Genomic DNA, 112,550 nt, shown 5'->3' on the forward strand with positions numbered 1-112,550 from the left:
ACGTCGCAAGCGGAGGACTTCCCATGGCAAACGTCGCATTCATCGGGCTCGGCAATATGGGCGGGCCGATGGCGGCCAATCTGGTCAAGGCCGGCCACAAGGTGACCGCGTTCGATCTGGTCGCAGCATCGCGCGATCAGGCGAGGCACGACGGTGCCGCGATCGCCGAGAGCGGCGTCGGTGCGGTGAAAGGGGCCGATGTCGTCATCACCATGCTGCCGGCCGGCAAGCATGTGCTCGGCGTCTGGAACGAGGTGCTTCCGGCGATGGCCAAGGGCGCGCTGATTATCGACTGCTCGACCATCGACGTCGAAAGCGCCAAGCAGGCGCATGCGCTGGCCGCCAAGCACGGCATGGCCTCGGTCGACGCGCCGGTCTCCGGCGGCACCGGCGGCGCCAAGGGCGCGACGCTGACCTTCATGTGCGGCGGTGAGGCGAAGGCGTTTGCGGCGGCCCAGCCGATGCTGGCCAACATGGGCAAGAAGATCGTGCATTGCGGCGCCGGCGGCGCCGGGCAGGCGGCCAAGATCTGCAACAACATGATCCTCGGCATTTCCATGATCGCGGTCGGCGAGGCCTTCGTGCTGGCCGAAAAGCTCGGCCTGTCGCACCAGGCGCTGTTCGACGTCGCCTCGACCTCGTCGGGGCAGTGCTGGTCGCTCACGACCTATTGCCCGGTTCCCGGCCCGGTGCCGACCTCGCCGGCCAACAACGACTACAAGCCGGGTTTCGCCTCCAACCTGATGGTCAAGGACCTGACGCTGGCCCAGGACGCCGCCAATGCCGCCGGCGCGGTGACGCCGCTCGGCAAGCATGCGCAGGAGCTCTACAAGACCTTCGACGCCTCGGGCCATGGCGGGGTCGACTTTTCCGGAATTATCCAGCACGTTCGCAGCCTCGCTGGGAAATAGTATTGGTTCCGTCATCCTTCGAGACGCCGCTTCGCGGCTCCTCCAGCGACAACGCGAAGCGTTGCGCGGGGATGACGCAAGAAAACGTGGTGAAGCCGGATGACCACATTTCAGGACGCACGCGCCTTTCTGCTCAAGCACCGCACCGACTACGACACGGCGGTGAGGGATTTTCGCTGGCCCGATCCGGTGCCGTTCAACTGGGCGCTGGATTGGTTCGACGCCGAGCTGGCGCACAACGCCGACAGCCGCGATCGGCCGGCGCTGTGGATCGTCGATGCCGCCAGCGGCAACGAGACCAAGCTGTCGTTCGCTGAACTTTCACGCCGCTCGAACCAGGTGGCGAATTTCCTGCGCGCGCAGGGGCTGCAGCGCGGCGATCATCTGTTGCTGCTGCTCGGCAATGTCGTGCCGCTGTGGGAGACCATGCTGGCGGCGATGAAACTCGGCGTCGTCGTGATCCCGGCGACCACGCTGTTGACTGCGGATGAACTGCGCGACCGGCTGGATCGCGGCCGGGCCAAGGCGGTGGTCGCGACGCTGGATCAGGTGGCGAAGTTCGCCGGCCTCGGCACCGACCAACTCGTCCGCATCGTGGTCGGCGCGACGCAGGCGCAGGACGGCTGGCTGCCGTTCGAGGACGCCGCGAAGTCGCCCGAAGCCTTCACGCCCGATGGCCCGACCAAGGCCGACGACCCGATGCTGCTCTATTTCACCTCGGGCACCACGGCAAAGCCAAAGCTGGTGCGGCACAGCCAGCGCAGCTATCCGGTCGGCCATCTCTCGACCATGTACTGGATCGGCCTGCAGCCCGGCGACGTCCATCTCAACATCTCGTCGCCCGGCTGGGCCAAGCACGCCTGGAGCTGCTTCTTCGCGCCGTGGAACGCCGGCGCGACGATCTTCATCGCCAACCAGCCGCGCTTCGAGGCGAGAGGACTGCTCGCGACCATCGCCCGCTGTGGCGTCACGACGCTTTGCGCGCCGCCGACGGTGTGGCGGATGTTCATCCAGGAGCAACTCGCGGACTTCAAGGTGAGCCTGCGGGAAGTCTGCGGCGCCGGCGAGCCGCTCAATCCCGAGATCATCGACCAGGTCAAATCGGCTTGGGGGCTGACCATCCGCGACGGCTACGGCCAGACCGAGACCACCGCGCTTGCCGGCAATTCGCCGGGGCAGAAGGTCAAGGTCGGCTCGATGGGCCGGCCGCTGCCGGGCTATCGCGTGCAGGTCACCGACAATGACGGCCATGCGTCCAAGGAAGGCGAGGTGACGCTGTTGCTCGGCGCCGACAGGCCGGCGGGCCTGATGCAGGGCTATCAAGCCGACGACGGCAAGCTCGCCGGTGCCGATGGCGAGATCTATCGCAGCGGCGACGTCGTGTTCACCGATGACGAGGGCTATCTGACCTTCGTCGGCCGCACCGACGACGTGTTCAAATCCTCCGACTACCGGATCTCGCCGTTCGAGCTGGAAAGCGTGCTGTTGGAGCACGATGCGGTGGCGGAAGCTGCCGTGGTGCCGAGCCCGGACCCGATCCGGCTGGCGATCCCCAAGGCCTATGTGCTGCTGGTCTCGGGTGTCGAGCGCACGCCGGAGACCGCGCTGTCCATCTTCCAGCACCTGCATGCAAGGCTGGCGCCGTTCAAGCGCATCCGCAAGATCGAGCTGGTGACCGAGCTGCCGAAGACGATCTCCGGAAAAATCCGCCGGGTGCAGTTGCGCCGGCTCGAACATGACGATAATCGCAGCGATGCGTTGCGCGGAGTCGAGTTCCGCGAGGAAGAATTTCCGGAGCTGCAGAAGGTGCGGACCTCCGGTTAGCAGAGGTTAGCCAATGAACGAAGTCTGGAAGAAGCCGCCGGTGTCGCTGGAAACCTACCAGGGCATGGTCGGCAAGGAGATCGGCGTGTCCTCATGGCACCTGCTCGATCAGGGCCGCATCGACACCTATGCCGATGTGATCGAGGATCACCAGTTCATCCATGTCGATCCCGAACGGGCCAAAAAGGAGACCGCCTTCGGCACCACGATCGCGCATGGCTTCCTCACGATGTCGCTGATGTCGATCATGTCCTACGAGGTGATGCCGGTGCTCGAGGGCACCGCGATGGGCGTCAATTACGGTTTCGACAAGCTGCGCTTCATCTCGCCGGTGCGCTCGGGCAAGCGCGTCCGCGGCCGTTTCGTGCTGGCGGAAGCCACGCTGCGCAAGCCGAAGGAACTGCTGTCGCGCACCAACGTCACGGTCGAGATCGAGGGCGAGGACAAGCCCGCGCTGGTCGCCGACTGGCTCGGCCTGATCTATTTCAGCTGAGGGCGCCACGCCCGTCATGGCCGGGCTTGTCCCGGCCATCCACGTCTTTCTTGATGCCGAAACCAAAGACGTGGATGCCCGGGATAAACCCGGGCATGACGAGTTTCATAGGCGGTGAGTTGCTCGCCAAGTCCACTTGGCGCATTGACGGCGATGGTTCCTGGTGTCCATCATCCACCCTTTAGGCGGTGCGGTCCCGGAGTGGCAGCCATGGTGCAGAACATCGTCGCCGGACTTGTCGTAGTCGCTTTGATTGTGATTGGGGCGATCAGCTACGCCCAGGAGCATCATGAGTGCTGGAGCGGGCACCTGCTCAAAAGCCTGAAGCCCTGCGGGTCGATGACGCCTTCCGTATAGCGCGCCCGGTGGCCGCCTTGGACGGTCCTGGCCGGGCTTGACCCGGCCATCCATCGCTGCTCAAAAGCTGCCGATATCTTGCTCGGTGTACCCTCTCCCCTTGTGGGAGAGGGTGGCTCGCGAAGCGAGCCGGGTGAGGGGTCTCTCTCCGCGAGCTCATCCGTGGAGAGAGACCCCTCATCCGGCGCTGCGCGCCACCTTCTCCCACAAGGGGAGAAGGAAGAAAGGATAGGAAGTACTTGCATGGCAATAAGGTTTGACGGACGCGTCGCTATCGTCACCGGCGCGGGCAATGGTCTCGGACGGGCGCATGCGCTGGGGCTCGCCAGCCGCGGCGCCAAGGTCGTGGTCAATGATTTCGGCGGCGCGCGCGACGGCACGGGCGGCTCGCTGTCGCCGGCCGAGACCGTGGTCGAGGAAATCCGCAAGGCGGGCGGCACCGCGATGGCCGACGGCGCCGACGTCTCGAATTTCGAGCAGGTCACCGCCATGGTCGAGCGCGCTACCAAGGAGTGGGGCAGCGTCGATCTGCTCTGCGCCAATGCCGGCATCCTGCGCGACAAATCGTTCGCCAAGATGGAAGTCGCCGACTGGGACAAGGTGCTCGGCGTGCATCTCACCGGCACCTTCTACTGCTGCAAGGCGGTGTGGGCCGGCATGCGCGAGCGCAACTACGGCCGCATCGTGCTGACGACCTCGTCGTCCGGCCTGTTCGGCAATTTCGGCCAGGCCAATTACGGCGCGGCGAAGGCCGGCATGGTCGGCCTGATGAACGTGCTCGCCGAGGAGGGCCGCAAGAACAACATCAAGGTCAACACCATCTCGCCGACGGCGGCGACCCGCATGACCGAGGAACTGCTGCCGCCGCAGGCGCTGCAGCTGATGCGGCCGGAAGCGATCACGCCGGCGGTCGAATTCCTGCTCTCGGAAGATGCGCCGACCCGCACCATCATGGGCGCCGGCGCCGGCTCGTTCGCGGTGATCCAGGTGCTGGAGACCGAAGGCGTCAACCTGCCGCAATCCGAATGGACGCCCGACGGCGTCGCCGCGCACTTCAAGGACATCGCTGACATGTCGACCGCGAAAGCGCTGCAGGGCGCCTTCGAGCAGACGCAGAAATACGTCGCCCAGGCTGCCGCGCGGGCGGGGATCAAGCTCTGAGCATGGTCGTCGCCGTCATCGGAGCCGGACCTGCCGGCCTGATGGCGGCGGAGGCGCTCGCGCAAGGTGGCGCTGAAGTCACCGTCTACGAGGCGATGCCGTCGGCCGGCCGCAAGTTCCTGATGGCTGGCCGCGGCGGGCTCAATCTCACCCACTCAGAACCGCTGCCGGATTTCCTGAAGCGCTATCGCGAGGCGATGCCGCGCCTGAAGGCCGCGGTCGAGGCATTTCCGCCCGACGCCCTGCGCGCCTGGAGCGAGGCGCTGGGGCAGCCGACCTTCGTCGGCACGAGCGGCCGCGTCTTCCCCGAGGCGTTCAAGGCATCGCCATTGCTGCGCGCCTGGCTGCGGCGGCTCGATGCTGCGGGCGTGCAGTTCGCATTCCGGCATCGCTGGACTGGATGGGACGCGGGCGGCGGACTGCTGTTCGAGACGCCGGATGGCCGGCGTGCGATCAGTGCCGACGCAGCCGTGCTCGGGCTCGGCGGCGCGAGCTGGCCGCGGCTCGGATCGGATGGCGCCTGGGCGGAGATCCTCGCCGAGAAAGGCGTTGCCGTGGCGCCGATGCGACCGGCCAATTCCGGCTTCACCGTCGCCTGGTCCGACATCTTCCGCGATCGGTTCGAGGGCCAGCCGCTCAAGGGCGTCGCGCTGACGATCGGTCCGCACACCGTGCGCGGCGAGGCCATCGTCACCCGCGCCGGCATCGAAGGCGGCGCCATCTACGCATTGTCGGCGGAGTTGCGCGAGGCGGTGCTCGACAAGGGAACGGCGACGCTCAGCGTGGCGCTGCGGCCCGACGCCGCGCGCGACGAGCTGATCGCGCGGCTGTCGGCGCCGAAGGGCAAGCAATCCTTCTCCAACTTCCTGCGCAAGGCCGCACAGCTCTCGCCGGTCGGCATCGGGCTGTTGCAGGAGGCGGCGGTCGCCTCCGGCCGGTCGCTGGCCGCGCTGTCGCCGGCCGAACTGGCCGGGCTGATCAACGCGGTGCCGATCAGGATCACCGGCGTGGCGCCGATCGCGCGCGCGATCTCGAGCGTCGGCGGGATCAGGTTCGACGAGCTCGACGAGCACTTTATGCTACGGCGCCTGCCCGGTGTTTTCGCCGCCGGCGAGATGCTCGACTGGGAAGCGCCGACTGGTGGTTATCTGCTGCAGGCATCGTTCGCGACGGGGGCCGCCGCCGGAAAAGGCGTGTTGGTGTGGCTCGCGCAGAAATCGTAGGATGGGTAGAGCGAAGCGAAACCCATCAACTTTCTTCCGCGCGGAGACATGATGGGTTTCGCTGCGCTCTACCTATCCTACGCGATGCTGCTCATTCCGAGCCGGTATTCGTCGCCATGTCGGTGACGAAGCCGAGCACACCGAACGCCGCAGCCACCGCGCAGACCATCGCCCAGCCGCCATAACTCCACGCCGCGGAGGCCGCTGCCGCGCCGATGGCGCCGCCGATGAAGAACAGCGCCACGAACAGGCCGTTGATCCGGCCGCGCGCCTCCGGCCGCAGCAGGTTGACGGCGCGGCGGCCGAGCGTCTGGTCGGTGGTGATGCCGAGATCGAGCAGGATGGTGCCAAGACTGAGCACGACAAGCGCTGCGATCCGGGATTCGAGCATGCCGGCCCAGGCGCACAGCACGAGCGAACCGATAATGAGAAGATGCGACACGATCAGCAACGGCCGCGCAAAACCCCTGTCGCCCCAGCGCCCGGCGATCGGGGTTGCCGCGGCCCCGGCGACGCCGATCAGCGCGAACAGCGCGATGCCCTTGGCATCAAGGTTGAACGGCGCGTCCGGCAGCCGCAGCGCAACGGCGGCCCAGAACGCGGTGAACGAGGCCATCACCAGCGCCGCGGTCCAGGCGCGGACGCGCAGCACCGGTTCCTCGTGCAGCAGTTTTGGGAACGAAGCCAGCAGTGCGCCGTAACCGACCTTCGCCGCCGGCTGCAGCGTCGGCAGGAAGCGCGCCAGCGCACCGGCGAGCACGGTCATCAGGATGGCGGAGGTGACGTAGTAGCCGCGCCAGCTCCAGGCATCCGCGATCAGGCTCGCCATCGGCCGCGACAGCAGAATGCCGATCATCAAGCCGCTCATGACATCGCCGATCGCCTGTCCCCGGCGCTCCGGCGCGACCATCGAGGCGACCAGCGGCACCACCATCTGGATCGCGGCGCAGGACGCGCCGAGGATGAAGGTGGCCGCGAGCAGGATCAGCGGCGTCGGCGCCAGCGCGGTGCCGATCGCGGCGGCGATGGCGCAGGCGAGCGTGCGCAGGATCAGCCGCTTGTTCTCGACGAGGTCGACCAGCGGCACCAGCAGCAATAGCCCGAGCGCGTAGCCGAGCAGGGTCAGTGTCGAGATCAGGCCGGCCTGCAGCGCGGTCATGCCGAGCGAGCGGCCGATCAGACCGACCAGAATCTGCGGCGCAAACAGATTGGTGACGACGGTGCCGGTGGTGATGGCGCCGATCCAGATCAGGGGACGCACGGAGACGGCGCGCGCCGGGGAGAGCTTGGTGGCTTCGGAGATGGTCATGGGACCTCGCGATGGAGTGGCGAGGCCCCTTTAGGGGATCGGGCTAATATGCTACAATTCAAATAAAGTGATGATGAATATGCGAGATTGTTATGAACACGCATGACCTTGTGGCGTTCGTCGCCGTGGTGGAGACCGGATCGATCGTCGCGGCGTCGGCGCGGCTGAATCTGACCCAGCCCGGCGTGACGCGGCGGATCCAGAATCTCGAGGAGATGCTCGGCGCGCAGCTCCTGGACCGGTTGTCGAAGCCGCTGAAGCCTACGGCCGCGGGGGTCGAAGCCTATGAGCAGGGCCGCCGCGTGCTGCGCATGCTCGAGGACCTCAAGTCGGGCGTCGCCAATGACGGCGTGGTGCGCGGCGAGTTCAGGCTCGGCCTGACGCCGTTTTTGTCGGAGGCGGGGCTGACCGGACCGCTCGATGCGGTGCGCGGCGAATTTCCGGCGCTCGTGGTGCGCGTCGTCTCGGGCTGGTCGCCCAATCACATGGAGCGGGTCAGCCGCAACGAGCTCGACGCCGCCGCGATCTGCCTGCCTGACGGCACCGCGCCGCCCGATGATCTCGTGGCCTCCGATCTCGGCGCGCAGCCGGTGGTCTTCGTCGTCGCGCGCGAGATGAAGACGCCGAAATTCGTCGACCTCGAATGGCTGTCGCGGGTCGGATGGGTGATCAACCAGGATGGCTGCGGCTTCCGTCAGACATTGAAGCGCCATTTCGATGCGGCGCATCTGCCGTTCACCATCGCGGTCGAGGCGCTCGACAGCGAGCTGCGCCTGTCGCTGGTGGCGCGCGGCCTCGGCATTGGCCTCGTCACGCCGGTGGCGCTGAAGCGCAGCGCGTTCAGGAGCCGGCTCAAGACCGTGAAGATCGCGGACTTCAATCCCGCGGTCCGCGCCTGGATCGTGCATCGCCCACCCGCCGGCCGGCTGGAGCGGCCGATCGAGGTGTTTCGCGCGGCGCTCGACCGCGAACTGCAGGCGCTGATCCGAGGGTAGGGTAACGCGACTTCCCTGGCGCCGTTCGTCCCGCCGTCGCACTTCGAGGCCTCCGCTGCGCTACGGCACCTCCAGCGACAACGACTTCGCCGTTGCGCGGGTGTGACGGCTCAGAGAGAGCGTCATCCTGAGGTGCGAGCTTAGCGGCGCGATAGCGCCGCTAAGGGAGCCTCGAAGGATGCGCGGGCTCTCAGTCAGCGCAGCTTGCCTCTTGCCGCGACCGGCAGCGTGCCGATGATTTCGTCGCCGCGCACCATCACGACCTCGTCCATTATGTTGACGACGACGCAGACATGGTTCGGCACGATCCGCACGACGTCGCCCACGTTCGGGCGCGTGTTGCTGCGGGAGAGGTCGAGGAAGCCGTGCTCCTCGGCGAAGCGCGCGATCTTGGCCTCGGGATGTTCGAGGATCAGGCCGTGGCCTTCCAGCCCGCCGGTGTCCGAGGTCAGCGTCTTGGAGCCGGCATCGAGGATGCCGCGCTCGGGGCCGGCGCGGCTGACGACGGTCGAATAGATATGCAGCGCGCAGTCGTCCCAGGTGGCGACGCCGGCCGCGACCTGCATGCGGTCGTTGTAGATATAGGTGCCGAAGCGGTGCTCGGTGCCGCCTTTCAGCTTGCCGAGATTGACCAGGTTCGGCGTGCCGCCGGTGGAGACGATTGTCGCGTCGAGGCCGTGGGCGCGGACGCCGGCCAGCGCCTCGTCGTAGAATTTCTGCGCATCCGCCCAGCCGGTCTCGGTCGGGTACAGCATGAAGCCCGCAAAGCTCAAGCCCTTTGAAGCGGCGATCTCGCGCGCCAGCGCGATCGCCTCGGCCGGGGTCTCGACGCCGGCGCGCTTGCGCCCGGTGTCGCACTCGACCACGACGGAGAGCGGGCGGCCGGAGGCGGCTGCCGCCTTCGGCAGGTCGCCGACCACGACCGAATTGTCCGCCGCAACGGTGACGTTGGCCTTGCCTTGCAGCGCGCCGAGCCGCGCCATCTTCTCGTCGCCGAGTAGATTGTAGCTGATCAGGATGTCGTCGATACCGGCCTCCGCCATGATCTCGGCCTCGCCGAGCTTCTGGCAGGTGATGCCCTTCGCGCCGGCCTTGATCTGCAGCTGCGCCAGCGTCGGGTTCTTGTGGGTCTTGATGTGCGGCCGGTTGGCGACGCCGGCCTGATCGCACGCGGCCTGGATGCGCGCGATGTTGCGCTCGACCCGGTCCATGTCGATCACGGCGCAGGGCGTGCCGTAGTCCTTGGCGATCTTGGCGGCGAGGGGCGTGGTCATCGGGTCAACTCCAGTTCAGCGTTCTCGTCATTGCGAGGAGCCTGGTAGGATGGGTAGAGCGCAGCGAAACCCATCATGCTTCCGCGCGGAAGATAGGTGATGGGTATCGCTGCGCTCCACCCATCCTTGTATTAGCGCGCTGGGTTAGACTGGCCTCGTTCCGTGAGGAATGGCCCAGCTCGGGTAGCCGCCCGGGCTGGGCCGCTGATCGATCGGATCGTTACCCATCGAAGCCTTGAGGGCTGTCGTTCGTAGCAAGATCGCGATCGGCACTTCATCGGGACCCGCATGGTTGAACGAACTTTAGGTTCGCATCACAAGGGAGGGTCGAGGAAGATGGCCAAGCGTACCACAATCTGTGCCGGGATCGATACCGGCAAGCGCAAGCTCGACGTGGCGCTCGACGGCAACTCGGAGCAGCTGCAGGTGGAGAACACGGCAGAAGGTCACAAGGCGCTGCTGGAGTGGCTTGGGCGGCGCAAGGTCAAGCGGGTTGGGATCGAGGCGAGCGGTGGCTATGAGCAAGCCGTCGTCGCCGAGTTACGGCGCATGCGGTTTGTCGTCGTGGTGTTCCAGCCGGCGCAAGTGCGTGCCTATGCCAAATACCGCGGGCAACGTGCCAAGAACGATCGGATCGACGCGGCTCTGATCGCCGCCTGCGCCGCTGCGGTCAACAAGATCCACCCGGCCCCTGACGCAAGATTATCGCCCTTGGCCGGGCAGCTGACACTGATCGATCAGATCGGAGAGGATATCACGCGGTTCAAGAACCGGCTCGAGAGCTGTCGCGATGCGCGTATCCAAAAGCTCTGGAAGGAAGATATCGTCCGCCTGGCCAAGCGCGAACGCGTCGAGTTCAAGGCTTTGGTGGCAGCGATCCGCGAACATCACGATCTCGCTGCCCGGCTCGATCTGATCTACAGCGTCGGCGGGGCCGGGCTGCCGACTGCGGTCGCCATTCTGGTGCGCATGCCGGAGATCGGCCAAATCAGCCGCGAGCAGGCCGCAGCTCTTGCGGGCCTTGCGCCTTATGATGACGACAGCGGAGAGCATATTGGCGCTCGTCACATCATCGGTGGACGCAAGCGCCTGCGAGAGGCGCTCTATGCTGCAGCGCTGGCGGCGTCGTTCCGCTGGAATCCGCAGCTCATCGCCCTTTACAAGCGACTGATCGCCGCCGGTAAGGGTCACAAGCGCGCGCTAATCGCCTGCGCCAGGAAGCTGCTCGTCTTCATCAACGCCGTAGTGGCCCGAGGCACCCCTTGGCAAGCTGACATGTCAGCTGTTCCAGCAGCCTGAAGCGTTTCTTTGTTCGACCGGGGCGCCGTTTCTTCGTCCCGACCTGCCGTCACCAGGACGTCGCGCACAGCGGCCGTCAAGGATGGCCGTCGCTCAAATGCCACCACATCCTCACCCTCAACAGGCCACGCCTTGATGGCCGCGAGCACGGCGTCAGCATCAACGGCGATCGGACAATTCAATCGCACACAACCGAAAGAGCTAATGGTTGCTACGCGTCACGCCTGTTCGATCTCTTCGCGCAGCACTTCGAGTTCGAGCCAGCGGTCCTCGGCTGTGGCGAGCTCGTCCTGCGCCTTGGCGATCGCGGCCGATGCGGCGTCGAACTTCTTGCGATCCTTGCTGTAGAGGTCGGGATCGTCGAGCAGCTTCTGCTGTTTGGCGATTTCGGCGTGCAGCTTGTCGATCGTCTTCGGCAAGGTTTCCAGCGCGTGCTTCTCGTTGAAGCTCAGCCGGCGCCTGGGTGCCGCTTCGGGCGCCGCGGCGGTCACCGCAACCTTGGCTTCCTTTTTCTCCTCGACCGCGGCGTCTGCCTTCACGGTCTCGCGCTTCACGTCGGCGCCGCGCTGCGCCAGCATATCAGAATAGCCGCCGGCATATTCGATCCAGCGGCCCTGGCCTTCGGGCAAGATCACCGACGTCACCACGCGATCGAGGAAGTCGCGGTCATGGCTGATCAGGATCACCGTGCCGTCGTAGTCGCCGAGCATCTCCTCGAGCACGTCGAGGGTTTCGAGATCGAGGTCGTTGGTCGGCTCGTCCAGAATGAGCAGGTTCGACAGCTTGGCCAGTGCGCGGGCCAGCATCAGCCGGCCGCGCTCGCCGCCGGAGAGGGCTTCGAGCGGCGTGCCGCGCTGCTCCTGCGCGAACAGAAAGTCCTTCATGTAGCCGATGACGTGCTTCGACTTGTCGCCGACCATGACATGGTCGCCGCGGCCGCCGGTCAGGGCTTCGGCCAGCGTCAGCTTCGGATCGAGGCTTTCGCGATGCTGGTCGAGCGTCGCCATCTCGATATTGGCCCCCAGCCGCACCGAGCCGGAATCCGGCGGATCGTTGCCGATCAGAAGATGCACCAGCGTGGTCTTGCCGGCGCCGTTCGGGCCGACGATGCCGAGCCGGTCGCCGCGCTGGATCCGGGTCGAGAAGCCGTCGACGATGATGCGCTCGCCAAAAGCCTTCACGATGTTCTTCGCCTCGATCACCAGACGGCCGGATTTGTCGGCCTCGGCAGCGGCGAGCGTGGCATTGCCGGTGGCGCCGCGATAGTTGCGGCGCTGGTCGCGCAGCGCAAACAGATTGCCGAGCCGCTTGACGTTGCGCTTGCGGCGGCCGGAAACGCCGTGGCGTAGCCAGTGCTCTTCGTTGACGATTTTGCGGTCGAGCTTGTGCTGGTCGCGCTCTTCTTCCTCCAGCACCTCGTCGCGCCACGCCTCGAACGCGCCAAAGCCGCGGTCGATCTGCCGGATCTGGCCGCGGTCGAGCCAGGCCGTGCTGCGCGAGAGGTTAGTGAGGAAGCGGCGGTCGTGGCTGATCAGGACCAGAGCGCAGCGCCGGCTTTCGAGCTCGCCCTCCAGCCATTCGATGGTCGGCAGGTCGAGATGGTTGGTCGGCTCGTCCAGCAGCAGGATGTCGGGCGAGGGCGCCAGCACCCGCGCCAGCGCCGCGCGGCGCGCCTCGCCGCCGGAGACATGCGCCGGGTCTTCCTCGCCGGTGAGGCCGAGCTGCTCGAGCAGATAGCGCGCCTGGTAATGGTCGTCGCCGGGGCCAAGGCCGGCTTCGACATAGGATAGCGTCGTCTTGTGGTCGCCGAAATCAGGCTCCTGCGGCAGATAGCGGATGGTGGCGCCGGGCTGCACGAAACGGCTGCCGGAGTCCGGCTCGACCAGGCCGGCCGCGATCCGCAACAGCGTCGACTTGCCGGAGCCGTTGCGGCCGATCAGACCGACGCGCTCGCCTGCGGAGACCGACAGCTCGACGCCGGTCAACAGCGGCGTGCCGCCAAAAGTCAGGCTGATGTCCTTGAGCTGGATCAGCGGTGGGGCCATCGCGCTAACCCCCGTTCGCCGCCGCCTGCTCAGCGCGGCGGCGCAGGATGCGGCGGATGGTCTGGTCGAGCGTCGCGAGGAACGTCGAGCGGTCGCGCGGCGAGTAGGATTTCGGCCCGCCGGTGATCTCGCCCGACGAGCGCAGATCGGTCATCAAATTGCGCACCGCGAGTGTCATGCCGATCGACTGTTCGGTGAACGGCTTGCCGTTCGGCGCGATCACGTCGGCGCCGGCCTTGACGCAGCGGCTCGCCAGCGGAATGTCCGCGGTGATCACGACGTCGCCCTCATGCGCGCGTTCCGCGATCCAGTCGTCGGCGGCGTCCATGCCGGAACCGGCGGCGACGCGCTCGATCAGGGGATCCTGCGGCACGCGGATGAAATTGCCCGCGACCACGCTGACGGGCACGCCGAGCCGGATCGCGACGCGATAGATCTCGTCCTTCACCGGGCAGGCGTCGGCGTCGACATAGATGCGGGTGGGAGCAGGGGTTTCAGTCATCGATTCAATGGTTGGCAGGCGCGGCCTGCGTGTACTCCATGGTGCGGAAAATTGCGAGCAAAACGAGAGGCTTGCCACGCCTCCTTGTTCGACTACCATTGTCACCAGAAAAACAACGGAAATAAGGGAAAACCCCATGGACTCGCAGACCTACCGCGTCTCGGCCTACAACACCTCGAAACTGTCTGAGAACAAGATCCACGACGACACGGTGGCGCGGAAGTTCGGCTTTTCGGGCGGGCTGGTGCCGGGCGTCGATGTGATGGCCTACATGATGCACCTGCCGGTCGAGAAATGGGGCCGCGATTTCCTCGAACGCGGCCTGATCGAGGCGCGCTTCGTGAAGCCGGTCTATGACGGCGAGATCGCGGAATTGACCGGGCGAGAGACCGGCAATGGGCTCACGATCGAGCTCTTCAGCCGCGGCGAGCTCTGCGCCACCGGCACCGCATCGCTGCCGGCATCAGTGCCGAAATTTGTGCTCGACAATTACAAGCAGGTCGCTGCGGTCGCCGAGCGCAAGCCGGTCAGCGCGTCGTCCTATCAAGAGGGCAATTGGCTCGGCAGCATCCCGCGCGACTGGTCCGGCGACGCCGCCAAGGAGTATCTTGCCGATATCAGGGAGACCGACCCGATCTATTTGCGCGAGGGTCTAGGCCATCCGGGCCTCTTGCCGCGGGTGATGAACAAGGTTCTGGTCGACAATGCGGTCCTCGGGCCCTGGATCCATGTCGGCACCCGCATGCAGCTGTTGTCGGCGGGAAAGATCGGCGACGAGCTGACGGCGCGCGCCAAGGTCACCGGCAATTACGACAAGAAGGGGCATCGCTTCGTCGAGCTCGATGCGCTGGTGCTCGGCAACGGCACGCCGCTCGCGCATTGCTGGCACATCGCGATCACCCAGCCGCGCGAGCAGGCCGCGGCTTAGAGAAGGAGCAAAACCCGTCCCGCACCAACAGGTGTCATACCCCGCGCATGCGGGGTATCCAGTACACCGCGGCGTCTCGGCTCAACAACTGCTGTCTCTGGAATACTGGATCACCCGCTTTCGCGGGCGATGACAGTGGTGTGTGATGGTGAAGTCGTGCCTTACGCCGCCTTCGCCTTGGCATCCTGGATCGCGCGCCAGACGCGCTCGGGCGTCAGCGGCATGTTGATGTGCTTGATGTCGTACTCCGACAGCGCGTCGACCACGGCGTTGACGATGCAGACGAGGCTGCCGGCGCAACCGGCTTCGCCGCAGCCCTTGGTGCCTAGCGGGTTGGATTTGGCCGGCGAGGGGTGATCGCCGACCTGCATCGACGGCACGTCGCCGGCGCGCGGCAGCGCGTAGTCCATGAACGAGCCGGTGATCGGCTGGCCCGAGCCGTCGTAGCTGACTTCCTCCATCAGCGCCTGGCCGATGCCCTGCGCGACGCCGCCATGCAGCTGTCCCGCGACGATCATCGGATTGACCACGGTGCCGAAATCGTTGACCGCGGAGTAGCGCACGATCCTGACCACACCGGTATCGGGGTCGATCTCGACCTCGGCGACGTGGCAGCCGTTCGGAAAGGTCGATGCCGTCTCCTTGGTGGCGTGATCGACGTCGAGCGTCTCCGGCGTGCCCTCCGGCATCTTGGCTCCGCGCATCCGCTCGGCGAGCTCCATGATGCCGATCGAGCGGTCGGTGCCGGCGATGGTGAAGCGGCCCTGGCCGAACTCAATGTCGGCTTCAGATGCCTCCAGCATGTGCGCGGCGGCCTTCTTGCCCTTCTCGACGACGAGCGCCGAGGCCTCGACGATCGCCTGTCCGGTCGCGGTGATCGAGCGCGAGCCGCCGGTGCCGTTGCCGAAGCGGACCAGATCGCTGTCGCCCTGTTCGAGCGTGATCTTCTCGAAGGGAACGCCGAGCTGCTCGGACAGCACCTGCGCGAACGGCGTGGCGTGGCCCTGGCCGTAGTCGAGCGTGCCGGTGGTGAGCTTCACTGAACCATCAGGCTCGAAGGTGATCTTGCCGAGCTCGCCGCTCGGCGGCGCGGTCACCTCGAGATAGGAGCCGACGGCGATGCCGCGCAGTCTGCCGCTCTTCCTGCTCTCCTTCTTGCGCCTGGTAAAATTGTCGTAGTCGGAGATCTCCAGCGCCTTCTGGAACACGCCGGCGAAATCGCCGCTGTCATAGGTGACGCCGGAGGCGGCCGGGAACGGCAGCTGCGACGGCTTGATGAAATTGCGCTTGCGCAAGGTGAAGCGGTTGATGCCCATCTCGTCGGCGGCGGCATCGATCAGCCGCTCCATGTAGTAATTGGCCTCGGGCCGGCCGGCGCCGCGATAGGCGCCCATCAGCGTGGTGTTTGTCAAAACCGTCTTGATGTCGACGCCGAGCAGCGGCGTGCGATAGACGCTGGCGAGGTTCTTGCCGGTGTTGAGCGACAGCGGGCCCGGCGCGACGCCGGTGATGTAGGCGCCGAGATTGCCGTAGCCGGACAGCCGCACCGCGAGGAACTTGCCGTCGGCATCGAGCGCGAGCTCGGCATGGATCAGCTGCGCGCGGCCCTGGCTGTCGGAGAGGAAGCTGGTCGAGCGCTCGTCCAGCCACTTCACCGGGCGGCCGAGCTCGCGCGCTGCATGCGCGATGCAGGTGTATTCGGGATAGTTCATGTTCTTCATCCCGAACGAGCCGCCGACATTGGCAGTGAGAATACGAACCTTGTCGGCAGTCACGTTGAGGATCTTTGCAAACCCGGCCTTGTTGCCGGAGACGCCCTGGGTCGGCACCTGCAGCGTGAAGCGCTCGGTCTTCTTGTCGTAATGCGCGAGCGCGACGCGCGGCTCCATCGAGACCACGGCGACGCGGGTGTTGACGATGTCGAGCTTTGTGACATGCGCGGCGCTGGCGAAGGCGGCCTCGATCCTGGCGGTGTCGCCATAGTGGTAGTCGAGCGCGACATTGTTCGGGATGTTGTCATAGAGCTGCGGCGCGCCGGGCCTGGACGCTTCGGCCGCGTCGGTCACGGCCGGCAGCGGCTCGATGTCGACCTCGACGGCCTCGGCCGCGTCGCGCGCCTGTGCCGCGGTCTCCGCGACCACGAAGGCCACGGGATCGCCGACGAAGCGCACCTTGTCGGTGACCAGCGCAGGGCGGTTGGTCTGCTTGAGCGGCGAGCCGTCGCGGTTCTTCAGCGGCAGGCCGCAGGTGAAGGGGTTGTAGCCCGCGGCCGCCAGATCGGTCCCGGTCCACACCCCGAGCACGCCCGGCATCGCCTTGGCGGTCGCCGTATCGATCCCCTTGATGATTCCGTGGGCATGGGAGGAACGAACCATCCAGCAAATGGCTTGGCCGGGCAGGGAGAAATCATCGGTGTATTTGCCCTTGCCGCGCACCAGGGTGTCGTCCTCCTTTCGTCGAACCGGCTGTCCGACACCGTATTTTTGCAGTGCGATAGCGTTTTCGAGGGAGGCGGGCGACGTATGATCTTGCATCGGAAATGACCTGAAAAGCCCGGATTTAGGGGGATTTGGCGGGCGTTGAGGAGATAACGCACACCCCCCTTAACGACAACGCCCGATTAGGCATGGACCCAATGTGAACGGAGTTTGCGCAGGCCCTTGGCGCTGCTAAAGTTTCCGTGAACAGTAATTCTTCGGCGGGCCCCAAGGGCCCTGCGGAAAGACAGTATTTTGATGAATGACCATGTGCGGCTTTGTGACGGTCCTCGGGCCGGCGAAGCCCCGTCAGGCTTGGTTGCGGCAGGACCGGAGACCGGCGTCTACGCCGCGCTCGATCTTGGCACCAACAATTGCCGGCTCCTGATCGCCTGTCCCACCGGCGACGGGTTCCGCGTGGTCGATTCCTTTTCGCGGATCATCCGGCTCGGCGAGGGCATCGCCGCCACCGGCTCGCTCAGCGAGGCGGCGATCGAGCGTGCGATTGCCGCGCTCGCCATTTGCAGCGACAAGATCCGCTATCGCAAGGCCCGCCGGCTGCGGCTGATCGCCACCGAGGCCTGCCGCGCCGCCGGCAACGCCGAGAGTTTTCGCGCGCGCGTTGCGGCCGAGACCGGCATCAAGCTCGAGGTGATTGATCGCGAGACCGAGGCGACGCTCGCCGTGATCGGGTGCTCGCCGCTGCTCGACCCGAAGGGGCGCGGCGCCATCCTGTTCGACATCGGCGGCGGCTCGACCGAGCTGGTGCGGATCGAGCGCGATCCCGACGCGCCCAATACGCCGCCGCGCATCAAGGCGTGGATGTCGATCCCGCTCGGCGTCGTCACGCTGGCCGAGCATTTCGGCGGCAAGAACGTCACGCGGGATTTGTATGCCCAGATGATCGACGAGGTCGCGCGCCACGTCGCGCCGTTCGCGGCCGAGCACGGCAAGGACCTGCGCGACATGCACATGCTCGGCACCTCGGGCACCGTGACCACGCTCGCCGGCGTGTTCCTCAATTTGTCGCGCTACGACCGCCGCCGCATCGACGGCATCTGGATGAACGATGGCGACGTCACGGCGACGATCCAGAAGCTGCTCGGCATGAGCTATGAGGCGCGCGTCAGCAACAGCTGCATCAGCGTCGAGCGGGCCGATCTGGTGCTCGCCGGCTGCGCGATCCTCGACGCGATCCGCAACGCATTCCCGACGCCGCGGCTCCGTGTCGCCGATCGCGGCCTGCGCGAGGGCATGCTGGTCGAGATGATGCGCGAGGACGGCGCGCTGCGGGCGTGCTAGATGCCTTCCTTGCCTCGCCCCGCTTGCGGGGAGAGGCCGGATCGCATCGCAGATGCGATCCGGGTGAGGGGGACTCTCCACGGGCGCATCTCTCACCTTCATTGCCGAGGCAGCCCCTCACCCCAACCCTCTCCCCGCAAGAGCGGGGCGAGGGAGAAGAGAAAATGAAATGGCGAAAGACACCACCGGGCGGCTGCACGTCACGGTCAAGAGCGGCGGCAAGCGAAAGCTGTCGTCAAAACTCTGGCTCGAGCGCCAGCTCAACGATCCCTATGTCGCCAAGGCCAAGGCGATGGGCTACCGCTCGCGCGCGGCCTTCAAGCTGCTCGAGATCGACGACAAATATCGCCTGCTCAAGCCGGGCATGACGGTGGTCGACCTCGGCGCTGCGCCGGGCGGCTGGAGCCAGATCGCGGCCAAGCGCACCGGCGCGGCCGACGGCAAGGGCAAGGTGATTGCGATCGATCTCTTGGAGATGGGTGAGATCCCCGGCGTCACCTTCGCGCAGCTCGATTTCCTCGACCATGACGCGCCGGCGAAGCTGATCGCGATGATGGGCGGCCGCGCCGATTTCGTGATGTCCGACATGGCCGCCAATACCACGGGCCACCGCAAGACCGATCAGCTGCGCATCATCGGCCTGGTCGAGACCGCCGCGCATTTTGCCGGCGAAGTGCTCAATCCCGGCGGCACCTTCCTGGCAAAGGTGTTTCAGAGCGGCGCCGACGCCGAGCTGGTGGCGCAGCTGAAGCGCGATTTCGCCAGCGTCCGCCACGTCAAGCCGTCCGCCAGCCGGCAGGATTCGTCCGAGCGCTATGTGCTGGCGACGGGGTTTCGCGGGCAGCAGCAGCCGTCATTGTGAGGCACTGAGGCCGTTTCTTGCAGGACTGGAAAATCGGGTATCGCAGGCGCATATCTCTCACATGGCGACCATTGTTCAATGCAATTGCGGCGCCGAGTACAGACGCACTGAGGAGAAGTTCTTGGTGCCGCATACGGGTGACGCGATCTGCACGGTCTGCGGAGCTGCGCTGGAATCGTGGCTGGAAACGACCCACGTTCCCACATACGAACTTATTGAACGTCCGGATCGAAGACAGCCAGCCGGAACGACCGGCCCCCCCTAAGGGCCTGGCCGTGATCGGACGGCGGCCTGCAGCGTCCGTGCCTCGGGAACGGCTCGTTCGCTCGACTAGCCGAGCCGCTGATCCCGCGCGTTCTGCGTATCCTCGGTCGCGACCTTGACGGCTTCGGTGGCGGCGCGCTTCTCTGCGCCCTTGCGGCTGGAGATGTCGATCGCCTTGCGTCCGGCGATTTCGTTGCCGGCGTCAACCGGCATCTGCCAGAAGAACCAGGCCGACGCCGCCGAGATCAGCGACACCACGATGAAGGCCGGCGCGAACACGTCGGCGGACAGCTCGGTCGCATGGTGCAGCGCCAGCGTGGTTTCAACCGAGAACGCGCCGACTGCGACGCCCGCGGACACCGCGAGCTGCTGGTTGACGCTGACGAGGGTGGTGGCGCGGCTCATCTGCGGCGCCTCGACCTCGGCATAGGCCACGGTGTTGATCGCGGTGAATTGCAGCGAGCGGAAGAAGCCGCCGACCACCAAAATGGTGAAGATCAGCATCAGCGGCGTCGAGATCGTGAACAGGGCGCAGGCGGCCAGGAAAGCGGAGCTGACCACGGCGTTGACGGTCATCATGTTGCGGAAGCCGAAGGCGCGGATGATGCGCGCGGCCAGCGTCTTCATGCCCATGGCGCCGACCGCGGAGGCAAAGGTCACGAGGCCGGACTGGAACGGCGACAGGCCGAAGCCGACCTGCATCAGAAGCGGCAGCAGGAACGGCAGCGCGCCGATGCCGAGCCGGAACATCAAGCCGCCGATGATCGACGCGCGCATCGTCGGCAGCCGCAGCAGGCCGAAATCGAGCACCGGCGAACCGGTGCGCCGGGCGTGGATGACGTAGAGCGTCATCGACACCGTGCCGACCCCGACCAGTGCGGCGACGATCGGCCACGGCAGCAGATTGAGGCCGGCGACCGAAAGCCCGAAGGCGATGCCGGCAAGCCCGATGCCGGCCAGCACCAACCCCACGAGATCGAAGCGCTCGGGGTCTTCGCTCTTGATCGGGTCGATATATTTCAGCGCCAGGAAGATGCCGAGCAGTCCGATCGGAATGTTGATCAGGAAGATCCAGTGCCAGGAGAAATAGGTGGTGATGAAGCCGCCGAGCGGTGGCCCGATCACCGGCCCGATCAGCGCCGGGACCGTCACCCAGGCCATCGCGTTGACCAGCGCGCTCTTGTCGACCGAGCGCAGCAGCACCAGCCGTCCGACCGGGGTCATCATCGCCCCGCCGAGGCCCTGCAGGATGCGGGCGAACACGAAATCGGTCACCGAGGAGGACAGCGCGCAGCCGATCGAGCCCAGCATGAACACGGCGACCGCGCCGGCAAACACGATGCGGGCGCCGAAACGGTCCGCGGTCCAGCCGCTCGCCGGGATGAACACCGCGAGCGACAGCAGATAGGACGTGATCGCGAGCTTCAGCGTCAGCGGGCTGGTGCCGATATCGGCGGCGATCGCCGGCAGCGAGGTCGCGATAACCGTCGAATCCATGTTCTCCATGAACAGGGCGCTAGCGACGATCAGTGGAATGATACGCTGATTTTTCAAGGGCTTGGTCGATTCGTGGAACTTCCGGGGCCGTTAGACTTGGCACAGAATGGCAGCGATTTGCACCCTAATCCGGGGAATATCCGAGGAGCGTTTTAGATCGCAATCCACCAATGATCCCGTCGCGTAATCCCTCTGGCTCGATCCGGCCGCCGTGCCTTGCAGCAGCTTCCGCGCGTTGCCGATTTGGTCGGATCAAACGAGCGAATCGGCTGCACCCGCTTCAAGAGTGCTGCAACGTGGTCGCGGCTATCGGTCAGCTCCCATTAAATGCGCGCAGCAGAGAGGTCATCGCTTTTCCGAAGTCGTCCGGGATTGGTTCAGCTGCGCGCGACCGCCGGCAAGAAGGTCTTCCGATGCATGATCGATTTCCGCGTCATGCCGCACCTTTTCAAACTGGAACTTTCGATTACCGATGAGTGCCGGCTCGCGCTGAAACGCCTGTTCGATTTGTTTCTAAATATTTCCAAACATCGAGGCAGGCACAATCAGACGTTGTTGGGTGGCAAATCTCATGTAATCTGAATGAGTTCCCCCGATCGATCGGACCCCATGCCCGCCGCCACCGACCGTCTCCTCGCCGCCGTCGAAGCGATCTATGACACCGCGCCCAATCCATCGCTCTGGCCATCCGCTCTTGGCAAGATCGCCGACTGCTTCGATGACGCCGGGGCGATCCTCGAATGGCGAAGGGAGGATGCGACGTTCGGAGTGATCGTTTCCGAGGGCCTCACAGCGGCGGCCCGCGAGTTCGAGGCGCGGTGGGCCCAGCACAATTTCAAGGGCGAACGAGCGATACAGGCCGGCCTCTACTTCAGCGGCGAGCCCGTCACGGATCGGCACATTGGTCCGATCGACGATGCCTACCTCAATCATCCCTTCAACAAGGAATTCCTCGCGAAATACGGCTTGGGCTGGTTCGGCGCAGTGGGAGTGTCGCCGGATCCACGGATCGCTGTCGGGCTCAGCGTGCAGCGGGATTTCGCCAAGCCGCAATTCTCCGACGCTGAACTGGAGCTCATAGCGACGCTCGGGCGCCACACGGAGAAATCTCTACGTCTGTCGATCAGGCTGCTTGATACCGAACTTGCCAATCTCGGCCTTGGCGACGCGCTCGCCCGGATCGGCATCGGCGTGTTTGCGCTGGACTGGTCGGCGCGCGTGCTGTTCGCCAACCCGGTCGGGAAGAGTCTTGTTGGCGAGGTGTTCGATCTCGTGAACGATCATCTACGCGTTCGCATGGCGGCGAGCCGGGCTCCATTCGAGGCCGCGATGACGCAAACGCTTCGCGCCGGGCCGAACGACCTCCTGGCCGAGCCAAGACCCATTCTCATCGGACCGACCTCGACAGACCGACGTTTCGTCATCTACTTGCTCCCGATCACGGTCGGCGCACTTTCAGCCAATCATGTCCTGACCCATACTCGGGCGATCGTCCTCGCTATCGAGCAAAAATCCGCCGAGCCTCCCGACCCCGCGGTCGTGCGTGACATCCTGGGATTGACGCTTGGCGAAGCCAGGGTTGCTTCGCTGGTCGGTTCGGGTCTTCCGCCGCGAACGGCTGCGGAACGTCTCGGAATTGCCGAGGATACGGCCCGCAACGTGCTGAAGCGGGTGTTTGAGAAGCTGAACGTCTCGCGGCAAAGCGAACTTGTGGCGTTGCTCGGTCGGCTGGTCTTGCGATGATCTCGGATCATCGCGGCGCATCCTTTTGGCGTCGCCGGTCCAATCAATCGCACAGATTGTATCGCAAAAAATGAGCGCTTAGACCCATTTGGGTCATGTCCCTGCGGTGGAGCAGCGGAATATCCCCCTGCGATCGCGTGCAGTGGACTGAAGCCCTTTGGTTTCCCAATCATGTCTCGGTTTCTCAAGAAGCTTGCGGTCGTCCTGGTGACGGCTCCGCTGGTGTTGTCCTGCTCAGCGGTGGGTACAGCCGGATATCGGGAGCTGAATTTCTCGCACTAGACGCTCCTTTTTCATTTCACTCATTTCTCAATTCATACTGGAGAAGATCGTGTCCACCATTACGTACGTCGCTTTGACAGGCACTTCCGCTTCCGAAACCCTGACTGCGAACGTTAATTACGATCCGGTCGCCGACACCTACGATGTTGTAAGCGTTATTTACGGTGCCGGAGGCAACGACGTCCTGACGGCCCTTTCGATGCCGATCACGGTCAACGGCCAGGTGCTCGATTTTGGTTCGAGCCTGGATGGCAACGACGGAAACGATGTGCTGTACGGCGGGAATCGTAACGACACTCTCAGTGGCGAAGCAGGCTCGGACACGCTTTATGGCGGCGATGGCAACGACCAGCTTGCCGGCGGCGGCGGCAACGACGCGTTTTACGGCGGCAACGGCGACGATAATATGTCATTCGACGGCGCCGGCTTCGATACGTTTGATGGGGGCGCTGGCAATGATACGCTCAGCGTCGTGAATGCCGATCTCAGCAACAGCACGTTCACCAATGTAGAACATCTATACCTAGATAATCTCGATCCTTATGTCAGCGCTACGGCGGCGCAGCTCAACTCTTTTAGCTCGGTAGGCAGCTATACTGGTTTCCACCTAACGTTGACTTCGCCGGGAAGCATCGGTTCGAACTTCGACCCACTATACACCACCGGCGGTGGCTATAGCTCGATCACGGGATCATCTGGCGCGGATACGATCGACATGTCGGGAGCATCGGATCATGACCATCTTTACCTGTATTCCGGTGACAACCTTGGTGGAAACGTCCTCATCGGCGGTTCCGCCGATGACCAGATCTACGGGGGTAATGGCGGCAACACGCTCATAGGGAATGGCGGCAACGACTGGCTAACCGGCGGTGGCGGCAGCGATGGGCTTTATGGTGGCAGTGGCAACGACTCGTTGAACAGCGGACCAGGCAGCGACACGCTTGATGGTGGCGACGGAAATGACATTCTTAACGGCCAGGGCAGCCATGGGGCCTATTATGGCGGTGCCGGCGATGACACCATAGATCCCGGCAGCCTCGGCTTTGATACGATCGACGGCGGTTCGGGCAACGATTTCTTTTACCTCACCAGTCCGAATACAGACCTTAGTCACAGCACCATTACCGGCGTAGAAACTCTCCAACTCTACCTCATTTCTTTCAGTGCGACGGCTGCACAGATCAACTCATTCACCACGGTTGGCGGTGGGGACTATAACGCTTGGACGCTGACACTGACGACGCCAGGTTCGATCGGATCGAATTTTGACTATCTCGACGATTTTAACTCAACGATCATTGGCTCATCGGGGGCAGACACCATCGATGTGTCGCAGTCTTCAGTCGGATCCAGATGGACTTTATCCGCCGGCGACAATCTCGGTGGAAACGTCCTTAGTGGCGGGGCCGGCGGGGACGTGCTCAACGCAGGCAACGGCGGCGATACGCTCAATGGCAACGGCGGCAACGACACCCTGAACGGCGGTGGCGGCAACGACTACCTCAGTGGCGGCATCGGCAATGACAGTCTCTATGGCGGTGGTGGCAACGACACGATCGATGCAGGGACGGGGACCAACACGATTGACGGCGGCGCCGGCACCGACACCGCGAACTATACCGGTTTCGCGCGGTCGAGCTTTACCATTACCGATCTCGGCAGCGGGCACTATCATGTCGTGGGCAACGGGCACGACGACACGCTGTCAAACGTCGAGGTACTGAAGTTTTCCGATCAGACCGTCTCGATCGGCGCACCTGGCCCGATCAACGGTACGGTTGGTAACGATCAGCTTTATGGCACCGCCGGCAACGATACGTTCTACGGCGGCGCGGGCAACGATGTGCTCGTCGGTCTTGCCGGCGACGACCTCGGCTACGGCGGTGACGGCAACGACTACTTCTATGCCGGCGCAGGAAACGACACGCTGATCGGCGATGCCGGCCTCGACGTGCTGTTGGGCGAGGACGGCAACGACGCCCTCTATGGTGGTACCGGCTTCAACTATCTGTTCGGCGGCGCCGGTACCGATACGCTGCTTGGTTCGGGCGGCGTTGCCGGCGACGTCAACGTCATGTTCGGCGACGACGGCGCCGATTATCTCTACGGCGGCCTCGGCACCAACTATTTCTATGGCGGCGCCGGCGTCGACACCATGTATGGCGGCGCCGGCCTCAACATTTTCATTTCCTCCGGAGAGACCGACGGCAACCTGATCTATGGCGGCTCCGGCCAGAATTACGTCTACGGCTCCAATGGCGGCGACACCGTCACCGGCGGCAGCGGCGTCGACGTATTCTTGATGGGCTCCGGCAACGACGTCATCAGCGGCGGGGGCGGGGTTGACTATGCCTGGGGCGGCGGCGGAGCCGACACGTTCGCCATTTCCGACACTATGCCGGAAGTGATGGTGATTCAGGATTTCAACAGCGGTGGAACGGATGATTTCGTGAACTTTGCCGGTACGTCCCTGCATTCGTTTGCGGACGTGCAGGCCGCGGAGTTCTATTCTCCTGGTATCAATACAACAATTGTCACCGACGCTTCCGGCAACGCCGCGTGGTTGATCGGCGTAGCACCAGGACAACTCGATGCGAGCATGTTCAAGTTTAGCTGACTCGCCGACCGAATGTTTGGATCGTGTCGAACGATATGATTCCTGGCGGGCGTTCCAGCAGGCCGTCGTTCGACATGCGAATGAATGCACGCTCAGACAATGTACGCGGGCAGAAGGCGCACCATGGCGACCCAGGGACACACCATGAAATTGAGAGATCTTCTGCTCGTTCTGGCATTTGTTTTTGCCGCAGCAGTTCCCGCAAGCGCAGCTCCTCCTGCCAGTTGCGCAAGCAAATTCGTCGGCAGTTGGGTCGTTAGGGTCAACGCGACAGGTCAAACTTACCCGGCTCAGTTTTTTGCAAACGGAAGGTCACACGCGACATGTCCGCTGTGTACGCCGGGTGGAAGCTGGACGTGTTCTGGCAACACGCTCACTTTCACCGTAGACAACGGAGTGTCGGGACAGGCTACGCTGAGTGAAGACGGCAGAACCATGTCCGGCGGGTGCTGCACGACGACGCGAGTCGGTGCCGCGCCGTCCCTCGTGGTGGAGAAAAAGCCTCCCAGCCAGCAGCTCTCGTCCGAGGTTGTGACAAGGGAAGCCAAATCCGGGCATCAGCCTTCGGACAAGATTACGGCACGGACACCGCAGCCGACGACAACGAATACACAATCCGCTTCATCTCATGGCAAGCCGACGGTCGCGGCGGTTCAAGGCGGGAATTCTCAGTCCTGCAGTGATATCACCGGACTGCCCGGCGCTCCGACGTCACAAGTTAAGTGTCAGACAGACCGCCGAAGGTTTGCTGTGGCTCCTGCTCAAGAAGCCGCTAAGCATCCAGCCGCAGCCCCGATGACGGAATCGCATTCGTCCGAAGATCCGGCGTCTCTGGCCGGTACCATCGTCGATGAATTGGGACGCATCAGATCGGGGCAATCCGATGATCCGGATAATCGGCCCGCCCCGTCGACGCCGCCAGTTACGGCGGCCACTTCCGGTAATCTCACGTCCGGCAATCCAATGTCCGCGGGGCAGCGAGCTACCAGTTCCGGTACGGATACGTCGTCTTGCACAGCCTACTTCGAAAACATGCTCGAAAACTTCAAGCGGAATGCGGCCATCTGCCTGAAAGACTCTCGGCTCATTCGATCGCTCACCGATATGGAAGGTACGGACAAAAGTACGGTGGATGATGTTTACCTCACACGAGCATCCGCTCCGGAACTGTTTGCATACATCGATCCGCTCGATCCGCGCTGGAAGCACGCGGGCGAGTCGTTTGCTCCAAACTGCGAGTTACCGTTAACCGATGTGGCGCAGAGCGAATCCTACATGGAGTGCGCGCGGGCGTATCTATGCGGTGCTGCCGCCGCTCGTTGTGGCCTCATGCGTGCGCGGGAGATCAAGACCAACTCCTGCCTGCCCCTATCGCACGAATGTCTCGCGCAACATCCCGTGCCGCAACGAATGTCCAGCGACCCGAAGCCACCACAATATGTTTCGCCCGATCCCGTAGCACCGTTGCCCAGTCCGCCCGCTTCTCAAAGTACGATCACCGGACCGTCCGGTTCGAAGTGAAATGCGACAGTGCCTGATACGCGAACTGATTGCGCATGAGGCGCGCGATCACGTCGATCCGATCAAGGTCTGATAATAATCCTAGTGGTTCAGTTGAAGGTTCAGTTGAAAAAGGCGGGGCGAGGGGGCCATTCATCCTGCCTCCGGCGGCGCTATTGCGGAACCGGCCAAACGCCCTAAATCCTGCCTGACGCTGGTATGCATCCGCCAGCGTTTGAGGTCTGCCGTGATCTACGTCCTTGCCGCTCTGCTGCCGCCGATCGGGCTGCTCCTGAACGGACAGCCGTTTTCGGCCATCTTCAACCTGGTCCTGATCGTGTTTTGCGCGGTTTTCGGGCTGTTTTTCCACGTGTTGCTGCTGGTGCCGTCGGCCCATGCGGTGATCGCGGTGCATATGAAGCGGGAGGACCGCCGCCACCGCGAGATGGTCGAGGCGATCCGCCGGCACGGGCCGCCGCCGGGTTACCGGGCCCCCTGAATTGGCGCCGTAAGCTGCCGGGCGCCTTAAAAAGCCTGTGCATGGCTGGCAAACGCTTTGATTCGTCATCCCGCCATGCTATCGACCCGCGTCAACCCCATCGATGGGCTCCGATTCGACGGTGACGCAGCAAGCGTCGCCGCAGACGGCGTTCATCCGTAAGACCATTGCGGCGGATGCCGCAGATAAGGAGTTGGCAATGGCCACGGGATTTCAGGCTATCCGCGAAGCCTACACGTTCGACGATGTGCTTCTGAAGCCCGGCCTTTCGGACATCCTTCCCTCGGAGGCCGACATTCGTTCGCGCGTCACCCGCGCGATCCAGCTCAACATCCCGATCATGGCGTCCGCAATGGACACCGTCACCGAGGCGCGGATGGCGATCGCAATGGCGCAGGCCGGCGGCCTCGGCGTCATCCATCGCAATTTCGACCCCGAAGGCCAGGCCGCCCAGGTGCGGCAGGTCAAGAAATTCGAATCCGGCATGGTGGTCAATCCGCTCACCATCGGTCCCGACGCCACGCTGTCGGATGCGCTCTCGCTGATGAAGGACCACGGCATCTCCGGCATCCCGGTCGTGACCGGTGCGGCCAAGAATTTGCCCGGCAAGCTGGTCGGCATCCTGACCAACCGCGACGTGCGCTTCGCAACCGATCCGCGGCAGAAGGTTTCGGAGCTGATGACGCACGAAAACCTCGTCACGGTGCGCGAGGGTGTCAGCCAGGACGAGGCCAAGCGGATGCTGCATCAGCACCGCATCGAGAAGCTCGTTGTCGTCGACGATCAATATCGCTGCGTCGGCTTGATCACCGTCAAGGACATGGAAAAGGCGGTCGCCCATCCGCTCGCCTGCAAGGACGCGCAGGGCCGGCTGCGTGTCGCCGCCGCCACCACGGTCGGCGAGACCGGATATGAGCGCACCGAGCGGCTGATCGATGCCGGCGTCGACGTCGTCGTGGTCGACACCGCGCACGGCCACTCGCGGCATGTGCTCAACGCCGTCAACCGCATCAAGCGGCTCTCCAATGCGGTGCAGGTCGTCGCCGGCAACGTCGCCACCGAAGGCGGCGCGCAGGCGCTGATCGACGCGGGTGCCGACTGCATCAAGGTCGGCATCGGCCCGGGCTCGATCTGCACCACGCGCATCGTGGCCGGCGTCGGCGTGCCGCAGCTCACCGCGATCATGGACGCGGTGGCGGCGGCGAAGAAGGCCGACATTCCCGTGATCGCCGATGGCGGCATCAAATATTCCGGCGACCTCGCCAAGGCGCTCGCCGCCGGTGCCGACATCGCGATGGTCGGCTCGCTGCTCGCCGGCACCGACGAGACGCCCGGCGAAGTCTTCCTGTGGCAAGGCCGCTCCTACAAAGCCTATCGCGGCATGGGCTCGGTCGGCGCGATGGCGCGCGGCTCGGCCGACCGCTACTTCCAGCAGGACATCAAGGACACGTTGAAGCTCGTGCCTGAAGGCATCGAGGGCCAGGTGCCCTACAAGGGCCCGGTCGGCAATGTCATGCATCAGCTCGCCGGCGGCCTGCGCGCCGCGATGGGCTATGTCGGTGCCAAGAATATTGCCGACTTCCACGACAAGGCCGAGTTCGTCCGCATCACCGGTGCGGGCCTGCGCGAGAGCCACGTCCACGACGTCACGATCACCCGCGAAGCCCCGAACTATCCGGGCGGGGTGTAAGCGCCTCGTACGTCATTCCGGGATGGTCCGAAGGACCAGACCGCAGACACGCAATTGCGCAGCATGATGGCGCGAGCGCCACAAACGGGGCTGCCGTCAACTGAGGCGGCCTTACCATCCATTTCGTTCGGCTTGTTTTGCCATCTCACGCAGATGGCGAGCCAGCTCCAAGTAAATCTCTCGGGCGGCATGGTCGTGCACGCTTGCTGCCTTTGCCTCGGCTTCTTCGGCTTGGAGTCGGTACTCTTCCGCTTTCGGGTTTGGCATCCGGCATCAGGTCGGTGACTGCAATCCGGGTGAGGTCAACCAGTCTGTCATGTACGCCGCGGCTTCACGCTGCCGAGCCCTTCGGATCAGGGCTTCGCGCTCGACACCGTGCGGCATCTTCCCGGCCCGCGCGCGCAACTCTTCGGCTTCAATCGTCAGTCTCTCTTCGAGCGACAGGTCGTGCTTTACGCGGTGTCGGAGTTGTCCCATGCATTTTCCCTTTTCGGTTCCTGCCCGGAACGCAGAGTCTAATTGTCAGGCAGCCGTAAGGTTCCAATGCCCCTCAAATCTGCTCCACCACGAATGCCGATGCCGGGCGGGCGCATCGTCTCGAAATGACGGCCGTCATTTCAAACAGAATTTCAAACAAGTGCGGGTGAAAGAGCAAATCCATCTCCCTTGCGGGGAGCTGGATTGCGTGACTACGTGTCCGCCACGAACCAATCACCTCAAGAGGAAATCAGCATGTCCCAAGGAAAGCGCATCGTTCTTGCCTCGCGTCCGCATGGCGAGCCCACGCCGGCCAATTTCAGGCTCGAGGACTACACGCCGCCGGTGCCGGGCGCAGGCGAGGTGCTGCTGCGCACCATCTGGTTGTCGCTCGATCCCTATATGCGCGGCCGCATGGCCGACGGTCCGTCCTATGCCGCACCGGTGCCGGTCGGTGGCGTGATGGAGGGCGGCACGGTCAGCGAAGTCGTCGCCTCGAACAATCCCGCCTTTGCCAAGGGCGACATCGTGCTGTCGCGCGCGGGCTGGCAGACGCATGTGCTGTCCGACGGCAAGGGTCTCGCCAAGATCGATCCGAAGATCGCGCCGATCTCGACCGCCGTCGGTGTGCTCGGCATGCCCGGCATGACCGCCTATACCGGCCTGCTCGAGATCGGCAAGCCGCAGGCGGGCGAGACTGTGGTGGTTGCGGCCGCGTCCGGCGCGGTCGGCTCGGCGGTCGGCCAGATCGCCAGGATCAAGGGCGCGCACGCGATCGGCATCGCGGGCGGCAAGGACAAATGCGTCTACGTCAAGAACGAGCTCGGCTTCGACGAGTGCCTCGACCACCGCGATCCCAACCTTGCGGCCAAGCTCAAGGAAGCCTGCCCGAAGGGCATCGACGTCTATTTCGAGAATGTCGGCGGCGCGGTGTTCGACGCAGTGTTTCCGCTCCTCAACGCGTTCGCGCGGATCCCGGTGTGCGGCCTGATCGCGCACTACAACGACACCGAGGCGCACGCACCGAAATGGGCCGGCGCGATGATGCGCAACATCCTGACCAAGCGGCTGACCTTCCGCGGCTTCATCGTCAGCGACTTCGCCGCCATGCACGGCGACTTCCTGCGCGACATGTCGCAATGGGTGCGCGAGGGCAAGGTCAAGTACAAGGAGTTCGTGACCGAGGGGCTGGACAGCGCGCCGGAAGCCTTCATGGGCCTGCTCAAGGGCGCCAATTTCGGCAAGCAGCTGGTCCGGGTCGGGCCGGACAGAGCGTGAACCGGGGGGCTTTCACCTCCCAATCCGCGCAATAAAGTGTCAAAAACGCCACTATGACGGGCTTTTGGGGGCTTTTTGGCCCCCATTCGCTTGACTGGGAACCGGAGCAATTGAAACAATATGGCTATATTTCAGAGTGTAGCCATGGTTTTTGAGCTTATTGTTTCCGGGGTCATTCTCCTCGCAGTCGGCTATTGGGCGACGATGTTCGTCATGGGCCGGCGCGACGACGTCTTGCATGGAAAGTTCGTGGAGCAGGAGGAGGACGCCGAGCCGCCGCGGCGCCAGATGCCGCCGCTGCCGCGCGCACGGCCCGTGGTGCAGGCCGCACCGCAGCCGAGCAAGGACTCGCTGCAGGCGCTGCTCACCGTCATCAAGCAGGACCTGCACGACGCGGCGCGGAGCTGACGCCTCTCAGGCCACCGGCTCTTTGCCGAGCAGCATGTCCAGGTCGACATCGACCTGGCCCTTGGCCCTGACGTGGCGGACCTCGAAACTGTCGGGCTGGAAACGGTACTCGACGAAACCAACTTCCTTGACGCCGATCCACTCCTGCTTGGCGTCGGGGACGGTGAAGCCGACCGAGGGCGCCCAGACATGTCTGACGTGCTCGAATGTGTAGTCGCGGCGCTGGTGCACATGGCCGCTGCCGACCAGGCGCCAGTCGACCTTGCCGAACATCTCGATCAGGCGCCGCCGCGCCGGTTGCGGCACGTAGCGGAACGAGGTCGCCTCGCGCTCGGTATCGTAGGGCACGTCGAGATAGAGCGGCTTGTGCAGGAACAGCGCGACCGGCTTGCCGACCGCCTTGTCGAGTGCTGTGGCGAGCCAGTCGAACTGCTCGGCCTCGCGGTCGAGGCCGGTGTTCATGATCAGCGAGTTGAGGCCGATGAAGCACCAGCCGGCGGCGTCGAAATGCCAGCGGTCCTCGCCGACCACCGAGGTGAAGGCGTCGCAGGTCGCTTCGCTCGGCAGTTGCGCCGGCACCGCGCCGACCGCGGTCGGGTTGTCGCCGATGTCGTGATTGCCGGGCAGATAGAGGCAGTCGACCGGCAGCGCGGTGTGCAGTTGTTTGGCGAACACCAGATCGTCGCGGCTGTTCGGCCCGTCGAACGAGACGTCGCCGGAGTTGAGCATGAGGTCGGGACGCGTCGCGTCGATGTGCTCACTGACCCGATGAAAGTTGTCGATGAGCAGTTTGTGGCGGCGCGCGAGATGGGTGTCGGAGATCTGTGTCAGGCGAAATTGGGGCATGCATCGATCCTTTCGCACCGATCATAGGCCGGCGCGAAGTCGGAACGATGACGATTTCAATGACTTATTCGATGCTCTGTTTGATGTCTCGTTTGAAGACTTGTTCGATAATTGGGCGCGGGCCGGCCGCGCGAGCTAGGACGCGGACTCATTGGCGCGCAGCCATAGCCTGATCGATGCGAGTTGAACGAAGGCAAGGTAGTTGACGGCGGGCTTGTCATAGCGCGTCGCAACCCGCTTTGGTCGCGATGCGCCCGAAAGCGGACGCGTTATGCTCACTCTGAGTTTTGTCGTTCGTGACCCTGAGCGGACATTCATCCCCTGACGGGGCTATGTCTCCCCAACGGTCGGCCGTCAGCATGCCAGCGGGACAAGACCACGTCAAACCAACTTGATTTGCTTTGCAAACGCGCCGTTCCCGGGCGATTTGGCGTCGTCTCAACGAACGAGGGGGTGTTCATGGCCAATCCTACACCGACGAATGCCGCTGATGACACCGATCCGGCGCGGGTGGCTCCGGATATCACGAACACAACACCGGAAAACCAGGCGCCGACCTTCCGCAACCAGGACCAGGTCGGGCCGCACCGCGTCATCCGGCGCGGCGACGCAGTGCGGCCACTGCCACCGCACGCCCGTTCGCTCGCGGACCTGACGTTCGAGGTGGGCGGGGTGCGCGTCGGCCTCAGCGACTATATGGCCCGCCGCCGCACGGCTGGGCTGCTGATCCTGAAGCGCGGCGAGATTGCGCTGGAGCGCTACGGCATGGGCAACGGCCCGGAGAGCCGGTGGGCCAGCATGTCGACCGCGAAGTCGATCACCGCGACGCTCGTCGGGGCTGCGCTCCACGATGGCGCGATCGGCAGCCTTGACGATCGCTGCGAGCAATACCTGCCGCGGCTGCGCGGCTCGGCCTACGAGGGCGTCACGATTCGTAATCTCCTGCGGATGTGCTCCGGTGTGGCCTGGCGCGAGGAAAACGATGCAGACGGACGCTCAGAGGACTATCGCCTCGGCAAGGCCATGGTGAGCCGGCGGCCAGGGTCCGTCCTGGACCTCCTGTGCAAACTGCCGCGTGCTCATCCGCAGGGCGTCGTCTTCAACTATTCGACCGGCGAGAGCTGCCTGATCGGCGCGCTGGTCGTGGCCGCTACGGGCCGGCCCTTGGCCGACTACTGCGCTGAGAAGATCTGGGGACCTGCCGGCATGGAGGCCGACGGGTATTGGCAACTTGAGTCTGAAGGAGGCATGGAACTCGCCGGGTTTGGCGTCAGTGCGCGCCTGCGCGACTTCGGCCGCTTCGGCCAGCTGGTGCTGGAGGATGGCGAAGCGTTCAGTGGCCGACGGGTGCTGCCGCCCGGCTGGCGCGATCTCGCCGGACAGCCCGACAGCGCGCCCACTGGCTTCGGCCGGCTCATGCCCGGTTCACCGGCGGGATACGGCTATCACTGGTGGGCGGTGCCGCCCTTGCAGGGCGGCGTCAACAACGGTGCCTTTGCGGCGAATGGCGCCTTCGGCCAGTTCATCTTCGTCAATCCGACCGAGCAGGTGGTCATTGTACTTCAGAGCGCGTGGCGTCAGCCTCGCGACAGCGACGCCGCGGTCGAAAACATCGCGATGATCAGAGCTGCGGTAAGCGCGCTGCGAACGGAGCCAGCGTCGTAGGCCCCGGCGCGGCGACTCCCCTCGCTAGCCTGACCGACTCGCAGCAGCCGACTTCATGAATACGGACCCTAGATCGCCAGCTGCTTGATCGAGGGCGGTGGTGGAGCAGGTGGAGTGACGCCGCGTCCGAGCAATCCGGTGTCGGGCAGATTGGTCCCCGTGACTGATGGTGTCGCGGTGAGCCCGAAATAAGCGAGCGCATCGCGCCTGACATCGTAGACGGCAACGCCGATCAGGGTCAGCACCAGCGCCGCGGCGAGCCCATGCCTGACCATGTCGCGCGTCGAGCGATAGCCGCTGCGGAAATAGATCGAGAGCAGGATTGCGACCAAGAGCGCCGCGGCGACGCCTGCGAGCCCCGACATCACCATGCCGAGCCCGCCATCGGCGGCGTCGTCGAACCAGCCGGTGGGCGGATCGATCGCCTGTAGCAGGGGCGTGGTGATATCGCCGAGAGTTTCGGTCGCTTGGGCCGCCTGGGCCGCGCCGTCGAAAATCCGGGAGATGATGCTCATCGCGTCATCCATGAGGGGCTGAAACCGTCGTAACTCCTGAGAGTTGGTCATCCAGGCTCGGATGATGGTTCAACGGGCTCCACAGCTGCTTGATTGCGCCGGGCGGGGTTGGCGGCTAAGAGGACGGCCGGGCGCTGAGGGAGATTCTGATGTCAGTTCAAATGGTTCTGTTACCGGTCTTCATCCAGATTGGGCTCACCTTCGCACTCCTGTTCGCGATGGCGACGACGCGCACCAGGGCGCTGACGAGCGGCGAGACCAGGATCAAGGACATCGCGCTGCGTGAGCCGAACTGGCCGGCCGGCGCCACCAAGTTCGGCAATTGCTTTGCCAACCAGTTCGAGCTTCCGGTGCTGTTCTATGTCCTGATCGCCATTGCGCTGCCGTTGCGCCGTGCCGATTTGTTCATCGTGCTGATGTCCTGGGTATTCGTGGTCACGCGCTTTGCCCATGCCGGGGTGTTCGTCACCTCCAACGACGTGCGGCCGCGCTCGCTCGCCTGGTTCGCCGGCGTGCTGGTGCTGGCGGCGATGTGGCTGTATTTCGCGCTCAAACTGCTGCTGCTGATCTGACGCGCCCAACCGAAAGAGACCAATGACCCCCGCTGCCCGGCTTTCCGCCGCGATCGAGCTGATCGCCACCATCGACGCACAGCGCATTCCCGCGGCGAAAGCGCTGAAGGAATGGGGCACCGCGCACCGCTATGCCGGCTCCGGCGATCGCGCCGCGATCTCCGGCCTGATCTGGGACGTGCTGCGCCGGCAATCCTCCGCGGCCTGGCTGATGGAGGATGACAGCGCCCGCGCGCGGGTGATCGGCATGCTCAAGCTCGAACGCGGCATGGATGTCGCCACGATCGCTGCGCTGTGCGACGGCGGACGCTTTGCGCCTGACGCGCTGACCGCGACCGAGGAGGCCGCGCTGGCCTCGCGCTCGCTGAAGGATGCGCCGGCGCCGGTCGCGGGCGATTATCCGGAATGGCTCGATCCCTATCTGGCAAAGGTGTTCGGCGACGACCGCGCCACGGAAGCGACCGCGATGGCGAGCCGCGCGCCGCTCGATTTGCGCGTCAACACGCTCAAGGGCAAGCGCGAGAAGATGCTGCCGCGATTGCATCATTTGGGCGCGAAGGAGACGCCGTGGTCGCCGCTCGGCCTGCGCATCGAGCTCGGCGCCGACGCGCGCAATCCCGGCATCCATGCCGAGGAGGATTTCATCAAGGGCGCGATCGAGGTGCAGGACGAGGGCTCGCAGCTCGCCGCGCTGCTGTCGGCCGCAAAGCCCGGCGAGCAGGTGATCGATCTCTGCGCCGGCGCCGGCGGCAAGACGCTGGCACTCGCCGCGATGATGCAAGGCAAGGGCCGGCTGATCGCGACGGACAGCGATAAGCGCCAGCTCGTGCCGATCCATGAGCGGCTGTCGCGCGCCGGCGTGCACAATTGCGACGTCCGCACGCCGCGCGGCGAGGAAGAGGTGCTGTCCGATATCAAGGCGTCCGCCGACCTCGTGCTGATCGACGCGCCGTGCACCGGCACCGGCACCTGGCGCCGCAATCCCGACGCCAAATGGCGCATGCGCCCGGGCGCGCTCGAGGTGCGGCTGAAGGACCAGGCCGAGGTGCTGGAGCGCGCCGCGCCGCTGGTGAAGGGCGGCGGCCGCATCGCCTACATCACCTGCTCGGTGTTATCAGAGGAGAACGGCGAGCAGGTCAGGGCCTTCATCGCGCGGCATCCGGAGTTCTCGGTGCAGCCGCCGGAGCAGACCGCCTCGGTGCTGTGGGACAAGGCCGAGGCTTTTGCGGAGGCCGCGCTGCAATCGGCGGAGGGCTGGCTGATGACGCCGCGCCGCACCGGTACGGACGGATTTTTCGTCAGCATCCTCAAACGCCAGGCGTCATCCTGAGGTGCACGCCGAGCGGTGCGCCAGCAACGCTCGGTGGGCCTCGAAGGATGAGGATGGAGCCGGGCCGTCGCCCTTCGAGACGCGCGCATGGGCGCGCTCCTCAGGGTGACGATACCGAACACACGCCCGCCGGCATCGGCGTCTTGCTCACCACAACGACCCAGTACAGCAGCGCGCAGGCGCTGATCGCGGCACCGAGCACGCAGACCCCGAGCCAGCCGGCCGCCGCGTAGACGATGGTCGAGCCGATCGCGCCGAGGCCTGAGCCGATCGAATAGAACACCATGTAGGCGCCGATCAGGCGGCTCGATGCGTCGGGGCGCGTCGCCACGATCAGGCTCTGATTGGTGACATGCACCGCCTGCACCGCGAAATCGATCATGACCACGCCGGCGAGCACCAGCCATAGCGAAGAGTGAAGGCAGGCGATCGGGATCCAGCCGGCGAGCATCAGCATCAGCGACAATCCGGTGGTGCGCTGCGCCCAGCCGCGATCGGCGAGGCGGCCCGAATTGCGCGCCGCCAGCGCGCCGGCGAGCCCGGCAATGCCGAGCATGCCGATCGTGGTGTGCGACAGCGACAGCGGGGGAGAAGCGAGCGGCAACACGACCGAGCTCCAGAACGCGCTGAAGCTTGCGAAGATCAACAGCGCGAACACCGCGCGTTCGCGCAGCACCGGCTCCTGGACGACCAGGGCTGCGGTCGAGCGCAGCAGCTTGGCATAGGACGATCCGGCGAGCGGCTGCGGCTGCCGTCGCGGCAGCGCACGTGCGAGCAACGCCGCCATCACCAGCATCAGCACGGCCGAAGTCAGGTAGACCAGACGCCATCCTCCGATGTCGGCCAGCGCGCCTGAGGCAAAGCGGGCGAGCAGAATGCCCGAGACGACGCCGCTCTGGATGGTCCCGATGGTCTGGCCGCGTTCGGCCGGCGTTGCGAGCGTCGCGGCGTAGGCGACGATCACCTGGATGACGACGGCGAGCAGTCCGACCAGCGCCATGCCGATGAACAGCACGATTGCGTTCGGCGCCATGCCGACGACGGTGAGGGCGACCGCGGACAGCATCACCTGACCGACGATCAGCCGGCGGCGGTCCCAGAGGTCGCCGAGCGGCACGATCAGCATCAACCCGACGGCGAGGCCGATCTGGGTCAGCGTCACGACGATGCCGATCGCGGCGGGGGTAATGCCGAGATCCTGCGCCATGGTGTCGAGCAGCGGCTGCGCGGAGTAGATGTTGGCGACGCTCAGCCCGCAGGCGACGGCAAACAGCAGGACGATCGCGGGCGACAGCGGGCCTGTTGTCGCGTTGCCGGCCTCGTTCGCGGCTTCCTGGGCCGGTCGGGCCTCCGCCATGGTCCTGTTCGTCATCATGCCTCCGCTGCAGTTCGCAATCTGGTCTTATGATGAGACCAGTTGCGCCGGGCGCTGTCTAGTCCTATTTTAAGACCAGTTTCGGGAAAGTGATCGAGGAGAGGCTGAACGCGATGCAGCGGACCGGATTTGCGAAAGCGGACTGCCCGGTGGCCCGTGCGCTGGATGCGATTGGCGACTGGTGGTCGCTGTTGATCGTGCGCGATGCGTTCGACGGGTTGCGCCGGTTCGGCGACTTCCAGAAGAATCTCGGCATCGCCAAGGGCATGCTGACGGCGCGGCTGCGCAAGCTGGTTGAAACCGGCGTGCTCGAGCAGGTCGCGGCCTCCGACGGCAGCGCCTACCTGGAATATGTGCTGACCAAGCGGGGGCACGATCTGTTTCCGATCGTGGTCTCCTTGCGGCAATGGGGCGAGGCGCATCTCTACGCGCGCGGCGAGCCGCATTCGGTGCTGCTGGACCAGGCCGGGCAGGCGGTCGGGCAGCTCGTGTTGCCGTCGAAGAGCGGCAAGGCGCTGAGCTGGTCGGATACAAAGGTGAGGAAGGTCGCGGCGCGCAGGCGGTGATGTGGTGCGCAACTGCCAACGTCGTCGATATCCCCGCACTCCGCCGTCATCCTGAGGTGCGCGCCGAGCGATGCGTCAGCAACGATCGGCGAGCCTCGAAGGATGGGGAGAGAGCCGGGCTGTCGCCCTTCGAGACGGTCGCTTCGCGACCTCCTCAGGGTGACGGGAGAGAGTAGGGTCGCCGCGCGCCGGCGCTCAGCGGCCTTCAATCCACGATGAACAGCGTCGCGCCGGTCGTTGTCGACGAGCGGTGCGCGGCGTCGCCGAAATCGGAGACCTGGTAGCTCATGCCCGGTTTCAGCGTGAACCGGCGGCCGTCGCGCAGCTCCGTGTCTAGCTCGCCCGTGACGACGTAGAGCACATGGCCGCGGTCGCACCAGTGATCGGCGAGGTAGCCGGGGGAATATTCCACCATCCGCACCCGCAGATCGCCGATATCGAGCGTGCGCCACAGCGCTTGCCCGGTCTCGCCGGGATGCACCGTAGGCTCGAGCTGGCTCCAGTCGGTGATGGTGAAGGGCAGGGTCGGGATTTTCATGCGGGTGGTCCTGATTTTCAGCTCGCCGGCTCTGCATCCCCAAACACCGGCGTCCCCGCGCAACGGCGAAGCCGTTGTCGCTGGAGGTGCGAGCGGAGCGAGCCTCGAAGGATGGGGATGGAGCCGGGCCGTCGCCCTTCGAGGCTCGCTTCGCGAGCACCTCAGGGTGACGGTAGACTCAGCGGCATCTTAATGCACCAGATGGTTCGCCGAACCCTGCCTGATCTTGCCGTCAGCATCGAGCCGCAGATATTCGCAGATCTTGTTGCCGCGTTCGTTCTGGTAGAACACGACCACGCTGTCGGGCGAGACATAGAGGTCGATCAGCTCGAAATGCAGCTCGGGCAGTTTTGCGAGCGCGGCGCTCCAATAGGCGCGCAAGCTCGCCTTGCCGCGCACCGTGCCTGACGCGCCGAAGCCGAGCGCCGGAATCCGGTCCGAGGTCATCTCGGTATCTTCCGCATACATCGCCAGCACGCGCTCGAGATCGCGCGCGTTCCAGGCGGCGATCCAGTCGTGGCCGAGGGCTGTGAGGCGGGACGGGTCATGGAAATCTGGCATGGGTTCCCTCCAGCATTCCTTTTGGCCAAATTAGGTCAATGATACTGACCCATACCGATTTGTCCGTGCCCAAAGAAGAATGTGGGCGCCCCGCGCAGCGCGGTTGCGGGGGCGGGCGGTGTCGCGTATCTGCTTGCCATGACAGCCCAGCACACAGCCCGCGAACCGTCGACGCCCACCGTGGCCTCGGCGCATGACAAGATTCTGATTGTCGATTTCGGCAGTCAGGTGACGCAACTGATCGCCCGCCGCGTCCGCGAGATGGGGGTCTATTCCGAGATCGTGCCGTTCCAGAAGGCGGAGGCCGCCTTCAAGGAGATGAAGCCGAAGGCGGTGATCCTCTCCGGCGGCCCGGAGTCAGTTCACGAGACCGGCTCGCCGCGCGCCCCGCAGCTGATCTTCGAGTCCGGTGTTCCCGTGCTCGGCATCTGCTACGGCCAGATGACCCTGGCCGCCCAGCTCGGCGGCGAGGTCGAGGGCGGGCACCACCGCGAGTTCGGCCGCGCCGATGTCGAGGTCAAGACGGATAGTTGTTTGTTCGACGGCGTCTGGGCCCACGGCGAAAAGCATCAGGTGTGGATGAGCCATGGCGACCGCATCACCAAAATGCCGCCCGGGTTCTCGGTGGCCGGCGTCTCGCCGAACGCGCCGTTCGCGATCATCCAGGACGAGAAGCGGAAGTACTACGGGCTGATGTTCCATCCCGAGGTGGTGCACACGCCCGACGGCGCCAAGCTGTTGCGCAACTTCGTCCGCAAGGTCGCAGGGCTCACCGGCGACTGGACCATGCGCGCGTTCCGCGAGGAGGCGATCGAGAAGATCCGCGCCCAGGTCGGCAAGGGCAAGGTGATCTGCGGCCTGTCCGGCGGCGTCGATTCCGCCGTTGCCGCGGTGCTGATCCACGAGGCGATCGGCGACCAGCTGACCTGCGTGTTCGTCGATCACGGCCTGCTGCGGCTCGACGAGGCAAAAACCGTCGTCGACCTGTTCCGCAACCACTACAACATCCCGCTGGTCCATGTGGACGCGTCGAAAGAGTTTCTGGGCGAGCTCGTTGGCGTCACCGATCCGGAAGTAAAGCGCAAGACCATCGGGCGCCTGTTCATCGACGTGTTCGAGGCGGAGGCCAAGAAGATCGGTGGCGCCGAATTCCTGGCGCAGGGCACGCTTTACCCCGACGTGATCGAGAGCGTCTCCTTCACCGGCGGGCCGTCGGTGACCATCAAGTCGCACCACAATGTCGGCGGCCTTCCTGATCGCATGAACATGAAGCTGGTCGAGCCGTTGCGCGAGCTGTTCAAGGACGAGGTGCGCGTGCTCGGCCGCGAACTCGGCCTGCCCGAAGTCTTCGTCGGCCGCCACCCGTTCCCGGGCCCCGGCCTCGCCATCCGCTGCCCCGGCGACATCACCCGGGAGAAGCTCGACATCCTGCGTAACGCGGACGCCGTCTATATCGACCAGATCCGCAAGCACGGCCTCTATGACGCGATCTGGCAGGCCTTTGCGGTGCTGCTGCCGGTCAAGACCGTCGGCGTGATGGGCGACGGCCGCACCTACGAATACGTCGTCGGCCTCCGCGCCGTCACCTCGACCGACGGCATGACCGCGGACTTCTATCAGTTCGACATGAAGTTCCTGGCCGAGACCGCGACGCGCATCATCAACGAGGTGAAGGGCGTCAACCGCGTGGTGTACGACGTGACGTCGAAGCCGCCGGGGACGATTGAGTGGGAGTAGGGGGCGTCGGCGGTTGAACAGCGGCCGTGCCTTCCTGTGCTCCTGCCTTCTCCCGAGACAATCGAGCTCTGGCATTGCCACCAGCCCGATTGTCTCGGCATTTCGTTATACGTCGCGGTGGCGCGTCGCGCCGGTTGAACAGCTGGGGCCAGCTCGACCGATCGATGCGCGCGGCGCGATCAATACGGACCCGGCTCGCAGGGGACGTTGTCGCCGGTCCAGGGCGCAGTGGCGAATGCACCGACGCGCGGCGCCGGAATGCATGCGCGACCGTCAACATAGACAGGTTCGTTGGGCGCGGCGACACCGGCCTCCGCGACGTGCCGGGAAACGGCGTGGGTCTCACGCGCCATCGCCGGTGACGCGATCATGGCAACCGCGATGAAAGCAGCCGACAACAGTTTGACGTTGGTCATTGAGTTTCTCCGTTTTGGTTTTATGGGCCAAGGAGTCTGGCCTCGTCAGATAGATGTGCGCGGAGAGGGCGCATTTGAACGCAATCCTTGCTCACGCCGGCTCAACGCTGCGTGAGCAACGCGATCGGTCGCCGCTGTATTTGAGAGACGGAGTTCCGTGCGCGGCTCAAAGCGACAACCATCATTGGTTTGCTGGCCATCGTCCGCATCCTGGATGAACGAAGCGTAATCCATCACGTCTTCGCGTGAAGCGCGTGAAGGCGGGCTACGCGATCGCAAACCCGCCGCCGCGAGCTATGTGAGCCTGAACATGCTCGCGTCCAGTTGCCCCGGCGCCCATCCGACCAGCCAGGCCGCGCTGCCGGCGGCATCGGTGATGATCGTGGTGTTGGTGCCAGGCACATAGAACTCCGCGGCCTGCACGTCGGCAAACGAATGCAGCGATGTGCCGGCGAAGTTCACGACGTCATTGACGCCACCTGCGTTGAAGTCCTGGATCACCATAGACCCCAACGTCGTGTCGTTGATCATGAATGTGTCCGAGCCGCCGCCGCCCCAGGCGTAGTCGATCCCGCCGCCGCCGCTGATGACGTCTGCGCCGCTCCCCATCAGGAACACGTCGACGCCGCTGCCGCCGGTGACCGTATCGCCCCCATTGGAGCCATAGACGTAGTTCTGGCCCGAACCGCCGTAGATATAGTTGCCGTCGGTCTCGCCTGACGAGATGAAGATGTTTTCGCCCGAACCGCCGAACATGGTGTCGACGCCGGTGCCGCCGTAGAAGTAATTCGTCCCCAGGCCTCCGTAGAGGTCATCGCCCCCGTTGCCGCCATACATGACGTTGACGTCGGAGCCTGCCGTGCCGCCCGATCCGACCAGAATGTCGTTGCCGTCACCGCCGAACAGATAGTTGAAACCGGCGCCGCCGTAGATGCTGTCGTTACCGGCTTCGCCGAGGAGCACGTCCAGGCCATTGCCGCCGAACAGCACGTCATTGCCGGCGCCCGCATAGATGTAATCGTTGCCGTCGCCGCCATAGTTGACGTCGTCGCCGGCGAGGCTGACCAGAACGTCGTTGCCGGCAAGGCCGCTCAGCGTATCGTTGCCGCTGCCGCCATACATCAAATCGTTACCGGCGGTCCCGGTGCTGTTAATCGGCAGGTCGCTGACGTTCACCGTCATATCCGCAAACTGCAGATGTTCGACGTTGGTCAGCGTCACGACATTGGTGCCCGACACCAGGATCTGGCCGCCCGATTTGCTGATCGTGTAGCTGCTTCGATTGCCGGAGAACACCGCGGTGTCATCTCCAGCGCCGCCGTCGATAGTGTCGTTACCATTGCCACCGGTAATAGTGTCATTGCCGTCGCCGGCGCTGATCGAATCCGCACCGGCGCTGCCGTTGATGATGTCGGCCTGGCTCGATCCAATCACGGGAGTGGCGACAAAACTGACGTTGATCGTGATGCTGTCGACCCCCGCGGTCCATGACTGGAAGGACACGCCCGACAGATCGACCTGGCTGCTGTTGATGACGATCTTGTCGATACCGGCGCTGCCGACGATAGTCGGAACCGCCGTGACCTGCGTATTGCCCATAAAGGTGATGGTGGAGTTGCCGCTCAGGAACACCAGATTTTCGACATTGGTGAGGCGGCCATCGCCATAGGTGATGTTGGCGGATTCGAGTTCGATCGTGTCGTTGCCGGCGCCGCCGTCGAGGTCTCCGCCAGCGCTGGAGGCGTTATAGATGAAGGTGTCGTCGCCGGCGCCGCCCTGAACGTTGCCCCCGCCGTTCAGGGTAATGGTGTCGTTTTGATTGGTTCCGATCAGTGAACCAAAATTGCCGTTGCCGGTGATGATGTTGATCGTATCGACGCCGGGGGTCCACGACGTGAAGGTCAGATGCGAGAAATCGCTGGAGGCATTCTTGAAAGTGACGGAGTCGGCCTGCGCACTGCCGATGAAGGTATTGATCTGGAGGTAACCGGCCTGCACCCCTTGCCCGGAGTCGAAGGTGGCGCTCGAGACGCCGCTGTCGAACTTTACAGTGCTGATTCCGGAAAACCCGCCGGTGCTGAAGTCGACGCTCCCGGCATTCTCGAGATCGATGATGCCCGCGCCGTTATCGCCGATCTGCTCGCCCGCCGCAAAGTCACCCGCCGCGAGGATGAAGACGTCGTTGCCGCCGCCGCCGTTCAGAAAATCCGCACCGCCGCCGCCGGTGATGGTGTCGTCGCCCGCGTGGCCCCAGATATGATCGACCCCGGACGAGCCGACGATGCTGTCGTTACCTGCGAGGATGCCGGTGAAGAAATGTCCGGCCTGGTATCCGAGCGTGATGTTGGTGATGCTTTCGAGCACCGTGGTGCCGTCCGCCGCAACATGATCGACGGAGGTCAGCGTCGTCCATGTCGGGTCGTTCGAAACGGTCAGGCCGGTTCCGTTCAGATACGTAAGCGTGCCGTCGCCGTTGTTGAAAATCAGCCGGGTCGAGGTGGAGTGCACCGAGTCAATGCTGCCGAGGCCGTCGAATGCCCAGGACGCGTTCGCAGTCCCGGAAAAGGCTGTCCAGGTCGCCATAATATGCCCCCGTAGTATGTCAAAGTTCGAAAAAGCCGAGATTCTTCAGGAATATAGTTCAGTGTGTCAAATTGTCGCGATTAAGTCCAGTGGTAACATTGGATATCCCAAGGACGTGGTGAATGACGCCGGGGGCGCGGTGCTCGGCGTCACGTATGACGCGCGGCTCGTGCATTTCTTTGGGGGAAGGGCGGACGTCGGCGGCTGTCGGCTCTAGGCGTTCCGGCCTAAGCAGCTACAATGAATCATGGGCGTGTGTCGACGACGGCCGCACCTACGTCGTAAGCGCGCCGTTACCGCGACCGACGGCGTGACAGTGGACGTCTACCTGTTCGACATGAAGTTCTTAAGCGAGACCGCTACGCGCATCATCAACGAGGTGAAGGGCGTCAACCGCGTGGTGTACGACGTGACGCGTAACGGATAAGCATCGCACCAATGAGATCGCGGACGCATGGATAGTGACCAGCGCGACTCGATCGTTGTCCCCGACGACGAGCTGACGCGGCAAGCAACAGACGCGATCGCTGGTTTCGGCTATCAGCTCTATCAGACGGTGTCGGCGTGGATGTCGCTCAAAGACGGCGAGCAGCTGTTTGTCGAGATGGCCGAAGATTTTGCCATCAACTCCCGCACCGCGCTGTCAATGACACAGGTGAAGCGCACTCGTGCAAGCGTGACTCTGCGTTCAAGAGGGGTAGTCGCTCTCATCACCGCGCTATGGACGTTTCAAGAAGCCAATCCGGGCAAGACGGTTTCTTCGGCATTTCTCACAACCAGTGGGATCGGCAAGGAAAAAGGATTGTCCTTTCCAAACAGCGTAGCCGGCCTTACATATTGGCGCATCGGTGCCCGTGAACAAGCTGATGTCGAACCGTTACGCACAGCACTCATTAGTCTCGATCTACCAGCTGGCCTGAAGGCTTTCCTCGAGACTGCAACGCCGGATGATATTCGCAACCGTATTCTACGACCTATACATTGGTATACGGCCGCGCCCTCGGCCGACGAATTGGAACGCGATCTCGAGGATCGTCTTGTCCTCTATGGTCAACATCGCGGTGTGGGCGCACAGGATTCACGCAACGCTTTGAGTGCTCTGGTAGTCGAGCTTCTACGCTGCGTGCGTCGTCCGGCGACGGACCGCTATGTCACCGCTGCAGACATGGCGACAGTATTCGAGCGGAATACTTTCCGGCTGGTCCCGCCGTCTCTGTTGCGCACCGGCTTGCCGATTCCGGGCGCCACCGAGGTTCTTACGCCGTCTGGGTTGAATGTAAGCGATGCGGCCAGCATTCCGCTTCCGCCGCGGGCCGCACTTCGTAGCGATATCGTTGGTGAACGCCATGGAGCCCTTGTAGCCGACGGCGTCCTCTGGCTCCAAGGCAGCAGCGGTGTTGGCAAAACGACCTTGGCGCTTCTCATTGCGCGGCGACAGAACGCGCCTTGGCTGTTCGCCGATTTGCGCGACCTTGAGGCGAACGCTTTGCGTATGGCCCTGACACGTCTTGCGACTACGTTCGCGGCCAATGTTGGGCGCGGCCTCATTCTCGACGATCTGCCACCCGACATCGATAATGCTACCATTCTAGCGTTGCGTCGCGTTGCCCGCGCAGTTTCAGATGTCGACGGCCTTTTGATTGTTACCAGCACTAAACCGCCGGCACCGACCGTGAGGAGCAGCATTGGAGTCAGACCTGGATCGGTCAAGGCCGTTCCCCACCTCACTGAATCGGATATCGCTGAGATCGTCACCCACGCTGGTGGCGACGCCTCCTCATGGTCGCGGTTGATTCTCGTGTCCACCGGCGGCCACCCGCAGCTTGTCGATGCGCGAATTATGGGATTGCGGCAGCGAGGATGGAGAGACGATCGCCTTGCGGACATCTTGCCCCGCTCTGGTCGAAGAAGTGATGTTGAAATGGAGCGCCAAGCCGTTCGCGTCCGACTACTTCAAGAGATGGATGAAGGGTCGCGAGAGATGCTCTTTCGGCTCTCATTGCTTACTAGTAATTTCGATCGCGCAATGGCAATTGCTGCCGCGTCTGCAACGCCGCAGCTTGCTCAAGCAGGGCTTGTGTTTGACGCACTCATTGGCCCATGGATTGAGCATGCGGGGCCTGAACGCTTTCGCATCTCGCAGCTTCTTCGCGACAGCGGCGAAGCGGCATTGGGGCACCCGCTCAAGCAAGTCGTGCGTGGTGCTGTGCTGCGCCATCTACTCGATGAGCGCCCGTTTCCTGCTGATCAACTCATGCAGGTCTTCATCTTAGCCTTTGGCCTGCGGCATGTGCAGGGGCTTGGGTTGTTCTCGGCCATGTTAATCAGCAACGCATATCGCAACAAAGAGCTATTCAGCCGCCTTGCGGAAGAAGTATCAATTTTCGTGTTGGCCGGCAGCGACGCGGGCAAACCACTTTTTCCTGAGAATCTCCACATCTCGTGCATGCTGCGTTATGCGCAGCTTTTGGTGGCGTGTTCGCTGAACGACTTTGCGGCCGCAGGTAAGGTCCTGGATATTGCGCTTGCTGAGGCAGCAAATTTGGACCCCGAGTTCAAGACCCATATGCACTCGATGCTGCTGTGCAGCGCGCTAATAGAGCGGGGCCTGTCTCTTCCCCCGCTGCGTTGGCTCGGGATGCTGCATGCGTTGAGTGAAATACCAGGTGGTCTGTTGCGAAAGCGGTCGCCGCAACAGAATCCTCTCACCGGATTGGTAATGACCACTTCCCACGAGGAGGAGCTCTTCGTTCTGCGAGCCACTGCCCTAACCAGCCTAGACGAACTCGCCCAGCTGATTGATGCGATGGACCAGCTGCCGGTGCAGAGACGCGACCAATATCTTTCTGCGGCCACGTCTATGCTGCAAAGCACCGCACACATCGTCGCTTCGGCATGGCTAGCTGACGTCGAGCGGCCCGACTTCGACGCCAAAACTGCGGCAGAAATGCTCGCGCGCTTGCGGGTCAAAGTGAGGAGCTGGAGCAGTCGAGACATCGCCGTCGAATTGGCCTGCGCGCATGCGGTGATACTTGATGAGTATGCGCACGATGAACAGGCGGCCTTGAGTGTTCTGGCGGACGCGCAGGCCGAATATCCAGACGATTATCGCGTCAACCGGCAGCGTCAGAAAGTTTACTATCGCAACGGACAACACGAGCGGGCGCTAGCTGAGTTCGAAATCTTCGCTAGGTCTTTGGACAGGGCGAGCCTAATAGATTCTGCATTCGCACTGCGTGAGGCCGGGCGCAGCGCCGCTGAAATTGGCGAATTGAAACGCACTCGGACGTTCTTCGAACGAGCGTGGCAAGCCTTGGCATCCTCATTCGACCATATGTTACCCATGAAGGCCGGTCTCTCCGGCGATTGCGCGATACTTACCTATCAGACCGGCGATGTTGACGAAGCTATCATGCTCATGATTCGCGCGCTCGGCGAGGCTGAGCGCATCGACCCGTCCAAAGGGCTAAAGGAACATTACTGTGTTCTGGTTCTGCTCACCGCCATATTGTGGATGCGCGGCGCTCGAGCGGACTGGCCGTTAGTGCGTCAAGCTATGGTCATTGGGATGTGCAGCAATCCCGATCCGCCGCCAGAGTTGCAGGCGCGACCTCTGCCCCAAAGGCAGTTGGTTTGGTACGAACTGGCGGAGCTGGAAGCCGATGTGTCTAACAGCACGGTGGCCCTAGTCGAATTGCGAAAGCGCACCAAGAACGGCAATGGGCTTCTCCCAATGGAAGTATCTCTCGCGGGGAGCGTGCTGCGAGCTGCCACCCGTGGCTTGAATATCGAAGGATTTTTGGATGCCGTACGGAACTACGCCAGCGCGGCTAATTACGTTGGCAGATTGCTTCGGGATCGCAAACCCGAAGATATTCTGAACATGCCAAGCGGGGTTGTTCGACCGATCGCAGGCAAACAATGGCAGGAAATTGCAGTTCAAGACGCTGTACGCACGGCGACGGTTGTCTTCGTATTATCGATGGCGTCACAGGGGCGCCGTGATCTATATGATGCATTTCAGGCGCTGTGCCGACGGACTGATGGTATGAGTGTGGTTGCAGCGTCGCTGTTCGAGTTTATCGACAGCCCACGCACTAGCGCCGGCGATCTTGTCGAGGCAACCACCGAGGTGGTGAGTCAGATGCTCAATCCCAATTTCGTGTTCACTGCAACTGAAGCCTTTGGAGCTACGGTTGTCATCGTACAAATTCTAGCTGGGCACACTCTGGGCGAAATCGTAGCAAAGCCAGTGCTCGGTTACTTCCGGATTTTGTGGCGAGAGATCATCGCTGAGCGGACCTTCTCCATGCGCAATCCTTCCGCTACGGCGGCGTTTGTGCTTGCGGCATTCGACAAGGGGACGACAGAACTCGCAAAGCTTGCCAACGTCGTATTGGCTTCCGAGCACGCGGTGCGTGGCAGGCTTTCAGATGAGTTGCGCGCAATCGTGCACCGCATCGCGGAGCCGGTACGCGAGCCCGTTGACTATGTGAACCAAGGTGCGGCGCAGAGGTAGTTGCGGGGTCGAGGGTTCGAGCCGGGCCGAATAAGGTGCGCTAGGTCATGGGCACCAGCTTTTTGTTCATTATGTCGTGACCCCGTTCGGCTTGCGAATTGTTCGCTCGGCCACGCGACTGATTTGCCCCTACGCAAATCAAATCCCGCTCCCTGGCCTGCGACAAATCACCCCGACGGGCAACTCAGCAAAACCTGTCAATCCCGCGATAAGAAAATATTCCGCTTGGCGTTTGACCCAACTCAGATGTTCAATCTGTGCGTCCCACCCGATCGAGGGGCGTTTCGCGATCGTCACGAGCGCGGTGTGGGATGCGGTGGACGCGGAGCGTGTGACTGACGAGAGCACGCAAGGCGGACGGTGAAGTCGTGTGGTCCTGACGCCCTAGTGGCCGGTGTCCCCAAGCAGGATGCGAAGCGTCCTGCGAAGGCGGTGACAAAAAAGCCTGGTCTCGCCGGGGAGAGCACGAAATAAGCCGCACAACCATCGCGCAGGGAAGGCCGGGATGTTTCCGGTTACACCTGTGGTCCTACCCCCGTGCTTTCTACTTTTTGCACGGGGCCCATGGGTGCGATCGGCACCCGGTCTTCCCTGCGCCCTCTGTTTCGAGGAGGGCGGAACGAAGAGCAAAGCTCGGGCAATTCATGTCGCGAGAATGCGAAAGTACGTCCCCATCCTCAGCTGTCATCGCCCGGCTCGCCGCCTTCGCTAAAGCTTCGGCGTGCCAGGGATTCGTGGCCTCGTCGAAGCCTTGGCGGAGACGGGACCGGGCGATCCAGCACGCCGCGGCCTCTCGGCTCAAGCACGGGCGTCTCTGGAATACTGGATCACCCGCATGCGCGGGTGATGACACCGCGTGGTGCGACAACTTGAATCGAGAACCATCCTCATCGTCGTCCTGGCGGAAGCCAGGACCCATTACCCCAAATGGCAATTGTTATGCGACGCTGGGGCCATGATCTCGTTCATGATCAAATTCGGTGGTTATGGGTCCTGGCTCCCGTGCGCAATTGCGCACTAGGCCAGGACGACGGTGGTGCTGTAGAGGCGGTGCTGCGACAAACGCCATCCTGCAAATTATTTTCATCAGTCTGTTGCCGTGATGTCGGCTGGCGTCTTCGCCAATCGTCCTGTGCACAAACCAGGAGACTGCAAATGACCGATCTCGTCACATGCCTTTGGTTCGACCAGGGCCGGGCGCGCGAAGCGGCGGAGTTTTACGCCGCGACTTTCCCCGACAGCCATGTCGATGCGGGCCACCCATCGCCGATACCGGGTATCGGGCAGGGCGACGAGCTGACCGTGGAGTTTACGTTGCTTGGCCGCCGCTTCGTCGGGCTGAACGGCGGCTCCAACTACACGCCGAACGAGGCGGTGAGCTTCATGGTGCTGACCGACAGCCAGGACGAGACCGATCGCTACTGGAATGCGATCACCACAGGTGGCGGCAAGGAATTGCCGTGCGGCTGGTGCCGGGATCGCTGGGGCTTTGCCTGGCAGATCACGCCGCGACGGTTGCTCGCGCTCGTCAACGGAGCGGACCGCGCCGCAGGAAAGCGCGCGATGGAGGCGATGATGACGATGACCAAGATCGACATCGCCGCGATCGAGCGGGCGGCGGTGAATGCGTAAAGGCGTAGGGTGGATTGGCGAAGCGTAATCCACCATGCTGTTGGGTTTTGGTCCATATGGCGGGTTACGCGAAGCCTGTCATCGGGCCGCGCTTCGCGCGGACCCGTTGGCTAACTCGCCCTACGATTCCCGACTAACCGCGCGACAGCTTCTCGAACCGCTTGATCAGCCGCTCCCGTTTCAGGCGGGACAGCCGCCTGATCCAGAACACGCCGTCGAGCTGATCGATCTCGTGCTGGTGGCACACTGCGCGCAGGCCGTCCGACTCCTCGGTGTGCATGTTGCCGTCGGTGTCCTGATAGCGGATCCGGAGGCGCGCGTGTCGTTCGACCTCGTCATTGACGCCGGGCATCGAGACGCTGCCCTCCTTGTGCAGGATCATCTCGCCCGACGCCCAGATGATCTCCGGATTGACATAGGTGCGCGGGCCCTCGCTGGCGTCGAGCTCGAGCACCACGACCCGCAGCGCCACGCCGATATGCGGCGCGGTGATGCCGATGCCGGGCGCGGCGTGCATGGTCTCGAGCAGGTCGGCCGCCAGCTCGCGCAGCCGGTCGTCGAACAGGCTCACCGGCAGCGCGGTGAGCGCAAGCCGCGGATCGGGATAGCGGACGATGGGGCGGATGGTCATGCCAGCGTCTTAGGCCAGCGCGCGGCGCCGGACAACACGCGCTTGCAAGGGCGCCGCGGGGCGTGTCGCTCAGAGACGTTTTTCGAAGAACAGGTCGGGGTAGGGGTCGTCGTTGAAGCGCGGGATCTCGGTCCAGCCGCTCCGGCGATAGAGCTGACCGGCTTCCGCCAGCGCGCTGTTGGTGTCGAGCCGCAGCACCGCGACGCCAAGCTCGCGCGCGGCGCGCTCGGCCGCGTCCATCAGACGGCGGCCGAGGCCGAGCCCGCGCGCGGCCGGCGCGACCCAGAGCCGCTTGATCTCCGCGAATTCGCCGCTGCTGCCTTTCAGTCCGACGCAGCCGAGCGGCAGGCCGTCCGACATCGCCACGATGAAGCTGCCGCGCGGGCGCACCATATCCTTGGCATCAGGGTCGCGCGACAGCTTGACGTCGAACCCTTGGCTGAAGCGTCGCCCGAGCTCGGCGTAATATTCGCCGAGGCAGTAGCGTGCTTCCTCGCCGCGCGGATCCATCTCGTGCAAGGCGGTGCCGTCGCGCCGGAGCGCCGAGGCGATCATGTCCATCGCCGCCAGCAGCGCCTCGCGTTGCGTATGGTGGGCGAGGAAGTCCTTTGCCTGCCGGTTGGAGATCGCCTCATAGGCGTTGAACTCGCGCTTGCCCGCCGGCGTCAGCCTGGCGATGCGGCGGCGCGCGTCGTCGCCATGCGCCGTGGTCTCGATCAGCCCCTCGTCCTCGAGGCTGCGCAACAGACGGCTCATCAGGCCGGAATCGAGGCCGAGATAATCCCTGATCTCGCCGACGTCGGTGCGTCCATGCCCGATCGCGTTGAGCACGCGCGCCGCGCCGAGCGGCCGGCCGCGCCCGAGAAACGAGGTGTCGAGCGCGCCGACGGCGGAGGTCACGGCACGGTTGAAGCGGCGGACGCGGGAAACAGGGTCGAGCATATACCTGACTTTAGTCAGATATCGTCTTGGCGTCAATCGCCCGCTGATCCGCTGCGTCCCTTCATGCCATGTCCGCGGTCACGCGACGGCCATCCTGACCTTGACGGCCTGTGGATCGACGAAGCCGCCGAAGCCGACCGCGATCCGGTTCCAGCCATTGATGATGTTGATCAGCAACGTCACCTTGACCTGTTCCTCTGCCGTGAAATGCGCCTTCAGCGTCTCGTAGGCGGCGACATGGGTGTGCTGCTCGCAGAGCCGCGTCAGCGCCTCGGTCCAGCCGAGCGCGGCGCGCTCGCGGTCGGTGTAGCAGGGCGCGTCGCGCCAGGCCGACAGCAGATAGATGCGCTGCTCGGTCTCGCCCTCGTCGCGGGCGAACGTCGTATGCAAATTGATGCAATTGGCGCAGCCATTGATCTGGGAGGCGCGGATCTTGATGAGCTCGGCGAGCCGCGGCTCAAGGCTGGCCGCGATCGCGACGGAAGCCTCGAACCAGATCTTCATGATCCTGGGGGCGGCGGCGAGGGGATCAAGTCTGACAGTCATGCTGGGGTCCTCGGTATTGTCCGACATCAAGACGAACGGGGAACGGCCAACGTGACATGATGGCGAGATTTTTCTGGAATCTAGTTCCGCGACAGCACCAGCACATTGCCGGCCAGGATCGCGGCAGCGCCGGCGAGCACCGGCCAGCCCAGCGCAAGGTGCTCGAACAGCGCGGACAGCACGAGGGCAACCAGCGGCACCAGCGCGAGTGTGTAGGCGGCGCGGCCGGGACCGAGCCGGCGCACCAGCTCGAAATACAGCATGAAAGTGATGCAGGACGCGGCGATCGCGAGATAGAGGAAGCTTGTGAGATAAGAAAGGGAAATGTCGGCCGCAAACGGCGTGCCGGTCGCTGTGGCCCAAAGCGCGCTCGCGGCCGCGCCGACGAATGCGCCCCAGGCGAGCACGGAGACGACGGGAAGTCCGGCGCGCTGGTTGCGCGCACCGACGGTGGTCCCGGCGCCGGTCGCGACCGCCGCGGTGAGCGCCCAGGCGAAACCTGCAAGCGGCGCGGCGCCATGCGTGGCGGCGCCGGGCAGGAAGATGATGGCGAGGCCGAGGATGCCGCACAGCGCGCCCCACACGAAGCCGGAGGAGATCGGGACGCCGAGCGCGGCGCGCGCGATCACGGCGGCGAACAGCGACGATGTCGACAGCACCAGCGCCGCAAGCCCGCTCGGCATGCGCGCGGTCGCTTCATAGAAGGCGATGAAGGCAATGGCGAAGAACAGCAGGCCCTGCAGCGCGACGGCCGGACGATCTTTTCGCGGGATCGCCAGCGGCACGCCGCGCAGCCGGCCGTAGCCGAGCAGGATGAGGCCCGCGAGCACCATGCGCAGCGCGACCGACCACGGCGCCGGCGTCGCGCCGGCCTGCATCGCGGTTGCCAGCGCGCCGCCGCCCCACAGCAGTGCGGTCAGCGCGAACAGTGCGGCGGTCATGGCGCGCCGGCGTCGTCAAGTAGCGTGTGCCAGCCGCCGGCGTCGATCCGTGCGCTCTCTCCCTCAAGCCTGGTGAGGGCGGAATCCAGCGTCGTTCGCTCGCCCTCAGAGAGGCGCGCCAGCAGCCGCGCCTCGATCGCGCTGCCGAGCGCGGCGATCCGGTTGAAGGCGGCCCGGCCGCTGCGGGTGATGCTGACCGCGGCGAAGCGGCGATCGGTCTTGCCGGGGCGGCGCATGGCGAAGCCGAGCTCGACCAGCTGGCCGATGCCGCGGCTAACCGCGAACGGATCGAGCGCGCAGGCGCGGCCGATCTCGGAGGCATTGGCGGCATTCCGTTCGGCGATGACGGCGAGGATGCGCCAGCCGGCCTGGCTCAGTCCAAATGTCTCGCTGTAGAAACTCTCGAGCGGGCGGGCGACCTGCGCCGCGACCAGGAACAGGCGGTAGGGCAGCCAGGTGCTGAGCTTGAGGCCATCATCGGACGCAGGGGCGGTCTGTTTCATGGGGCAGGAGGCTCGCACGAGTGATTGCAAAGTGCAAGCATATCGCAAGGATGAAGTCGGGCATCGAGGCGCATGCGGGAAAATCCCGACACACTTGTCACTCCCACTCATCGATGCTGCTGCGCCAGATTGCGGCATGGCCAATGACGAACGGCCGCGGAAGTGGAACTGCGCAGTGGTCGCGGAGTTCGTCCAAATCGGAGACGGAGATCATCATGAGCAAATCAGCGGAAAACGATCGCGGCGGACTGGCGGCGATGCAGACACCGCCGGTGGTGTCGCAGGAGGCGTGGGAGGCGGCGCGCCTGCAGATGCTGGTGAAGGAAAAGGCGCAGGTGCGGGCGCGTGATGCACTCGCCGCCGAGCGGCGGCGGATGCCCTGGATGGCGGTCGAGAAGCCGTATGTCTTCGAGGGACGGAACGGCAAGGTCAGCCTGCTCGATTTGTTCGAGGGCCGCCGGCAGCTGATCGTCTACCGCGCCTTCTTCGAGCCCGGCGTGTTCGGCTGGCCCGATCACGGCTGCCGCGGCTGCTCGCTCGGCGCCGATCAGGTCAGTCATCTCTCCCATCTGAACCAACGCGACACCACGCTCGCCTACGCCTCGCGCGCGCCGCAGGCCGATATCGCGCGGCTGAAGGCGCGGATGGAGTGGGAGATGCCGTGGTACACGATCACCGACAGTTTCGATGCGGACTTCGGCGTCGCCGAATGGCACGGCCACAACGTCTTCATTCGCGATGGCGAGCGGATCTTCCGCACCTATCTCGTCAACAGCCGCGGTGACGAATCGATGGGGACGGTCTGGAGCTATCTCGACATCACGCCGTTCGGCCGCCAGGAGCTCTGGGAGGATTCGCCGAAGGGCTATCCGCAGGGCCCGACCTACAAATGGTGGAACTGGCACGACAATTACGATGCCGAGGCGACGCCGAATGCAAAATGGGCGGCAGTCACCGATGCCGGCGAGGCCGCGTTCCGTGAGATCGCGGAGCAGGAGCGCAAGGCCACTTGACGGGGTGGGGCAGGGAGGGCGCGCAGCGTCCTCCCTAGCGGCAGTTGTTCCTTGCGGCCGACAGCGTCTTCAGCGCCGACAACGTCTGCCGGAGCCCGCGGTCAAGGCGTTTGTCGCGGCGGATGACGACGGCGAGCCGGCGGTACAGCTTTGGCGACAGCGACCGCACGACGAGGTCGCGCTGTCCGGTCCTGGCGGGGACGGCCATGCCGGGCAGCACCGCGCAGCCAAGCCCGGCGCGCACCATCTCCTTGATCGCCTCGACGCTGCCGAGTGACATCAGCGGTTTCAACGACACGCCGCCGCGCGCCAGCCACTCGTCCGCGGTGCGTCGCGTGTTGCCGCCGGGCTCGAACAGCAGGACCGGCCTGGTCGCCAGCACCTCGGGCGTGATCCGCGCCGGCAGTTGCATGTCGCGGGGCGCGATCAGCACGAACTCGTCGTTCATGACAGGGGTGATCTCAAAACTTCGCCCCGACACCGGCAGCGTGACCAGTGCGATGTCGATCGTGTTGTCCTCGACGGCTCTGGCGATCTCCGCCGTGTTGCCCGTGGTGACCGTGATCTCGAGCGAGGGCAGTGCGGCGCGCAGCTCCTTCAGGATCGGCGGCAGCAGGAAGATGCAGGCGGTCGCGCCCGTGCCGAGCCGCACCCGGCCTGCCGTTCCCGTCGTCTGCTGCGCGACGGCGTCGACCGCCGACGTCACGGCCGCGTTGATCTGCTGCGCATGCGACAGCAAGGCGACGCCGGCGGCGGTCGGTCTGGCCCGCCGTCCGACCCGCTCGATCAGGGTTGCATTCAGGCTGCGCTCGAGCTGGCGTACCTGCAGGCTCACCGCGGGCTGCGTCAGCTGCAGCCGCTCGGCCGCCGCGGAGAAGCTGCCGCAATCGATCACCACGGCGAAGCTCTCGAGATAGTCGAGGTTGAGGCTCTTCATCAAAGTATCTCTTGTGCTTCGCATAAGCTGTCAAAGCTTCACTTATATAACGCCAGGGCGCATGCTCGAGCAACATTGACGGCTTGGGTGAGAGACGGAATGGCGGTAGGCAGCAACGGCGTCGTGGTCCGCGACGCTGCGGACGGTGACATGGCTGACGTGCAGGGCATCTACGCCCATCACGTGCTCAACGGACTGGCGACCTTCGAGGAAGTGCCGCCGACGGTCGACGAGATGCGCAGCCGCCGGAACGCTGTGCTGGCGGCAGGGCTGCCGTATCTCGTGGCTGTCGTTGACGGCCGGGTGGCCGGCTATTCCTATGCGACATCGTATCGGCCGCGGCCCGCCTATCGCCATACGATCGAGGATTCGGTCTATGTATCGGAAGGCCTGCGCGGGCGCCGCATCGGCGCTGCTTTGCTCGAAACACTGATCGCGCGCGCAGAAGCAGGACCCTGGCGGCAGATGCTGGCCGTGATCGGCAACAGCGGCAACGCCGGATCGATCGCGCTGCACCGTCGCTTGGGCTTTCAGCCGGTGGGCACCCTGACCTCGGTCGGCTTCAAGCTCGGCCAATGGGTCGACACCGTGCTGATGCAGCGGCCACTTGGGCCGGGCGCTGCCACGCTAGCGGGAGACGCCTCGGTGATCGCACGCCGGGTTGTGGTCGCCCTCGGGCTTGCTCAACTGATATCGTGGGGCGCGACCTATTACCTGATCGGCGGCTTCGGCGAGCAGATCGTTTCAGATCTCGGCTGGAGCCGCGACATCGTCTACGGTGGATTTGCCGCTGCGCTGTTGGTGATGGGCGTGACGTCACCGCTCGCGGGCCGGTGGGTGGACGGGCGCGGCGGCCGCGAGGTCATGGTCGCGGGCGCCGTGATCAACGCGCTCGGCTGCGCCGGCCTCGCGGCCTCGTATCAGGTCGCAACCTATTTCGCATCGTGGATCATCCTTGGCCTCGGCATGCGGCTGACGCTATACGATGCCGCGTTCGCGGCGCTGGCCCGGATCGGCGGACCAGAGGCGCGCCGCGCGATGTCCGGCATCACCCTGCTCGGTGGCCTGGCGGCAACGGTATTCTGGCCGCTCGGCCATACGCTCTCGGAACATTTCGGCTGGCGGGCCGCGGTGCTGGCCTATGCGGGCCTTGCGCTGCTGACGATCCCGCCGCATCTGCTGATCCCGAACCAGCGGTTTGCCGGCGTGCCGAGCTCCAGTTCGGTGGTGCCCAAGCAGCCGCGCGCGGTCGGCCGGAGGCAGCTTGCGGCGGCAGGCGGGCTCTACGCCGTGATCATGACCGGCGCAAATTTCCTGAATGCCGGCATGTCCGCGCACATGATCGCGGTGCTCTCCGGCCTTGGACTCACCGTCACGGTGGCGGTGTGGATCGCAACGTTCCGGGGCATCGGGCAGTCCGCCGCGCGTCTCTGCGAAGTGCTGTTCGGCGGACGGATCGATCCGCTCGCGCTCAACCTGGCTGCCTGCCTGATCATGCCGCTCTCCTTTATCGCGGGCCTGTTCAGCGGGTCGTCAAAGGAGATGGGGATCGCCTTCGCGCTGCTATACGGCGCCTGCAACGGCATTCTGACCATTACCAGGGGAACGCTGCCGCTGATCCTGTTCGATCATCGCAGCTATGGCACGTTGGTCGGCCGGCTGATTGTTCCGAGCTTCATCCTGCCGGCGGCGGCGCCGCTGGCCTATGCGATCGTGATCGACCGGCTCGGCGATGCGAGTGCGCTCTATCTGTCCACCGGCCTTGCCGCGATGACGTTGCTTGCGGCCGCCCTGCTGAAGGTGATGTTCCCCAGAACGCCCTGAGCTCGAGGACTCCCTGTTGTCAGCACCGCACGATATCCTGTTTCAAAACCAGATAAGGAAGAAGTACATGGTGCCGTCGACCAAGACCCGTGTCGCTGCGTTGGCTCTCGCTGCTGTGTTGTCCTGCGCAGGAACCGGACGCGCGCTGGCCCAATCGCCGGGCGACCGGACGGTTGCGCTGCTCAAGAAGCTGATTTCCTTCGACACGTCGAACGGTCCGGGCGATACGCGGGCGCTCGCCGAGTATCTGAAGTCGCAATTCGCGCCGCTCGGCGCCGAGGTCGATATCTTCGTCGCCCCGAACGGCAAGGCGGCGCATTTCATCGCGCGGCTGCGTGGCGATGGTTCGCGGAAGCCGGTGCTGCTGGCGGCGCATGCCGACGTCGTTCCGGTCGAGCGCGAGAAATGGACCGTGGAGCCGTTCGCCGGCGTCGAGAAGGATGGTTTCATCTACGGGCGCGGCGCGATGGACTTCAAGGGCGGGCTGGCCGTCTTCGCCAGCGGGGTGATGCGGCTAGCGGAGGAGAAGACGCCGCTTTCGCGCGACGTGATCTTCCTGGCCGAGGCCGACGAAGAGCAGGGGCAGTACAGCACGGTGTGGCTGGCGAAGAACCATTGGGACAAGATCGACGCGGAATTCGCGCTCAACGAAGGCGGCTACGTCCTGCAAGCGCGCTACGGCACGGTGCGCCAGATCAACGTCACGACCGCAGAGAAAAGTTCGGTGACATTCGCGTTGAAGGCGACCGGCCCCTCTGGCCATTCCTCGCGGCCGTTCCCGGCGGGTGCGATGGCCAACGATCGCCTGATCGCGGCGCTGGCCAAGCCTGCGGTGCATGATCCCTTGGTCAAGCTGGTGCCGGCGACCCAGGCCTATTTCAAGGCGCTGCTTCCGATCAGTTCAGAGCAGACGGCCGCCGATATCAGGCAGCTCCTGGCAGCGAAGGATCAGGGCGAGCTCGACGCGGCCGGCAAGAAGCTGGTTGCCGACAATCCCAAGGACAGTCTGCTGCTGCATGCCCTGCTGCGCGACACCATGGTGATCACGATGATCGATGCCGGCGTCAAGCCCAACGTCATCCCCGGCGACGGCAAGGCGGTGGTCAACACGCGGCTGCTCCCGGGCACCACGACGGATCAGATGGTCGAGGAAATCAAGCGCGTGATCGGCGATCCCGGCATCGAGGTCAGCATCGTCACCGCGCTCACGCAGCAGGATGCGCGGGACGCCTATCTGATGCGGAGCAGGATCCCGGCGTCGCCGGTCGATACCGAGCTCTACGCCGCGCTTGAGCGCAATGCCAAGCTGACCTGGAAGGACGCCGTCCTGGTGCCGACGATGTTCGAGGCGGGGACCGACGCCACCGCCTGGCGCGAGCGCGGCGTGCCGGTCTACGGCATCTATCCCTATCCGCTCGACGACGACATCCTGGGCCGGATGCATGGCAACGACGAAAGGATCGGCGTCGAGGCCGTCAAGCAGGGTTCGGAGTGGATTTACAACACGCTTCGCGACGTCGCGAAGAAATAGGGGGCGGCCAGGCAGGTCGTTTCCCGGCAAGGCGTACCTGCGGCGTCTTAGCTCGCCGCCGGCTCGCGCGGCAGCCACAGCGAGAGCCAGCCGCCGACGGCCAGCAGTGCCACGTTGCAGCCGAGCGCGACCGTGAAAGGGTGCGCGTAATCGCCGGCCTGCGGATGCGGCCCGAGCAGGCCGTAGAAGACGCCGCCGATCACAGCGACGCCGAGCGCGGCGCCGATCTGGAAAGTCGAGATCATCATGCCTGATGCGAGTCCAGCGTGGCGCGGGTCGGTGCTGCCGATCACGGCCTTGATGACCGAGGGCATCACGGTGCCGAAGCCGAGCCCGCCGCAGATCAGGCCGAAGGCGAGGCTTTGCGGCAGCGCGCCGCCGACCGACAGCATGACGATACCAAAGCCGATCACCTGCAACGCAAAGCCCAACGTCAGCGTGCGCGCGCCGAGCCACTGCATCACCAGCGGCGAGACGAGCGAGCTGACGAAGAAGCCGGTGGCAAAGGGCAGGGTGGCGAGACCGGCCGCCAGCGGAGACTGATGCAGGCCGCTTTGCAGGTAGACCGCAAAGGTCAGGTAGAACGACGACAGCATGTAGAAGGCGAGGGCCATCACCAGGCCGATGACGAAATCGCTGTTGCGCAGCAGGTGCAGCGCGACCAGCGGATCGCCGCCGCTGGCTTCGAGCCGCGCCTCGAAGCGGACGAAGGCGGCGAGCATCAATGGTGAGGCCAGCAGCATCGCGTTGATCCACGCCGGCCATCCAAGTTCACGTCCCTCGATCAGCGGATAAACCAGAAGGCCGAGCGTCAGCGAGAGCAGGATGACGCCGCCGATGTCGAGCCGCTGGGCGTGCTCCGCGCGGGAGTCGGTGAGGTACAGCACGCCGCCGACAAACGCCACTAGGCCGATCGGCAGGTTGATGAGGAAGATCGCCTGCCAGGCCAGTCCGAACGGATGGGCCGATACCAGAACGCCGCCCAGCACCTGGCCGCAGATGTTGGCAAGGCCGAAAGTCGCGCCGTAGAAGCCGAGCGCGCGGCCCTGTTCGGCTGCCGGAAACAGCACGCGGATCGAGGCAAGCACCTGCGGGGCCATCGCCGTCGCGGTGAGGCCCTGCAGGATCCGCCCCGCGACCAGCACCGTGGGCGACCATGCAATGCCGCACAGCACCGACGCGATCGTGAAGCCGGCGACACCGGTCAGGAACATGCGGCGACGTCCGAAGAGATCGCCGAGCCGGCCGCCGGTGATTAGGAACACCGCATAAGTCGCAGCATAGGCCGAGATGACGAACTGGACCTCGCTTGCGCTGGCACCGAGATTGTCGCGAATGGCCGGCGCGCGAGATTGACGACATTGAAATCGAGGATCGGCAGGAAGGCGCCGGTCAGCAGCACGGGCAGGGCCAGCCACCGCCTTGGGTCGGCTGTCGCCGGCCGTGGGTCGTGCAGTTGCAACGTCTCGGTTGTCTCGCTTGTCACCTGCCAGCCCCTCCTCGGCAATCGGCAAGGCTCGGGTGGGGTGCGCGAGGCCGATTGAATAATGGAGAAGATGGCCTGTTCGTTTGCGATCAGGTATTATCCAGATATGGCAAATGAGTTTGCAAAAATGCACAGTGCGGGAATGCACAGCGCGCTGGACTGGAACGATCTCCGGCTCGTCCTCGCCATTGCGCGGGAGGGCAGTCTTTCGGGCGCGGCGCGCCGGCTGGGCGTCGCGCATTCGACGGTGTTTCGCCGTCTCGGCACGATCGAGCGAACGATCGGAACACGTCTGTTCGAACGCTTCCGCGACGGCTATGCGCCGACGCCTGCGGGAGAGACCGCTGCGGCATCGGCGGCCCGTCTCGAGGACGAGGTGCTCGCGCTCGAGCGCAAGCTGGCGGGGCAGGACCTCAGGCCGTCGGGCCCGGTCCGGATCACGACAACCGATACGCTCGGCGCGGTCTTGATGCGGCATCTGCCTGCGATGCGGGCCGCGCATCCGGAGATTCAGCCCGAGATCGCCATCTCGAATACGATGGCGAACCTGACGCGCCGCGAGGCCGAGATTGCGATCCGGCCGACGCCTGCGCCATCCGAGCTGCTGGTCGGGCGGCGCATTGCCGATATTGCGCATGCGGTCTACGGATCGCGGGCCTATCTCGCCCGGCGCGCCGACAAGGATCTGTCTGCACACGATTGGATTGGGCTCGACGACGTGCTGGCGGGAACCGTGATCGCCGGCTGGATGCGCGACAACTTGCGTTCAACGCGGATCGCCTGCCGGGTCGATGCGCTTCCGGCGCTGCGCGACGCGGCCGTCGCCGGAATGGGGCTCGCCTTGCTGCCCTGCTATGTCGGCGATCTCGCGCCCGCGCTGCGCCGCGTAACCCCGAAGGCGCTTGCCGAGCCGCGATCGGCGCTGTGGCTGTTGACGCATGACGATCTCAAGCGCACCGCGCGGATCCGCGCCACCCTCGATTTTCTGGCCAAGGCGCTCGCGTCGGAGCGCGCGCTGTTCGAGGGCAAGCGCGCCGACAGCGCGCGACGCTAGTCGGCATATGGCTCAGGACCCAGCCGCTTCCGTGACGGCACGGATTTCCGCGGCTGCGCGACCTGCAGGCAGCCGATGATGCTCGCGAAAGGCGCTGACGAGCGTCTTCAGCACGCCGCGGGATTTTGCATCCGATAACGCTGACAGCAGCACGATCTCGGATGGCGGAAGGGCAGGCAGGCCGAACCGGCGGCTGACTTCGATCGTTCCTGCCGGTGCCAGCCGGCACGAGAACACCGAGGTGGCGAGGCCGGCGGCAACCGCGTCGGCGACGGCAAAGGATCCGCAGCCGAGAAAGGTCTCCGTCCACGGAATGCCCGCCGCCGCTAGCGCCCGCGTCGCGATGTTGAGCACGCCGCAGCTTGGCGAGGAGGCGGCCAGCCGCAGCGGCGCGCCGGTGCGATGGACAAAGTCCGGCGTGGCGAACCAGCCGTAGTGATCCGTCGCCAGCATCTCGCCGTCGCGGCGGTCGTCCTCGCGGCGGATGATCGCGGCGTCGATCTGGCCGCGGTCGAAGGCGTCCAGCAGGTCGCGGGAATCGTCGAGCCGGACCTCGATGGTGAGCGCCGGATCGTGCGCATGCAGCCGCGCCAGCAAGGTCGGGACTTCAGCGCCTCCGACATGGGTGGCGATGCCGAGCGAGAAGCGGCGGCGGCGCGCGGGTGACAGTCCCGCGACGGCGCGATCATGTGCGGCGAGCAGTTCGCGCGCCGGCACGAGGAATTCGGCGCCCTGCGCCGACAGGCGTACCAGCCGCGGTGTCCGCTCGATCAGCCTGTGGCCGACTTGGCTCTCCAGCCGCTTCAGCTTCACGCTGATCGCACCCTGCGTCGTGCCGAGTGCTTCGGCGGCGCGCGTAAAACTCCTGAGCTCGGCGATGGTCACGAAGGTCTTCACAGCATCGACGTCAAGCGTGGTCATGTCAGTCATCCGGAATTGTTGTCTCTGAAATATCTAGTCATCCAATTCACCAATGCTCAAGCCGTGACTAGCTTTGCGCTCTGAAGCGCCGCGGCCACCCGATTCCTGCCGCTGCTGCCTCAATACATCGTGAGTCAATCGACCGACGCTGCTGCCAGCACCCTGGCAACAGCGTGCGGTATGCCGTTGGCTCGCCACAACAAAAGGCCTGATCATGTCCTCTGAACTGAGCCGCCGCGGCGCTGTCGTGCTATCAGCCGTATGCCTTGCCTGCCTGATGTTTGGATTGGAGATCTCCAGCATCCCCGCGATCCTGCCGACGCTTGAACAGGTGCTGCATGCCGACTTCAAGGCGCTGCAATGGATCATGAACGCCTACACGATCGCGGTCACCACGGTGCTGATGGCGATCGGGACGGTGGCCGACCGCTATGGGCGCAAGCGCATCTTCCTGGTCGCGATCGCGGCGTTCGGCATCACCTCGCTGATCTGCGGCGTCGCGCAGAGCGTAGAAATGCTGATCGTCGCCAGGTTTCTGCAGGGCCTCAGCGGCGGGGCGCTGTTGATCTGTCAGATCGCCGTGCTGTCGCATGAATTCCAGGGTGGCCGGGTGCGTGCGGTCGCCTGGGGCTGGTGGGGCGTCATCTTCGGCATCGGTCTCGGCTTCGGGCCGATCATCGGTGGCGCCGTTGCCGCGGTGCTGAGCTGGGAGTGGGTGTTCCTTGTCCACGTGCTGTTCGCGGCTGTGGCGTTCGTGCTCACGATCGGCGGCGTTTATGAATCGAAGGACCCGAAGGCGAGCAGCCTCGACATCGCCGGCATCGTGACGATGTCGCTCGCCGTGTTCTGCCTCGCCTTCTACATCACGCAGGGGCCCGATCTCGGCTTCCTGGGCACGAAGGGGCTTGCGATCCTCGGCGTCTCCGCCGTGAGCTTCGTCGCGTTCCTCGTCGCCGAAAAAGTCAACCGGCGGCCGATGTTCGACTTTTCTGTGTTCCGTATTCCAGCCTTCTCCGGCTCGATCATCGGCTCGGCCGCGATGAACCTCAGCTACTGGCCGTTCATGATCTATCTGCCGATCTGGTTTCACGCCGGCCTCGGCTATGACAGCGTGTCGGCCGGTCTTGCGCTGCTCGCCTACACGCTGCCGACACTGGTGATGCCGCCCTTCGCCGAGCGGCTGTCGCTGCGCTATCAGCCGGGCCTGATCATCCCAGTGGGGCTGTTCATCATCGGCACCGGATTCATGCTGATGAGGTTCGGCAGCGCCGCTGCGCAGCCCGACTGGCTGACGATGCTGCCGGGCTGCCTGATCGCCGGAATTGGTCTCGGCATCACCAACACGCCGGTCACCAACACCACGACCGGCTCGGTGTCGAGCGACCGTGCCGGCATGGCCTCCGGGATCGACATGAGCGCGCGGATGGTCTCGCTCGCCGTCAACATCGCGCTGATGGGTTTTATCCTGGCGAGCGGTGTGCTGGCGCATCTGAAGGCGGTGCTGCCGGCACTGGACGGCGCGCAACTGCGCGTCATCGCCGAGCGGATCGCGGCTGGTGACGTTGCAGCGTCGCCCGAGCTGACCGGCCCGGTCGTGCATCAGGCGCTCGCCAGCGGCTTCGGCTGGGTGATGCTTTATGGCGGCGTCGGCGTGTGGATCATGGCCGCGGCCAGTCTGGTGATCTTCAACGCGCGGCCGGTGCGGCAGGCCGAGGTTCAATGCACGAAGTGAACCTGATGTCGCCGCGCCCGCCCCGGGATGGGGCGGGCAGGCGGCAGGCTTCACTTCACGAGAGAGAGCAGCGGCTTGTCCTTCTCGACAATATAGGTCGCAAGCTCACTGGCGGTGGCATTGCCGACGTTCTTTGCCGCATGGATCGTGCCGGCGGGGATGAACAGCACGTCGCCGGCCTTCAGCGTCGCCGGCGGCTTGCCGTCGACGTCGTATTCGAGCGTGCCGGCGAGCACATAGATGATCTCTTCGCCGGGATGGGTGTGCCGGCCGAACGCCTTGCCGGGCGCGATGTCGACACGCACCTGGACCGCTTCACGTCCAGGCGCGCTGAGATCATGGCGCTGCAGGTCGGTTCGCGTGATGCCGGCCGGCTGCTGAGCCTGGGCCGTGGGAATCGTCAGGAAACTTCCGGCGATCAGGGCCGCTCTTGCGAACAGGCGCGTCGCCTTCATCAGTCTGCTGGTCATTTTGAACTCCTGTGCTTTGTCGTCCGACCGCGAGCCGGCAAGCGGCCGGCCCGCGCCGGAGGTCGTCATGCGCGCGTCTCAGACAAGGGTTGTCGTGACGTCGATATTGCCGTGGACCGCCTTGGAGTAGGGGCAGATGCCGTGCGCGGCTTCGATCAGCTGCTGCGCAACCTCGCGCTCGACGCCGGGAACGTGGACGTTGAGGCGCGCGCTCAGGAAGAAGGCGCTACCGGCCTAGTTCAGATCGATCTCGGCGTCGACCTCAGGCTCGCTCGCGAGCTTGACCTTGCGTTGTCCCGCGGCGAGCTGGATCGCGCCGATGTAGCAGGCCGACCAGGCGGCCGCGAACAGGTTTTCGGCGGCAGGGTGCGGCTGCGGCAGCTTGACGTCGAGGAAGCCGTCGCGCGAGCGGGCGGCGCCGTTCGCTCCGGCGGTGACGTGGGTCTTTCCGGTGACGAGAACCTTGGCATTGGCGGTCATGGCGAGCTCCTTTTGGATGTATATAGATCGTATCCGATCTAATCGGATACGTGTTGAAATAGACTTGGCGCCTGAGCGTGTCAAGCACTTCCGATTTAATCGGATACGATTTATATTGACCCGGACATCACGAACTCCGGAGACGCCCGTGACCCGCCCCTCCAAGGCCGACACCAAAGCCCGAAAACTCTCGAATTTTCTGTGCTTTGCGGTCTATTCGGCCAATCTGGCCTTCGGCCGCGCCTACAAGCCGCTGCTGGACGCGGTCGGCCTGACCTACACGCAATACATTGCCATGGTGGCGCTGGCGGAGGCCGACGATCTGACCGTCAGCGCGCTCGGCGAGAAGCTGTTTCTGGAATCCAACACGCTGACGCCGATCCTGAAGAAGCTGGAGCAGAGCGGCTATATCAGCCGCGTCCGCGATCCCGCCGATGAGCGGCAGGTGCGGGTCAACCTGACGCCGGCGGGAAGGCGCCTGCTCGACAAGGACATCAACTTCTCGCTGATCGAGGCGACCGGGCTCGGCGACGAATTTCCCGTCGTACAGAAGAGCGTTGTCAGGCTTCGCGACAATCTGCTGCACAACACGCGCGGCGATCCGAAGAAGGGCTGATCCCGCGGCGGCAAATTGTAACGCGCTGTATCCGCACCGGGGCCTTCCGCATTTTCGCCACGGCACGACCGGCAACTCCGGCCCGCGTTGCAATGATGCGGAGGAGGGATCAGTTTGCGCGGAAGATCGTCATCGATCTGCGGGATGATTGCCACGATGAGCCTGCTCTGCGCGGTCATCTCCTTCGCATCGGCTCAACCGGCTCCGTCAGATCAGGAGCATCGTCGCGAGGTGGGCGGAGATCGTTCGCCGGCGAGCGCAGCCGAGATCTGGGACGCCAATCGCGATGGCGTTTATACCTGCGACGAGTGGAAGGCCTATCTCGGACGGCTGTTCGATCGTGCCGACCGCAATCACGACGGCAATCTCACGCCTGCCGAGTTCGAAGGCGTTCGCCGGCCCGGCAGCGCGCTCGCCGACGCCGATTTCGGCTATTTCGACGAGAATCAGGACGGCAAGATCACGCGCAGCGAGTTCGTCGGCAAGCCGAATGAATTCATCCTGCAGAACGACAAGAACGGCGATTGCCGCGTCACCCAGGACGAGCTCAAGAATACCGGAACGGACCAGAAGCGACCTCCGGGCAGAGGCAAGAAATCCTGACGCCCGGCCTATCCAACGGCCTCCTCGTGAAGCGGCCGGCGCGACGAATTCGACCCGCTGCGACCCGGCTCCTGGCGCGGCGTTCCCGGCAGCTCAATGCGGACGAGCAGGCCGTGCGGCGCATTGTTGTGCAGCGAAAGCCCGCCGCCATGCCCGCGGACCACGGCGTCGGCGATCGAAAGGCCAAGTCCGAAGCCGCTTTTCTCATCCATGGTGCGCGCCTCGTCGCCGCGGACGAAGGGTTTCAGCATTTCGGCGCGGCGGTGTTCGGGAATCCCCGGACCGTCGTCCGCGACGTCGATGGTGGCCCGGTCGCTGGACGTGGTCAGCCGGATCTCCACCTCGCTTCCGAAGCGCAGGGCATTTTCGACCAGGTTGGTCACGGCACGGCTAATCTCGCCGGAGCGGATCATCAGCGAAGCTCTGTTCGGGCCCTGGTAGCGCACGACATGGCCGCAATCGGAGAATTGCTCGCAGATCGTCTGCAACAGGGCGGCCATGTTGACGAGGGTCGGCTTCGCCGCGCTGCCGCCGCTCAGGAATGACAGCACGGATTCCAGCATCGCCTGCATCTGGTCGAGGTCGTGAAGGGTTTCCGCGCGGTGGGCGTCGTTCTCGATGTATTCCGATCTGAGCCGCAGCCGGGTGATCGGTGTGCGCAAATCGTGGCTGATCGCGGCGAGCATGCGCGTGCGGTCGTTCATCAGGCTCGTGATGCGTTCGCGCATCTGATTGAGCGCGACCGCCGCCGCGCGGATTTCCTCCGGGCCCGTCTCGGGAAGCGGTGCAGCCGCCTGGCTGATGCTGAAATTCTCGGCGGCGCGGGCGAACGCGGACAATGGAGCGCTGAGCGCGCGCCCGGCCCACACGCCGAGCAGCGTGACGCTGACGAACAGGAACAGGAACGTACTCAGCCAGAATGCGCCGAAGAAGGGCGGCATTTTGGTCGGGCCGATCGTTGCCTCGAACAGGGCGCCGTCCGGCAACCGAACCGCCGCCGGTGCGGTCTTCGCGGAAAACTCATCGACATCGTCGACGGCTGGCGCATTGGCATCGTCAGACAAGCCCGGCCCAGCGTCGCGCAATTGGCCGCAGGGGTCACAGCCAGAAGCTTGGCAATCAACTGGAACTGATGGATCGGCCGGTCCGCAAACGATCGCGGCTTCTGGCTGGTGAAATACAGTCCGATCAGCGCGTGGATCAACACCAGCGAAAGCAGGATCAGCGCGGCGATCTGGCCGCTGATCCGCCGGAAACTGAAAAGCGCGGCAATCCTGCGGGTCCAGTTCATGCGTCTTCCACATGCGGCGTGAAGATGTATCCGCCGGTCCGCACTGTCCGGATCACGGATGATCCTTCGTTCGTATCGAGCTTGCGACGCAGCCGGCTGACCAGCACATCGATGCTGCGCCCGAACGGACTGGCCGGCCGGCTGCGCGTCATGGTCAGCAGGCCATCCCGCGTCAGGATACGGCCGGGCCGCTCGCAAAAGGCCTGGAACTGATGGATCGGCCGGTCCGCAAACGATCGCGGCTCTGGCTGGTGAAATACAGTCCGATCAGCGCGTGGATCAACACCAGCGAAAGCAGGATCAGCGCGGCGATCTGGCCGCTGATCCGCCGGAAACTGAAAAGCGCGGCAATCCTGCGGGTCCAGTTCATGCGTCTTCCACATGCGGCGTGAAGATGTATCCGCCGGTCCGCACTGTCCGGATCACGGATGATCCTTCGTTCGTATCGAGCTTGCGACGCAGCCGGCTGACCAGCACATCGATGCTGCGCCCGAACGGACTGGCCGGCCGGCTGCGCGTCATGGTCAGCAGGCCATCCCGCGTCAGGATACGGCCGGGCCGCTCGCAAAAGGCCTGCAGCAGATCGAATTCCGCGCTCGTCAGCGGCACCTGGGCGCCCTCGGGATCGCGCAGCTCGCGCACACGCAGGTCGATGGTCCAGTCCTGGAAGCGCAGCCGGGTCGAGCTCTGGCCGGAGCGCCCGGCAAGATCGGCCTGGGCCTGACGGCGCAGCACGGCGTTGATCCGCGCGAGCAGCTCGCGCGGATTGAATGGCTTGGCGAGGTAATCGTCCGCTCCCATCTCGAGCCCGAGGATCCGGTCGAGGTCCTCGCCTTTCGCCGTGAGCATGATGATCGGGATCGTCGAATCGCCGCGCAGGCGGCGGCACAGCGTCAGCCCATCCTCTCCCGGTAGCATCAGGTCGAGCACGACGAGATCGAGCGAATGCCCGGCAAGGTAGCGATCCATCTCCCGGCCGTTCGAGGCGGTGGCTACCAGGCAGGATTGGTCGCGCAGGTAGCGGGCAATCAAGTCCCTGGTTTGCTGATCGTCCTCGACGACCAGGATCTTTGGCGTATGTGCAAGCATGGTCCGTGTCTGGGCCCTGGTCATGATGTCATCTGGCGCGCGTTCTGGTGCGCGTTCAGCCACCAATCGACCAGCATACGCGTCGCTTGTGGGCGGCATTGTGCCTTTTCGTCAGTATAGTGTTTCTGGAGTGTAACCGGCGCGCGCCCGCCGGAAACAAACCGGGCAAGGGCTGCGTCGCGTCGCGCTTACAGTCCCAAATCACTGGAAATAAACCCGCAACCTCGCAGCCACACCGCAGCCATCACCGTCCCTTCACAACGGGTGACTTGTTCGCGAGGTGTGGAATGAAGACGTGGCGGAGCCTTGTCGTGGCGGTCGTGCTCTCGGGTTTGTCGATCCCGGGAACGCCGGGGACATGGCTGTTGGTGGCTCCAGCGGCGGCGCAATCGGTCGATGCGATCACCGTCGAAGGCAACCGGAGAATCGAGGCGGAAACCGTCCGCTCCTATTTCAGGCCGGGGCCCGGCGGCCAGCTCGATCAGGCCGCGATCGACGACGGGTTCAAGGAGCTGCTCGCGACCGGGCTGTTCCAGGACGTCAAGATCAATCGCGCCGGCGGCCGGATTGTCGTCTCGGTGATCGAGAATCCGGTGATCGACCGCGTCGCGTTCGAGGGCAACAAGAAGATCAAGGACGAGCAGCTCTCGGCCGAGGTGCAGTCCAAGTCGCGAGGCACGCTGTCGCGACCGATGGTGCAGTCGGATGCGCTGCGGATCGCCGAAATCTACCGGCGCTCCGGCCGCTACGACGTGCACGTCACGCCTGAGATCATCGAACGGCCGAGCAACCGCGTCGATCTCGTCTTCACCGTCGAGGAGGGGCAGAAGACCGGCGTCAAGACCATCGAGTTCATGGGCAACAACAGCTTCTCGGCGGCGCGCCTGAAGGACATCATCAAGACCCATGAGTCGAACCTCCTGAGCTTTCTCGGCAACGGCGACATCTACGACCCCGATCGCGTCGAGGCCGATCGCGACCTGATCCGCCGCTTCTACCTCAAGCATGGCTATGCCGACGTGCAGGTCGTGGCCGCGCTCGCCGAATACGACCCGGGACGCAAGGGCTTTCAGGTCACCTTCAAGATCGACGAAGGGCAGCAGTACCGCGTCGCGACGGTGAGCTTCCGCTCGACCATCGCGGGATTCGATCCAAATACCCTGCGCTCGCTCTCGCGTGTCAGCGAAGGTTCGCTCTACAACGTCGAAGCCATCGAGAAATCGGTCGAGGACATGCAGATCGAAGCCTCGCGCCGCGGCTATGCCTTCGCCGTGGTCCGTCCGGACGGCAGCCGGAATTTCGAGGCCCACACGGTGGGGATCATGTTCCGCGTGGAGGAGGGGCCGCGGACCTATATCGAGCGCATCGACATTCGCGGCAACGGCCGCACGCGCGACTACGTGATCCGGCGCGAGTTCGATCTCTCCGAGGGCGATGCGTATAACCGCGCGCTGGTCGATCGTGCCGAGCGGCGGCTGAAGAATCTGGACTACTTCAAGACGGTCAAGATCACCACAGAGCCCGGCTCATCGAGCGACCGCGTGATTCTGGTCGTCGATCTGGAGGAGAAGTCGACCGGCGACTTCTCCGTCTCGGGTGGCTATTCCACGACCGACGGCGCGCTGGCCGAGGTCAGCATCTCAGAACGCAATCTGCTCGGCCGTGGCCTGTTTGCGAAGGCAACGGTCAGCTACGGCCAGTACTCGCGCGGCCTGTCGCTGTCCTTTGTCGAGCCGTATCTGCTCGACTATCGCGTCGCGCTCGGGCTCGATGCCTATTACAAGGAGCAGTTGCCGACAGATTACACGACCTATGGCGTGAAGACGATCGGGTTCTCACCGCGGTTGGGTCTGGCACTGCGCGAGGACCTGACGCTCCAGCTTCGGTATTCGCTCTACCAGCAGGAAATCTCGCTCGATAGCGCCTACGCGAACTGCAACAACAACGCGTCCAACCCGTCGCTCGCGTTCAATCCCACGCCCGCCTACATCCAGAGTGTGCTCGGCGGCGTCGATCCGACCAACTCGGTCTCGTCAGGGCTCTATGGATATGGTTGCTACGGCGACGGCGAATCCACCTTGCCCGTGCGCAAGGAACTGGCTGCCGGTGCGACCTGGACCTCGCAGCTAGGCTACACGCTCAGCTACAACACCCTCGACAACAACAAGAACCCGACCGACGGCCTGCTGATCGACTTCAAGCAGGATTTTGCCGGCGTTGGCGGCGACGTGACGTATCTAAAGAGCGCGGTCGACGCCAAATACTATACGCCGCTGGTGTCCGACCTGATCGGGCTGATCCACCTGCAGGGCGGCCTGCTCACCAAGATCGGAGACAACGATCTGCGCATGCTGGATCATTTCCAGATGGGGCCGAATCTCGTGCGCGGCTTCGCCACCAACGGCATCGGTCCGCGTGACATCACCTATGCGAGTCTCGGGGGGGTCGGGGATGCGCTCGGCGGAACCAAATATTGGGGTGCTTCGATGGAGCTGCAGATGCCATTCTGGTTCCTGCCCTCGGAGGTCGGGCTCAAGGGCGCGGTCTATGCGGATGCCGGCTCGCTCTGGGGTTACCAAGGACCGACGTCGTGGGCCGCGACCGGCGAGATTAATACGGCTGCTTGCAAATGCGGCCTCCAATACGACGACGAGAATGTCGTGAGAACCTCGGTGGGCGTCGGCCTAATCTGGGCGTCGCCGTTTGGGCCGCTGCGTTTCGACTACGCGGTGCCGATCACCAAGGGCAAGTACGACATCGTGCAGGAGTTCAGGTTCGGCGGCGGGACGTCGTTCTGAGCTAGTTGCGCCGACCTGACGCGACGCCTGCCATGCGGCGCTGCGGCTTGCGGCGCCTGCCGAAGCGGGGCAGGCTGCGTCGATTCAGTTCCGATCCGAGGCAAGATCCATGTCACGCGTGTCCATCAAGACCAAGAACGACCTGCCGGCCGAGCTCAAGCCGCTGTGGGACAAGATGACGACCTATGGTGCGTTCGAGAACCAGGCCGGCGTCATGGCGCAGCGCCCGGCGATCTTCAAGCACACGTGGTCGCTGCTGGTCGATCTTGCCGACGAGGCGGTACTGTCGAAACGGCATCTCGAACTGGCGCTGGTGACGGTGTCGCTCTTGAATAAGTGGCGATTATTGCGTGTCGCATCATGCGCCGAAGCTTGCGATCCAGGGCGTCTCGGAGGCGGGCGCCGAACGGCTGCTCGACTATCAGGATCATCCCGAGCTCGACGCGCTCGACAAGCTCGTGGTCGAATATGCGATCGCCGTCACCAACAACTGGAACAAGACCCGCGACGAGATCTTCGCGCGGCTGCGCGCGCATTTCTCGGAAGCCCAGATCGTCGAGTTGACCTGGCGGATCGCGCTGTGCGGGGCCTTCAACCGCTTCAACGATATTTTGCAGCTCGATGTCGAGCAGGGCGTTCCGCAGCGCGAGGCAGCGGAGTGACGGCCTGATCAGGCAACACGGCTGGAGGTGCGGGCCGCACTCGAACCGGCTCGTGGCGGTTTTGCAGACCGCAGCGTTCCCATTTCGCTGCCGCACCCGGGGCATCCTGCGGGGGTTGACCGCGAACCTCCCGGCGCAGAACCGGCTGTTCCGGCAACCGAGCCGAGAGGCATTTGGCAGCGAGGCGCGTACGCCTCGCTTTGGAGCGTTTTCGAGCGAAGTGGACACCGGTTCGCGTGAAGAAAACGCGTCAAACAAGAATCTAGAGCTTCGGTTCTGGTTCAATCAGAACCGAAGCCTTAGTCCTTCCACGGATCGAACTCGCCTTCGCCCGCCATCGCCACGGCAAACGGCCGCAGCGTGTGCAGCACCTTCACCGTTCCGGCGTGCCGGGCGAGCACCTCGGGCAGGCGGCGATAGGCCATCGGGCTCTCATCGAGATCGGCGCCAACCAGCGTGACGCCGCGCGCGTTGAGCCAGCGGTCCATCTCCTCGCGCGTGAAGCGGCGCTTGGCTTCGTTGCGGCCGAACAGCCGCCCGGCGCCGTGCACCGTCGAGTACAGCGAGGCCTTGGCCTCCGGACTATCGACACCCTCGAGAATGACGGCATCATCGCCCATCGACCCGCCGACAAATCCCCGCTGTCCGGGGAAAGCCGGCGTCGCGCCCTTGCGCACCACCCAAAGGTCCTTGCCGTCATGCGTCTCGCGCCAGGCGTAGTTGTGGTGGGTGTGCACGCAATCGGTGACCTTGCCGCCGATGATCCGGCGGACACGGTCCACGACCCACTCGCGGCCCGCATAGGCATAGCGCCCGGCGAGCTGCATCGCTGCGATGTAGCGGCGCCCGAGCTCGGAGTCCTCGTCGACGATGGCAGGCGGGACGTTCATCCCATCCTTGCCGCCGGCGGCCTTGAGGTAGCGGGTCGCGCTGGTGTGCCCGAGCCCGCGGCTGCCGAAGTGAACGCCGATCCAGACGAAGCCGGCCTCGTCGCGCATCAGGTCGACATAGTGGTTGCCGGAGCCGACCGTGCCGAGCTGGCCTGCCGCCTTCTGCCGGTACGCCTCCATGTCGCTTTCGCGCCAGGCGTCGCCGTCATCGAACAGCGCGTGCTCGACCTGCTCGATGTTCTTCCGGCCGATGCCGAACGAGATCACCTTGGCGACGTCGCGAATGATTGTCGGAACGGTTTCGCGAATGTCGTCGAAGCGCACATCGAGCCGCGCGGCCATGTTGCCGCAGCCGATGTCGAAGCCGACGCCGGAGATGCTGATCTGCTTCTCGTAGGCGATCACGCCGCCGACCGGCTGCGCGTAGCCGAGATGGCCGTCCGCGCAGATCACGCCGGACACGACATTGCCGACCGCCATGCAGTTGCGCATCTGCGCGATGGTCGCAGCGTCGTGCTCGCCGAACACCTTCAGCGGCGCGTTCTTGAAGCGCGCTTCCTGTGGGCGCAGCATCGCGATCTCGGCCGAGGCTGCCTCGGCCTCGCGCGCAAGCTTCTCCTTGCGGGCGGCATCGCGATACAGGCACCAGGCCGGCTGGCCGCGGCCTTCGCCGACACGGGAATCCGGATCGATGCCTGCGGCGCGGCAGAGTTCGCTGGCGCGCTCCTGATAGGGATCAGCTCGTCGCATTGTCTTGGTTCCTGCTGAAGCTGCATGAGCCGCGAGCGGTCCACGTAGTCTGATTGAAATTGTCTTCGCCGGAAACTGACCAGACCGCGTATGGGCAACAAAAAACCCTCCGAAGCGGCTAGCTCGGGAGGGTCCGTGACGACGGATTGTCGATCGCGCCTAAGCGAGATCGCTCCCATGAACCGGGCATGCATAGACGCTCAGCCGTAGACAGGCCGATGGTCGGCGGATCCGTTCGTATCCTTGCTGCGGTTTCGGTTGCATCGGTTCGCTCGCATTGTTCGCGAACATGGCATTCGCGGGATCGCGAAAATACGCCTGCAACCTCTGAATGTCAAGCGACGGCGATCGTCGGCAACTGTGCGGATGTGACGCAACTGGGTGTGTGCTTGACGAATTCTTCAATGCCGCGCCGATAATATCGATCAAGCTGGTTGCATCCTGCTCGAGGGGAAGACGCACATGACATCACGCTCGATCACCTGCATGACGCTCGCGCTGTTGCTCTGTGGCGCCGGTCTTCAGCCTTCGCGCGCAGCGGACGCCGGCGGACCGATCCGCGTCGGCGCGGTGCTGCCGTTTTCCGGTGGCGTCGAGCTTTATGGCCAGCAGGCGAAGCTCGGGCTCGATCTCGCGGCGCGCGACATCAGCGCGGCGGGCGGGATTCTCGGCCGGCCGGTCGAGATCATCTATGCCGACGACAAGACGCGGCCGGAGGCCGCCGCTGACGCGATGCGCTCGCTGGTCGAGAAGGACGGCGCGCTGGCCGTGGTCGGTCCGATCACCTCGCGCAATTTGAATGCGCTGGTGCCGCTGGCCGAGAGTTCGAAGACGCCGCTGCTCTACGCCACCAATTACGAGGGCGGCAAATGCAGCCGGTATCTGTTCTCGTTCGGCGCGGTGCCGAACCAGGAGCTCGGCCAGCTGCTGCCCTACATGACCCAGACCTTCGGCAACACATACTTCCTGCTCGGCGCCGACCGGGTCTGGCCGCACCAGATGTTCGACATCGCGCAGCCCTTGATCGAGAAGCTCGGCGGCAAGGTGGTCGGGACCAAATACACGCTGGGGACCGAGACCGACTTTTCGCCGTTGATCAAGGAGGTCGCGGCGAGCAGGGCCAAGGTGCTGCTGTTCGCGCTGAAGGGCGACGGCATGGATTTCATCCGGCAGGCCGACGAGGCCGGGTTGCTGAAGGAGATCACGGTCGCTTTCCTTGGATTGTCGGAGGTCGATCTCGGCATCTTCCGCGGCAAGAGACAGAACATGGTGACCGTGGTGCCGGCGGTTGCGGCGAGCGACGACCCCTCGGTCAAGGCTTTCGTCGCCAAGGCGCGCGCTGCGGCCAGTGCCGGTGTCGCAGTGTCGAATTACGTGATGACGCACTACAACACCCTGATCGCGCTCAAGGTGGCGGCCGAGAAGGCCGGCAAGCTCGACAAGGAGGCCATCATCGACGCGATGGCGGGCCTCACCATTGCGTCGCCGACCGGCCCGGTGACGCTCGGTCCGGATCACCACGCGGCGATGAACATGTTCATCGCCAGGACGCAAGGGAGCGAGCTGGTGCAGGTCCGCGCGCTCGGCGAGATCGCGCCGCAGCCCGGATGCAGTTTGGCTGGTCGCTAGGCGCCGAGGGGGAAGGGGCGCGGTTGCGGCCATTGGAGGCTGCCTCGCTCGCAAAAAAGTGAGCCGGAGCGGATCGCCGGCTCGGTTCCTCGCCGTCCCGCTCGTCTTCCATCCAGAACGAGCTGAATGGGAGTTCCGGAATGAGCAATTCGACCTATCGCTGGGTGATCGTCGCGGCCGGCGGCCTGCTCGGCTGCGTCGCGATCGGCGGCATGTTTTCGCTGCCGGTGTTCCTCCAGCCCATGGCGCGGGAGACCGGCTGGTCGGTGACCGGCATCTCCAGCGCGATGACGATCGGCTTCCTCGCGATGGCCTTCACCAGCATGATCTGGGGCACGCTGTCCGACCGGTTCGGGCCGCTCCCGGTGGTGCTGACCGGATCGGTCGTGCTGGCGTCGAGCCTTGCGCTGGCAAGCCAGGCCACGTCGTTGCTGGCGTTTCAGTTCGTGTTCGGCGTGCTGGTCGGCGGGGCCACCGCCGCGATCTTCGCCCCGATGATGGCCTGCGTCACCGGCTGGTTCGACACCCATCGCAGTCTCGCCGTCTCGCTGGTGTCGGCGGGCATGGGCATGGCGCCGATGACGATGTCGCCGCTTGCGGCCTGGCTGATCTCCCACCACGACTGGCGATCCGCGATGCTGATCGTAGCAGGCGTGGTCGGCGCGATCATGATCCCGGTCGCGTTCCTGGTGCGTCGTCCGCCGGCGTTGCAAGGCGACCACGCTGAGGCGGTCACCGAGAACGGCGAGCCGCCGATGTCGCTGGCTCAGGCGCTGCGCTCGCCGCAATTCATCATCCTGACCGCGACCAGTTTCTTCTGCTGCGCCACCCATTCGGGCCCGATCATCCACACCGTCAGCTACGCAATCACCTGCGGCGTCCCGATGATCGCAGCGGTGACGATCTACAGTGTCGAAGGACTGGCCGGCATGGGCGGCCGTATCGCCTTCGGCCTGCTCGGCGATCGCTTCGGCGCCAAGCGCTTGCTGGTGTTCGGCCTGCTCGCCCAGGCGTTCGGCGCGCTCGGTTACGCTTTCGTCCGCGAGCTTGCCGCATTCTATGCAGTGGCGGCGGTGTTCGGATTCATCTATGCCGGCACCATGCCGCTTTATGCCGTGCTGGTCCGCGAGAATTTTCCGCTGCGGATGATGGGCACGGTGATTGGCGGCACGTCGATGGCCGGTAGCCTCGGCATGGCAACCGGTCCCTTGCTCGGCGGCCTGATCTACGATGCCTTTGCGAGCTACACGTGGCTCTATGTCGGTTCCTGGGCCATGGGCATCGGCGCGTTCCTGATCATGATGACGTTCCGGCCGATGCCGGCGGCGCGGCCCAATGCGGTGCCGGCGCCGGCGTGAAGTTTGCCATGCGTCATGCAGCGCGCCGCCCGGACCGACGTATTGTTCTTGCCGAGCGGCAGGCGAAACGGCAACGTTGTGGCATCATTGGATCGGTCGGGCGCTCACCCGCCCGAACGCCATTGCAGTGACCGTCATCACTGCGCCAACGAAGTCCCGAGAGCCCACCATGTACCATGATCTCGAATGGTCCCCGGCCGAGAAGAAGATCGCGCGCAAGGCCTACGATTCAGCGCTAGAGTGCGCACTCGCCAAGGTGATGGCCGAATTCAAGAGCAGGGCCGGCGCAGCAGCGACGCCGTCGGAGATGTGGGAAGTTGGCGACTATCTGCACCGGCAAAGGAGGGAGATCGACGAGATGTTCGATTACCGGTACTCGCAGCTGCCACTTGTCTTCGCGCGGCTCATTCGAGAAGAGCATCTCGACGAGGCGCTGCTCGCGGGTTTGTCGGACGAAAAGCGTCGGATCATCCGCTCTATTCTTTCCCTGGCCGCGAAGTGATCACGGATATCCCTGAATAGGCCATCGTCATCCGGCGCGCGCTCCTCGCTTCGGCCGCCGGATGGCGCGCACCTTGTTGTTGGTGGAGCCGCTGCCGCAGAAGAACCGGTCTTGCCCGTCGGATTCGAGCCCGGAGACGAACACGCCCTGCGGCATCTCCAGCCGTTCGATCACTTCGCCGGTCTGCGGATCGATCCGCCGCACGTCGCTCTGGTCCTCCTCCCATGTGCCGTGCCAGAGCTCGCCGTCGACCCAGGAGACACCGGTGACGAACCGGTTGCTTTCGATGGTGCGGAGAATCTTGCCGGTCTCCGGATCGATCTGGTGGATGGTGCGGTCGCGATACTGGCCGACCCACAACGAGCCTTCCGCCCAGGCCATGCCGGAGTCGCGGCCGCCGCCGGGCGCGGGGATGGTGGACACCACGCGTCCGCTGTCCGGCTCGATCTTCAGAATGCGGTCCTCGGCGATCTGATAGAGGTGCTTGCCGTCGAAGGCGGTGCCGGCATGGGCCGCGATGTCGAGGATGCGGGTGGTCTTGCCGCTGTCGGGATCGAACGCGATCAGCCGGCCGCCGGCGGCGAACCAGACCTGCTCGCCGTCGAAGCTGACGCCGCCCACGCTCTCGACGCCTTCGAAGGCATATTCCCGGATGATCTCGGCTTCGAACTTCTTCATGCGGCGCTCCTGGTTCTTGTTTTGACGCGTTTTCTTGACGCGAACCGGTACCCACTTCGCTCGAAAACGCTCTAATTGCGCCCTGATGCTAGCCGTTCGGCAGCGGGGCAGGGAGTAACAACGTCGTCGTGAATCCCGGCACCGGCGGCGTCATCCAGCGCCGGGCGCGGGCGCGGCCAACCGACTGCACCTTGCCTGTGGCGGCCAGCGCGTCGAGCGCGCGCTGCACGGTGCGCTGGCTCGCCCCCAGCGCCACCGACAGCGCCGAGCTCGACCAGGCCTCGCCGTCGGCGAGGAAGGCGAGCACTTCCGCATGCTCCTCCTCGACCGGCAGCGCCAGCACGGCGACGTCGCGCCGGTTGTGCGGCTCCAGCACGAAGCCGTCGGGCGTCGCGCTGAGATCGGCGAGCGGCTGCAATGCCCGGCGCAGACGTCCGATCTCGACCCGCAGCCGCGCGCGGTGCGATTCATCGGCGTGCTTGCCGCGAAATGCGCGCGCGATCAGCGTGCCGCGCGACACGTCCTGCGGCCAGGCTTCGCCAAGTGCACGGGCGAGCGCGAACAGCACTGGCCGCCGCGTCAGCGACACCGTGGTGCTGATATCGCGCACGACATAGCGGCAGGCATCGACGACAAGCGCCTTCGACGCCAGCAGGGCCTCGACCTCCGCGAGCAGCAGCGGCCGCTCGCTGCCGCGTGCGATCAGACGCGCCGCCGGCGTCGCGAGCAGCTGCGCGGTGCCTTCGACCTCCGCGGCGAGTTCGGCGATGCCGGCGCGGCGCGCGGCATCCCGTGCCCGTGCCAGCGCTTCGCGCGCCGGCTTGGTCCGCAGCCGCCGCATCGCGATCCCGGCCACGACCAGTTCATGGCCGACCCGCAGCGCCGGCGGGAAGGGCGCTGGGTCGAGGTCGTCGAGCATGCGCTCGGCTGCATCGAGGCTTCCGATCAGCAGCAGGCGGCGGATTTCGAGATAGCCGGCATGCGCGGCGTTGAGCGCGTCGCCATGCGCCGCCAGCGTCGCGCGCGCCGCGGCGAGCGCCTTCTTGGGAAAGGAGAGATCGCGCGACACCAGCGCGATCTCGGCCTCGGCCACCACGCAGCGCGCCCGTGCGATGGCTTCCCGCGGACCGAACGTCCGGCCCGCGCGCCGCAGCAGCTCCTTGGCGCGGGCGAAATCGCCGAGCCGGGCCATCGCAATGCCGCGCAACGCCAGCGCCGGCGCATCGTCGCGCAGGGCCACCCGTTTCAGTGCGCCGAGGGGATCACCCGCCGCGAGCGCGCGCGCCGCAGCTGTAATCAGCGAGTCCATTCGAATCCCGACACACTTGTCACTCTCGCCCTCCGAGGCCCGGTCCTAACCTAGCACATGACGACATGGATCAGCTCCAGAGAGATCGAATGATGACCGGGATCGAAACACGTGACGATTGGTCGAGGGGCCGGCTTGGCGGGCGCGGTCCGATGGTGGCGCGCTGGCTCTCGCTGGCGGCGGCGCCGACCTTCGCGCTGATGGCGCTGGTTGCGGCGATGGCGCCGGCCGACATGATCTGCGGCGGCATGCAGGGGCCGCTTTCACTGCAGGGGATGGTGCCGATGTATGCGCTGATGAGCGCCTTCCATCTGGCGCCGTGGCTGCGGCTGTTCCGATGACCGACTCATCCCTCGGGCACGGTGAAGACCGCACATGGCCGTGCGATGCCGCGCAGCTCGTGGGTGCCGAGTGCGATCAGCGGCATCTCGGTCTCGGCGGCGAGTGCGCCCGAGACCAGCACGGTCTGCTCGAGCGGCTTGCACAGTCCTTCCAGCCTGCTGACCAGATTGACCGCGGCGCCGATCGCCGTGAAGTCGAGGCGGTCGGCCGCGCCGATATTGCCCCAGTGCACCTCGCCGAGATGCAGCGCCGCGCCGAATGGCAGCGGCGGCAGGCCGCGGCCGCGCCGCTCGGCATCGAGATGCGCCATGCCGACGCGCGCCGCCGATACCGCGCGCAGCGCCGCCTCGCATGCGCCGCGCGCGCTGGTCGTGACCGGAAAGATCGCGAGCAGGCCATCGCCAATGAATTTCAGCACCTCGCCGCCGAAGGCATGGATCGCGCCGGCGATGCGGTCGAACCAGGCGTCGAGCGCCGCGATCACCTCGGCAGGCGGATGGCTTTCGGAGAGCGCGGTGAAGCCCCGCAGATCGGCAAACAGCAGGGCTGCACGGATGGTCTCGCCGGTGTTGCGCCGCAAGGGAGACGCCAGCACGCGCGCCGCGCTGCGCCGGCCGAGATAGGCTTCCAGCGCCGCGGTGAGTGTCGCGCGCGCCGCGAGCGCGGCAAGCGGTGCGGCCGTGAAGCGCGCCGCCTCGCGCAATTGGTCCGCCTCGGCGGGCGTGAAGGGGCGTGTTCCGATCCAGCCGAGGGTCGGGCCATCCGGTCGCGTTCCGATCGTGTTCTCGTGGATGGGGCCGGGCGCAAGGCTGCCGAGCCAGCGCCGGCCGGCATCGCCGGATCCCACCAACTCGGGCATCGCAAAGGGTTGTTCCGGCGCGAACCCGAGCGCCTCGATGACCTCGCCATTGCCCGAGCGCCACAGCCAGGTGCGCCGTTCGATCAGGGGATGCGGAACTTCGAGTGTCAGCGCGCCGCCGGCAAGCGGCAGGCCATCCGTGATAAGGTGGCTCCCGAGGTCCGCCAGCAACCGGTTGGCGCCCGCGGTCTCGGCGGCGGCGTCGACCAGCCAGCTCAGTGTCGAGGACAATCGCATCACCCATCATGGAGTTGATGCGCCGCCCTTGTCACGAATTATCCCGAAACCTGACCGCCCATGGAGGATCAACCGATGACCGAAGCCTTCATCGTTCAACGCGAGATGCAGATCGCAGCTCCGCCCGCAACCGTGTTCGCCTTCCTGACCGATCCGCAGAAGATCGTCAGCTGGATGGGGCTCGAGGCCGAAACCGAGCTGCATCCCGGCGGGCTCTATCTGCTCAAGGGCGTCGCCGGCGATCGTGCACGGGCGGCGCGCGGCGCGTTTCGCGAGGTCGTGCCGGTGCATCGTCTGGCCTACAGTTTCGGCTGGGAGGGCGGCGCCGAAGTGCCGCCGGGATCGAGCCTGATCGAGATCGACCTGATGGAACAGGACAACGGCACGCTGTTGCGGATGACCCATAGCGGCCTGCCCAACGCGGCGCAGTGCGCGAGCCATGAAAAGGGTTGGACGCACTACCTTGCCAGGCTCGCGCTCGCGGCCGCCGGCCGAGCTCCAGGCCCTGACCGCGGTCCGGCGCGAGGCAGTTAGGCCTTCTGCGGAGTCCGTCGACCACTATCTGTCGGGGCCGACAGCAAAGGAAGGTGTGGAAGCACGGCAGGCGATGTTCGATGCCGTTTGGCCGACATATTGCGTCTGCTAATAGTGGATTGGTCCAGGGCCGCCGCTCTCGCGGAAACCGCAATCCTTGATGCCTGACGTTATGCCTGACGTTCCGAATCTTTCCGAGCGACTGAGACAAAAGGACTTGCTCGGCTTCTTCAGCCGGTCGGCCGTCGACAAGGCCATTGTTTACCGTGCCCAGGGCCGCGTCTCGGGGGTGAAGATCAGTGAGGATCTCACTCGCGTGCAAGCGCAGGTGAGGGGAACCGAACGCACGCCTTACCGGGTCGATATCGTGTTGGAGTTTGACGGCGATCGGCTGGTCGACGTCGACGGCGATTGCAGCTGTCCAATGGCTCTGAACTGCAAGCATGTTGCCGCGACGCTCTTTGAAGCCTTGCAGCGGCCGGCGCGTTCGGCCGGTACGGCAATGCTGGCGTCGCGAGGCGCCCCGGGGAATGGGCAGCTGCGGCCTGACGCGGTGCTGCCCTACCAAATCACCGAATGGATCGAGACGGTCGGCCGGTCGGTGCGGGATACGAACTATCCGGCCGATGTCACGCAACGATTGCTCTACTACATGCAGCCCGCGTTGTTGGGGGGCGGCGGCGTACCCTGCCTGGATGTGTCGCTGGTATCCGTGAAAATCCTGAAGACCGGCGAGTTCGGCAGCAAGGTGTCGCAGCCATCTTTGGGCGAGTTTTCGGTCGATCGTGCTCCGAAATATTATCTCGGCTCTGACATTGACGTCCTCGTCAGGCTGTCCAGCGAGTTTCGGTCCGGCTACACGCTGGGCCGACGCGCGTATTCGGCTGATGTCCTGAAACGGATCGTCGCGACGGGGCGGGCGTTCTGGCACGATCACAGCGGTGCGCCGCTGCAATGGGGCGAGGCGCGCGATGGTCGCATCGCGTGGCGTCAGGTCAGCAGGGACGGGATCGGTCCGCTGCTGACCGTCGAGAGCGCAACGGCACTGAACGCAGAGCCGCCGGTCTATGTCGACGATGCCGCCGGATTGATCGGGCCGATCAGGTTGAATCTTCCAGAACGGCTGAGCAGCCGGCTTCTGCTCGCTCCTGCCATCCCGCATGCCCATGTCGCGCAAGTCGCGCAACGCCTTGGCCAGAAGTTGCCGAACCTGGATCCCGGCTGGTTGCCCGCGCCTCCGGCCGCCGCCACCAAGATCAATATGGATCCAATGCCGGTGCTTCGTCTGATGTCGGGGCGCAAGGCGGCGCACGCCTATTATTATGGCGATCGGACGCCCGACCGCATACCGGTGGCCCGCCTCAGCTTCCGCTACGGCCCGGTCGAAATCGAACGGTCGGAAAGCGCCCATCGGGTGGAGCTGTTCCAGGACGGAACGCTCTACGTCGTCACGCGACGCAAGGCCAAAGAGAAGGAAATGACCGCACGGCTGGCCAGTCTCGGCCTGGTCGAAGCGAGATCGGCCTTCCCGATGCTCGATGCCGTGCATGCGTATGATCTGACCTTCGCGCAGTCGACGACGGACTGGCTCGACTTCCTCAATGCTGATGCGGCCGGTCTGCAGACGGCCGGTTTCGAAATTCGTATCGACGACGATTTCCCGTACCGGCTCGCGACGTCATCCGGGATGTTCGATGCCGACTTCGAAAGCAGCGGCATCGACTGGTTCGAGCTCGCGCTCGGAATCGAGATCGACGGGGAACGCCGCGATCTTGCCACGCTGCTGGCCGCGCTGATATCGCAACCCGGATTTGCGCCTGAGACGGTCAAGCAGATTGCGGACGATGGCGGTAGCATCTACCTGCCGCTGGCGATCGGCCGCTATCTGGCGATGGCGGCCGATCGCTTCCTTCCGCTCGTACTGGCGCTCCATAGCCTGGCGTTGCGCGAAGCCTTCGTTGATGCGTCAGGGAAGATCCGGCTCTCGCGCGCCCAGATCGTGCCACTGCTCGGTCTCGAAGCCGATCATTTCGTCTTCAGGGGAGCGGAGAATCTTCGTCGTATGGCGGGATTGCTCGGTGCCCACGGATTGCCGGCTCCCGTCCTGCCACCCGATTTCAACGCGGTTTTGAGACCTTACCAGACGCAGGGGCTTGCCTGGCTCGAACTGCTCATGGAGAGCGGTCTGGGCGGCGTACTGGCCGATGACATGGGATTGGGCAAGACCGTTCAGATCCTGGCGTTGCTTGCGCTGGAGAAGGCGCGCGGTCACTTGACCGATCCTGCGATCGTCGTCGCTCCCACGAGTCTGATGACCAACTGGTTCAACGAGGCGCGCAAGTTCACGCCCGGCTTGAGAATTCTCGTCCTGCATGGTCCAGCCCGCAGGCAAAATTTCGAGGCGATCGCCGATCACGACCTCATCCTCACCACCTATCCGCTGATCGCGCGCGACCACGAGGTACTGCTTGCGCGCGAGTGGCACGTCGCAGTGCTGGACGAGGCCCAGACCATCAAGAACTCCAACGCGACGATAACGCGGCGGCTGCAGGGCATCCGCGCGCGGCATCGCTTCTGCCTGACCGGCACGCCGATGGAAAATCATCTCGGCGAACTCTGGTCGATCATGAGCTTTGCCAATCCAGGATATCTCGACGATCGGGCGACGTTCGTGCGCGACTGGCGGACGCCGATCGAGAAGCGCGCCGACCTCGGACGCGCCCGGGTGCTGACGCACCGCATCAAGCCATTCTTGCTGCGGCGGACCAAGCAGGAGGTGGCCGCCGAGTTGCCGCCGAAAAGCGAGTTCACAGAGAGTGTCGTCCTCGAAGGCAGCCAGCGGGAGCTCTACGACGCCATCCGTTTGTCGATGTCGGAGAAGGTCCGCAAGGCGATCCGGGAACGTGGCCTGGGCAAGAGCCATATCGTCGTGCTCGAAGCCCTACTCAGGATGCGACAGGCCTGCTGCGATCCCGCACTGTTGAATCTCGACGACGGCGTCAAGCGCCCGTCTGCAAAACTCGATCGGCTGATGGAGATGGTCGAGGAACTCCTAAGCGAGAAGCGCAAGATCATCGTGTTCTCGCAGTTTACCTCCATGCTGGCACTGATCCGCAAGCGCTGCGACGCGCTCGCGATCCGGTACGGCGTGCTGACCGGTGAAACAAAGGACCGCAGGAGCGCGATCGAGGGGTTTCAGAACGGTGCGAGCGACCTCTTCCTGATCAGCTTAAAGGCCGGTGGTGTCGGGCTCAACCTGACGGCCGCAGACACCGTGATCATCTTCGATCCCTGGTGGAATCCCGCGGTCGAGGAGCAAGCCATCGATCGCGCCCATCGCATCGGGCAGGACAAGGCTGTTTTTGTCTATCGGCTGGTGGCCGCCGGTACGATCGAGGAGAAAATGGACGAACTCAAGGCCCGCAAGCGCGCGCTGGCCGACAGCATTTTCGATTCCGAAGGACGCATTGGCTCCGCACTCACGGAAGAGGACGTGCAGGCGCTTTTCTCCGATTGAACACATTTCCTCTGGCCCGGGTAAAGGAAGCCGAACGAGCCTTGCCTCATGTCGGCCATTTCGAGCCGAGGATGATCGAGCAGAAATTCATCCTTGTGTAATTCATGTCCTTCAGCGCCAGCACGTCGGCCTTGACGTTGCCGAAGGTGGTGAGCGGCTTCTTGATCGTGCCGGCAGCGAAATGGTCGATGATGTTTTCCTTGAAATTGGCCTCGCGGGGATGGTGCGCGCAGACATGGTCGCGATGCTCGTGCGCGAAATCGTCATAGGCGATGCCGAGCACGTCCATCTCGACGCCGGCGGTGACCAGTGCAATGGTCGGGCGCATGTGCTCGGGAACGCCAGGCGTGGTGTGCAGCGCGATCGACGTCCAGACGTCCTCGATGTCGCGTTCCGGCACGCCGTAACTCTTGAGGAAGTCGCGCGCGGCGTTGGCGCCGTCGACCTCGAAGCGCAGATCCGGGCTTGCGTGCGCCGCGGTCAGGCCCATGTCGTGGAACATGGCGCCGATATAGAGCAGCTCGGAATCGAATTTCAGCTTGCGGCGGTTGCCGGTCAGCGCGCCCCAGAAGAACACCCGGCGGCTGTGATTGTAGAGCAGGTCGTCCTCGGTATCGCGCACGAGCTGGGTGGCGGCGCGGGCCATGGCACTGTCGGGTATACGGATGCCGGCGATGATCTCGGTCATTTCAAGACGCTCCTCGATGTGGCAAGACGATGCCGTGGCGTGCGAACACGCGCGATTTGCGCTCGTCTCTGCGGTGGGTTGGGATCACCTGGTGCCGTGATCCGTGCTGTCCTTGTCGCCGGTTTTGGCCTGGTCTCGCAACGATCGCGCGCCGCCGGATCGGGCCAACGAGACGTCGTTTCGCGCCAGCTGAGCAGGGAGAAGGTATGGCGGTTCAGAAGGTCGCGATCGCGATTCACGAAGGGGTTCAGGCGCTCGATGTCGCCGGTCCCGTCGATGTGTTCGCGGAAACCAATGGCTTCGTGCCATCAGACGATGGCTACGAGACCGTGCTGGTCGGCGCCAGCCGCGAACCGCTGCGCGCATCGAACGGCATGAAGATATCGGCCGACCTCAGCTTCGACGAGGCAAAGGAGAAGTTCGACATCCTGCTCGTCGCGGGCGGGCCGGCATTGCCCGACGCCGAGCCTGATCCCGGACTGACGCAGTGGCTGCGCGGGGCGCCCGAGCGCGCCGAATTGTACGGTTCGATCTGCACCGGCGCCTTCGCGCTCGGCCATGCCGGGCTGCTCGACGGCCACAAGGTGACGACGCATTGGCAGAACGCGCAGCGGCTGGCGGCGCGCTTTCCCGCCGCCGAGGTGTTCTTCGACCGGATCTACATCCGCGACGGCAAGCTGATGACCTCGGCCGGCGTGACGGCGGGGATCGATCTTGGATTGGCGCTGGTCGCCGAACGTCATGGGCCGCAGGTTGCGGTCGCGGTGGCAAAGCGGCTGGTCGTGGTGGCGCAGCGCCAGGGCGGGCAGTCGCAGTTCAGTCCCTATCTCACCGCGCCGGTCGACGAGGATTCGCCGATCGCGCGGGCGCATGCGCATGTCATGCAGCGCGTCGGCGAGCGCCACACGCTGCAGTCACTGGCCGAGGCCGTCGGCATGAGCGTGCGCAATTTCGGCCGCAGCTTCGCGCAGGAGACCGGCATCACGCCGCACGAATTCGTCGAGCGGGCGCGGGTCGACGCCGCGCGCCGGTTGCTCGAGGGCTCGGACCGGCCGCTGAAGGCGGTTGCGTTCGACTGCGGCTTCGGCTCGGCCGATCGGATGCGGGTCGTGTTCTCCGAGCGGCTCGGCGTGTCCCCCGCGCAGTACCGCGCGAGTTTTCGCAAATTGTGACGCCGTTCATGAAGCGGACGTCTGATCGGGGGTAGGATCGACGTCGTCGACGCCGTTTCCCGCCGCATATCCTTCCCCACGAGGCCGCCATGGATGCGCTCACGCTCTTCATCATCCGTCATGCCGAAAAGCCTGATGATGGCTTTCCGGGGCCCGGCTTCACCGTGGACGGCGTGTCCGATACCGAGTCACTTGTGCTCCGCGGCTGGCAGCGCGCGGGTGCCTGGACCGCGTTGTTCGGCACCGATCTCACCGGCGGTGACTATGCCAAGCCTGACGCGATCTACGCCGCGACGCCCGGCACCACGCCCAACCAGCCGCCAAGCAGCCGTCCGGCCGAGACGATCTCGGCACTCGCCGCGCGCCGCTCGCTGGCGCCGAACGAAGGCTTTGGCAAGGGTGATGAGCCGGCGCTGATGCAGGCCGTCCTGGCGCTGAAGGGCGTCGTGCTGCTGTGCTGGGAGCACAAGGCGATCATCTCGGACATCCTTCCGCTGATCCCGGTCAGCAAGGGCACGCCGCCGACCAAATGGGAGGGTAGCCGCTTCGACGTCGTGCTGCGCTTCGACCGCGCAAAGGGCGACGACAAGTTCGCCTTCAAGGAGCTGTTTCCGAAATTGCTGTCGGGCGATTCCGACAAGCCGTTGGGTGGTTGAGCGGCGCTGCGGCCGGAGCCTTTGCCGTTCCGATTGAATCGGAACGGGGCTCTAGATTCTTGTTTTGACGCGTATTCTTCACGCGAACCGGTATCCACTTCGCTCGAAAACGCTTTTGCCGGTCACTCGAGCCCGAGCGCCTTGCGCGATTTCCGCGTCAGCTTCGCGGCGATCAGGGCATGCGCCTGCGCGAGATAGGCCTTGAACTCGGCGTCGGGCAGGGCGTCGTTGGCCGCCAGCTGCACCCATGTGGCACGCGCCAGATACGGCGCCGGCCGCGCCAGGCCCTGCTCGATCAGCAGCTGATAGGCCATGTTCGAGGTCTTGAACATGAAGCCGCCGGTGCTCTCGATGTAGCCGCCGGCCAGCGCGAACATCTTGCCGCCGACCTTGAACACCGACGTGCCCTCCCATTGCACCACCTTGGTGGCGGCGGGCAGGCGCAGGCAATGGGTTTCGAAGGTTTTGGGGCGCATGAGTCGCAGAAGTTGGGAAACCTTCCGAAGCCATAGGCCAGCTGCGCGAACGTCGACAAGCCCAGTCGTTCCCAGCGAGCGTGGCCGCCGCGGCGTCGGGCCGCCGGGCTCCTCACGAAAACGTGGGTTGTCGTTTTTTCATCTGAAGATATATCGTAAGATACGTTTTCAGTAAGGAACAAGCGATGATAAAACAGATGTTTCGTGACCGGGACGATGATGGATTCCGGTTTGGGTTCTTCGCCATGGGCCGGCACGGCCGAGGTGGCCACCGCTTTGGCCGCGGCGGTCCTGGCTTCTTCGGACGAGGCGGAGGCGGCGACTTTCCGGGATCGCGGCGGCTCTCGTCGCAGGATCTGCAGCTCGTCGTCCTGGCGCTGCTCGGCGAGCAGCCCGCGCACGGCTATGAGCTGATCAAGACCATCGAGGAGAAGTCGGACGGTTTCTACAGCCCGAGCCCGGGCGTGATCTATCCGGCGCTGACATTCCTCGAAGAGATCGGCCATACCAGCGTCACCCAGGATGCAGCGCGCAAGCTCTACAGCATCACCGAGCAGGGCAAGGCGCATCTCGCCGACAACCGCGCCACCGCGGACACCATTCTCGAAGCGCTGTCGCGGATCGGCCGCCGCATGGAGGAGGTGCGCGAAGCCTTCGCCGGCGTCAGCGATCTCGATGGCGAAGCGTCCGACGAAATGCACCGCGCTCGTCACGCGCTGAAAAGCGCGCTGCGCCAGAAGCGCGGCAGCGATGCGGCCGAGGCGCGGCGCATCGCGAAAATCCTGGAGCGCGCTGCGGCCGAAATCCTGCAGCAATGACACAGTCGCAGCGAAGGAGACCTTTCATGTACAACGCTGAACCGCACAGCGCGATGACTGACGCCCGCGTTGCTGCCGTCATCGAACGCCTGCAGGCCACGCGCCGGGCGCCGGTGCGGGGCAATCCGATGCAGAGCGGCAGCCGCGATCCGCACGACTATGCCGAGCAGGGATTCTCGATTCACCCGGAGCAGGGCGAACTGATCTATCTCTTGTGCCGCGGCCTGCGCGCCAAACGCGTTGCCGAGTTCGCGACCTCGGTCGGAATGTCGACGCTGTATTTTGCGGCTGCGATGCGTGACAATGGCGGCGGCACGGTGATCGGTTCGGAGATCGTGCCGGCCAAGGTCGCAACCGCGAAGCGCAATCTCGCCGACGCCGGCCTTGCCGACTACGCCGAGATCCGCGAGGGCGATGCGCGCCAGACGCTGCGCGATCTCGGCGGTCCCGTCGACTTCATCCTGATCGATGGCTGGCCGGGTGACAAGGGACCGACGCTGGCGCGCCAGGTGATCGAGATCGTCGCCCCGCAGCTTCGGGTCGGCGGTTATGTCATGAACGACAATGCCGAGGCGGATTTTCTGGAGTTCGTGCGCGATCCCAACAATGGCTTCGTGTCGATCACGCTGCCGCTCAAGGGCGGCACCGAGCTTTGCCTCAAGGTGGCATAGCCCGGCCGAGGGCACCACTTGATCGACGGCTGGCGTGATTGTGAGCCGCAACCACATCACGCATGCTGGATTTTGCCGGCGCTTCTTGCTCTGTTCGAGGAAAATCAGGAGCGAAGCGCCGCATGTCCGAAGTCCCGCCAATTCATCCGCTCGATCGCCCGATCTGGAGCGCGCTGACCACAAGGCAGTGCGACCTGGCCGAAGGCGGCACCGATGCCCGGCGCTTTCCGCTCGCGATCGCACCCTTTGCCGACATGGTCGACATGTCGCCCGAGAGCTTTGCGGCGCTCGGCGCGCTGTTGTCGGGATCTGAGCTCGCGGTGCTGTTTACGCCCGATCCGGTCACCGTGCCGGCGGAGTTCAAGGTGCTGCTGGCCGAGACCGGTGAGCAGATGATCGGCACACCCGCAGACTTTGCGCTGTCCGGTGTCGAGATGGTCACGCTCGGCGCCGCCGACGTTCCTGCGATGATAGCGTTGACGGAGCTGACAAAGCCCGGCCCGTTCAGCGCGCGGACGCATGAGCTCGGCACCTTTCTCGGCATTCGCGTGAACGGCGAGCTGGTCGCGATGACCGGGGAACGCATGAAGCCGGGGAACTATACCGAGATGACCGCGGTCTGCGTGCATCCGGACCACCGCGGCCGCGGCTACGCGCAGGCGCTGCTGTCGGCGGTCGCCCGCCAGATCGTGGCACGCGGCGAAATTCCCTTCCTGCACGTCTTCACCAGCAATGTCTCGGCGATCGCGCTCTACCGGCGCCAGGGCATGGAAATTCGCCGCCTTCTGCACATCACGGTGTTGCAGAAGCACGGGCAGGGCTGAAGTGTTGTCTCTGCTCAATTCGGCGCTCGCTCATGCCAGCCTGTTGTTTGCCTGATGCACCGAGCGCTCGTCGCAGCTGGGATCGATCGCGACGGCATTCGCCGCGATCCGGCCACGTGCGGCGACATTGTTGCTGATCTCGACGTTTCTGGAGCGGCCGACATAGATCGCGCTGTCGGGCCTGATCCGGAAGAACTCGCCGGCGCCGAACGCATTGCCGCGCACAAATGTCTGGCCGATCAAATTGTCGGCGATCTTGAGGCCATCCGCATTGCTGACGAAGATCGCGTAGATGCAGGAATCGTCGATATGATTGCCTTCGATGATGACGCGCCGGTTCTCGAAATTGTCCTGAAATCCCTTCGCGCTCTCCGGCGGCACCATGCCGACATAGATGGTGCCGAGGGTGCCGCTGCCGCTGGTCAGCTCGTTGGCGCCGTTGACGCAATGGCTGAAGCGGTTGCCTCTGAACACGAGGTTGTCAGCAAATCCCGACTCCGACCAGAAGCCGATATCGCTGCCCGCCTGCAGCGCCACCCCGGTCGAGAACGTGAACTGGCAGTTTTCGACGATGGCGTTCGGCGCCTTCATCAGCACGCGGCTGCAGGCGTGGAAGCTGCACCTCAGCACCGTGGCGCCCGACCCGGTATGCGACAGCGAGGTGATGGCATCGCCGACCTTGAGCGGCAGGTCCTGCTGCAGGGTGACGTCATAGATCAGGTCCGGCTCGGTGGTCGGGCTCCTGTTGTTCCAGAGCTGGGCGATCTTCGCCTTCAGCTCCGGCGCATGGCGTTTGGTCAATTGCTCGACCTTGCCGCGCCCCAGTGAACGAAACGTCGCGTGATCGCAGCTCTCGATGTCGTCGCCGGCCACAAGGCCGATGTCCCATTTCGGGCTAAGCAGAAACCGCCGCGGCGCGGTCTTTGCCACGACGTAGTGGTAGAAGCCGTGAACATTGACCGCATCGTCGGAGGTGTTGGCGAAACTGCAATCCTCGATGGTCGGCCCCCGCGCGACCGCGGTGAAGTGCGAACCGTCGGAGTTGGTCGAGATCAGCCGGTCGGTTGTCGCGCCCTTCGGCCGGGGTCCCGGAACGACCGAGACTTTTTGCAGCATCATCGAGCCTTCGCCGCCATTCTCGATGATGCCCATGCCCGGCGAGGCCAGGAGCTTGAGGTCGATCAGGCTGGTTGCGACGCTGGAGTCCACCGCAACAGCGTGCGCGCCGCCGTTGGAGATCGCGACCACGTCACCGACGGCGATCGGCAGCTGGCTCGGGAAGCGGTCATTCGCGCTCCACTGCAACCGCACCTTGATCAAGCCGTCACTGATGCGCGCGACGTGGCTCGGTGAGAGGAAGTCGCGGGCGCCAGTCTTCAGCGCCCGGTTGTGGCGGTCCATCACCTTGAAGAAGCCGCCGGCCATGGTGGCGAGCAGGGCGGCATCATCGGGATAGCCCGGATCGATCCTCACCGTGATCTCGAGTGCGGCCTTGTCGAAGGTGGCGATCGTGCCCTGCGTGAACGGCAGCGGATCGTAGTCGATGCTGAGGTCGCGGATCGTGAGGTGGCTGCAGCCCGAGATCACGAAGGTCCCGCCGCGCGTCGTGTTGATCAGCTGCGCGCCATTGCCGTTAAGCTCGAAGCCGTGCAACTGCCGGAACGCGAGCGGCCGCTTGATCCGGTAGCTGGCGTCCTTCTCGAGGTTGAGAACGATGTGAGCCGGTCCGGCCTTGCTGGCGTCAGCCGCCGGTTTGGCGACGGCAGCCAGCGCCTTGGCGAAGGCCGCATCGGCGTCGCCGCCGGAGGTGGCCGTGAAGGTGGCCATGTCGAAGGTTGCAGACCCAGGGAGCGGCGCCGGTTCGGCGCCGCTTTCGGCGCCGAGCAGCGGGGTCGCCACGACGAACGAGGCAAGCGTCAGCGCTCGCCGGCGGCTGATCGGCATCATGCACGACTCCTTGCGCGACCGCGATCGGTCGCGCGCACTATCCGGCCGCGGAGATGAATTGGAGCCGAACGACGCGGAGGTAGCGCAGGGGCTCTCGACGTTGTGATGAATATCGCCGCCGCGTTCCCTCAGGCTGCACCGGCCTGGCGCCGGGTTCCCCACCCCGTGAGCCATTGAGGGAAATCCCTCATTCGCGATCGTGGGGCTCGTGCTTAACTTTGCCGGACCGCAACACGATGAGAGAGGATATCTCGGTGTCCGAGCAATCCCAGGACAAGCGTCCCGTACCCGATCCGGCGGAGGACAACGCCTTCTTTCCGTCGCCTTACTCGCTTGGGCAATTCACCTCGGCCAAGTCGGATCTCTCCGGCGCGGACTATCCCAATGCCTACAAGGGTGGCCGCTGGAAGATTCTGATGATCGCCGCGGATGAGCGCTATCTGCTGTTGCAGAATGGCACGATGTTCTCGACCGGCAACCATCCGGTCGAGACCTTGTTGCCGATGTATCACCTCGACAAGGCCGGTTTCGAATTCGACATCGCGACCGTGTCGGGCAACCCGGTCAAGATGGAGCTCTGGGCGTTTCCGAAACAGGACGACGCGATCAAGAGCATCTACCAGAAATATCTCGGCCGGCTGAAGCAGCCGCTCAAACTCTCCGACGTGATCGAAAACAAGCTCGGCAAGGAGTCCGATTACATCGCGGTCTTCATTCCCGGCGGCCATGGCGCGCTGATCGGGCTGCCCGAAAGCCTCGATGTGAAGGCTGCCCTGAAATGGGCGCTCGACCACGACAAGCATATCATCTCGCTTTGCCATGGCCCGGCGGCGCTGCTGGCGTCGGCGGTCGGCGAAGCCAAGGGCGACTATCCCTTCAAGGGCTACAAGATCTGCGCATTTCCCGACGCCATCGACCGCACCACGCCTGACATCGGTTACATGCCGGGCGGGCTGACCTGGGCCTTCGGCGAACAGCTGCAGGCGCTCGGCGTCGAGATCCTGAACAAGGACATCACCGGCAAGACGTATCAGGATCGCAAGCTGATCACCGGTGACAGCCCGTTCGCTGCCAACAATGTCGGCAAGGCGGCGGCAAAGGCCTTGCTCGATACGCTCGGCGGGCGCTGAGCCGGGCGCGGTCGTCGGCCAAGCCAGCGCGCGGCGAGGCGAGGTCTCGCCGCGCCGCCTGCGACCAGCCGACGATGCTGACGCGGCTTGCGGGTCGGCTTCCGCTAAGGGAAAGTCCTCAATCGGCCGGGCCGCCCGGCAGGGGTTCCCGGGACACGATGGCATCGACATGGATCGCTACATCGAAGCCGTGGTTGCGATCGAGGGCAGCGAGAGCTTGCCCGCGATCCAGGCAGTTGTGCGGTCGGCGTGCGTGCCGCTCGGTTACGACCGGTTCGTGATGTTCTCGGCATCCCCGGCGCGGGAGGACCTGGTCGACAGGATTTACTGGGTCGAGGGCGACTGGTTCGGCAAGGGCGTGACGGTCGATGCCGAGACCTATGTCCGGCACTGTCCGGTGACACGCAATTTCCTCAATGTGGACGAGCCGTTTTTCTGGACCAAGGTGCTGTCCGCTCGTGGCGAGAAATACCGCGTGGTGCGCGCGCCACGCGGACCGGGTTTCCATGGGCTGCAGGTCCCGGTGTTCGGGCGTACCGGCCTCGAAGGCGCGATGAGCTTCGCTGGCATACGTATCGACGCGTCGGCACGGACGCGGGTGGCGCTGACGATGATCGGCGCCGCGGCCTTCCGCGCCGCTCGCCGGCTGATGGAAGCACGCGAGCCGGACGGTGCGTCGAGCCTGTCGCGGCGCGAGCGCGAGGTGTTGCGCTGGATCGCTGCGGGACGGCGGCAGGCCGACATCGCGGCGTCGCTTGGGTTGTCGGAGCGGACGGTCGAAAACCATTTGCGGCGGGCACGGCTTCGTCTCGGCGTCGCGACAACGGCGCAGGCCATCCGGCTCGCGATCCGCAGCGGCGAGATCGAGGATTGACGCGAGCACGAGCTGGCCGCCGCTTCTCAGCGCTCCTTCGCCGCCCTCGTTTTGATTTTTGGCTGGCTGCTGCGCGCCGCGATCCGCGTCAGCGCCTCCGCAAACGCGCGCGCGGCGGGGCCGACCGGCTCGTCGAGCCGGTGGGCGAGATAGGCCTCCATCGCGAGCGCCGCGTTGCGGCCGAGCGCGCCGGTTTCGACCCGCACCAGGCGGCGTTCGCTGAGGTCGCGCGCCACCTGCCAGAGCGGCAGCCGGCCCCAGCCGAGCCCAGCCAGGATCATGGCGTGCTTGGTGTCCTGATTGCTGACCCTGCAGATCTGCGGCGAGAGCACGCCGAAGCTGCGGCCTTCCGACAGCGGTGTCGGATCCGACAGCACGATCTGCAAATGATCGGCGAGGTCGGCGACGCTCTTGCGGCCGCGGCGGGCGAGCGGATGGCTCGCCGCGACGACGGCGACCATCTGCACGGCGCAGATCGCATCGAGCGCGAGGCGGGGATCGCGAAAATCTTCCCCGACCGTGACGGCGAGCGCGCTGCGCCGTTCGGTCAGGGCGGCGATCGGCCCGCCCATCGGTTCGACCGCGAGCCGGACGCCGACCGATGGATAGGCCGCCCGCATTTCCGTCAGCGCCGCGCCGACAGCGGCGATCGGAAACAGCGTATCGACCACGAGCGAAAGTTCCGATTCCACCCCGTCGCCAAGGCCGCGCGCCCGCGCCCGCATCGCGTCGACGCGGAGCAGGAGGTCGCGCGCATTGCCCAAAAGCGCCTTGCCCTCGGCCGTCAGTGCCGGGCGGTGGCTGGAGCGATCGAACAGCATGAGGCCGAGTTCGGCCTCGAGGTTGGCGATGGCGTGGCTGACCGCGGATTGCACCCGCGTCAGCTTGGTCGCGGCGGCGCGAAAGCTGCCGTTCTCGGCGATGGCGACGAAGGTGCGGATCTGGTCGAGCGTGAGGTTATCGAGCATGATCTATGAAATCGATCAACTGGATGCAAAGCATATCACTCCTGTCGATGATCCGGAAACGCTATCTCTGGTGAATTGAGCGGGGGCAGGGTGGGCAGATGACGATCGAGACGGCCGTGGTGCAGCAAAGCGAGGCGAAGCGATGGGCGACGGTCGCCGTCGTGATCGGCTGCGGCATCGGCGCCGCCCTGCAGGTCGGCAAGGTGGCGATTGCGGCGTCGATGCTGCAACAAAACCTCGGCATCGACCTCGCCGCGGTCGGCACCGTCGCCGGCATCTTTGCGGTGCTGGGGCTGGTCGGCAGTGTCCCGGCCGGCGTCGTGATTGCCGCGGTTGGCGCGCGCAGGGTGTTGTTGTGCGGCCTCGCGGCCATTGCGCTCGGCGCCGCTTCGGGTGCGCTCGCGCCGTCGCTTGCGGTGCTGCTTGTGTCCCGTCTGCTCGAAGGGCTCGGCTTCCTCCTGGTGATGGTCGCAGCCCCGGCACTGCTCGATCGCGTCGTCGATGTCGGCGCGCGCGACGTCACCATGGCGGTGTGGAGCTGCGTGATGCCGTTCGGGATCGCGCTGGCGCTGGTCGCTGGCCCGATCTTCGATGGCTGGCGCGCGATCTGGTGGGCCAGCGCCGCCTTTGTCGCCCTGCTGTTCGTGCTCGCCGGCGTCATCGTGCCGGAAGTGGCATCGCGGACCGGCCCGGCGCGAACTGGCCTGATGCAGGAAGCCGCGGCGCTGGCGCGGCGACGTACGCCTGCGCTCCTGATGGTGCTGTTTGCGCTCTACAGCCTGATGTTCTTTGCGCTGTTCAGCTTCCTGCCGATCCTGTTGACCGAGCGGCTCGGTGTGTCCAGCCAGAGCGCCGGCGGGCTTAGCGCGCTCGCGGCGGCCGGCAACGTCGTCGGGAATCTCGCCGCCGGCAATCTGCTCGCGCGCGGCGTCAGCCGCATCGTGCTCATCGCGGTGGCGGCCTTTGTGATGGGCGCCTCGGCGCTCGGAATCTTCCTGCCAGTGCTCGGCGGGTGGGGGGCATTCTTTCTGTGCCTGCTGTTCTCCGCGACCGGCGGCCTGATCCCGGCGACGTTGCTGGCGACCGCACCCGCGGCGGCGGGTTCGGCGACGATGGTCCCCGTCATGATGGGACTGTTGATGACAGGCAGCAATTTCGGCCAGGTGACCGGACCGATCACGGTCGGCGCTGTGGTCTCGACCTGGGGCTGGGGCGCGGCCTGTATCATGGTGGTTGCAGCGGCGATCCTCGCCGGGCTCGCGGCCTGGATGCTGGCGCGCGGCGATCACAAGCGCGTGGGTGAGGCGAGGGACCCGGCTTGACGCCGCTGGCGCAGAGGTCGAAGGAGTGACGGTCTCTCACGCCAACGACAACAGGAAAGCTTCATGACACGCGTGCGCTGTATCACCGAAATGGGCATGGGCGTCGACGTTCACGGCCGCGACGCCACCAAGGCCGCCAGGCGCGCGGTCTCGGATGCGATCCGCCATTCCAGCCTCGGCTTCTTCCGCATGCTCGGCAAGACCGCGAACGACATGTTCGTCGACGTCACGATCGCCGTGCCGAATCCCGAAGACGTCGATATCGCAGCGGTCGCCAAGGAACTGCCCTATGGCACCAAGACGGTGAAGGCAATCGCGGGCGGGCTCGAAATCCCGTCTGATCTCGGCAACGACCCGATCCTGATCGCGAATGCCGCCGTCATCGTCAGCTTCGACGACGGGAAGACCGGCTGATCAACCGCGGTGGGTCGATGGGATCGAGAGCCGTCCCTCAAGGCGTCGTCCTGGCGAAAGCCAGGACGACGCAATTGGAGGCGTCAATCACCGCCCCGAAAATAGTCCGGCTTGCCGGTGGTCCAGGTCTCGCCCCAATGCTGGCCGCCGCCATCGACGGTCAGCGTCTCGCCAGTGATGAACTTGCCGGAGGGGGCGGCGAGATAGGCGGCGGCTTCCGCGATGTCCCAGGGCGTGCCCGGACGCATCATCGGGTTGGAGCGCGGATAGGCGGCGCGCGCGGCTTCGCTGTAGACGTTCCAGCCCTCGGTCTCGATCGCGCCGGGCGCGATGCAGTTGATGCGGATGTCAAGCGGCGCCCATTCGACTGCGAGCGCGCGCGACAGCCCGATCACACCGGCGCGCGCCGCGATGGTGTGCGCGATGCCGTAGAGGCCGTGTGTCGTGACCACGACGATATTGACGATGCTGCCGGGATGCTTGCGGTCGCGCCAGCGCTGCGCCGCAGCCTGCATCATGTACCAGGTGCCGTTGAGGTTGGTGTTGATGACCGCATTCCAGCCCTTGATCGAGAAATCGATCGCAGCTTGCGGGAACTGGCCGCCGGCGCTGTTGACGAGATGATCGATGCGGCCATGCGCGGTCCACAGCGTGTCGAACATCGCGCTGACTGCATCGGGATCCCTGATGTCGGCGACATGCGCGGAGGCCTTCAGGCCGCGATGGCCGAGATGATCGACCAGTGCATCGAGCTTGTCGGCATTGCGGCCGACCACCACGACGTGAGCGCCGAGCCGGGCGAACAGCCAGGCGATGGCGCGGCCGATGCCGCCGGCACCGCCGGACACGACGACCACCTGACCGGCGAGCGCATCCGCCGCGAACACGGTCGGTTGATCAGCGAGTTCGTCATCGGAGAGGCCGAGACTTGTACCCGTTCTTGCGTCTCTCTGTTGATCGTTCATGGCCGGTTGCAGACCTTGCGGCTTTCACTGAGCTCCGTACATTAGCCACCCAACAACAACCCTGCAAAGAATGTCGACATGACCGACCTGTCAGCCTTTCCCATCACAAAACGCTGGCCCGCCCAGCATCCGGATCGCCTCCAGCTCTACTCGCTTCCGACGCCGAACGGCGTGAAGGTCTCGATCATGCTCGAGGAGATCGGGCTGCCCTATGAGGTCCATCTCGTCGACTTCGGCAAGGACGACCAGAAGACCCCGGAGTTCCTGTCGCTCAATCCGAACGGCAAGATCCCGGCGATCCTCGATCCCAACGGTCCCGGCGGCAAGCCGCTGCCGTTATTCGAGTCCGGCGCCATTCTGCAATATCTCGCCGAGAAGACCGGCAAGCTGTTGCCCTCAGATCCGGCGCGCCGCTACCAGGCGATCCAGTGGGTGCATTTCCAGATGGGCGGCATCGGACCGATGTTCGGCCAGGTCGGATTCTTCCACAAATTCGCCGGCAAGGATTATGAGGACAAGCGGCCGCTGCAGCGCTACGTCGACGAATCCAAGCGCCTGCTCGGCGTGATGGAGACGCATCTCGCCGGGCGGCAATGGTTCGTGGACGATGAATACACCATCGCCGATATCTCGATGATCGGCTGGGTACGCAATCTGATCGGCTTCTACGGCGCGCGCGAGCTCGTCGCATTCGACCAGTTCAAGCACGTCGCCGGCTGGCTGGAGCGCGGTCTCGCGCGGCCGGCCGTGGAACGCGGGTTGAATATTCCGAAGCGGCCTTAGGCCGCTCGCTTCAGCAGCTCATAGACGACCGGATTGTCGGCACAGGCGCCAAAGCCGCATTCGAGCAGGGTGGAGAGCACGTTCAGCGCCGTCAGCACGACCACGAGCCACACGGCACCTTGCGCGAACTTGCCGGGCGAGGCGCCCGGCGCCGCGCGGTGGTTGAACTGGCCGTCGAACAGCAGCATGGCGGCGAGCAGGACGATTGCCGCAATGAAGGCGATCAACGCCCACGTATAATAATGATAGCCGAGCAGCGCCGAACCGTAGCCGGCGTCGCCGGGGAGGATGTGCAGCAGCACCTGCCGGGACGAGACCGTGGCGCCGAGCACGGCCGTCAGCAGGGACATGGCATAATGGCTCGGCCGTGGTCCGAAGCGGATGTTGAGGATCGGCCCGATCGCCAGCAGGGCGAAAAGGATGCGCTGCAGCAAACACAGCGGGCAGGGTAGCTCGTGCAGCACAAGCTGCGCGGCAAAGGCTGCTGCCAGCAGCAGCGCAAGGCCGTAAAGCGCGAGCGCGTTCAAGGTGACGGCCTGCGTATCGTTCATGGCTGGCCTCAGAACGACAACGTGAGACGGTCGGTGGCGTGGTGCAGCAAGGTTGCAACGCAGGCGACCAGGATCACCGCGAACAATCCAATCGCCAGGGGACGCGGACCACGCCAGGCCACCAGCATGGCGATGGTGATGGCGAGAAACAGCACGGTGAATTCCATCCTCAGCCTCCGGATGCGAGCCGGCCGTAGTCTATGACAGATTCGTGTGCGCTCGCGGCGGGCCTGAATGGGCATTGTCGCTTGCGCAGTGCTCGGCCAAGATGGCATCACCAGTCGAATTCATCCTTACCCGGGGCACCTCATGACCACAGACGCGATCAGGCCCGCCGCCCAACGCCATCATCAGCCCTGGTACAAGATCCTCTACGTCCAGGTGCTGATCGCGATCGCGGCAGGCGTCCTGATCGGGTACTTCTATCCAAATCTCGGCAAGGAGCTGAAGCCGCTCGGCGACGGCTTCATTGCGCTGATCAAGATGATGATCGCGCCGGTAATCTTTTGCACCGTGGTGCACGGCATTTCCTCGATGGGCGACCTCAAGCGCGTCGGCAGGGTCGGGTTGAAGGCGCTGATCTATTTCGAGGCGGTGTCGACGGTCGCGCTCGCCGTCGGCCTGCTGATCGGCGAAGTGCTGCAGCCCGGCCGCGGCTTCAACATCGATCCCTCCACGATCGATCCGAAATCGGTCTCCACCTATGTGACGCAAGCGAAGGAGCAGGGCATCGTTTCCCATCTGATGGCGATCATCCCCGACAGCTTCTTCGGCGCGCTGGCGCGCGGCGACCTGTTGCAGGTGCTGCTGATCTCGATCCTGTCGGGATTTGCCATCGCCTTGATGGGTAAGCCCGGCGAGCCGATCGCCGAGGCGATCGACAAGGCATCCAAGATGTTCTTCGGCATCATCCGCATGATCGTCCGGCTTGCGCCGCTCGGCGCCTTCGGCGCCATGGCCTTCACGGTCGGCGCCTATGGCCTCGGCTCGCTGGTGAATCTGGCGGCGCTGATCGGCACCTTCTACCTCACCAGCGTGCTGTTCGTGCTGATCGTGCTGGGCGCGATCGCGCGCCTGGCTGGATTCTCGATCATCCGCTTCATCGCCTATATCAAGGACGAATTGCTGATCGTGCTCGGCACCTCGTCGTCGGAGACGGTGCTGCCGCAGATGATCCAGAAGATGGAGCATCTCGGCGCCTCGCGCTCGGTGGTCGGCCTCGTGGTGCCGACCGGCTACAGCTTCAATCTCGACGGCACCAACATCTACATGACGCTGGCGACGCTGTTCCTGGCGCAGGCCACCAACACCCATCTGACGATCTGGCAGGAGCTCGGCATTCTCGGCATCGCCATGATCACCTCGAAGGGCGCCTCCGGCGTCACCGGCGCGGGCTTCATCACGCTCGCCGCGACGCTGTCGATTGTGCCCGACATCCCGATCCAGTCGATCGCGATCCTGGTCGGCATTGACAAGTTCATGAGCGAATGCCGCGCGCTGACCAATCTGATCGGCAACGGCGTCGCCTGCATCGTGATCAGCCTTTCCGAAGGCGAGCTCGACAAGGACGCTCTGCACGAGACGATGGCGCATCCGCTCGAGCTCGGCGAGGCGCTCGAGCCGGGCGGGGCGGGCTAGAACAATATGAAGTTATGGGGCCGTCGCAGGGGGCGCTGCCAAAATATCGAAAACAACCCCATGCAAAGTAGCCGGCGGCGGCCGGCGTTCGAACAAGCAACTTGACACGTCGGGCAATTCAAGCGTAGTTTTCTAATATACAGAAATTCCTCAAGTGTCCTCTCGCGCCAAGGCTGTCGCATATGGCATTTGCGGGCTTCTGCAACTGAGGTTTCCACATCGCAGGCGGGAGAGGGAACGCGCGTTATTCGCGGCCGCAGCCTGGGCCGTGAACCCATAAAGTGGGCAGGGCCTGCGCTGTAGGAATATGCGCCAAGACTTGAGCGCATTATGCGCCATCGATAGTCCATTGCGCGACAGGCTCACCTCTGCGAAGGAGTACATCTAGCCCAATCCAGGAACGCTTAACTATGCTCACCGTCTATGGCGAAGGCCGTGGCTTCCGTGTTGTTTGGCTGCTCGAGGAATTAGGATTGGCCTATCGGCTGCGCCCGGTCGATCTGCTGGCAGCCGAGAAGGATCGCGATTTTCTCGCGATCAACCCCGCCGGCTTCATTCCCGCACTGCAGGACGGCGAGACGATCATGGTCGAATCGATCGCTATTCTTGAGTACCTGCTCGCCCGCCACGGCTCAGGCTCGCTTGCCGTCGCCCCGGACGATCCCGCCTTCGCTTCCTATCTGCAATTTCTCCACTTAGGCGAGGCCGGGCTCGCCGGGCCGATGAACGCCGTCATTGTCGGTCGCCAACTGGCGCCCGAAGCCGAGCGAGATGCCCGGGTAACCCGCTGGGCACTCGAGACCTTCGAGAGCCGGCTGGGGTTGGTTATCCGCCGCCTCGCGGATTGCCCCTATCTCGCCGGTGACCGATTCACTGCTGCCGATATCTCGGTGAGCTACGCCCTCCTGCTCGGCCTGCGAACCGGCAACTACGTCCCAGGTTCTACCGAGCGGGACTATCTCGCCCGCACGACGGCACGCCCTGCCTACGCCCGAGCGATGCAAAGCTGCCAGGCCACCAAGGCTTGGGCGGCAAGATCACCGGGATTGTAGTGCTCGCTTCATCGGAGCGGCCAAGCGACGGGAGTAGTACTGCGTAAGCCGTGTACTCATTGAGCGGCCGGCGCCTGACGTCCGCTTAACCGCAACAGCGGCGGAAAAGCGGACATCTCCCGAGATCGCCGAAGGGCCAGAAGCGGAAGCAATCCAGACAATACAGCCGGAGCCGATCATGCCCCGGCGTCAGCCCGGGCGGAGACTCGGGCATTAACTTCGGGGGCTAGGCTGAGGCGTCGGCAAAGCTTCTCTGCTTCTGCGTAGCTTTTCATCGCCACTACGGACGTCCGTGATCGATTTTGGATGGAAACGATATGGTCCCCGCGTCGACGCGGGAGGGAACTTTCGGTTTCGCTCCGAGTCATATTTGTAACGCGATGCGGCCTGGCGCGGAGGAGGGATCATGTCGAAGTCCCGCATTGGAATGGCTGCGGCCGGCGTTGCCATGGTCGCTCTGGGCGCGCTGCCGAGCGCGGCCGAGGCGGGCTTCCGCCTGCGCGTTGGTGGCCCCGTCGGTGTCGCGCGCTTCGCGATGGCCAGCATGCTGTCGGTCGCAGGTCTCCGCCACGCACGCATGGCGGCACGCCACAGCCGCGTCCGAACCGCCGCCTTAAGACCGCAAGATCTCCGCTCCGCCGCCGAGTCGATCCACCCGAGTGCGCGTGCGCAGCTCACTGCCGTGGCGGCGCTGGCCGGCTGGCAGGGCGGCCGAGCTGCGCAAGGCTGGTGGCAGCACGCCGACGGTTCATACGGCTGGGTCGGTCCGCTGTTCTGGCCGTTCGCCTATAGCGATCTTTATGACTACGCGCTTCTCAGTGACGGTAGCGGCTTCTGGGCCTATGGCTACGGCGATCTCTACGCCGCGATCTTCTCACCTTACGCTGCCAGCGATCTCTCAGCGTTCGCGGCCGAGCGCCCTGCCGGGAGGCGGCATCGCAAAGCGCCCTCCGTGCAGGAGCTCTGCGGCGCTGACACCGCCAAGATGACCGGCCTTCCCTTCGAGCGGATCGGCCGGGTGGTCGCGGCGAACGAGGCACAGCGCACAGCCTTCGACGAGCTCGCGAGCGCCTGGACTTCCGCCGGCGACACCATCCGCGCCTCCTGTCCAACACAGGCCGCAACCACCGCGCTGGAGCGGTTCGCGGCCATGCAGAGCCGCGTCAACGCGATGCTGAGCGCGGTTGCGGCCGTTCAGCCACCGTTCCAAAAATTCTACGATCTCCTGAGCGATGAGCAGAAGGCGCGGCTCAACGCGCCCCAACGCGACCGCCGCGCCAACGCCGCGGCCGCGAAGCTGACGGAGATGCAGGACGCCACCTGCCAGGCGAGCCGCGAACTGCAGGACGAGCAACAGGCCGAAAAGCAATACCGCGAGCTGGTCGCCCAGCAATGGCCCCTCGACGACATCGCCGCCAGCCTGAAACTGAACGATAGCCAACTCGCCGCTCTCGAAGTGGTGCAGGACACCACAATGGGTACTATGGAAGCCTTAAGCGCATGCCCGCCAAAGGACGCGCTCACCCCGCCGGCCCGCCTTAAGGCCGCAAAGGCGCGGTTGGAAGCGATGCGAGAGGCGATCAGAAGCGTGAACGACGCGGTCGACGATTTCCATGCGAACCTGAGTGACGAGCAGAAGACGCAGTTCGAGGGGCTCGGGCCGAAGATGCGGGGGGTATGATTTTTCCATCCCCAAACGAGACTTTTTCACGAAAAGGGCCAACAGCAGACAGTTGCCTTCGGCGCGATCCGTCAGTTGCCGAAAGACCCTTAACGCTCACGCTCCCAATTGAGGGTGCCAACAACTCGCTTACCGGGAAGAACTGCGCTGGCCTGTTCGGCTGTTCGAATGGAGAGCTTGTCTCCTTCCAGCTTGAAGAACCGGACTTGGGACGTACCGGTCATAAGCTCGTTCCACGATAGATCGACGTCGGTCGTAAGCTTGTGCCCGTCGATGGTAAATTTTCCGGTGTAGACCATCAGCGATTTGAGGAGCGCGGCCGAGTCCGCATCATTCGTTGCCGGCTTGCGATCTGGCCTAGCGATCATGAACGCCGAGAACCCGTCCGGCGTAAAGACCGCCCTACCTTTGGGTTTGGGACCGAAAGGCTCTGTAGCGTCTCCGCCGATAATCTGAATCGTCCATGAAGTTAGTTTCCAACTACCGGCAAGTCGTCCCGCGGTATCCTCCGCAAAGGCAAATCCAGATTGAAAACAGAAGCATACAGCGACAAGGACACCGAGACGCATCATCTTCGTCCTCCTCCACCACTAACCAGTGCATCAAGTAATGAGCAGACTGCCCTGAGCGACGAAACGCGCGAGAGCAAGGCTTAGGGAAGTCCGCTTCGGGTCAAACTCGACAAAACTCAAAGTGAGCATAATGCGTCCGCTTTCGGGCACATCGCAACCGCTCCCGTCGGCGCGGGCTCATTGAGCCTGACTGCCGAGCCATGATTCAAATCTTTGACCGAAGCGGGCCGAATCATGCGCTACGAACTCTACGACGAGGGATGCACCGCCATCAGGCCGATGCTGCCAAACAAGCCGCCCGGCGCACCACTGGTGAATGATCGTCGCGTCCTCCGAGCAGCATCAATCCGGGACGCCGGCCGCCTTGAGGGTTTCACGATAAGTCGCGGACATCGCTTCCACCGGGAACGGAATCCGTGACAGGAAGCCGGAGACCGTGAACTCCGGGTCGACCTTCAGCAAATCGCGCGCGATCTGCGTCGCGCGCTCGCGCTCGCCGGTCTTGACCAGCGCCACGATCAAGACGCGCAGCGCGACCGCGAAGCGGCGGTTCTGCGCCAGCGCCCTGTCGGCCCACATCACCGCTTCGGCAAAATTCTGGTCGAGCACCGCGCAGATCGCGAGCGCCGCGGAGGCGAACCAGCCGCGTGGGTCGCGCGGGTTGAGCCGTTGTGCCCGCTCGATCATGATGCGGCCGGCCTTCTGGTTGCCGCGCATCGCCTCGATCCAGCCGCCGAGCACGAGCGCCATCGCCGAGTTCGGGTTAATCGCAAGCGAACGCTCGAACAGTTCACGCGCGGGCTCGATCTCGTCGGCCATGTTCCAGATCGCGAACGCTGCCATCCACAACACCTGCGGATCGCCGGGCGCAAGCTCGACCGCGCGCCAGGCCTGCGCGACCGCGCGTTCCCGGTAGACATCGTTCGGGTTCAGCCAGCCCTGGAAATGGCGCAGCGCGTGACAATAGGCCGACGCCGCCAGCGCCGGCGCGTAAGAAGGGTCGAGCGCCAGCGCCTGGTCGAGGCAATCGAGCGCGGCGGTCATGCTCTCGGGCGTGAACTCGTAGCGCAGGCTGTAGGCGCGCAGCAGCAGGTCGTAGGCGTCGAGCTTGTGCGGCGGCGCCGCGCGCAGCCGCTCGGCCTCCGCGACAAGCAAGGTCGGCTCGATCGCGCCGACCACGTTCTCGGTGATGCGGTCCTGCAGGTCGAAGACGTCGGTCGCCGCGCCGTCGAACCGGTCGGCCCACAGATGCGCGCCGGAGACGGCGTCGATCAACTGCCCGGTGATGCGCAGCCGATCGCCGCCGCGGCGAACGCTGCCCTCGAGCACATAGCCGACACCGAGGTCGCGTCCGACCTGGCGGATATCGACCGCCTTGCCCTTGTAGGTGAAGGCGGAGTTGCGCGCGATCACGGTGAGGCGGCTGCAGCGCGCGAGCGCGGTGGTGATGTCCTCGGCGATGCCGTCGGCGAAATAGTCCTGCTCGGGATCGCCGCTCATATTGGTGAACGGCAGCACCGCGATCGACGGACCCTCGCTCGGCCGCGGCGGGGTGACGTTGTCCGAGATCGGATGATCTGATGCGATGTCCTCCCTGACATCGCCGACAAAGCGGAGGCCTTTGCGGGGCAGGGTGCGGATCAGCCGCTGCTCCTCGCCATTGTCGCCGATTGCCGTCCGCGCGGCGTTGACCCGGCTGCTTAGCGTCGCTTCCGAGACGATCCGGCCGTGCCAGACCGCGGCCAGCACCTCGTCGCGGCTGACCACCCGGTCGCGGGCGCGGATCAGGAACTCGAGGAGGTCGAAGACCTGCGGCTCGACCGCCACCAGGGCATTGCCACGGCGCAGCTCTCGGCGCGCAGGGTCGAGGGTCAAGTCGTTGAAATGGTAAGCCAAATTCGATAGTCCGGCGGCCGGCAGCTGAATGCGTGGCGGAACCTAGCACAGCCGGCCCGGAGCCAAAATCACGACGCTCTGAAGGACAAATCCACGTCCTCTGAAAGCAGACGCGGTCGGTCTCTGCAATATTCAAACCCGACACCAGACGCAGGAGATCGCCATGTCCCAATCCATCAATCAGCAACGCCGCCGCTTCCTGGGATTCGCCGGCGGGATCCTCGCCGCGTCCAGGTTCGGCTTGATCGGATCGGCCCAGGCCCAGTCCAAGCCGGCGCTGCCTGAGGTCAAGGTCGGCGCCCATACATCGATCGGTCCGGTCAAGCAGATCAATGCCGGCGTGCTCGATACCGGCTATGTCGAGATGGGGCCTACGTCCGGTCCCGCGGTGATCCTGCTGCACGGCTGGCCCTACGACATCCACAGCTATGCCGACGTCGCGCCGGCGCTGGCCGAGGCCGGCTATCGCGTGATCGTGCCGCATCTGCGCGGCTACGGTACCACGCGCTTCCTCTCCACCGACACGATGCGCAGCGGCCAGCCGGTCGCGGTCGCCGCCGACATCATTGCGCTGATGGACGCGTTGAAGATCGAGAAGGCCGTGCTCGGCGGCTATGATTGGGGCGCGCGCACCGCCAACATCATGGCGGTGCTATGGCCGGAGCGCTGCAAGGCGATGGTGTCGGTGAGCGGCTACCTGATCGGCAGCCAGCAGGCCGGCAAGATGCCGCTGCCGCCGAAGGCCGAGCTGCAATGGTGGTACCAGTTCTATTTCGCGACCGAGCGCGGCCGCGAGGGCTATGCCAAGAACCGGCACGATTTTGCCAAGCTGATCTGGCAGCTCGCCTCGCCGCAGTGGAAGTTCGACGACGCCACCTATGACCGCAGCGCTGTTGCCTTCGAGAACCCCGACCATGTCGATATCGTGATCCACAATTACCGCTGGCGGCTTGGGCTCGCCGAGGGCGAGGCGAAGTACGACGCGTTCGAGAAGACGCTCGCCCAGGCGCCTGTGATTGCGATCCCGACCATCACGATGGAGGGCGATGCCAACGGCGCGCCGCATCCGGAGCCCGCGGCCTATGCCAAGAAGTTCTCCGGGCATTATGAGCATCGGACCCTGACCGGCGGCATCGGCCACAATCTGCCGCAGGAGGCGCCGCAGGCCTTCGTCCAGGCCATCATCGACGTCAGCAAGGTCTGAGCCGAGAGCGGACCAAAGATCATGAAACAGGTTGTGAAATGGGCAGCTGCCGCGATCGCGGCAGCCAGCATCAGCGCCGCATTGCCGTTTGCCGTCGGGCGTGCCGACGATGCTGCACTGGCATCGCCGATCTTCGGCGTGACAATTCCCCAAGGCTATCGCGACTGGAAGCTGATCGCGGTCGGTGAGGAGACCGGGCTTGACGAGCTGCGCAGCGTGCTCGGCAACGACACCGCGGTGAAGGCCTATCAGGGCGGCGCCGCACGATTCCCTGACGGCACCGTGCTGGTGAAGCTCGCGTGGAAGCGCAAGCCGGTTGCAGGTCTCAATGGTGCCTTCATCACGGGGCCCGCGACCACCGTCCAGGTGATGGTCAAGGGCTCCGCCAAATATGCCGCGACCGGCGGCTGGGGCTTTGGTCGCTTCATCGACGGCAGGCCGGTCGATGCCGCCCAGCACGAAACCTGCTTCGCATGCCACGAGGCCCACGCCAGCGATCACGATTTCGTCTTCACGCGCTACGCCCACTAGGCGAGCAATATCGGTGTGGAGACCGTCGCGGTCCGATCTGGCGCTGTGGTTGCGGCGGGGCTAGTTTCCCCGCTGCAAATCGCATCCGGGGAACGGCTTTGAGCATCACCATCTACGGCATCAAGAACTGCGACACGATGAAGAAGGCGCGCGCCTGGCTCGACGATCATGGCGTCGCCTATGACTTCCACGACTACAAGACCACGGGGATCGCCAAGGACAAGCTCAAGCAGTGGAGCGACGAGGTCGGCTGGGAGACGCTGCTCAACCGCGCCGGCACGACCTTCAAGAAGCTGCCCGATGCCGACAAGGAGGGATTGAACGAGCGCAAGGCGCTGGCGCTGATGGCCGAGCAGCCGTCGATGATCAAGCGTCCGGTGCTCGATCTCGGGCCCAGGCGCGTCGTCGGCTTCAAGCCGGATATCTACGCCAAGGAAGTGCCGGTCAAGGCGCGCAAGAAGGGCTGAGGCATTCCTGCGAAGTGGAGACCGGTTCGCGTCAGGAAAGCGCTTCGGCTGCGGATAACTGAAGGGTCAGCAAACGAAGTCAGAACCGGACCCAACAGGTCGCAAAGGCTGACTAGTAGCGACTAGATCACAACAGCAAAACTCCCAGTCGTCTTGCATTCCGAGCACTGGAAGGTGCGGACTTCCTGACCGGGTTGAGCAGGCTCGATGCAAGCCAACCGCATAGGCTTGCCACACTTGGAACACGGAAGAATCCCGATCTCCGCGCGGCTGTATAGTGGATTTGGTTGGATAGATGACATCATGCTTCCCCTGTATTGGGCGGGAGCATTATCGATCTCTCTGTCGCCGATAACTGCCTATTCGGACGCCGATGGATTCAGTCTAGCCCAATACGTCAATGCGGGGCTGGTCAATATTGCTCACATCGGAAAAGTTAAACGAAGGCGCACGAAATCAAATCCAACTCGCAAATGAAATAAATCCATTATCGCAGGAACCTCTTATCGCCCGACTCTATTTGCCCCCTGTCTCTAACCAGGAGGTAGACACCATGACGAAAGTTCTTTTGGCGACGGTTGCTGTTATCGCATTCACTGCACCTTCATTCGCGCAGCAGGACAAAACCACCGGTCAAGCGCCACCATCAGGCGCTTCCTCGTTCTACGTGGCTCAAGATACCGCGACGATGAAGTGTCAAGTTGTCAATACCCAGCCTGCCGCTGGAGGCACGATGAAGGTCATCGGTACGGCACACCCGACACAGGCATCAGCACAAACAGCCTTGGTGGCTGATAAGACTTGCAAGGAATGAAGTGACGGCGCGAGTACAGGGGCGGGTCTATTGGTTCCACAAAACTACTGACCCGCCCCGCTACCTATGTTGCCCGATGGATGCATTTTCGGACCTGCGCGCGCAGTTGCGAGGTTCGGTTTATACCGATGAGCCGACATCATCAGACCGCTCCCGGAGGTCTGAAGAGGGCCAAAAGCGGATGTCGCCCAGCGTTTTCCTTATTGTGGCTCCCTCAGATGCCGTTCGCCATTTCGGCGCATTTATGGGTACGCCCTAGATCAGCTCGACTGAATCTTGGCTCGCCGGATGATCCACCGGCACGAACTTGCGGTCGATCACCGCGCGCACGGTCACGATCGGGATCGACTTCGGCGTCACGCCCATCAGGTTCTGCAGCCGAAATCCGCCCTCGATGCTGATCGCCTTGTACGAGCCGATGATGTGCTCGACGGTATCGCCGCGTCCGAACGGCAGCAGCAGTCGTTCATAGGAGACGTCCTTGCCGTCGGCGTCCGTCACCTCCGCAACCGTATAGGTCGGACGCTTGCGCGTCAGGCAGGCACGATAGGACAGGATCACGCCGGCATAGCGCTCCGGGCCGATCGCATCATCCAGATAGCGGTTGGTGCGCAGCCGCGGATCGACATGCTCGTTGCCGTAGGCGGTGGTCAGCCTTGCGCCTTGTTGGGTGATCAGGAAGCGGGCGTCCTCGCCGCTGCCGACCACGTCAAAGCCCATCATGTCGGCGCGCTCGTCAGCGGTGCCCTCGGTATGGAAGTCGCTCAGCTTAGGGAGCGCGTCCGGCTTGCGCACCGCGCGCAGCCAGGCATTCAGCAGCACCCGCTGCGTGATCGATTTGACCGCCGATGGATCGGCACTCCTGAAGGGCATCGGCTAACCGAATTCAAGCACATCCCCGAGCGGGATGCGGCCGGGGGCACGGTGGTACAGGTCGCGGTCGATGATCGCGCACAGCTTGAAGCTCGGCAGCACGACATTGCCGCGCATCAGATTGCGGATTTCGAAATGGCCGCTGTCGCTGATCGTCTTCAGCGACGCGACCAGATGCGTGACAGCGCCGCCGTCCGAGAACGGCAGCAGCAGCCGTTCATAGGCCACGACGTGACCGTAGATGTCGTCGATGTCGGTGATGGTGTAGGCGGGGAGGCGGCGGGCGATGCATTCGTGGTAGACCGGCATCACAACGGGTGCGAGCCGCGGGCCGAGATAGTCGTCGAGCAGGCGGCCCTTGCCGCTGTGTCCGTAGGCGGTGGCCATCCGCGTGCCGTCGCTCTCGATCGTCAATCGCGGCGGCTGGGCCGCGGCGTCGACGCTGAGGAACACGGTGTCCGGCAGATCTTCCTCGATCCGCTCAGGCTGAAATTCATCCATGCGCGGGATCGTCTGGCTGCGGGCATAAAGTCGCAGCCACGTGTTCAGGAAATCACGTTGCCGGATCGACTTGACGACCGAAGAATTGGCGCTCTCGAAATGCAAGGCTCTGGCCATTCTCAATGCAATGGCCGGAGCTTCGGCGACAGGCGGAAATATTCTATGAAAGTGACGGTCCGGAGGAAAACACCGTTAACGGCCGCTTTCCCGAGGCGCAAAGCGCGCCCAAATGCCATTCGACTAAGGATCAACCGGAACTGGTCGCGCCGATACCGCACCGCACAGCTTTCGACCTTGCGTAACCGCCGCAGATGACGGCATATTCCGGCCCGGAGGCGACGGGCGCCGGACGGTTTCCAAGACGGTCGGACAACCTGTCGAGCACGAAAAAAGCTGGCCACGCGGGCGACGGGCTTCGCGGCGATGGCGTATGGGGGATTCTATTTGGCCGATGAGTTCATTCTCGAAACCAGCGGATTGACCAAGGAATTCGCGGGTTTCTTCGCCGTTCGCGACGTTGCATTGAAGGTGCGTCGCGGCAGTATTCATGCGTTGATCGGGCCGAACGGCGCCGGCAAGACGACCTGTTTCAATCTGCTGACCAAATTCCTGAAGCCGACGGGAGGGCAGATTCGCTACAAGGGCCAGGACATCACCGCGATGCCGCCGGCCGACGTGGCGCGGCTCGGGCTGGTCCGCTCGTTCCAGATCTCGGCGGTGTTTCCGCATCTGACCGCGCTCGAGAACGTTCGCGTGGCGCTGCAGCGCCAGCACGGCTCGTCGTTCGATTTCTGGCGGTCGAAAACCGTGCTCGACCGCTTCAATCCGCGCGCCCATGAGCTGCTGAACGACGTCGGCTTAAGCGAATTCGCCAACACGCCGGCGGTCGAGATGCCGTACGGCCGCAAACGCGCCCTTGAGATTGCAACGACGCTCGCGCTCGACCCCGAGATGATGCTGCTCGACGAGCCGATGGCCGGCATGGGTCACGAGGACATCGACAAGATCGCGGCGCTGATCAAGCGGATCTCCGCCAAGTACACCATCCTGATGGTCGAACATAACCTCTCGGTGGTGGCCAACCTCTCCGACATCATCACCGTGCTGACGCGCGGGCAGGTGCTGGCGGAGGGCAACTACGCCGACCTCTCCAAGGACGAGCGCGTGAAGGAAGCCTATCTGGGAGCGGGTCATGGCTGAGGCGAAACTGGCGGAGAAGCCCGTGGCTGCGGCCGGCGCCGAGGTACTGACGGTCAAGGATCTGCAGGCCTGGTACGGCGAATCCCACATCCTGCACGGCATCAATTTCAACGTGAAGGCCGGCGAGGTGGTGACGCTGCTCGGCCGCAACGGCGCCGGCAAGACCACCACGCTGAAGTCGGTGATGGGCGTGATCGGCAAGCGTTCGGGATCGATCCGCTTCGACAACAAGGAGATCATCCGCGCCACCTCCGACCGCATCGCGCGGCTCGGCATCGCATTCTGCCCCGAAGAGCGCGGCATCTTCGCCAGCCTCGATGTGAAGGAGAACCTGCTGCTGCCGCCGGTGGTGCGCCCGGGCGGTCTGCCGCTCGACCAGATCTTCACGCTGTTTCCGAACCTGAAGGAGCGTCTCACCAGCCAGGGCACCAAGCTCTCGGGGGGCGAGCAGCAGATGCTGGCGATCGCGCGCATCCTGCGCACCGGCGCGCGCTTCCTGATGCTGGACGAGCCGACCGAAGGGTTGGCGCCGGTCATCATTCAGCAGATCGGCCACACCATTGCGCGCCTGAAGTCGCAGGGATTCACCATCCTGCTGGTCGAACAGAATTTCCGTTTCGCCTCGACCGTTGCCGACCGCTACTACATCGTCGAGCACGGCAAGGTGATCGACGGCTTCGCGAATTCGGAGCTGTCGGCCAACATGGACAAGCTGCATACGTATCTCGGCGTTTGAAATCGCCGGAGCCAGAAAATTTAAGGACTGAGGAAATCCGACATGAAGAATACCATTTCAGCGCTCCTGCTCGGCACCGCGATGGTGCTGTCAGCTGCAAGCGTCGCCTCCGCTGACGACAAGACGGTCAAGATCGGCGTGCTGTCGGATCAGTCCGGCCTCTATGCCGACCTTGCCGGCCCCGGCTCGACGCTGGCGGCGCAGATGGCGATCGAGGATTCCGGCCTCAAGGCCAAGGGCTGGACCATCGACCTGATCTCCGGCGATCACCAGAACAAGCCCGATATCGGCACCACCATCGCCCGCCAGTGGTTCGACGTCGACAAGGTCGACACGGTCGTCGACGTGCCAAATTCCGGCGTCGCGCTCGCGGTCA

At 64.6% G+C, this 112,550-nt stretch carries 102 protein-coding genes, 1 tRNA gene and 3 pseudogenes (1 of these 106 only partly in view); 61 read left to right on the forward strand and 45 right to left on the reverse strand.

What is annotated here, in order from left to right; all coding sequences use genetic code 11:
• Positions 1-23: 23 nt before the first annotated feature.
• From mmsB to WDM24_RS17110, 6 genes are all read left to right on the forward strand, one after another.
• Positions 24-911, forward strand: coding sequence for a 3-hydroxyisobutyrate dehydrogenase (gene mmsB, locus WDM24_RS17085; RefSeq protein ID WP_338699767.1), 888 nt, complete (start codon positions 24-26; stop codon positions 909-911).
• 99 nt (positions 912-1,010) lie between these two features.
• On the forward strand, positions 1,011-2,735 hold the full coding sequence (locus WDM24_RS17090) for an AMP-binding protein (RefSeq protein WP_338699769.1): 1,725 nt from the start codon (positions 1,011-1,013) through the stop codon (positions 2,733-2,735).
• Positions 2,736-2,748: 13 nt separating this feature from the next.
• Positions 2,749-3,228: a MaoC family dehydratase gene (locus WDM24_RS17095; protein WP_106323062.1), complete on the forward strand. Its 480-nt coding sequence runs from the start codon at positions 2,749-2,751 to the stop codon at positions 3,226-3,228.
• 210 nt (positions 3,229-3,438) lie between these two features.
• Positions 3,439-3,585 (forward strand): hypothetical protein, encoded by a 147-nt coding sequence (locus WDM24_RS17100; protein ID WP_165123242.1) that lies wholly within the window; start codon positions 3,439-3,441, stop codon positions 3,583-3,585.
• Between the two features lie 243 nt (positions 3,586-3,828).
• Entirely contained in the window at positions 3,829-4,746 is a 918-nt protein-coding gene (locus WDM24_RS17105; RefSeq protein ID WP_338699776.1) for an SDR family NAD(P)-dependent oxidoreductase, read from the forward strand.
• A 41-nt stretch (positions 4,747-4,787) separates the two neighbouring features.
• Positions 4,788-5,969, forward strand: coding sequence for a TIGR03862 family flavoprotein (locus tag WDM24_RS17110; RefSeq protein ID WP_248114536.1), 1,182 nt, complete (start codon positions 4,788-4,790; stop codon positions 5,967-5,969).
• 91 nt (positions 5,970-6,060) lie between these two features.
• Here the strand turns inward: WDM24_RS17110 and WDM24_RS17115 are convergent, their stop codons facing one another.
• Positions 6,061-7,278, reverse strand: a complete 1,218-nt coding sequence (locus tag WDM24_RS17115) for an MFS transporter (protein WP_338831847.1) — start codon at positions 7,276-7,278, stop codon at positions 6,061-6,063.
• A 92-nt stretch (positions 7,279-7,370) separates the two neighbouring features.
• Between WDM24_RS17115 and WDM24_RS17120 the strand changes: the two genes are divergently transcribed.
• A complete protein-coding gene (locus WDM24_RS17120) occupies positions 7,371-8,273 on the forward strand; it encodes a LysR family transcriptional regulator (RefSeq protein WP_338831849.1) in 903 nt (300 codons plus the stop codon).
• A 194-nt stretch (positions 8,274-8,467) separates the two neighbouring features.
• Here the strand turns inward: WDM24_RS17120 and WDM24_RS17125 are convergent, their stop codons facing one another.
• A complete protein-coding gene (locus WDM24_RS17125) occupies positions 8,468-9,547 on the reverse strand; it encodes a D-TA family PLP-dependent enzyme (protein ID WP_338831850.1) in 1,080 nt (359 codons plus the stop codon).
• A 336-nt stretch (positions 9,548-9,883) separates the two neighbouring features.
• On the opposite strand from WDM24_RS17125, the gene WDM24_RS17130 reads away from it, so the two are divergent.
• Entirely contained in the window at positions 9,884-10,846 is a 963-nt protein-coding gene (locus tag WDM24_RS17130) for an IS110 family transposase (protein WP_338829190.1), read from the forward strand.
• 218 nt (positions 10,847-11,064) lie between these two features.
• Here the strand turns inward: WDM24_RS17130 and WDM24_RS17135 are convergent, their stop codons facing one another.
• Positions 11,065-12,891 carry an ABC-F family ATP-binding cassette domain-containing protein gene (locus WDM24_RS17135; RefSeq protein ID WP_338831851.1) on the reverse strand — a complete coding sequence of 609 codons (1,827 nt, stop codon included), beginning with the start codon at positions 12,889-12,891 and terminating at the stop codon, positions 11,065-11,067.
• A gap of 4 nt (positions 12,892-12,895) precedes the next feature.
• Positions 12,896-13,393, reverse strand: coding sequence for a YaiI/YqxD family protein (locus WDM24_RS17140; RefSeq protein ID WP_166296536.1), 498 nt, complete (start codon positions 13,391-13,393; stop codon positions 12,896-12,898).
• A gap of 136 nt (positions 13,394-13,529) precedes the next feature.
• Here WDM24_RS17140 and WDM24_RS17145 point away from each other — a divergent pair, with 136 nt between their 5' ends.
• Positions 13,530-14,321: a hypothetical protein gene (locus tag WDM24_RS17145; RefSeq protein WP_338699791.1), complete on the forward strand. Its 792-nt coding sequence runs from the start codon at positions 13,530-13,532 to the stop codon at positions 14,319-14,321.
• Between the two features lie 161 nt (positions 14,322-14,482).
• Here WDM24_RS17145 and WDM24_RS17150 read toward each other — a convergent pair whose 3' ends face one another.
• Positions 14,483-16,855, reverse strand: coding sequence for a xanthine dehydrogenase family protein molybdopterin-binding subunit (locus WDM24_RS17150; RefSeq protein WP_338699794.1), 2,373 nt, complete (start codon positions 16,853-16,855; stop codon positions 14,483-14,485).
• 201 nt (positions 16,856-17,056) lie between these two features.
• Between WDM24_RS17150 and WDM24_RS17155 the strand changes: the two genes are divergently transcribed.
• Positions 17,057-18,100 carry a Ppx/GppA phosphatase family protein gene (locus WDM24_RS17155; protein WP_338699796.1) on the forward strand — a complete coding sequence of 348 codons (1,044 nt, stop codon included), beginning with the start codon at positions 17,057-17,059 and terminating at the stop codon, positions 18,098-18,100.
• A gap of 169 nt (positions 18,101-18,269) precedes the next feature.
• The gene (locus WDM24_RS17160) at positions 18,270-18,962 is read left to right on the forward strand and encodes an RlmE family RNA methyltransferase (RefSeq protein WP_338699798.1); all 693 of its coding nucleotides are present in this window, start codon (positions 18,270-18,272) and stop codon (positions 18,960-18,962) included.
• A 330-nt stretch (positions 18,963-19,292) separates the two neighbouring features.
• Here WDM24_RS17160 and WDM24_RS17165 read toward each other — a convergent pair whose 3' ends face one another.
• Complete coding sequence (locus tag WDM24_RS17165) at positions 19,293-20,732, reverse strand: MFS transporter (RefSeq protein WP_414645757.1); 1,440 nt, start codon at positions 20,730-20,732, stop codon at positions 19,293-19,295.
• Positions 20,733-21,332: 600 nt separating this feature from the next.
• Here WDM24_RS17165 and WDM24_RS17170 point away from each other — a divergent pair.
• The 5 genes from WDM24_RS17170 (at position 21,333) to guaB (ending at position 29,057) form a co-directional block, all read left to right on the forward strand.
• Positions 21,333-22,466, forward strand: a complete 1,134-nt coding sequence (locus WDM24_RS17170; RefSeq protein WP_338699802.1) for a helix-turn-helix transcriptional regulator — start codon at positions 21,333-21,335, stop codon at positions 22,464-22,466.
• Positions 22,467-22,797: 331 nt separating this feature from the next.
• Entirely contained in the window at positions 22,798-25,368 is a 2,571-nt protein-coding gene (locus WDM24_RS17175; protein ID WP_338831854.1) for a calcium-binding protein, read from the forward strand.
• Positions 25,369-26,163: 795 nt separating this feature from the next.
• Complete coding sequence (locus WDM24_RS17180; protein ID WP_338831855.1) at positions 26,164-26,889, forward strand: hypothetical protein; 726 nt, start codon at positions 26,164-26,166, stop codon at positions 26,887-26,889.
• A 226-nt stretch (positions 26,890-27,115) separates the two neighbouring features.
• Positions 27,116-27,367 (forward strand): hypothetical protein, encoded by a 252-nt coding sequence (locus WDM24_RS17185; RefSeq protein WP_018271177.1) that lies wholly within the window; start codon positions 27,116-27,118, stop codon positions 27,365-27,367.
• 199 nt (positions 27,368-27,566) lie between these two features.
• Positions 27,567-29,057 (forward strand): IMP dehydrogenase, encoded by a 1,491-nt coding sequence (guaB, locus tag WDM24_RS17190; RefSeq protein WP_166306884.1) that lies wholly within the window; start codon positions 27,567-27,569, stop codon positions 29,055-29,057.
• A gap of 273 nt (positions 29,058-29,330) precedes the next feature.
• Here the strand turns inward: guaB and WDM24_RS17195 are convergent, their stop codons facing one another.
• The gene (locus tag WDM24_RS17195; RefSeq protein ID WP_176422115.1) at positions 29,331-29,534 is read right to left on the reverse strand and encodes a hypothetical protein; all 204 of its coding nucleotides are present in this window, start codon (positions 29,532-29,534) and stop codon (positions 29,331-29,333) included.
• 255 nt (positions 29,535-29,789) lie between these two features.
• On the opposite strand from WDM24_RS17195, the gene WDM24_RS17200 reads away from it, so the two are divergent.
• Positions 29,790-30,812 carry an NADP-dependent oxidoreductase gene (locus tag WDM24_RS17200; protein WP_338831856.1) on the forward strand — a complete coding sequence of 341 codons (1,023 nt, stop codon included), beginning with the start codon at positions 29,790-29,792 and terminating at the stop codon, positions 30,810-30,812.
• A gap of 144 nt (positions 30,813-30,956) precedes the next feature.
• Positions 30,957-31,220 (forward strand): hypothetical protein, encoded by a 264-nt coding sequence (locus tag WDM24_RS17205; protein ID WP_166296512.1) that lies wholly within the window; start codon positions 30,957-30,959, stop codon positions 31,218-31,220.
• A gap of 6 nt (positions 31,221-31,226) precedes the next feature.
• On the opposite strand, the gene WDM24_RS17210 is transcribed toward WDM24_RS17205, so the two are convergent.
• A complete protein-coding gene (locus WDM24_RS17210) occupies positions 31,227-32,066 on the reverse strand; it encodes a metallophosphoesterase (protein ID WP_338831857.1) in 840 nt (279 codons plus the stop codon).
• A 135-nt stretch (positions 32,067-32,201) separates the two neighbouring features.
• Positions 32,202-32,306: pseudogene (locus tag WDM24_RS17215) on the reverse strand (IS5/IS1182 family transposase); the annotation flags it as partial.
• Positions 32,307-32,525: 219 nt separating this feature from the next.
• Here WDM24_RS17215 and WDM24_RS17220 point away from each other — a divergent pair.
• The gene (locus tag WDM24_RS17220) at positions 32,526-33,731 is read left to right on the forward strand and encodes a serine hydrolase (protein WP_338831858.1); all 1,206 of its coding nucleotides are present in this window, start codon (positions 32,526-32,528) and stop codon (positions 33,729-33,731) included.
• Between the two features lie 68 nt (positions 33,732-33,799).
• Here the strand turns inward: WDM24_RS17220 and WDM24_RS17225 are convergent, their stop codons facing one another.
• The gene (locus tag WDM24_RS17225) at positions 33,800-34,246 is read right to left on the reverse strand and encodes a hypothetical protein (RefSeq protein ID WP_338831859.1); all 447 of its coding nucleotides are present in this window, start codon (positions 34,244-34,246) and stop codon (positions 33,800-33,802) included.
• 149 nt (positions 34,247-34,395) lie between these two features.
• Between WDM24_RS17225 and WDM24_RS17230 the strand changes: the two genes are divergently transcribed.
• The gene (locus WDM24_RS17230) at positions 34,396-34,818 is read left to right on the forward strand and encodes an MAPEG family protein (RefSeq protein ID WP_029078704.1); all 423 of its coding nucleotides are present in this window, start codon (positions 34,396-34,398) and stop codon (positions 34,816-34,818) included.
• A gap of 22 nt (positions 34,819-34,840) precedes the next feature.
• On the forward strand, positions 34,841-36,148 hold the full coding sequence (locus tag WDM24_RS17235) for an RsmB/NOP family class I SAM-dependent RNA methyltransferase (RefSeq protein ID WP_338831860.1): 1,308 nt from the start codon (positions 34,841-34,843) through the stop codon (positions 36,146-36,148).
• A gap of 100 nt (positions 36,149-36,248) precedes the next feature.
• Here the strand turns inward: WDM24_RS17235 and WDM24_RS17240 are convergent, their stop codons facing one another.
• Positions 36,249-37,520, reverse strand: a complete 1,272-nt coding sequence (locus WDM24_RS17240; protein WP_338831861.1) for an MFS transporter — start codon at positions 37,518-37,520, stop codon at positions 36,249-36,251.
• Positions 37,521-37,636: 116 nt separating this feature from the next.
• Here WDM24_RS17240 and WDM24_RS17245 point away from each other — a divergent pair, with 116 nt between their 5' ends.
• Positions 37,637-38,089, forward strand: coding sequence for a winged helix-turn-helix transcriptional regulator (locus tag WDM24_RS17245; protein ID WP_166296494.1), 453 nt, complete (start codon positions 37,637-37,639; stop codon positions 38,087-38,089).
• Between the two features lie 205 nt (positions 38,090-38,294).
• Here WDM24_RS17245 and WDM24_RS17250 read toward each other — a convergent pair whose 3' ends face one another.
• Together WDM24_RS17250 and WDM24_RS17255 are read right to left on the reverse strand one after the other, a co-directional pair.
• Complete coding sequence (locus tag WDM24_RS17250) at positions 38,295-38,627, reverse strand: DHCW motif cupin fold protein (RefSeq protein WP_166296492.1); 333 nt, start codon at positions 38,625-38,627, stop codon at positions 38,295-38,297.
• Positions 38,628-38,816: 189 nt separating this feature from the next.
• A complete protein-coding gene (locus tag WDM24_RS17255) occupies positions 38,817-39,188 on the reverse strand; it encodes a nuclear transport factor 2 family protein (RefSeq protein ID WP_338831862.1) in 372 nt (123 codons plus the stop codon).
• Between the two features lie 138 nt (positions 39,189-39,326).
• Here WDM24_RS17255 and guaA point away from each other — a divergent pair, with 138 nt between their 5' ends.
• Entirely contained in the window at positions 39,327-40,925 is a 1,599-nt protein-coding gene (gene guaA / locus WDM24_RS17260; protein WP_338831863.1) for a glutamine-hydrolyzing GMP synthase, read from the forward strand.
• Positions 40,926-41,104: 179 nt separating this feature from the next.
• Here the strand turns inward: guaA and WDM24_RS17265 are convergent, their stop codons facing one another.
• Positions 41,105-41,341 carry a hypothetical protein gene (locus tag WDM24_RS17265; protein WP_338831864.1) on the reverse strand — a complete coding sequence of 79 codons (237 nt, stop codon included), beginning with the start codon at positions 41,339-41,341 and terminating at the stop codon, positions 41,105-41,107.
• Between the two features lie 294 nt (positions 41,342-41,635).
• On the reverse strand, positions 41,636-43,924 hold the full coding sequence (locus WDM24_RS17270; RefSeq protein WP_338831866.1) for a calcium-binding protein: 2,289 nt from the start codon (positions 43,922-43,924) through the stop codon (positions 41,636-41,638).
• A gap of 283 nt (positions 43,925-44,207) precedes the next feature.
• Here WDM24_RS17270 and WDM24_RS17275 point away from each other — a divergent pair.
• The 3 genes and pseudogenes from WDM24_RS17275 to WDM24_RS17285 all read left to right on the forward strand — a co-directional run.
• Positions 44,208-44,351 (forward strand): annotated as a pseudogene (locus WDM24_RS17275) (hypothetical protein); the annotation flags it as partial.
• Between the two features lie 27 nt (positions 44,352-44,378).
• Positions 44,379-48,443 (forward strand): hypothetical protein, encoded by a 4,065-nt coding sequence (locus tag WDM24_RS17280; RefSeq protein ID WP_338831867.1) that lies wholly within the window; start codon positions 44,379-44,381, stop codon positions 48,441-48,443.
• 1,155 nt (positions 48,444-49,598) lie between these two features.
• The gene (locus WDM24_RS17285; RefSeq protein WP_338831868.1) at positions 49,599-50,075 is read left to right on the forward strand and encodes a VOC family protein; all 477 of its coding nucleotides are present in this window, start codon (positions 49,599-49,601) and stop codon (positions 50,073-50,075) included.
• A gap of 133 nt (positions 50,076-50,208) precedes the next feature.
• On the opposite strand, the gene WDM24_RS17290 is transcribed toward WDM24_RS17285, so the two are convergent.
• From WDM24_RS17290 to WDM24_RS17310, 5 genes are all read right to left on the reverse strand, one after another.
• Complete coding sequence (locus tag WDM24_RS17290; protein WP_338831869.1) at positions 50,209-50,706, reverse strand: peptide deformylase; 498 nt, start codon at positions 50,704-50,706, stop codon at positions 50,209-50,211.
• 69 nt (positions 50,707-50,775) lie between these two features.
• On the reverse strand, positions 50,776-51,648 hold the full coding sequence (locus WDM24_RS17295) for a bifunctional helix-turn-helix transcriptional regulator/GNAT family N-acetyltransferase (protein WP_338831870.1): 873 nt from the start codon (positions 51,646-51,648) through the stop codon (positions 50,776-50,778).
• 78 nt (positions 51,649-51,726) lie between these two features.
• Complete coding sequence (locus tag WDM24_RS17300; RefSeq protein ID WP_338831871.1) at positions 51,727-52,194, reverse strand: carboxymuconolactone decarboxylase family protein; 468 nt, start codon at positions 52,192-52,194, stop codon at positions 51,727-51,729.
• Positions 52,195-52,274: 80 nt separating this feature from the next.
• Entirely contained in the window at positions 52,275-53,135 is an 861-nt protein-coding gene (locus tag WDM24_RS17305) for a DMT family transporter (RefSeq protein WP_338831872.1), read from the reverse strand.
• The gene (locus WDM24_RS17310) at positions 53,132-53,638 is read right to left on the reverse strand and encodes a MarR family winged helix-turn-helix transcriptional regulator (protein ID WP_338831873.1); all 507 of its coding nucleotides are present in this window, start codon (positions 53,636-53,638) and stop codon (positions 53,132-53,134) included. The genes WDM24_RS17305 and WDM24_RS17310 overlap by 4 nt, the downstream gene beginning before the upstream one ends.
• A gap of 215 nt (positions 53,639-53,853) precedes the next feature.
• Between WDM24_RS17310 and WDM24_RS17315 the strand changes: the two genes are divergently transcribed.
• Positions 53,854-54,651: a DUF899 domain-containing protein gene (locus WDM24_RS17315; RefSeq protein ID WP_338831874.1), complete on the forward strand. Its 798-nt coding sequence runs from the start codon at positions 53,854-53,856 to the stop codon at positions 54,649-54,651.
• 34 nt (positions 54,652-54,685) lie between these two features.
• On the opposite strand, the gene WDM24_RS17320 is transcribed toward WDM24_RS17315, so the two are convergent.
• Positions 54,686-55,588: a LysR family transcriptional regulator gene (locus tag WDM24_RS17320; protein ID WP_338700034.1), complete on the reverse strand. Its 903-nt coding sequence runs from the start codon at positions 55,586-55,588 to the stop codon at positions 54,686-54,688.
• Between the two features lie 99 nt (positions 55,589-55,687).
• On the opposite strand from WDM24_RS17320, the gene WDM24_RS17325 reads away from it, so the two are divergent.
• Entirely contained in the window at positions 55,688-57,412 is a 1,725-nt protein-coding gene (locus WDM24_RS17325; protein WP_338831875.1) for an MFS transporter, read from the forward strand.
• Between the two features lie 16 nt (positions 57,413-57,428).
• Positions 57,429-58,943, forward strand: coding sequence for a M20/M25/M40 family metallo-hydrolase (locus WDM24_RS17330; RefSeq protein ID WP_338831876.1), 1,515 nt, complete (start codon positions 57,429-57,431; stop codon positions 58,941-58,943).
• A gap of 47 nt (positions 58,944-58,990) precedes the next feature.
• On the opposite strand, the gene WDM24_RS17335 is transcribed toward WDM24_RS17330, so the two are convergent.
• A complete protein-coding gene (locus WDM24_RS17335) occupies positions 58,991-60,670 on the reverse strand; it encodes an MFS transporter (protein WP_338831877.1) in 1,680 nt (559 codons plus the stop codon).
• Here WDM24_RS17335 and WDM24_RS17340 point away from each other — a divergent pair.
• Positions 60,557-61,483 (forward strand): LysR family transcriptional regulator, encoded by a 927-nt coding sequence (locus WDM24_RS17340; protein ID WP_338831878.1) that lies wholly within the window; start codon positions 60,557-60,559, stop codon positions 61,481-61,483. The genes WDM24_RS17335 and WDM24_RS17340 overlap by 114 nt on opposite strands.
• Positions 61,484-61,495: 12 nt before the next feature.
• Here WDM24_RS17340 and WDM24_RS17345 read toward each other — a convergent pair whose 3' ends face one another.
• Positions 61,496-62,404 carry a LysR family transcriptional regulator gene (locus WDM24_RS17345; protein WP_338831880.1) on the reverse strand — a complete coding sequence of 303 codons (909 nt, stop codon included), beginning with the start codon at positions 62,402-62,404 and terminating at the stop codon, positions 61,496-61,498.
• 214 nt (positions 62,405-62,618) lie between these two features.
• On the opposite strand from WDM24_RS17345, the gene WDM24_RS17350 reads away from it, so the two are divergent.
• On the forward strand, positions 62,619-64,136 hold the full coding sequence (locus WDM24_RS17350; RefSeq protein WP_338831881.1) for an MFS transporter: 1,518 nt from the start codon (positions 62,619-62,621) through the stop codon (positions 64,134-64,136).
• 50 nt (positions 64,137-64,186) lie between these two features.
• Here WDM24_RS17350 and WDM24_RS17355 read toward each other — a convergent pair whose 3' ends face one another.
• Positions 64,187-64,591 carry a cupin domain-containing protein gene (locus WDM24_RS17355; protein WP_338832395.1) on the reverse strand — a complete coding sequence of 135 codons (405 nt, stop codon included), beginning with the start codon at positions 64,589-64,591 and terminating at the stop codon, positions 64,187-64,189.
• A gap of 93 nt (positions 64,592-64,684) precedes the next feature.
• Positions 64,685-65,086 (reverse strand): annotated as a pseudogene (locus WDM24_RS17360) (Ohr family peroxiredoxin).
• Between the two features lie 148 nt (positions 65,087-65,234).
• On the opposite strand from WDM24_RS17360, the gene WDM24_RS17365 reads away from it, so the two are divergent.
• Both WDM24_RS17365 and WDM24_RS17370 read left to right on the forward strand, forming a co-directional pair.
• The gene (locus WDM24_RS17365; RefSeq protein WP_224741582.1) at positions 65,235-65,702 is read left to right on the forward strand and encodes a MarR family winged helix-turn-helix transcriptional regulator; all 468 of its coding nucleotides are present in this window, start codon (positions 65,235-65,237) and stop codon (positions 65,700-65,702) included.
• Between the two features lie 144 nt (positions 65,703-65,846).
• Positions 65,847-66,305 (forward strand): EF-hand domain-containing protein, encoded by a 459-nt coding sequence (locus WDM24_RS17370; protein WP_338700051.1) that lies wholly within the window; start codon positions 65,847-65,849, stop codon positions 66,303-66,305.
• Between the two features lie 8 nt (positions 66,306-66,313).
• Here the strand turns inward: WDM24_RS17370 and WDM24_RS17375 are convergent, their stop codons facing one another.
• Genes WDM24_RS17375 through WDM24_RS17390 form a run of 4 tightly spaced genes read right to left on the reverse strand, consistent with a single transcriptional unit; the run spans position 66,314 to position 68,709 of the window.
• Positions 66,314-67,609 (reverse strand): ATP-binding protein, encoded by a 1,296-nt coding sequence (locus tag WDM24_RS17375; protein ID WP_338831882.1) that lies wholly within the window; start codon positions 67,607-67,609, stop codon positions 66,314-66,316.
• On the reverse strand, positions 67,593-67,748 hold the full coding sequence (locus WDM24_RS17380; protein WP_338831883.1) for a winged helix-turn-helix domain-containing protein: 156 nt from the start codon (positions 67,746-67,748) through the stop codon (positions 67,593-67,595). Before WDM24_RS17380 ends, WDM24_RS17375 begins: the two co-directional genes overlap by 17 nt.
• Positions 67,749-67,768: 20 nt before the next feature.
• On the reverse strand, positions 67,769-67,966 hold the full coding sequence (locus tag WDM24_RS17385) for a hypothetical protein (protein WP_338831884.1): 198 nt from the start codon (positions 67,964-67,966) through the stop codon (positions 67,769-67,771).
• Positions 67,963-68,709: a response regulator gene (locus WDM24_RS17390; RefSeq protein ID WP_338700056.1), complete on the reverse strand. Its 747-nt coding sequence runs from the start codon at positions 68,707-68,709 to the stop codon at positions 67,963-67,965. The genes WDM24_RS17385 and WDM24_RS17390 overlap by 4 nt, the downstream gene beginning before the upstream one ends.
• Before the next feature lie 263 nt (positions 68,710-68,972).
• Here WDM24_RS17390 and bamA point away from each other — a divergent pair, with 263 nt between their 5' ends.
• Positions 68,973-71,483: an outer membrane protein assembly factor BamA gene (gene bamA / locus WDM24_RS17395; RefSeq protein ID WP_338831885.1), complete on the forward strand. Its 2,511-nt coding sequence runs from the start codon at positions 68,973-68,975 to the stop codon at positions 71,481-71,483.
• A gap of 350 nt (positions 71,484-71,833) precedes the next feature.
• Positions 71,834-72,145 (forward strand): hypothetical protein, encoded by a 312-nt coding sequence (locus tag WDM24_RS17400; protein ID WP_338831886.1) that lies wholly within the window; start codon positions 71,834-71,836, stop codon positions 72,143-72,145.
• A gap of 22 nt (positions 72,146-72,167) precedes the next feature.
• Here the strand turns inward: WDM24_RS17400 and WDM24_RS17405 are convergent.
• Both WDM24_RS17405 and WDM24_RS17410 read right to left on the reverse strand, forming a co-directional pair.
• A tRNA-Cys gene (locus WDM24_RS17405) sits at positions 72,168-72,242 on the reverse strand.
• Positions 72,243-72,444: 202 nt separating this feature from the next.
• Positions 72,445-73,785 (reverse strand): RtcB family protein, encoded by a 1,341-nt coding sequence (locus WDM24_RS17410; protein ID WP_338831887.1) that lies wholly within the window; start codon positions 73,783-73,785, stop codon positions 72,445-72,447.
• Positions 73,786-74,247: 462 nt separating this feature from the next.
• On the opposite strand from WDM24_RS17410, the gene WDM24_RS17415 reads away from it, so the two are divergent.
• The 3 genes from WDM24_RS17415 to WDM24_RS17425 all read left to right on the forward strand — a co-directional run bounded on the left by WDM24_RS17415 (position 74,248) and on the right by WDM24_RS17425 (position 77,274).
• Positions 74,248-75,414: an ABC transporter substrate-binding protein gene (locus WDM24_RS17415; RefSeq protein WP_338831888.1), complete on the forward strand. Its 1,167-nt coding sequence runs from the start codon at positions 74,248-74,250 to the stop codon at positions 75,412-75,414.
• 140 nt (positions 75,415-75,554) lie between these two features.
• A complete protein-coding gene (locus WDM24_RS17420; protein ID WP_166296419.1) occupies positions 75,555-76,772 on the forward strand; it encodes an MFS transporter in 1,218 nt (405 codons plus the stop codon).
• 169 nt (positions 76,773-76,941) lie between these two features.
• Positions 76,942-77,274 (forward strand): hypothetical protein, encoded by a 333-nt coding sequence (locus WDM24_RS17425; RefSeq protein ID WP_338700065.1) that lies wholly within the window; start codon positions 76,942-76,944, stop codon positions 77,272-77,274.
• Positions 77,275-77,301: 27 nt separating this feature from the next.
• On the opposite strand, the gene WDM24_RS17430 is transcribed toward WDM24_RS17425, so the two are convergent.
• Both WDM24_RS17430 and WDM24_RS17435 read right to left on the reverse strand, forming a co-directional pair.
• Positions 77,302-77,952 (reverse strand): glutaminyl-peptide cyclotransferase, encoded by a 651-nt coding sequence (locus WDM24_RS17430; RefSeq protein ID WP_338831890.1) that lies wholly within the window; start codon positions 77,950-77,952, stop codon positions 77,302-77,304.
• Between the two features lie 88 nt (positions 77,953-78,040).
• Complete coding sequence (locus WDM24_RS17435) at positions 78,041-79,261, reverse strand: helix-turn-helix domain-containing protein (protein ID WP_338831891.1); 1,221 nt, start codon at positions 79,259-79,261, stop codon at positions 78,041-78,043.
• Between the two features lie 92 nt (positions 79,262-79,353).
• Between WDM24_RS17435 and WDM24_RS17440 the strand changes: the two genes are divergently transcribed.
• Positions 79,354-79,602, forward strand: a complete 249-nt coding sequence (locus WDM24_RS17440; protein ID WP_414645732.1) for a hypothetical protein — start codon at positions 79,354-79,356, stop codon at positions 79,600-79,602.
• A 5-nt stretch (positions 79,603-79,607) separates the two neighbouring features.
• Here WDM24_RS17440 and WDM24_RS17445 read toward each other — a convergent pair whose 3' ends face one another.
• A complete protein-coding gene (locus tag WDM24_RS17445) occupies positions 79,608-80,699 on the reverse strand; it encodes an adenylate/guanylate cyclase domain-containing protein (protein ID WP_338831892.1) in 1,092 nt (363 codons plus the stop codon).
• A 75-nt stretch (positions 80,700-80,774) separates the two neighbouring features.
• Between WDM24_RS17445 and WDM24_RS17450 the strand changes: the two genes are divergently transcribed.
• On the forward strand, positions 80,775-81,233 hold the full coding sequence (locus WDM24_RS17450; RefSeq protein WP_338831894.1) for an SRPBCC family protein: 459 nt from the start codon (positions 80,775-80,777) through the stop codon (positions 81,231-81,233).
• 217 nt (positions 81,234-81,450) lie between these two features.
• Positions 81,451-84,750 carry a DEAD/DEAH box helicase gene (locus tag WDM24_RS17455; protein WP_338831895.1) on the forward strand — a complete coding sequence of 1,100 codons (3,300 nt, stop codon included), beginning with the start codon at positions 81,451-81,453 and terminating at the stop codon, positions 84,748-84,750.
• A 46-nt stretch (positions 84,751-84,796) separates the two neighbouring features.
• Here WDM24_RS17455 and WDM24_RS17460 read toward each other — a convergent pair whose 3' ends face one another.
• On the reverse strand, positions 84,797-85,438 hold the full coding sequence (locus WDM24_RS17460; RefSeq protein ID WP_338831896.1) for an HD domain-containing protein: 642 nt from the start codon (positions 85,436-85,438) through the stop codon (positions 84,797-84,799).
• A 206-nt stretch (positions 85,439-85,644) separates the two neighbouring features.
• Here WDM24_RS17460 and WDM24_RS17465 point away from each other — a divergent pair, with 206 nt between their 5' ends.
• Both WDM24_RS17465 and WDM24_RS17470 read left to right on the forward strand, forming a co-directional pair.
• Positions 85,645-86,610, forward strand: coding sequence for a GlxA family transcriptional regulator (locus WDM24_RS17465; protein WP_338831897.1), 966 nt, complete (start codon positions 85,645-85,647; stop codon positions 86,608-86,610).
• An 89-nt stretch (positions 86,611-86,699) separates the two neighbouring features.
• Entirely contained in the window at positions 86,700-87,266 is a 567-nt protein-coding gene (locus WDM24_RS17470) for a histidine phosphatase family protein (RefSeq protein WP_338831898.1), read from the forward strand.
• Positions 87,267-87,388: 122 nt separating this feature from the next.
• Here WDM24_RS17470 and WDM24_RS17475 read toward each other — a convergent pair whose 3' ends face one another.
• Positions 87,389-87,742, reverse strand: coding sequence for an MmcQ/YjbR family DNA-binding protein (locus WDM24_RS17475; protein ID WP_338831899.1), 354 nt, complete (start codon positions 87,740-87,742; stop codon positions 87,389-87,391).
• 185 nt (positions 87,743-87,927) lie between these two features.
• On the opposite strand from WDM24_RS17475, the gene WDM24_RS17480 reads away from it, so the two are divergent.
• The 3 genes from WDM24_RS17480 to WDM24_RS17490 all read left to right on the forward strand — a co-directional run bounded on the left by WDM24_RS17480 (position 87,928) and on the right by WDM24_RS17490 (position 90,055).
• Entirely contained in the window at positions 87,928-88,560 is a 633-nt protein-coding gene (locus tag WDM24_RS17480) for a PadR family transcriptional regulator (RefSeq protein ID WP_245284533.1), read from the forward strand.
• Between the two features lie 26 nt (positions 88,561-88,586).
• Positions 88,587-89,231 carry an O-methyltransferase gene (locus WDM24_RS17485; protein ID WP_338831900.1) on the forward strand — a complete coding sequence of 215 codons (645 nt, stop codon included), beginning with the start codon at positions 88,587-88,589 and terminating at the stop codon, positions 89,229-89,231.
• A gap of 122 nt (positions 89,232-89,353) precedes the next feature.
• Positions 89,354-90,055: a GNAT family N-acetyltransferase gene (locus WDM24_RS17490; RefSeq protein WP_338831901.1), complete on the forward strand. Its 702-nt coding sequence runs from the start codon at positions 89,354-89,356 to the stop codon at positions 90,053-90,055.
• A gap of 30 nt (positions 90,056-90,085) precedes the next feature.
• Here the strand turns inward: WDM24_RS17490 and WDM24_RS17495 are convergent, their stop codons facing one another.
• Positions 90,086-92,002, reverse strand: coding sequence for a right-handed parallel beta-helix repeat-containing protein (locus WDM24_RS17495; RefSeq protein ID WP_338831902.1), 1,917 nt, complete (start codon positions 92,000-92,002; stop codon positions 90,086-90,088).
• A 254-nt stretch (positions 92,003-92,256) separates the two neighbouring features.
• On the opposite strand from WDM24_RS17495, the gene hchA reads away from it, so the two are divergent.
• Entirely contained in the window at positions 92,257-93,132 is an 876-nt protein-coding gene (gene hchA, locus WDM24_RS17500) for a glyoxalase III HchA (protein ID WP_338831904.1), read from the forward strand.
• Positions 93,133-93,301: 169 nt separating this feature from the next.
• Positions 93,302-94,006 carry a PA1136 family autoinducer-binding transcriptional regulator gene (locus WDM24_RS17505; RefSeq protein WP_338831905.1) on the forward strand — a complete coding sequence of 235 codons (705 nt, stop codon included), beginning with the start codon at positions 93,302-93,304 and terminating at the stop codon, positions 94,004-94,006.
• A gap of 26 nt (positions 94,007-94,032) precedes the next feature.
• Here the strand turns inward: WDM24_RS17505 and WDM24_RS17510 are convergent, their stop codons facing one another.
• Entirely contained in the window at positions 94,033-94,974 is a 942-nt protein-coding gene (locus tag WDM24_RS17510) for a LysR family transcriptional regulator (protein WP_338831906.1), read from the reverse strand.
• Positions 94,975-95,072: 98 nt separating this feature from the next.
• Between WDM24_RS17510 and WDM24_RS17515 the strand changes: the two genes are divergently transcribed.
• Positions 95,073-96,296 carry an MFS transporter gene (locus WDM24_RS17515; RefSeq protein WP_338831907.1) on the forward strand — a complete coding sequence of 408 codons (1,224 nt, stop codon included), beginning with the start codon at positions 95,073-95,075 and terminating at the stop codon, positions 96,294-96,296.
• Between the two features lie 63 nt (positions 96,297-96,359).
• On the forward strand, positions 96,360-96,710 hold the full coding sequence (locus WDM24_RS17520) for a Lin0512 family protein (protein ID WP_166204473.1): 351 nt from the start codon (positions 96,360-96,362) through the stop codon (positions 96,708-96,710).
• 83 nt (positions 96,711-96,793) lie between these two features.
• On the opposite strand, the gene WDM24_RS17525 is transcribed toward WDM24_RS17520, so the two are convergent.
• The gene (locus WDM24_RS17525; RefSeq protein ID WP_338831908.1) at positions 96,794-97,675 is read right to left on the reverse strand and encodes an SDR family oxidoreductase; all 882 of its coding nucleotides are present in this window, start codon (positions 97,673-97,675) and stop codon (positions 96,794-96,796) included.
• A 78-nt stretch (positions 97,676-97,753) separates the two neighbouring features.
• Between WDM24_RS17525 and WDM24_RS17530 the strand changes: the two genes are divergently transcribed.
• Positions 97,754-98,458 (forward strand): glutathione S-transferase family protein, encoded by a 705-nt coding sequence (locus WDM24_RS17530; protein WP_338831909.1) that lies wholly within the window; start codon positions 97,754-97,756, stop codon positions 98,456-98,458.
• Here WDM24_RS17530 and WDM24_RS17535 read toward each other — a convergent pair.
• The gene (locus tag WDM24_RS17535) at positions 98,455-99,009 is read right to left on the reverse strand and encodes a disulfide bond formation protein B (RefSeq protein WP_338831910.1); all 555 of its coding nucleotides are present in this window, start codon (positions 99,007-99,009) and stop codon (positions 98,455-98,457) included. The two genes, WDM24_RS17530 and WDM24_RS17535, sit on opposite strands and share 4 nt — an antisense overlap.
• Positions 99,010-99,017: 8 nt before the next feature.
• Positions 99,018-99,176: a DUF5993 family protein gene (locus WDM24_RS17540; protein WP_338831911.1), complete on the reverse strand. Its 159-nt coding sequence runs from the start codon at positions 99,174-99,176 to the stop codon at positions 99,018-99,020.
• Positions 99,177-99,318: 142 nt separating this feature from the next.
• On the opposite strand from WDM24_RS17540, the gene WDM24_RS17545 reads away from it, so the two are divergent.
• The 3 genes from WDM24_RS17545 (at position 99,319) to WDM24_RS17555 (ending at position 103,380) form a co-directional block, all read left to right on the forward strand.
• Entirely contained in the window at positions 99,319-100,647 is a 1,329-nt protein-coding gene (locus tag WDM24_RS17545) for a dicarboxylate/amino acid:cation symporter (protein WP_029078760.1), read from the forward strand.
• Positions 100,648-101,057: 410 nt separating this feature from the next.
• On the forward strand, positions 101,058-101,699 hold the full coding sequence (locus WDM24_RS17550) for a glutathione S-transferase family protein (protein ID WP_166204478.1): 642 nt from the start codon (positions 101,058-101,060) through the stop codon (positions 101,697-101,699).
• 427 nt (positions 101,700-102,126) lie between these two features.
• A complete protein-coding gene (locus tag WDM24_RS17555) occupies positions 102,127-103,380 on the forward strand; it encodes a Spy/CpxP family protein refolding chaperone (protein WP_338831912.1) in 1,254 nt (417 codons plus the stop codon).
• 89 nt (positions 103,381-103,469) lie between these two features.
• Here WDM24_RS17555 and WDM24_RS17560 read toward each other — a convergent pair whose 3' ends face one another.
• On the reverse strand, positions 103,470-103,952 hold the full coding sequence (locus WDM24_RS17560; RefSeq protein ID WP_338831913.1) for a lipocalin-like domain-containing protein: 483 nt from the start codon (positions 103,950-103,952) through the stop codon (positions 103,470-103,472).
• 342 nt (positions 103,953-104,294) lie between these two features.
• Entirely contained in the window at positions 104,295-105,848 is a 1,554-nt protein-coding gene (locus WDM24_RS17565) for a winged helix-turn-helix domain-containing protein (RefSeq protein WP_338831914.1), read from the reverse strand.
• 163 nt (positions 105,849-106,011) lie between these two features.
• On the opposite strand from WDM24_RS17565, the gene WDM24_RS17570 reads away from it, so the two are divergent.
• The 4 genes from WDM24_RS17570 to WDM24_RS17585 all read left to right on the forward strand — a co-directional run bounded on the left by WDM24_RS17570 (position 106,012) and on the right by WDM24_RS17585 (position 108,864).
• The gene (locus tag WDM24_RS17570) at positions 106,012-107,052 is read left to right on the forward strand and encodes an alpha/beta hydrolase (RefSeq protein WP_338831915.1); all 1,041 of its coding nucleotides are present in this window, start codon (positions 106,012-106,014) and stop codon (positions 107,050-107,052) included.
• A 21-nt stretch (positions 107,053-107,073) separates the two neighbouring features.
• Positions 107,074-107,583, forward strand: a complete 510-nt coding sequence (locus tag WDM24_RS17575; RefSeq protein WP_338831916.1) for a cytochrome P460 family protein — start codon at positions 107,074-107,076, stop codon at positions 107,581-107,583.
• A gap of 98 nt (positions 107,584-107,681) precedes the next feature.
• Positions 107,682-108,050, forward strand: coding sequence for an ArsC family reductase (locus WDM24_RS17580; RefSeq protein ID WP_338831917.1), 369 nt, complete (start codon positions 107,682-107,684; stop codon positions 108,048-108,050).
• Between the two features lie 553 nt (positions 108,051-108,603).
• Entirely contained in the window at positions 108,604-108,864 is a 261-nt protein-coding gene (locus WDM24_RS17585) for a hypothetical protein (RefSeq protein WP_166296349.1), read from the forward strand.
• Between the two features lie 255 nt (positions 108,865-109,119).
• Here the strand turns inward: WDM24_RS17585 and WDM24_RS17590 are convergent, their stop codons facing one another.
• Together WDM24_RS17590 and WDM24_RS17595 are read right to left on the reverse strand one after the other, a co-directional pair.
• The gene (locus tag WDM24_RS17590; protein WP_338831918.1) at positions 109,120-109,737 is read right to left on the reverse strand and encodes a hypothetical protein; all 618 of its coding nucleotides are present in this window, start codon (positions 109,735-109,737) and stop codon (positions 109,120-109,122) included.
• 3 nt (positions 109,738-109,740) lie between these two features.
• Entirely contained in the window at positions 109,741-110,355 is a 615-nt protein-coding gene (locus WDM24_RS17595; RefSeq protein WP_338831920.1) for a PAS domain-containing protein, read from the reverse strand.
• Between the two features lie 327 nt (positions 110,356-110,682).
• Between WDM24_RS17595 and WDM24_RS17600 the strand changes: the two genes are divergently transcribed.
• The 3 genes in view from WDM24_RS17600 to WDM24_RS17610 are tightly spaced (at most 42 nt apart) and all read left to right on the forward strand, a layout consistent with a single transcriptional unit that may run on beyond the window.
• Complete coding sequence (locus tag WDM24_RS17600) at positions 110,683-111,438, forward strand: ABC transporter ATP-binding protein (RefSeq protein ID WP_024581422.1); 756 nt, start codon at positions 110,683-110,685, stop codon at positions 111,436-111,438.
• A complete protein-coding gene (locus WDM24_RS17605; protein WP_338831921.1) occupies positions 111,431-112,174 on the forward strand; it encodes an ABC transporter ATP-binding protein in 744 nt (247 codons plus the stop codon). Before WDM24_RS17600 ends, WDM24_RS17605 begins: the two co-directional genes overlap by 8 nt.
• 42 nt (positions 112,175-112,216) lie before the next feature.
• Positions 112,217-112,550: the 5' portion of an ABC transporter substrate-binding protein gene (locus WDM24_RS17610; protein WP_166296334.1), read on the forward strand. 887 nt of this gene lie beyond the right edge of the window; only the first 334 of its 1,221 coding nucleotides appear in the window; the start codon lies at positions 112,217-112,219; its stop codon lies off the right edge, out of view.

Origin of the sequence: Bradyrhizobium sp. 27S5 (assembly GCF_037217225.1) — a bacterium.
Lineage (GTDB): Bacteria > Pseudomonadota > Alphaproteobacteria > Rhizobiales > Xanthobacteraceae > Bradyrhizobium > Bradyrhizobium septentrionale.

What these genes read in the sequence shown, in the direction of transcription:
- mmsB (WP_338699767.1), top strand. Translation starts at nt 24, where the DNA reads ATGGCAAACGTCGCATTCATCGGGCTCGGCAATATGGGCGGGCCGATG.
- WDM24_RS17090 (WP_338699769.1), top strand. Translation starts at nt 1,011, where the DNA reads ATGACCACATTTCAGGACGCACGCGCCTTTCTGCTCAAGCACCGCACC.
- WDM24_RS17095 (WP_106323062.1), top strand. Translation starts at nt 2,749, where the DNA reads ATGAACGAAGTCTGGAAGAAGCCGCCGGTGTCGCTGGAAACCTACCAG.
- WDM24_RS17100 (WP_165123242.1), top strand. Translation starts at nt 3,439, where the DNA reads ATGGTGCAGAACATCGTCGCCGGACTTGTCGTAGTCGCTTTGATTGTG.
- WDM24_RS17105 (WP_338699776.1), top strand. Translation starts at nt 3,829, where the DNA reads ATGGCAATAAGGTTTGACGGACGCGTCGCTATCGTCACCGGCGCGGGC.
- WDM24_RS17110 (WP_248114536.1), top strand. Translation starts at nt 4,788, where the DNA reads ATGGCGGCGGAGGCGCTCGCGCAAGGTGGCGCTGAAGTCACCGTCTAC.
- WDM24_RS17115 (WP_338831847.1), bottom strand. Translation starts at nt 7,278, where the DNA reads ATGACCATCTCCGAAGCCACCAAGCTCTCCCCGGCGCGCGCCGTCTCC.
- WDM24_RS17120 (WP_338831849.1), top strand. Translation starts at nt 7,371, where the DNA reads ATGAACACGCATGACCTTGTGGCGTTCGTCGCCGTGGTGGAGACCGGA.
- WDM24_RS17125 (WP_338831850.1), bottom strand. Translation starts at nt 9,547, where the DNA reads ATGACCACGCCCCTCGCCGCCAAGATCGCCAAGGACTACGGCACGCCC.
- WDM24_RS17130 (WP_338829190.1), top strand. Translation starts at nt 9,884, where the DNA reads ATGGCCAAGCGTACCACAATCTGTGCCGGGATCGATACCGGCAAGCGC.
- WDM24_RS17135 (WP_338831851.1), bottom strand. Translation starts at nt 12,891, where the DNA reads ATGGCCCCACCGCTGATCCAGCTCAAGGACATCAGCCTGACTTTTGGC.
- WDM24_RS17140 (WP_166296536.1), bottom strand. Translation starts at nt 13,393, where the DNA reads ATGACTGAAACCCCTGCTCCCACCCGCATCTATGTCGACGCCGACGCC.
- WDM24_RS17145 (WP_338699791.1), top strand. Translation starts at nt 13,530, where the DNA reads ATGGACTCGCAGACCTACCGCGTCTCGGCCTACAACACCTCGAAACTG.
- WDM24_RS17150 (WP_338699794.1), bottom strand. Translation starts at nt 16,855, where the DNA reads ATGCAAGATCATACGTCGCCCGCCTCCCTCGAAAACGCTATCGCACTG.
- WDM24_RS17155 (WP_338699796.1), top strand. Translation starts at nt 17,057, where the DNA reads ATGAATGACCATGTGCGGCTTTGTGACGGTCCTCGGGCCGGCGAAGCC.
- WDM24_RS17160 (WP_338699798.1), top strand. Translation starts at nt 18,270, where the DNA reads ATGGCGAAAGACACCACCGGGCGGCTGCACGTCACGGTCAAGAGCGGC.
- WDM24_RS17165 (WP_414645757.1), bottom strand. Translation starts at nt 20,732, where the DNA reads ATGGAGAACATGGATTCGACGGTTATCGCGACCTCGCTGCCGGCGATC.
- WDM24_RS17170 (WP_338699802.1), top strand. Translation starts at nt 21,333, where the DNA reads ATGCCCGCCGCCACCGACCGTCTCCTCGCCGCCGTCGAAGCGATCTAT.
- WDM24_RS17180 (WP_338831855.1), top strand. Translation starts at nt 26,164, where the DNA reads ATGACGGAATCGCATTCGTCCGAAGATCCGGCGTCTCTGGCCGGTACC.
- guaB (WP_166306884.1), top strand. Translation starts at nt 27,567, where the DNA reads ATGGCCACGGGATTTCAGGCTATCCGCGAAGCCTACACGTTCGACGAT.
- WDM24_RS17195 (WP_176422115.1), bottom strand. Translation starts at nt 29,534, where the DNA reads ATGGGACAACTCCGACACCGCGTAAAGCACGACCTGTCGCTCGAAGAG.
- WDM24_RS17200 (WP_338831856.1), top strand. Translation starts at nt 29,790, where the DNA reads ATGTCCCAAGGAAAGCGCATCGTTCTTGCCTCGCGTCCGCATGGCGAG.
- WDM24_RS17205 (WP_166296512.1), top strand. Translation starts at nt 30,957, where the DNA reads ATGGTTTTTGAGCTTATTGTTTCCGGGGTCATTCTCCTCGCAGTCGGC.
- WDM24_RS17210 (WP_338831857.1), bottom strand. Translation starts at nt 32,066, where the DNA reads ATGCCCCAATTTCGCCTGACACAGATCTCCGACACCCATCTCGCGCGC.
- WDM24_RS17220 (WP_338831858.1), top strand. Translation starts at nt 32,526, where the DNA reads ATGGCCAATCCTACACCGACGAATGCCGCTGATGACACCGATCCGGCG.
- WDM24_RS17225 (WP_338831859.1), bottom strand. Translation starts at nt 34,246, where the DNA reads ATGAGCATCATCTCCCGGATTTTCGACGGCGCGGCCCAGGCGGCCCAA.
- WDM24_RS17230 (WP_029078704.1), top strand. Translation starts at nt 34,396, where the DNA reads ATGTCAGTTCAAATGGTTCTGTTACCGGTCTTCATCCAGATTGGGCTC.
- WDM24_RS17235 (WP_338831860.1), top strand. Translation starts at nt 34,841, where the DNA reads ATGACCCCCGCTGCCCGGCTTTCCGCCGCGATCGAGCTGATCGCCACC.
- WDM24_RS17240 (WP_338831861.1), bottom strand. Translation starts at nt 37,520, where the DNA reads ATGACGAACAGGACCATGGCGGAGGCCCGACCGGCCCAGGAAGCCGCG.
- WDM24_RS17245 (WP_166296494.1), top strand. Translation starts at nt 37,637, where the DNA reads ATGCAGCGGACCGGATTTGCGAAAGCGGACTGCCCGGTGGCCCGTGCG.
- WDM24_RS17250 (WP_166296492.1), bottom strand. Translation starts at nt 38,627, where the DNA reads ATGAAAATCCCGACCCTGCCCTTCACCATCACCGACTGGAGCCAGCTC.
- WDM24_RS17255 (WP_338831862.1), bottom strand. Translation starts at nt 39,188, where the DNA reads ATGCCAGATTTCCATGACCCGTCCCGCCTCACAGCCCTCGGCCACGAC.
- guaA (WP_338831863.1), top strand. Translation starts at nt 39,327, where the DNA reads ATGACAGCCCAGCACACAGCCCGCGAACCGTCGACGCCCACCGTGGCC.
- WDM24_RS17265 (WP_338831864.1), bottom strand. Translation starts at nt 41,341, where the DNA reads ATGACCAACGTCAAACTGTTGTCGGCTGCTTTCATCGCGGTTGCCATG.
- WDM24_RS17270 (WP_338831866.1), bottom strand. Translation starts at nt 43,924, where the DNA reads ATGGCGACCTGGACAGCCTTTTCCGGGACTGCGAACGCGTCCTGGGCA.
- WDM24_RS17280 (WP_338831867.1), top strand. Translation starts at nt 44,379, where the DNA reads ATGGATAGTGACCAGCGCGACTCGATCGTTGTCCCCGACGACGAGCTG.
- WDM24_RS17285 (WP_338831868.1), top strand. Translation starts at nt 49,599, where the DNA reads ATGACCGATCTCGTCACATGCCTTTGGTTCGACCAGGGCCGGGCGCGC.
- WDM24_RS17290 (WP_338831869.1), bottom strand. Translation starts at nt 50,706, where the DNA reads ATGACCATCCGCCCCATCGTCCGCTATCCCGATCCGCGGCTTGCGCTC.
- WDM24_RS17295 (WP_338831870.1), bottom strand. Translation starts at nt 51,648, where the DNA reads ATGCTCGACCCTGTTTCCCGCGTCCGCCGCTTCAACCGTGCCGTGACC.
- WDM24_RS17300 (WP_338831871.1), bottom strand. Translation starts at nt 52,194, where the DNA reads ATGACTGTCAGACTTGATCCCCTCGCCGCCGCCCCCAGGATCATGAAG.
- WDM24_RS17305 (WP_338831872.1), bottom strand. Translation starts at nt 53,135, where the DNA reads ATGACCGCCGCACTGTTCGCGCTGACCGCACTGCTGTGGGGCGGCGGC.
- WDM24_RS17310 (WP_338831873.1), bottom strand. Translation starts at nt 53,638, where the DNA reads ATGAAACAGACCGCCCCTGCGTCCGATGATGGCCTCAAGCTCAGCACC.
- WDM24_RS17315 (WP_338831874.1), top strand. Translation starts at nt 53,854, where the DNA reads ATGAGCAAATCAGCGGAAAACGATCGCGGCGGACTGGCGGCGATGCAG.
- WDM24_RS17320 (WP_338700034.1), bottom strand. Translation starts at nt 55,588, where the DNA reads ATGAAGAGCCTCAACCTCGACTATCTCGAGAGCTTCGCCGTGGTGATC.
- WDM24_RS17325 (WP_338831875.1), top strand. Translation starts at nt 55,688, where the DNA reads ATGGCGGTAGGCAGCAACGGCGTCGTGGTCCGCGACGCTGCGGACGGT.
- WDM24_RS17340 (WP_338831878.1), top strand. Translation starts at nt 60,557, where the DNA reads ATGCACAGTGCGGGAATGCACAGCGCGCTGGACTGGAACGATCTCCGG.
- WDM24_RS17335 (WP_338831877.1), bottom strand. Translation starts at nt 60,670, where the DNA reads ATGCGCGACGCCCAGCCGGCGCGCCGCGCCCGAAAGACTGCCCTCCCG.
- WDM24_RS17345 (WP_338831880.1), bottom strand. Translation starts at nt 62,404, where the DNA reads ATGACCACGCTTGACGTCGATGCTGTGAAGACCTTCGTGACCATCGCC.
- WDM24_RS17350 (WP_338831881.1), top strand. Translation starts at nt 62,619, where the DNA reads ATGTCCTCTGAACTGAGCCGCCGCGGCGCTGTCGTGCTATCAGCCGTA.
- WDM24_RS17355 (WP_338832395.1), bottom strand. Translation starts at nt 64,591, where the DNA reads ATGAAGGCGACGCGCCTGTTCGCAAGAGCGGCCCTGATCGCCGGAAGT.
- WDM24_RS17370 (WP_338700051.1), top strand. Translation starts at nt 65,847, where the DNA reads ATGATTGCCACGATGAGCCTGCTCTGCGCGGTCATCTCCTTCGCATCG.
- WDM24_RS17375 (WP_338831882.1), bottom strand. Translation starts at nt 67,609, where the DNA reads ATGTGGAAGACGCATGAACTGGACCCGCAGGATTGCCGCGCTTTTCAG.
- WDM24_RS17380 (WP_338831883.1), bottom strand. Translation starts at nt 67,748, where the DNA reads ATGACGCGCAGCCGGCCGGCCAGTCCGTTCGGGCGCAGCATCGATGTG.
- WDM24_RS17385 (WP_338831884.1), bottom strand. Translation starts at nt 67,966, where the DNA reads ATGAACTGGACCCGCAGGATTGCCGCGCTTTTCAGTTTCCGGCGGATC.
- WDM24_RS17390 (WP_338700056.1), bottom strand. Translation starts at nt 68,709, where the DNA reads ATGACCAGGGCCCAGACACGGACCATGCTTGCACATACGCCAAAGATC.
- bamA (WP_338831885.1), top strand. Translation starts at nt 68,973, where the DNA reads ATGAAGACGTGGCGGAGCCTTGTCGTGGCGGTCGTGCTCTCGGGTTTG.
- WDM24_RS17410 (WP_338831887.1), bottom strand. Translation starts at nt 73,785, where the DNA reads ATGCGACGAGCTGATCCCTATCAGGAGCGCGCCAGCGAACTCTGCCGC.
- WDM24_RS17415 (WP_338831888.1), top strand. Translation starts at nt 74,248, where the DNA reads ATGACATCACGCTCGATCACCTGCATGACGCTCGCGCTGTTGCTCTGT.
- WDM24_RS17420 (WP_166296419.1), top strand. Translation starts at nt 75,555, where the DNA reads ATGAGCAATTCGACCTATCGCTGGGTGATCGTCGCGGCCGGCGGCCTG.
- WDM24_RS17425 (WP_338700065.1), top strand. Translation starts at nt 76,942, where the DNA reads ATGTACCATGATCTCGAATGGTCCCCGGCCGAGAAGAAGATCGCGCGC.
- WDM24_RS17430 (WP_338831890.1), bottom strand. Translation starts at nt 77,952, where the DNA reads ATGAAGAAGTTCGAAGCCGAGATCATCCGGGAATATGCCTTCGAAGGC.
- WDM24_RS17435 (WP_338831891.1), bottom strand. Translation starts at nt 79,261, where the DNA reads ATGGACTCGCTGATTACAGCTGCGGCGCGCGCGCTCGCGGCGGGTGAT.
- WDM24_RS17440 (WP_414645732.1), top strand. Translation starts at nt 79,354, where the DNA reads ATGACCGGGATCGAAACACGTGACGATTGGTCGAGGGGCCGGCTTGGC.
- WDM24_RS17445 (WP_338831892.1), bottom strand. Translation starts at nt 80,699, where the DNA reads ATGCGATTGTCCTCGACACTGAGCTGGCTGGTCGACGCCGCCGCCGAG.
- WDM24_RS17450 (WP_338831894.1), top strand. Translation starts at nt 80,775, where the DNA reads ATGACCGAAGCCTTCATCGTTCAACGCGAGATGCAGATCGCAGCTCCG.
- WDM24_RS17460 (WP_338831896.1), bottom strand. Translation starts at nt 85,438, where the DNA reads ATGACCGAGATCATCGCCGGCATCCGTATACCCGACAGTGCCATGGCC.
- WDM24_RS17465 (WP_338831897.1), top strand. Translation starts at nt 85,645, where the DNA reads ATGGCGGTTCAGAAGGTCGCGATCGCGATTCACGAAGGGGTTCAGGCG.
- WDM24_RS17470 (WP_338831898.1), top strand. Translation starts at nt 86,700, where the DNA reads ATGGATGCGCTCACGCTCTTCATCATCCGTCATGCCGAAAAGCCTGAT.
- WDM24_RS17475 (WP_338831899.1), bottom strand. Translation starts at nt 87,742, where the DNA reads ATGCGCCCCAAAACCTTCGAAACCCATTGCCTGCGCCTGCCCGCCGCC.
- WDM24_RS17480 (WP_245284533.1), top strand. Translation starts at nt 87,928, where the DNA reads ATGATAAAACAGATGTTTCGTGACCGGGACGATGATGGATTCCGGTTT.
- WDM24_RS17485 (WP_338831900.1), top strand. Translation starts at nt 88,587, where the DNA reads ATGTACAACGCTGAACCGCACAGCGCGATGACTGACGCCCGCGTTGCT.
- WDM24_RS17490 (WP_338831901.1), top strand. Translation starts at nt 89,354, where the DNA reads ATGTCCGAAGTCCCGCCAATTCATCCGCTCGATCGCCCGATCTGGAGC.
- WDM24_RS17495 (WP_338831902.1), bottom strand. Translation starts at nt 92,002, where the DNA reads ATGATGCCGATCAGCCGCCGGCGAGCGCTGACGCTTGCCTCGTTCGTC.
- WDM24_RS17505 (WP_338831905.1), top strand. Translation starts at nt 93,302, where the DNA reads ATGGATCGCTACATCGAAGCCGTGGTTGCGATCGAGGGCAGCGAGAGC.
- WDM24_RS17510 (WP_338831906.1), bottom strand. Translation starts at nt 94,974, where the DNA reads ATGCTCGATAACCTCACGCTCGACCAGATCCGCACCTTCGTCGCCATC.
- WDM24_RS17515 (WP_338831907.1), top strand. Translation starts at nt 95,073, where the DNA reads ATGACGATCGAGACGGCCGTGGTGCAGCAAAGCGAGGCGAAGCGATGG.
- WDM24_RS17520 (WP_166204473.1), top strand. Translation starts at nt 96,360, where the DNA reads ATGACACGCGTGCGCTGTATCACCGAAATGGGCATGGGCGTCGACGTT.
- WDM24_RS17525 (WP_338831908.1), bottom strand. Translation starts at nt 97,675, where the DNA reads ATGAACGATCAACAGAGAGACGCAAGAACGGGTACAAGTCTCGGCCTC.
- WDM24_RS17530 (WP_338831909.1), top strand. Translation starts at nt 97,754, where the DNA reads ATGACCGACCTGTCAGCCTTTCCCATCACAAAACGCTGGCCCGCCCAG.
- WDM24_RS17535 (WP_338831910.1), bottom strand. Translation starts at nt 99,009, where the DNA reads ATGAACGATACGCAGGCCGTCACCTTGAACGCGCTCGCGCTTTACGGC.
- WDM24_RS17540 (WP_338831911.1), bottom strand. Translation starts at nt 99,176, where the DNA reads ATGGAATTCACCGTGCTGTTTCTCGCCATCACCATCGCCATGCTGGTG.
- WDM24_RS17545 (WP_029078760.1), top strand. Translation starts at nt 99,319, where the DNA reads ATGACCACAGACGCGATCAGGCCCGCCGCCCAACGCCATCATCAGCCC.
- WDM24_RS17550 (WP_166204478.1), top strand. Translation starts at nt 101,058, where the DNA reads ATGCTCACCGTCTATGGCGAAGGCCGTGGCTTCCGTGTTGTTTGGCTG.
- WDM24_RS17555 (WP_338831912.1), top strand. Translation starts at nt 102,127, where the DNA reads ATGGCTGCGGCCGGCGTTGCCATGGTCGCTCTGGGCGCGCTGCCGAGC.
- WDM24_RS17560 (WP_338831913.1), bottom strand. Translation starts at nt 103,952, where the DNA reads ATGATGCGTCTCGGTGTCCTTGTCGCTGTATGCTTCTGTTTTCAATCT.
- WDM24_RS17570 (WP_338831915.1), top strand. Translation starts at nt 106,012, where the DNA reads ATGTCCCAATCCATCAATCAGCAACGCCGCCGCTTCCTGGGATTCGCC.
- WDM24_RS17575 (WP_338831916.1), top strand. Translation starts at nt 107,074, where the DNA reads ATGAAACAGGTTGTGAAATGGGCAGCTGCCGCGATCGCGGCAGCCAGC.
- WDM24_RS17585 (WP_166296349.1), top strand. Translation starts at nt 108,604, where the DNA reads ATGACGAAAGTTCTTTTGGCGACGGTTGCTGTTATCGCATTCACTGCA.
- WDM24_RS17590 (WP_338831918.1), bottom strand. Translation starts at nt 109,737, where the DNA reads ATGCCCTTCAGGAGTGCCGATCCATCGGCGGTCAAATCGATCACGCAG.
- WDM24_RS17595 (WP_338831920.1), bottom strand. Translation starts at nt 110,355, where the DNA reads ATGGCCAGAGCCTTGCATTTCGAGAGCGCCAATTCTTCGGTCGTCAAG.
- WDM24_RS17605 (WP_338831921.1), top strand. Translation starts at nt 111,431, where the DNA reads ATGGCTGAGGCGAAACTGGCGGAGAAGCCCGTGGCTGCGGCCGGCGCC.